This is a genomic window from Micromonospora sp. NPDC023956, assembly GCF_040639195.1.
Lineage (GTDB): Bacteria > Actinomycetota > Actinomycetes > Mycobacteriales > Micromonosporaceae > Micromonospora.
In genome coordinates this window covers 57672-172157 of the sequence record NZ_JBEZZN010000005.1, presented here as the reverse complement: position 1 = coordinate 172157, position 114486 = coordinate 57672, and the positions used below count along the sequence as shown (strand labels likewise).

Here is a 114486-nt window from a genome sequence, read left to right as displayed (position 1 = left end):
CAACGTCGACATCACCGGTTCGCTGTTCGACGTCACCTCGCCGCTGACGCTGGAGAACTTCACCAACCTGTTCGAGCGGTTCGAGTTCGGCCGCTACATCGCCAACAGCTTCATCGTCGCCGGCGGATCCACGCTGCTCGGCCTGGTGCTGGGCGCCCCCGCCGCGTACGTGGTGGTCCGGCGGCAGCTCAACACGCTGGGCTTCGTCACCCTGCTCGCCCGGATGGCACCGGGCGTGCTCTTCGTCCTGCCGCTGTTCGTGCTCTCCATCCGCATCGACGCGCCGTCGAACACCGGGCTCAACTACGCCCTGCTCATCGTGGCGCACCTGATCGTCACGCTGCCGCTCTGCATCTGGCTGCTGATCCCGTTCTTCGAGGACATCCCGATCAGCATCGAGGAGTCCACGCTCATCGACGGGGCCAGCGCCTGGCAGCGGTTCCGCACCGTCGTCCTGCCACTGGCCATGCCGGGTGTCTCCGTCGCGCTGACGCTCAGCTTCGTCTTCTCCTGGAACTACTTCCTGTTCGCGCTGGCGCTCGCCAACGACCAGACCCTGCCGCTGACCGTCATCGCGTTCAACTTCATCGGCCAGGGCTCCAACGACTTCGGTGGGTTGATGGCCGCCAGCACGCTCATCTCAGTGCCCGCCCTGCTGCTGACGATCTTCGCGCAGCGGTGGCTGGTGCGTGGAATCACCGGAGGTGCCGTCAAGTGACGACGTCCACCAGTATCCGTGCCCGGTTCCCGGGCGACGGTCGGATCGACTTCGACACGGTCACCCTCGGCCCGGTCGCCGAGGGCGAGGTACGCCTGCGGGTCGACGTCTGCGCCCTGTGCGGCTCGGACAAGCGGCTGCTGCGATCGGGCTCGACGGTGGTGCCCGGCCACGAGATCGGCGGCACCGTCGTCGAGGTCGGTGCCGGGGTCGACGTACCCGCCGGCACCCGCGCGATCGTCTACATCCCGGTCTTCTGCGGCACCTGCCGGCGCTGCGTCGCCGGGCGCACCAACCAGTGCCTGCGGTTGACGCAGCTCGTCGGCTGGCAGCGCGACGGCGGGTTCGCCGAGCACGTCGACGTACCCGCCCGGTGCCTGCTCCCGGTCCCCGACGACGTGCCGCTGACCACGGCCGTGCTGGGCCTGGACACCGTCGGTACCGCCGCGCACGCGCTGCGGCTGTGGCAGCGTGTGCAGCCCGACGGGGTGGACCGGGCGCTGGTCGTCGGGGCCGGTCCGCTGGGACTCGGGGTGATCTCGGTGGCCGGCGCGTTCGGCGTCGGCGCGGTCGACGTCGCCGACCCGCACGAGGGCCGGCTCGCCACCGCCGTCGCGCTGGGCGCGCGGGCCGCCGGGGACCTGGCGACCGAGAACCAGTACGACCTGGTCATCGAGGTGAGCGGAGCCACCGCGGCCCGGGAGACCGCGCAGCGGGTGGTGGCCCCGGGCGGGGCGGTGGTGGCGCTCGGCGAGTCCGACCAGCCGTACACCATGCCGGCGACGCCCCGCTGGCGGCGTACCGACTGCTTCACCATCCGCTCGTTCTACTTCCCCACCAGTGAGGTCGAGGCGAACTGGGACCTGCTGCGCGACTCCGGTGCGGCCCTGCGGGACCGGCTGACCGTCCCGCTGGCCCTCGCCGACCTGCCGGACGCCTTCGCCCGCTTCGTCGCCGGCGACTACCTCAAGCCCTGCATCGTCTCGGAGGACGCCCGATGAACCAGCGGCACCTGCTCATCCTCGCCGTGGACCAGCGGCCCTGGCTAACCAAGGCGCTCTACGGTCACACCGGGACCGCCACCGCCGCCCAGCGCGCGGCGATCTGCGACGGCAAGCACATGGTGGCCGAGGGACTGCTCGCCGCGCTGGCCGACGAGCCGCGCCTGGCCGCGCACGCCGGCATCCTCGTCGACGACACCCTCGGGCCGGGCGTGCCCGAGCGGGCCCGCGCGCACGGGGTGACGGTCAGCATGCCCGTGGAGAAGGGCGGCTGCGAGATCTACGAGACCGAACCGGCCGACCTGAGGTCCTACCTCGACCACCACCGACCCGACCTGCCGAAGGTGCTGGTCCGGTACAACGTCGAGGGGGATGCCGAGGGCAACCGGGTGCAGCGGGAACGGCTGGCCGAGGTCGCCGCCGCCACCCGGGACGCCGGTGGCCGGTTCCTGTTCGAACTGCTCGTGCCCCCCACCCCCGCCCAACTCGACCTGACGGGTGGCGACAGCGGACGGTTCGAGCGGGAACTGCGCCCCGCCCTGGTGCACCGGGCGATGGCCGAGATCCTCCAGGACCTGCCGGTGGACGTCTGGAAGCTGGAGCACCTCGACGCGCCGGAGCACTACCGCACCGCCGCCCGGATCGCCGCCGACACCGGGGGCGAGTGCATCCTGCTCGGCGCGAACGCCCCCGCGTCGCAGCTCGAGGGCTGGCTGACCGACGCGGCCGGCGCCGGATTCACCGGCTTCGCTATCGGACGTAGCATCTGGTGGGACGCACTGCGCGGACTGCTCGCCGGGGACCTGGCCCGTCCCCGGGCGGTGGCGGCGGTGGCCGCGAACTACCGGCGATTCGCCGCCGCGTTCCTCGCCGCGGTGCCGGACGGGCCCCAGCCACACGAGTGAGGACACCAGTGACGACACAAGTCCCGTCGGGGGCGGCGGCCCTGACGCTGCCGGTGCCCCCGACCGACGCCGACCTCCAGACCGGCGAGCGGGTGGGCGAGCTGATCTACCGCACCCTGCGGGACCGGATCATCTCCGGGGAACTGCGCCCCGGGGTGCGACTCAGCGTCCCGGCCCTGGCCGAGGAGTTCCGGGTCAGCCGCAGCCCGGTCCGCGACGCGGTGATCCGGCTGGTCCAGGACGACCTGGCCCGGGAGGAGATGAACCGGGGCGCGGTGGTGGCCCGGGTCGAGGGCGACGAACTGGTCAGCCTCTACGAGGCCCGGGAGGCGCTGGAGTGGGCGGTGACCCGGCTGGCCGCCGAACGCTACACCCCGGCGCTGCGCCGACGGCTGCTCGCCCTGCTCACCGAGCACCGGGAGGTCGCCGAGGCCGGGGACTTCGCCCGGCACCTCGAACTCGACGCGGCGTTCCACCGGGAGATCCGGCAGGCCGCGCAGAGCCCGGTGCTGACCCGGATGCTCGACGGCGTCCAGGGCCGGGTCATGATCGCGATGCGGTCGACCAGCCTCACCGGCGGCATGGTCCAGGCCGTCACCGAACACCAGGCCATCTTCGAGGCGCTCGGCTCGGGCGACCCGGACGCCGCCGGCGAGGCGGCACGGGCACACATCCGACGACTGAAGGAGTTGCTGCGTGCCGCCTACTGACACCGTCCTCGCCGTACGGTGCCACGGCCCGGGGGACGTCCGCGCCGAGCGGGTGCCGACCCGTCCCGCCGGGCCCGGCGAGGTGGCGATCGCGCCGCTCGCCGTCGGGGTCTGCGGCACCGACAGTCACATCGTCGGCGGCAGCTTCCCGGCAGCCCTCCCGGTGGTCCTCGGACACGAGGTCTGCGGCCGGGTGATCGAGGTCGGACCGGGCGTCGACCGGCTGGCCCCCGGTGACCTGGTCACCGTCGAACCGCACGACTACTGCACCACCTGCGTCTACTGCCGACTCGGCCAGGAACACCTCTGCGACACCAAACGGGGCTACGGCGTGCGCCTCGACGGCGGCATGACCGGGCGGATGGTCCTGCCCGCCCGGATCGCGTACCGGCTGCCACCGGGGACGCCACCCTGGATCGGGGCGCTCACCGAGCCGCTGGCCTGCTGCGTGCACGGCATGGACCAGCTCGACCCCCGCTCCGGGCTGCCCGTACTGATCTACGGCGCCGGTCCGGCCGGGGCGATGATGGTGGCCCTGGCCCGGTCACGCGGGCTCGCCCCGATCGTGGTGCTCGACCCCCGCGCCGACCGGCGGGAACTGGCGCTGCGGATGGGCGCCGACGTGGCCCTCGATCCGGGCGACCCGGAGAGCGCGGCGGCGGCCCGTGCCCGCACCGACGGCTTCGGCTTCCCGTACGTGGTCGACGCGGTCGGCTCGGCCCGGATCCTCGAGTCGGCGGTGGAGCTGGCGAGCCGGGGCGGGCGGGTCCTGGTCTTCGGGGTAGCCCGGCCGGAGGACGAGGCGCGGATCCGCCCGAACGAGATCTTCGCCCGGGAACTGACCATCGTCGGGGCGGTGATCAACCCGTACACCCACCACCGCGCCGTGGGGCTGCTGCCGACCCTCGGCCTGGACCGGCTGCGGCCCGCGTTCTTCGGCGTCGACGAGGTCACCCGGGCACTGCGGGCGCAGAGCGGCGGCGAGGCCGACAAGGTCTTCGTCGCCCCGTACGGCGAGGAGGCCGCCCGCAGCGCGGAGGACAGCCCCCGAGCGGAGCGGTAGCTCGCGCCGGGGTGGTGGCGGCAGACCCCCGGCGCGTCGAGAAGCGGTAGCGGGGAGCCCTGCCGTCACCCCTCAGCTGTTCACCGGGCGGCGGGCGACCAGGAAGACGTGGGTGACCGGCCAGTCCAGCGCCCGGCCGTCCGGGGCGGCCAGTCCGGCGACCGGGGCGAGACGGTTGGTGACGATCCAGTCGTTGCGGGTCGGGCCGCTCGCCGGATCGACCTCGAAGCCGACGTCGGCGAGGAGCGCCTTCCAGTCGGCGTACTCCAGGCCGCAGAACTGCTCCCGGGTCTCCGACAGCCAGTTGTCGGTGTAGTCCTTGCGGGTGAGGAAGTCCATCGCGTCACCGAGCGTCAACTCGACGACCGCCCCGGGTTCGGTGTCCCGCGAGCCGGTGTCCCGCGGGTCGGTCTGCCGTGCGTCCGTGTCCCGGGGGTCGGGCACGGGGCGGAAGGTGAAGGGGAACCGGTAGTCGACGGCGAACTGGTCCAGCCGAGCCCGGGTCGACAGTCCGCCGACGTGCGCCGCCACCTCGTCGGGGAGCAGGGACGCCAGGTCGGTCCGGGGTCGCGTCGGGTTCGCGCCGTCCGCGGTGGACAGGCGCAACCGCACCGTCCGGTCCCGGCCGTCCGGACCGCACACGTCGCTGTTGATCCACACCCCACCGGGTACGGTGTGGTCGTAGATGGCCTGCACGAACCGGCGCAGCGACGCCATCCGGTCACCGTACGACCAGATCTCGTGGGTCAGCGCGAAGGTCAACGTGGTGTCCACCGAGCGCGGCGCGAAGACCGCCCCGCCGAGCACGTTGCGGCGGTAGAAGAAGACGTTCGGGTTGGTGAAGAAGCCCTGTGCCTTCTTGTGCACGCACTCCTCGAACAGGTGCCGGGCCACCTCGACGCCGATCAGGTCGCTCTCCCGCAGCGCCGGCTCCCGGTCGGCCAACTCCAGCACGGCGCCCGCACCGCAGCCGACGTCGACGATCCGCCCCGGCCGTACGTGCTCGCGGACCGCCGACCACTTGCGCTCTGCGGCGTCGGCGAAGGCCTCGGCGTACGTCCGGTAGTCCCGGGTGGCGGTCAGCCCGCCCTCGTCGCCCACCACCGGGTCGTTGACCACCGCGCGTACCAGGTCGTCCAGCCGGTAGCGGCGGTACACGTCGACGGTCGCGGGGTGCGCCAGCTCCCGCCAGGTCGGGTCCCCGGCGGCCAGCCGCAGCAGCACGTCCCACGGCCGGTCCGGCGCCGGCTCCACGTCGGCCTCCACCCCGGCGATGGCGTAGCCGAGCCGCTCGTACATCGCGGCGACCTCCGGCGTGGAGCAGGCGACCACCGTGTCGGCCGGGGTCAGCTCCCGCCCGGTGGCCGCCGCCACGTTCTTCAGGGTCACCTCGGCGAAGCGGTCGGTCGCGGCGGTGTCGAAGACCGGAACCACCACCGAGCGGAGCCCGCCGAGCACGCTGAACCGCTCGATCGCCGCCTCGCGCCGGTGGTACGGGACCGGGTTGCGACGGGTGTTCTCGTGGTTGGCCGAGGTGACCGCCCAGACCACGGTCGCCCCGTCACCGTCGTCGGCCGTGGGGGCGTCACCGCTGGTCGCGAGTCGGCGGAGGTACTCGGCCTGGAACCGGGTCAGCAGGTGGTGCCGGCCGGGAAAGAGCACGTAGCGGGGCATGCGACGTTCCTAGCGGATGCCCGCCGGGTCGGCCCCGTCGGGGTGCCGGCCCACCCGGGGGCTGGGATCAGCTGTGATTTGATCACCCGTATGAGCCCCTCGCTGCCCCACTTCGGTGACGACTCGGTGCGGATGTGGGTCACCGCCCTGCCCCCGTCCGAGCCGGGCGAGGTGAACATCGTGCTGGGTGTCGACACCCGGGGCGGTGTCGACGAACGGCTGGCCTGCGATCTGTTCAACTACGGTCACGAGGGCGAGGAGGGCGTGTTCTACCTGCTCCCCATGGACCTCTGGGCCCGGGTCGAGGTCACCGGCGACCGGCTTGCGGTCCGGCTGGTGACCTCCCCGGAGCGCGTCACCGAGGCGGGGCGGCACCGCGACGAGGAGTTCCGCCGCGCCGTCGCGGACCTGGCCCGGGAGGAACTCCCGGACGGTCGGGTCACGGTGCTGCGCCGCGAGATCCGGATCGACCCGGCGGCCCTTGCCGGCCAGGTGGGGCTGCTGCCCGGTCCGGGTCACCGGGCCGAGCTGGGTCCGGAGGGGGAGCCCTGCGGTGACGATCTACGTCCGGTCCTGGTCCTCGACCACGTGGGGCCGGCGACGCTGGACCAGCTCCGCACGGCCCTCGCCGACGGGGAGGCCGGCGTCCTGGTCGTCGGCGCGGACTGACCGGGCCGGCAGGGTCACGGCGACACCACGCACGGTGGGTCCGTGTCGCGCCCTCCGGCACCCGTGGCTGCCGACTGCCCGGTGGGCGTGGGCTGCCCGGTTACCGGCGGGACAACGCTCCACGGATGCTGTGGAGCTGCCCGCACAGACGGGGCGCGGGGCCGCCACGGGTCCGCGCCCCTTTACCGTGGTCGACCTGACCCCGGTCGCGATCGGCCCGTACGTGGTGCCGCCGGTCAACCTCGACGAGCAAGGCGGTCGCGCACCGGCCGAGAACGTGGACCCCGGGGTGTCCGGCCGGAGACGGGGCGGCTGCCGCAGCTAGGGGCAGGAGGAGATCCCGAGCTGCTGCGCCCGGCTGAGGATCTCGTCGGAACGCCCGCCGTAGCGGGCCGTCTCGAAGCTGGCCTGCAAGCGATCGAGAGCCGACGAGGAGTCGACCTTCTGGCTCGCGCTGTACAGTCCCCTACCGCGCTCGTCGAAGAGCTTCAACCACTCCCGTGCTTCTTCGGCCGAGTAGGAGGGCGGCGGGATCTCCCGCAGTCGCGCGGCCAGGTCGGCATAGTCGTCGTAGTACCGTTCCAGCGTCTCGGCCAGCTTGGTGATCTCCGCCGGGTCGTTGCTCTGCACCTTGTCCTTGTCGATGTTCTCCATCGCCCTGACATGACCGACCAGCATGTCGCTCATTCGGGCACAGGTCGCCTCCACGTCCTGCGCCCACTGAGCCGGGGAACGGACCGCGGCTGAAGAAACCGACAGCTTCGCCGAAGGGGTCCGCGTCACGGACGGGGACGGCGCAGCTGTCCTCCCCGTGTCGTCCTGTCTCAGGACGACGAAGATCACGGCAGACACACCGAGGACCAGGACCAGGACCAGCAGCGACCAGTGCAGCGGAGAGATGTAGATGTTGGTCTGGGCGTTCGTGCCGCCCGCGTTGATCTGGACCCCCCGGGACCCCGGCAGGCTCAACCCGGGCGGGGACGTCTCGGACGGTCTGTCGGTGGACTCACCGTCGGGCCGATGGTTCACCGGGACCCGAAGGTGTTGCGCTGGGTGTTGGTGCCACCCGTGTTGACCTGCACGCCCTGGCTGCCGCGCAGGTCCAGCGCGACGGGCGACCCCGGCCCGCGCTCCTCGGCCACCGGGGGCGCGGCCTCGACCGCCGCCCGTGGGGAGGACGGCAGCAGGTACGGCGCGAGTAGTGCGAGTGCGGCGACCACACCTCCGGCGGCGCTCCCGAGCTTGTCCGCCCGGTCCAACCCGACCGACCAGAAGTGGACGACCAGCCCCGAAACGGCCAGACCCGCGGCACCTCGCCCTACCCACACCCAAACGGTCCTGTGACCCGGCATCAGTCATCCTCCGACGGCCAGCGCCTATCCGGTCGTCGATTGTACGAAGTGGAGACACCACGTGTCGGCAGGACAGCGTCGGGTGAGGGTGCGGGCGAACGAGGCGTGGTCGGGGCCGGGGAGAAGCCCGAATCCTCCCGGTGCAGCCGACGCGGCCCGGTCCCCGCCCGTACGGCGGTCGCACCGGAGTCTTACCGTCCCCGAACACGCCCCGGCTATCGTCGATCGAATGACAGAGCGGGAAGTGGTCGCCCATCTCCTGCGGCGGGCCACGTTCGGGCCGACCGCCGACGAGGTGGACCAGGCGGAGCGGGCCGGCGTCGCGGCCACGCTCGACCGGCTGTTCACCCGCCGCGCGGCGGGCCCCTCCCCGCTGCCGGACCTCGGGCCGGATCCGGCCGCGCAGCTCACCCGGGAGAGCGACCGCACCCAGCGCCAGCAGGTCAACCAGGAACGCCGGGCGCAGGTGCTCCGGTTGACCGAGTGGTGGCTGGAGCGGATGGTCACCGCCGACGACCAGCTCGACGAGAAGCTGCTCTTCTTCTGGCACGGCCACTGGGCGACCAGCGTCCAGAAGGTCCGCTCCGCCCCGCTGATGCTCCGCCACCTGGAGACGCTGCGCCGGCACGGGCGGGGGCCGCTGCCGCCGCTGGTGGACGCGATGGTCCGGGACCCGGCGCTGATCCTCTGGCTGGACGGCCAGCGCAACACCCGGAAGGCTCCGAACGAGAACCTGGCCCGCGAGCTGATGGAGCTGTTCACCCTCGGCCACGGTGGCGGCTACACCGAGGCGGACGTGAAGGACGGGGCCCGCGCGCTGACCGGCTGGGTGGTGGACCGCCGCACCGGCACGGCCCGGTTCGAGGCCCGCCGGCACGACCCCGGCCCGAAGACCATCCTCGGCCGGCGGGACGCCTTCGACGCCGGCTCGTACGCGAAACTGCTGGCCGACCGGCCGGAGACCGCACGGTTCGTGGCCGGCCGGCTCTGGTTCCGCTTCGCCGGCGCGGACGTGCCGCCGCCGGCCGATCTCGCCGGCCCGGACACGGTCACCACACTACGCCGGCTCCTCAGCGCGCCGGCCTTCGCGCAGACCCGGGACACCCTGGTCAAACAGCCGGTCGAGTGGCTGGTCGGCGCGTCGCGTCAGCTCGGCGTCCGGCCGTCCGCGTTGCCGGAGCCGCAACGGCGGCGACTGCTCGCCGGCCTGGCCGCGCTGGACCAGGTGCCCCTGCGGCCACCGAGCGTGGGCGGCTGGCCGGCCGGCACCGCCTGGCTGACCACCTCCTCGCTCCAGGCCCGGCTCCGCACGGCCGAGGCGCTGGCCGGCTCGACGGCCCCGGCGGTGCTGGCCCGGCTGTCCGCCGCGCCGCCCGACGGCCGGGCGGACGCGCTGGCCCGGCTGTTGGTGGTCGACCGGTGGAGCGACCGTACCCGGGCCGCGTTGACCCCGCTGGCGGGGCAGCCCCGCAAGCTGATCGCGGCCGGCCTGGTCAGCCCCGAGTACGCGGTCTGCTGACCGGGAGGAGAGGAGCACCGTGGACACCGTGACCCGACGGCGATTCCTGCTGGCCAGTGGAGTGGTCGGGGCGACCGCCCTGGCGGCCGGGGCCACCGCGTACCGCCTGGACGACCTCTTCGCCACCTCGGGCGACCGCGACCCGCAGGCCCGCACGCTGGTGCTGGTCACCCTGTACGGCGGCAACGACGGCCTGAACACCGTCGTCCCGTACGCGGATCCGGCCTACCGCGACGCCCGACCGGAGCTGGCGTACGCGGCGGAGGAGGTGCGGCGGCTGGACGACGAGGTGGGGCTCAACCCGGCGCTGGCGGGCCTGCACCGGCTGCACGGCGAGGGGCGGCTGGCGGTGGTCCGGGGAGTCGGCTACCCGAAGCCGGACCGCAGCCACTTCCGCTCGATGGACATCTGGCAGACCGCCGACCCGGAGCGCCCCGGCACTACCGGATGGCTCGGCCGGTGGCTCGACCGGGCCGGCGGCGACCCCCGGCTCGCGGTCTCCTTCGAGCCGTCGCTGCCGCCGCTGCTGGCCGGCGAACGCAGCGCGGGCGCGGCGGTGCCGGTGAGCGAGCGGAAGGCGGGCCGGGGGCTGCCGGAGTCGACGATGGCCGCGTTCGCCACCGCCGCGCCGGACGACAGCCCGGCCCGGGCCCGCGCGGCGGCCTGCTACGCCGACCTGCGCCGGATCGACGAGATGATCCGCGACGTCCGCGACGCCGCCGGTGCCGAGGAACCGGAGCAGGAGGGCGAGGCGGCCCCGGCCACCGCGACCGGCGGTGCGCGCACTCCGCTCGACGCGCAACTCGACCTGGTCGCCCAGTGTGTCGAGGCGGAGGTCGCCACCCGGGTCTTCTCGGTGTCGCTGGGTGGCTTCGACACCCATGCCGACGAGAAGCAGTTGCAGGAGGTGCTGCTCGGGCAGGTGGACCGCGCGGTCAGTGGCTTCGTCGACCGGATGGCGCGTACCGAGGCGGGCCGGAAGGTGGTGGTGGCGGTCTACTCCGAGTTCGGCCGGCGGGTGCGGGCGAACGCGTCGGACGGCACCGACCACGGCACCGCCTCGAACGTGCTGCTGCTCGGCTCCGGCGTGCGCGGCGGACGGTACGGCGAGGCGCCGAGCCTCACCGACCTCGACGACGGCGACCTGAAGTTCACCACCGACTTCCGGGACGTCTACGCCACCCTGCTGGAACAGGTCCTCGACACCGAGGCGGGGGACGTGCTCGCCGGCTGGCGGGGCCGGCTGACCGGCGTCCTCTGACCGGTCCGGCGCTCCGGCAGCGAACGGACGGGGGAGGACGGCCGGCCGTCCTCCCCCGTCACGTCGTCCGAGCGTGCCGGGGTTGGCCCGCGACCCCGTACGGACTGTCAGGGCTGGCTGGGAGTGATCAGGGTCTGGGCGGGTTGCGCGGTGATCGTGCCGGTGCCGGCGGTGGTCAGGTTCGACACCAGCCACGGGGTGACCGACGCCGCGCCGCCGACCGTCCAGAGGTCGGGCGTGCCGTTGCCGTCGATGTCGGCGGCGCGCAGGTCGAGGGCGACGTCGGTGTTCCAGTTCGTGGCCAGCTGGTACGCGGTGTAGGTGAGCTGGCCGGTGCCCTGGCTGAAGGTCAGGTCCGTCCACAGGTGAAGTGCGCCGGTGCTGCGGTTCCACAGGAACATGGCGGTGCCGCCGCTGAGCTGGGTGGTGGCGATGGTCCAGTTCTCCCAGTCGGTACCGCCGGTCGGCGTCAGCGCGGTGGTCCGGGTGGCGAGGAGGTAGCCGCCGGGCGTGAAGAAGTTCGGGTAGTAGGTGAGGTGGTGTCCGTTGGTCGCGTCGCCGCTGATCCCGATCAGGTCGGGAATGTCGTTGCCGAGCCGGCGGCTGTCCCCGGCGTTGGCGAGCTGGCGGGGCGAGTTGCCGTACTCGTCCAGCAACTGGTCCGAGATGATGGGCAGCTGGTTGCCGCTGAGCTGAGGGTGCAGCGGTGACCCGTCACCGGTGCCGCGCAGGATGGTGGCACCGCCGGCGTTGGTGCCGGTCGGGTGGTAGACGAGGACGTCCTGGAAGGACTCGCCGAAGAACCGCCCCGTGACGACCTGGCTACCGGTGAAGTCGCCGGGGTCGTACCCGCCGATGCCGTATCCCCGGATGCCGATGTTGGTGCTGGCCGGGTCGATGCCGGCCGCGCCGCCCCCGGTGGCGAGCCAGATCCCGGCCGGCAGGGTGTGGGTGCCGCCCACCGTGAGCAGGTCGGCGACCCCGTCGCCGGTGAGGTCCGCGTCGGGGGCGGCGGGGGCCGGATCGGAGTTGAACGTGATGGTGGCACTCTCCCCGGCGGGGCCACCCGTGAACAGGCCGTAGACGGTGAGCGTGGTGGTGAACCAGGTCGGCTTGACGGAGATGGTGGCCGCGCCGTTGGCGTCGGCCGGCACCTGCGCCGGTGGTCCGGCGTTCACCTGGTAGACGTACGCGTTCGGGGTGGTGTCGGCCGCATTGGTGATCAGGAAATCGGCGTACACGCCGACGGTGGTCGGCCCGCTGGGCGGGGTGATGACGGGGGCGGTGGGGACCGTTTCGGTGGCGCTTGCGCCCCTGGCCGGCGACGGCGGGTCAGCGGCAGCGGGTGGGACGGCCACCAGGGCGACACCGGCGACCACACCGACGAGAGCGGAGGACGCGACGCGCCAGGCGCGCCGGGACGGGTTGGGCTCGGGCATGGGTCAGGGGCTCCCCGTGGCTCGGCTGACGTGAGTGGTGCGAGTAGTCAACCAGTCGACCGGGAGGTCAAGGAAGGTCTGAAGCAACGGAAGGTCATCTATCTGATACTGGCCGTGCCCGGCTTGTCGGGGCTGCTCCGTCAGAACTCGGGCTTCCCGCCTTGCCGCTGGCGTAGCGCGCGGCGGAGGTTGCCGCCGTACACGTCCGCCGCCTCCGCCGGGGAGAGCCCGTCCAGGCCGACCGGGTGCAGGGTCTGGGTGAACGAGACGTGGTCGAGGCTGGGGGAGAAGTCCGAACCCCAGTAGAGGCGCTGCGGCCCGAAGGCGTCGAGCAGCACCTCGACGAAGGGGCGCGCGCTCTCGTGCGGCCAGGCGTACGACGGCTCGCTGACCGCGTACAGGCCGGAGAGCTTGACCCCGACGTGCGGTAGGGCGGCCAGCCCGAGCAGGGGCGCGAGCACCGAGGCCGCGGTGTCCCGGTCCGGCGGGGTCGGGTGCGCGCCGGGTAGGCCGAGGTGGCTGACCAGCACGGTGCAGCCGCCGAGGGCGGCCAGTGCCGGGCCGAGCTGTCCGGTCGCGGCGGGGGTGGCGTTCAGGCTGAGCACCGCCCCGACCCGGTCCAGGTCGGCGGCGGCGTCGCCCAGCCAGTCGGCGAAGGACCGGCTGGCCTCCGCGTCGGCCAGGTAGGCCGAGATCCCCACGAACCCCGCCGCCCACCAGCGGTCCAGGCCGTCCGTCGGGCCGGACGGCGGGACGTACGCGACGGGAGCGATCCAGTCGTGCGCGGCGGCGAGCGCGGCCAGGTGGTCGTTGTTGCCGGCGAACTCCGGCGCGCCCTCGTAGCCGACGACGAGCGCCCGGTCGATGCCGTGCGCCCGGCGCAGCGACTCGTAGACGACCAGTTCGTCCCCGCCGGCCGGGGACCGTCCGTAGCGGCCCGGATACCCGGCCGCGAACAGGTGCAGGTGTGCGTCGGCGCGTTCCATGGCCGGACCCTAACCCACTCCGACCAGGCCATTGACGTGGGAGGAGCGCTCGCTTAAGTTCTTGTCTCAATTAGGTCCGGATTATCGGCCGGAGGCGAGGAGTGAAGCCGCGTGGCGCAGGCGCACGAGCACGTTGACGATCTGGTACAGCTGCGCCGGCAGCTCCACCAGCACCCCGAGCTGCGGTTCACGGAACACCGGACGGCAGTTGTCCTGGCCGACCGACTGGCTCCCCTCGCCCGGGTTCGGACCGGAATTGCCGGCACCGGTCTGCTGGTCGAGATCGATGGGTGTGCCCCCGGACCCGCGGTGCTGCTTCGGGCCGATATGGACGCCTATCCCGTCCAGGACGCCAAGGAGGTCGACTACGCCTCCGGCAACCCCGGTGTCTGCCACGCCTGCGGACACGACGTCCACATGACCGTCGTCTACGGCGTGGCGGCCCGGCTCGCCGCGGAGCCGCCCGCCCGGGGGTCGGTGACCCTGCTCTTCCAGCCGGCCGAGGAGATCCCGTTCGGCGAGGCGTCCGGCGCCGCCGCGGCGCTCGCCGACGAGGCCCTGCGCGGGCGGCGCTACGACGCCGTCCTCGGTCTGCACTGCTGGCCCGACCTGCCGGTGGGGACGGTCGGCGTCGACCGGGAGACGGCGATGGCCGCCAAGGACGCCTTCCGGATCGAGGTGCTCGGCCGGGCCGCGCACGCCGCCACCCCCGCCCTCGGCCGGGACGCGATCCTCGGCCTGAGCGGCATCGTCAACCTGCTGCACGCCGGGGTGGCCCGCGCCCGCAACCCGCACGAGCTGGTCGCCTTCAACATCGGCACGATCGCCGGTGGGGCGAGCCAGAGCCAGGTCGCCGCCCACGCGGAGGCCACCGGCACGCTGCGCACCCACGACGAGGCCACCCGCGAGCGGCTCAAGGAGGTCATCGAGCGGATCGCCCGGCAGCAGGCCGCCGCGCTCGACCTGGGCGTGCGTTTCACCTGGGCCAACGAGATGCCCCCGGTCCGCAACGCAGCCGCTCTGGTCGCCCTGGCCCACGCCGAACTGCCCGGGGCCGTCGACGTGGTCGACCTGGCCGAGCCGCCGCTGACCACCGACGACTTCGCCCTGCTCGGCGCGCTCGGCCCCAGCCTCTACGTCAAGCTCGGGGTGACCGGCGAGCGCGGCGGCGCACCGCTGCACTCCGGCTCCTTCGACGTGGACGAGCGCTGCCTCGGAGCGGGCGTGACCGCCCTGGAACGGCTCACCCGGGCGGTCCTGGACGGCCGGCTGGCGACCGGGGAGGACGCCGGTGACCCGACCGCCGCCGTCCCCACCGGAACCGGGCCCGGCACCGGCCGGACCGGGGGTCGGAGGGCGGCCGGCGACGGCCGATCCACCGGGGCCCAGGCGGTCCGGGCATGAGCAGCCGGTCGGTGGCGGTGGTCGGGGCCGGGGCGTTCGGCGTCCGGCACCTGGCCGCGTACCGGTCGCTCGGCGTGCCGGTGCGGGCGCTGGTCGAGCCGGACGCCGCGACCCGCACCCGGGTGGCCGCCGAGTACGGGGTGCCGCACACGTACGCCTCCGTCACCGAGCTGCTCGCGGCCGGCCGTCCCGACGCGGCCTCGGTCTGCGTACCCGGACCGGCGCACCGGGCGGTCGCCGTCGACCTGCTCGACGCCGGGGTGCCCGTCCTGGTGGAGAAACCCCTGGCCGCGACGGTCGACGACGCCGCCGCGATCGTCTCCGCCGCCGAGCGGACCGGCGTGCTCTGCCAGCCCGGCCACATCCTGCGGCACAGCGCCCCGCACCGCGCCCTGTACGAGGCGGTCCGCGCCGGCCGGCTCGGCGAGGTGCTCGCCGTGTCGTCCCGTCGGGACCGGCCCCGCACCCTCAGTCGGCTCTTCCCGCGCGAACACCCCGCGCTGCTCACCGCCGTGCACGACATCGACCTGGCGCTCTGGTACGCCGGAGCGCCGGTGGTCGAGGTCCGCGCGGTGACCCGGACCCGACCCGGACCGGCCAGCCCGGTCCTGGTCTGGGCGGAGCTTCGGCACGCCAACGACGTCGTGTCGTCGATCCGCAACAGCTACCTGCTCCCCGAACACGCCACCAACCACATCTCGGACCTGGTCGAGGTGTACGGCACCGACGGGGTCGCGCACGTCGACCTCGGCCACCCCACGCTGCTCGTCCAGGGCGAGCCGACCGAGGCGCCCGACTGGCTCCTCTCCCCGCCCGACGGCGGTGGCGCGCTCGCCGCCGAGCTGCGGCACTTCCTCGGCCAGGTCGACGGCACCGAACCGGCGGCGGTGGTCCCGCTCGCCGACGGCTTGCACGTCGTCCGGGTCGCCGAGGCCGTGGTCGACAGCGCCACCGCCGGTGGCGCGGTCCGCCGGATCCCCCCGAGCCCTCTTTGAGTGACAGGAGCTTCTGCCGATGTTTCGACGTAGATTGGCCGGCGTCGTCGCCGCCGGCACGGCGGTCGCCGCGCTGCTGACCGGCTGCGGTGGCGGTGACGACTCCTCCGACGGCCCGGTCACCCTCAAGGTGCTGACCTGGGAGCCGGGTGGCACCGAGTACTGGCAGCAGGTCAAGACCAGGTTCGAGGACGCCCACCCGGACATCAAGCTGGAGATGCAGTCCGTCCCGTTCGACAAGTACCCCGAGGTGCAGGGCCCGTACATCACCTCGCAGTCCGGGCCGGACGTGATGGCGAACAACGCCGGGCTGGAGCTGTTCGACCGGCGTGGCGCGTACGTGCCGCTCGGCGCCAAGGCCGCCGAGATCAACAAGGACCTGGTCACCTACAGCGGCGCGTGCGAGGGCTTCGACACCGCCAAGCCCTGCTACGGCGTGCCCTTCTCGTACCAGGGCAACGTCCTCTACTACAACAAGGACGTCCTGCGCGCGGCCGGCCTCGACCCGGAGAAGCCCCCGGCGACCTGGGCCGACTTCGGCGCGGCCTGCGACGCGGTGAAGAAGTCCGGCAAGACCTGCCTGGCGCTCGGCCTCTCCGGCACCTTCCCCGCCTACTGGGACTTCCCGGAGATCGCCCGCAACTACCTGTCCGAGGAGGACATCCGGGGTGTGCTGGCCGGCACCCTGCCCTGGACGGACCCGAAGCTGGTGTCGGTCCTGGAGAAGCTGGCCGAGATCACCACCAAGGGCTGGACGAACAAGAACGCCCCGTCGATCACGATGCTGCCCGACGGTGCGGACATCTTCCAGCGCGGCGACGCCGCCTTCGCCGGCACGATCATCTCCGACGCGGTGAACTGGGACGCCTTCGGCAAGGCCCTCGGTGACGACAAGCTGGGCGTCACCCGCTGGCCGACGATCAACCCGGACGCGCCGTTGGCGCAGAAGTTCTCTGGCATCGAGGGCGCCGTCTACGGCGTCACCAAGTGGAGCGAGAAGAAGGAGGCCGGCCTCGAGTTCATCACCTGGCTGGCCGGCAAGGAGAACGGTGAGCTCTGGGTGAAGCACGCCAAGGGCCAGCCGCTGAACAAGAACGTCGACCCTTCGCTGCTGCCCTCGTCCCCGGCGTTCCGGAAGATCCAGGAACTGGTGGCCGAGCCGACGCTGCACGCCGGTGTGATGCTCTCCGGTCCGGAGGCGGACGCGCTCGCCCGTGGCTGGCAGCAGGTGACCCTGGGCCAGCTCACCGTCGCCAAGTGGGCCGAGCAGATGCAGCAGGCGCTGGAGCGCAGTCCCACGAAGAAGCAGGGCAAGTGACCGTACCGGTCGCAGGCGGCCGGCGTGCCGCCTGCGACCGGTGAGTCCCGGGGAAGGAACCCTGATGACCGTTTCGACCGTGCCGGTCGCGAAGTCGGCGGGCGCCGACGAACCCGCCCGGCCCACCCGTCCGCCGCGCGGGTCGGGCCGGGTGCGGGAGTGGTGGCTGGGGGCCGCCCTGGTGCTCCCCGCCCTGGCCCTCGTGGTGGTGTTCAAGCTGGTGCCCCTGGTCCGAGGAGTGATCACCAGCCTCGAGTCGTCCAGCGGGTTCGACGGCGGATCGTTCGCCGGGGCGGACAACTACACCCGGATGCTCGACGACCCGATGGTGCTCACCAGCTTCCGCAACGCCCTGCTGGTGGTCGCCACCCTGCCGTTCTGGGTGGTGATCCCGCTGGTCCTGGCGGTCTTCATCCACCAGCGGGCGCCGGGCTGGAAGTTCTTCCGGGCCGTCTACTTCGTCCCGTACACCATCGCGCCGATCGTGGTCGGCATCATGTTCCGGCAGATCCTCGCGCCGGACGGGCCGATCAACGCCCTGCTGCGCACGGTCGGCCTGGAGCCGCTGGCCCTCGAATGGCTCAACGGCCGGTGGACGGCGATCTTCTCGCTCGTCGCGGTGGCGCTGTGGAGCTTCTTCGGGCTCGGGGTGATGACCTACCTGGCCGGCCTCTCCACCATTCCCGACGAGGTGCTGGAGGCCGCCTACCTGGACGGGGCCAGCTTCTGGCGGCGCCTGTTCTCGGTGGTGGTGCCGATGCTGCGCCCGACGGTGGCCTACTGGAGCGTGCTCTGCGCGTCCGGCGTGCTGATCTGGCTGTTCCCGCTGATCTACGCGTTGACCCAGGGCGGCCCCGGGGACGCCACGATGATGCCGGAGTACCTGGTCTTCCTCACCACCTTCCAGTTCCTCGACCGGGGCTACGGCTCGGCCATCGGCATCGCGCTGTTCGTCTTCGTCGCCCTGCTGTCCGTGTTCAGCGTGCGGCACATGTTCACAGAGGGGACCCGTAAGCCGCGATGAACACGCACGCCGCCCGGATCGGGCGTTACCTGTTGACCTTCGCGCTGGTGGTCGTCGCGGTCGCGGCGCTCTACCCGCTGCTGTTCACCGTGGTCAGTTCCCTCAAGACGCAGACCGGCTTCGCCCGGGACCCGCTCGGCCTGCCGACCAGCGGGATCACCCTGGAGAACTACCTCGAGGCGTTCCGCCGGATGGACATGCCCCGGCTGCTGCTGAACTCGCTGGTCACCACCGTGGGCGGGCTGGTGCTGTCGGTGCTGGCCGCGCTGCTGGTCGCGTACGTGGTGACCAAGCTGCGGTTCCGGGGCGGGAAGCTGGTCTTCCTGCTGATCATCGTCTCGCTGACCATCCCCAGCCAGGCGATCATCTACCCGCTCTACCAGACCGTGCTGGACCTCGGCATGTCCGGCGAGTACCAGGGGCTGATCCTGGCCTACGCCGCCTTCGGGCTGCCGCTGGGCACCTACCAGCTGGCCGGGTACTTCCAGCAGATCCCGGACGAGCTGATCGAGGCGGCCCGGGTGGACGGGGCCGGGCACTTCACCGTCCTGTTCCGGCTGCTCACCCCGATCGCCGCCCCGGCGCTGGCGGCACTGGCCATCTTCAACTTCGTCTGGATGTGGAACGACCTGCTGCTCCCCCTGGTGATCATGGGCGGTTCGGACAGCAAGACCCTGATGGTCGGGGTGTCCCTGCTCAGCGGCCAGTACGACGTCTCGGTGCCGCTGGTCAGCGCGGGCCTGATCGTCGCCCTGCTCCCGGTGCTCATCATCTACCTGGTCTTCCAGCGGCAACTGGTCTCCGGCGCCCTCGCCGGCTCGGGCAAGTGAGCCCGTCCGACACCGATCCCGCCCCGGTCGACACCACCCCGGGCCCGGCCGGCACCACCCCGGGCCCGGCCGGCACCACCCCGGGCCCGGCCGGCACCACCCCGGGCCCGGCCGGCACCACTTCCGGCCCGGCCGACGCCGCTCCCGGCCCGGCCGACGCCGCTCCCGGCCCGGCCGACGCCGGGCCGGGGGTGCAGGTGTGCCACCTGTACCGGCTCCGGCCCGGGGCGGAGGAGGAGTACGAGCGGCGGCACGCCGCGATCTGGCCGGAGCTGTCGGCGCTGCTCGACTCGGCGGGCGTCTACGACTACCACATCCACCGGCACGGGCTGCTGCTCGTCTGCGTGCTGCGCACCCGGCACGGGTTCCGGCACGCCAGCCGGGTCACCGGGGCGTCGGCCGTGCAGCGGCGGTGGACGGAGTCCCTGGCGCACCTGTTCGCCGAGGTCGCCGACGCCGACGGCGAGCCGCTCTGGGCGTATCCCGTCTTCCACCACGCCGGCCGGCCCCCGGAGGGCTGAGCGTGGTCGGCGACGACGTGGCCCGGTGGGATCTCCCACCGGGCCACGTGGCCGCGTGCCCCGGAGCGGGCCGCGCTCCGACGCTCAGACCGCGTACGCGACCGAACCGTCGGCGCGCAGCGGGATGCGGGTCAGCGGCCGACCGGTCAGGTCCAGCGGGGCGGGGTCGTCGAGGTCGAGGGTCACCCCGAGTCCCGGCTCCTCGGGCACCGGCAGCCAACCGCCCTGCCGGCGGACGCAGGCCCGCGCGGGGCCGTCGGCGAGCTGGTCGTCCACCGGGGAGTACTCCTGGGTCACGAAGTTCGGGATGGCCGCGTCCAGGTGCACCGAGGCCATGGTCAGCAGCGGCCCGAGACAGTTGTGGCTGACCACGGCGGCGTGGTGCGCCTCGGCCAGCGCGGCGATCTTGCGGGCGTGGCTGATCCCGCCGGCCAGCCCCAGGTCGGGTCGGACGTACTGGGCGCCCCCCTGGGCGAGCAGCTCCCGGAACTCCCAGATGGTGTGCAGCCGTTCCCCGTTGGCCATCGGCACCCCGAGCGCCCGCCGGGCCACGGCCGCCTGGCTGCTGATGCTGTCGATCTGCACCGGGTCCTCGACCAGCAGCGGCAGGTGCCGGGCCAGCGCCGGCACCACCGCCTCCGCCTGCAACGGGGTGAGCTTGCGGTGCAGCTCGATCAGCAGGTCCACGTCGGGGCCGACGGTGTCGCGGACCGCCGCGGTGGTGGCCTCGGTGGCCGTGACCAGCCGGGCCTGGGACAGGTCGGCGTAGTCGGCGGGGAGCGGGTCGAACTTGACCGCGGTGAAGCCGTCGGCCACCGCCGCCGCGGCCTGCGCGGCCAGCGTCTCCGCCCCGGTGCCGGGCAGCAGCAGGTGCAGCCGGACCCGGTCGCGTACCCGGCCACCCAACAGCTGCCAGACCGGCACCCCGAGTCGCTTGCCGAGCAGGTCCCACAGGGCGATGTCCACGGCGGAGACGGCGGCGGTGAGCACCGAGCCCCGGAACGGGCCCATCCGGTAGAGGTGGTGCCAGTGGTGCTCGATCCGGTTCGGGTCCGCGCCGAGCAGGTGCGGCCGGAACGCCTCCACCACGGCGTGCACGGCGGTGGGGTAGCCCCAGCAGGCGGACTGGCCCACGCCGACCAGACCGTCCGACGTCCGCACCTGGACGAAGTGCGCGTCACCCCGCACCACCGACTCGACGGCGGTGATCTCCATGCCTGCCCCCAAATTAGAGACTAATAACGGCCAGAAACTTGCTCTTGCACTCTTCCATAGCGTTGCGCCGCTGGTCTAGGCTCCGATGCGAACGAGCCGGAATAAGGCTCTAACTACCACTGGGGGTGTGATGGGTCTGCCGGACGACTATCGGCTGATGGCCCGGATCCGCCGGTTCGAGGAGCGGTTGACCGCTCTGAAGGACGCCGGTGAGATCCCGGGTTCGATCCACCTGTGCAACGGGCAGGAGGCGATCCCGGTCGGTGCGGCCCGTGCCCTGCGCGACGGCGACCACGTGACCGCGACGTACCGGGGCCACGGCTGGGCCATCGCCCGGGGCGTGGACCTGGTCGGGCTCTTCGCCGAGATGATGGGACGCGACTCGGCGCTGTGCGGCGGCCGGGCCGCCTCGCCGTACCTGACCGACCCGGGCCGCTGGTTCATCGGCGAGAACTCCATCGTGGGCGCGGGCGTCCCGGTCGCCGCCGGCGCGGCACTGACCGCCCAGCGCACCGGCAGCGGGGCGGTCTCCGTGGTCAGCATCGGCGACGGCGCGATGAACCAGGGCAACGTGCACGAGGCGCTCAACCTCGCCGCCGTGCTCGACCTGCCGCTGGTGCTGGTCGTGGAGAACAACGTCTACTCCGAGATGTCCCGGATCGAGGACATGGTGCGGATCCGCCAGCTCGCCGAGCGGGCCCCTGCCTACGGTGTGCCCGGCCGGGTGGTCGACGGCAACGACTGCGACGCCGTCGCCGAGGCGGTCACCGAGGCGGTCACCCGCGCCCGCGAGGGCGGCGGACCGTCCATCGTGGAGGCGATGACCGAGCGGCTGGTCGGTCACTACAGCGGCGACGTGCAGCACTACCGGCCGGCCGGCGAGATCGCCGCCGCCCGGGAACGCGAGCCCCTGGCCCGGATCCGGCAGGCCGCCGACGCCGACCTGGCCGCCCGGCTCGACGTCGTCGACGCCGAGGTGGCCGCCGAGATCGAGGCCGCCGTGACCGCCGCCCGCGCCGTGCCGTTCCCGGACCCGGCGACCGTCAAGGAGCACGTCCATGTCTGAGTCCCTGCGCTACATCCAGGCCGTCAACGCCGCGCTCAGCTGGGCGCTGGACAGCCGGGAGGACACCGTCTATTTCGGTGAGGACGTCGCCCTGCCCGGCGGGCCGTTCGGCGCGACCAAGGGGCTGCACAAGCGGTTCGGCTCCGCGCGGATCTTCGACACCCCCATCTCCGAGACCGGGTTCCTCGGCATGGCGCTGGGGGCGGCCATGACCGGCCTGCGGCCGATCGCCGAGATCATGTACGCGGACTTCTCGTTCGTGGCGATGGACCAGTTCGTCAACCAGATCTCCACCATCCGGTACGCCAGCAACGGCCGGTGGAAGGCCCCGCTGGTGATCCGGATGCAGCAGGGCTACTCGCCCGGCGCCTGCGCCCAGCACTCGCACTCCCCGGAGGCGTACTTCGCGCACACCCCCGGGCTGCGGATCGCGCTGCCGGCCACGCCGGACGACGCGTACCAGATGTTGCGCACGGCCGTGACCAGCGACGACCCGGTGGTGGTCGCCGAGGCCCGGATGCTCTACCCGACGCGCGGGCCGGTCCGCACCGACGCCCCGGTCGAGCCGGTCGGCGGCGCGCGGGTGGTGCGTCCCGGTGGCGACGTCACCGTGGTCTCCTGGTCGCGGATGGTGTCGGCGTCGGTGGACGCCGCCGGCACCCTCGCCGAGGAGGGCATCGAGGCGGAGGTGATCGACCTGCGCTGGCTCAACCCGTTGGACTTCGACACCGTCGCCGCCTCGGTGGCCCGTACCGGCCGGCTGGTCGTGGCCCACGAGGCGAACCTGACCGGCGGCTTCGGCGCGGAGATCGCCGCCCGCGCGGCGGCCGAGTGCTTCGCCGACCTGCGTGCCCCGGTGGCCCGGGTGGGCCTGCCGGACCTGCCGATGCCGGCCGCCCCCGCGCTCCAGGCCGCCGTGGTGCCCGAGGCCGCCGACGTGGTGGCCGCGGTGCGGCGGACGGTCGGTCGATGACCAGCCCCACCCCCTCGGCCGGTCGGGAATCGCCGGCCGGTCCCACCCCCTCGGCCAGCAGAGCGGCCGGTCCCACCCCGTCGGCCGGTCTGCTGGCCGGCCGACGGGTGGTGGTCGTCGGCGGCGCCTCCGGCATCGGCCTGGCCACCGTGCGGGCCGCCGCCGGAGCCGGCGCGGCGGTCGCCGTCCTGGACGCCGACGGTGACGGTGCGGCAGCCGCCGCCGCCGACGCCCGCTCCGCCGGGGCGACCGCCTGCGCGCACCGGGTGGACGTGACCGTCGAGGACGAGGTCGCCACCGCCCTCGACGCCGCCGCCGCCGACCTGGGCGGCGTCGATGCCGTGCTGCACGTGGCCGGCGTGATGCTCGGGCAGGGGCGGGACGTGCGGGACGTCCCGGTCGACCTGTGGGCGCGGGTGATCGCGGTCAACCTGACCGGGCCGTTCCTCGTCGCCAAGCACGCCACCCGGCACCTCACCCCCGGCTCCGGTGTGCTGGTGCTGGTCGGATCGAAGGCCGGCGTGCTCACCGGCTCGGGCTCGGTACCCTACGGCGCGAGTAAGGGAGGGTTGCACGGGCTGGCGCTCACCCTCGACCGGCAGCTGCGTCCACAGGGGATCCGGGTGCACACGCTCTGTCCCGGCGACATCGACACACCGCTGATGCGGCGGTCGCTGGACGAGGCGCGGGCCAACGGCACCGATGGGGGACGGGTCGCGGCGATCGAGGCCGCGCTCGGCCGCCCGGAGGACGTGGCGTCGGCGTTGGTGCTGCTGGCGTCGCCGGCCAGCGACGGTGTCGTCGGCACCGTCCACACCGGCTGAGCACCCCACCCGAGGGCGGCGACGACGTGGAGGCAGCACAGTGATCGGCATCATCGGCCCGGAGGACTCGATCCGGCTCGTCCAGGAGGTCGCCGAGGGCGAACAGCGCTCCGCCGACCTCACCGTCCGCGTCTACACGCGGCCGGAGCAGGCCCCTGACCTGGCCCGGGAACTCGACGGGCTGTGCCAGGTGATGCTCTTCACCGGGCGCATCCCGTACACGTTCGCCGCCGCGACCGGCGGACTGCGCGCCGAGATCGACTTCGTGCCGCACGCCGGCATCGACCTCTACCGGACGCTGTCGCGGATGCTGCTGGCCAACGGCGGCCGGCTGCCCCGGGTGAGCGTGGACACCATCGAGGCCGACGTCGTCCGGGAGACCTACCACGACATCGAGCAGGCCCCGCCGACCGAGATCCTGCCCATCGCCGACTCGTCCGGCCTGCTCTTCTCCGGCCTCGACGAGATCACCGCGTACCACCGGGAGCGGTACGCCTCGGGTGCGGTCGAGGCCTGCCTGACCTGCCTCGGGGCGGTGCACCGGGACCTGCGGGACGCCGGGGTGCCGGTCTGGCGCGTCGAGCACACCCGCGCCTCGGTCCGGGACGCGCTGCGCCGCGCCTGGCTCGCCGCCGAGGTACGCCAGTCCCGGGGCACCCAGATCGCGGTGATGATGATCGAGCTGGCCGAGCCGGCCGGCCGGCAGGTCGACCCGTACCAGGCGGAACGGGCGCGGCTACGGCTGCGCGAGGCGCTGCTGGAGCACGCCGAGCGGATGCGTGGCCGGCTGGGCGGCATCGACGACCGGACGATGGTCATCACCACCACCCGGGGCACCGTGGAGAGCGCCATCGCCCGGTTCCGGGCCGGACACGCCTCCCTGCTCACCCTGCGCGGCGTCGACGTCGAGCACACCGTCGGCTTCGGGGCCGGCACCACCATCGCCGCCGCCGAGGACAACGCCCGCAAGGCGCTGGCGCTCGGCCGCAGCAGCGGGGACACCCACGTGGTCTTCCCGGACGGGGAGATCTACTCCAGCCGGGAGAGCCCGGTCAAGCAGCGCCTCCGGGAGACCGCGCCGGGCGTCCTGCGGGTCTCCGAGCAGCTCCGGCTCGGGCCGCTCTCCACCCGTCGACTGCTCGAGGCGCTGCACCAGATGGACCCGAACCAGGTGACCGCGCGAGGGCTGGCCGACGCGTACGGGGTGGAGGCCCGCTCCGCCCGCCGGCTGCTCAAGGCGTTGCGGGCGGCGGGCTTCGCCGAGGAGGTCGGGCTGCACGTCAGCACCGGCGCGGGCCGGCCGCAGACCGTCTACCGGGTGGCCATGCAGCGCCTCGGTGAGGCGATCGGGGGTGGCACGTGAGATTCGAGCCCACCTACCTGGTCACCGCCACCTTCGCCGCCGACGCCGCCGTCCGGCGGGAACCGCACCGCGCCGCCCACCTCGCCCACGTGGCGTCCCTGCTGGCCGACGGCACCGCCCTGGTCGCCGGGGCGCGGGCCGACCTGGGTGCCTCCGTCCTCGTCCTGCGGGCCGCCGACGCCGACGCGGCACGCGCCCGCTGTGCACACGATCCGTACTGGCAGCACGGGGTCTGGACGGCCATCGAGGTGGTCGAGTACCTCGCCGCCACCCCGCAGTCCCTCGGGAGGTCATGATGTCGCAGTACCGCCGGATCGCCGGGATCCGGGTGCACGGCGCCGAGTCCGCGCCGTACGCCGCCCGGTTGGTGGAGGAGGCCCTCGGTCGGGCGCCCGAGGGGGTGCCGGTCCGCTTCGACGTCGACCCGGCCCTGCCCGAGGGGGGCTACCGGATCGAGGTGCCCGAGACCGGCGGGATCCGGCTCGTCGGCGACCCCTTCGCCGGGCTGGTGTACGCCGCCCGGGAACTGGCCGACCTGGCCACCCCGGCCGGCGTGCCGGTGGGCGTCCGGACCGGGTCGCCGGGCCTGCCGCTGCGCACCCTGTGGACCTGGGACCACTCCACCAACTGGGACCTGCGCCAACTCGGCCAGCAGGAGATCGGCGCGCTCAACCCGTACGCGAAGTCGGCGGAGGCGTTCGGCGCGGACTACCGGCGGCTGGTCGACTTCTGTAGCCGGGAGCGGATCGGCGGCATCGTCGTGTACGGGTTGCTGCGCGACGCCCACGGCGGCGTCGAGGCGGCCCGGGAGCTGTGCGAGTACGCCAACCAGCGCGGCGTGCGGATCGTCGCCGGCATCGGGGTCAACGCCTACGGCGGCATCTACTTCGACGGCCGGCACCGCTACAACCTCGCCACCTGGCTGCGCCAGCGCCCCGACCTCGCCGCCGAACTGCCGAAGAAGGTCGGCTTCGACATCGACGAGTTCGGCGACCTGCACTTCCCGGCCAGCGAGTACATGATGGCCGCCTGCCCGTCCCAGCCGGACAACCTGGCCTGGCACCGCGACGCCGTGGACTGGCTGCTGGACACCCTGCCGGTGGGCGGGATCAACTTCGAGACCGGCGACTACGGCAGCTGCGCCTGCGCCCGGTGCGCCGCCCGCACCGGCGGCGAGCGCACCTCGTGGTCGTACGAGGCGATGCGGTCGGTGTACCCGACGTTGCTGGACACCGCCCGCCGGACCGGGCCGGGCGGCGTGCCGCTGCGGCACCTGGTCGAGGTCTACTGGGACAACATCTTCGACCTCGACGCGCAGCAGCCCCTCGCGGACCTGCCCGACGACGTGGCGTACCAGTACTGCGTGAACCGTGGATTCTGGTACGACAACCGGGACCGGCTCACCGCCGACCACGTCGAGCGGCTCCCGCACACCACCAACGTGCTGCGCACCCACGCCGGGTCGCAGTGGAACCGGCAGCGGCACTCCTGGGTGCCGGAGATGTACGCCGACATGGCCACCCGCTCCGGCGCGGCCGGGCTGCGCGGGCTGACCATCTTCGCCGAGCCCTCCGCGTACCACCCGACGAACGAGGTCAGCTACCTCGCGTACGCCCGGTTCACCTGGAACCCGGAGCTGGCCTGGGCGGACTTCTGGCGCGACGACGTCGCTCCCCGGTTCGGCGGCCCGGCGGAGGCGCAGGCGTTCGCCGACGGCGCGGCGGTGCTGGACGATCCGGCCGCGACGGCGGACGCGCTCGACGGTGTCCGGTCCGACGCTCTGGCCATGGTCGCCACCACCGGTGGGGACGTACAGCGCCGGTGGCTGTGGCTGGCCGAACGCGCCGCCCGTCACGCCCACTCCGCCGCCTGACGACTCCTGGTCGGCCCCGCCCGTCACTCCGGCCCGGCGCACGCACCACGTGCGGCAGGTCGGGGTGACGGGGCGTCAGGACGGCCGGGCGCGGCGGCCGGTCGGCTACCGGGCCACCGGCTGCGGGTGGTCCGCCTCGAACCGGGCGCGGGTGAGGAAGGCCAGCTGGGCGCGCTTGTCGGGCATGTCGACCTCGTCGTCGAAGGTGAAGCCCTCCCGCTCCAGCCGGCGCAGGGCCAGCTCGTTGCGCACGTCGGGCTCGACCACGATGCGGTGGTGCGCCGGGTCGCGGAACAGGAACCGGGCCAGGGCCGGTCCGATGGCGGTGGTCAGGCCGCGTCCCGTGCCGGGTGGCGGGGACAGCAGCAGGTGCAGGCCGATGTCGCCGGGCCGCACCTCGTACCGTTCGCCGACCGGGTCGGCCGCCGGCTCGTACGTCTGGAACAGGCCCACCGGCTCGTCGTCCAGCAGGATCAGGTAGGCGTGGTGGGTGGTGAGTCCGTCGATGAACTCGTAGACCTCGCGGACGTCGTCGGGGGTGTAGGAGCCCATGCCCCAGTACACTGCCCGGGGCTGGGTGACCCAGCCGTGCAACAGTCCGGCGTGGACCGGGGGGTCCACCGGTGTCAGCGACAGTGTGCCGAAGCCGGGGATCGTCTCCTGGTACATCACGTGCCTCATCTCATGGTCTTGCGGGTCGTCCGGTGCGTGGCAGGACGCCTCTCCCCAGAACCGATCGTTTTAGGTTAGCCTTGCCTAACTGGGCAGGACTGTACGGGAGGACCGCGTGAAACGGAACTGGGAAGCCCTGGTGCTCAAGGCCATGGGAGGCAGGGATTTCCGGCTGACCGTGCTCGAGTCCGAGTCGGTGAACGCGCGCTACCAACGCCTGCTCGTCGACGGCGGCGGGCTGCTGGAGACGTGCGGCGTGCACCCCACGATGTGGGTCCGGCTGTGGTTCGACAACGACGGCAAGGCGCACCAGCGCGCGTACACCCTGGTCGACCCGGACCCGGCGACCGGACGGTTCCACCTGGAGTTCGCCCTGCACGACGGCCTCGCCGCCCGCTGGGCCACCGGCGTCCGTCCGGGCGACACCATCGACGCCACCGTCCAGGGCACCGGGTTCTCCCTGCCCGACCCCGCTCCGCGTCACCTCTACCTGATCGGCGACGCCGCGTCCCTGCCGGCGGTCAACAGCCTGCTCGACCACGCCGGGGACGTGCCCGGCACGGTCTGGCTGGAGTACGCCCACGAGGACGAGCAGGCGTTGACCCCGCGCGCCCGGGGACACCACAAGGTGATGTGGGTGCCCCGCCTGGACGGCGGCCGGCACCTGGTCGACACGGTGTGCGCGGCGATCCCGCCGGACACCGAGGGGGCGTACTACTGGGTCGCCTGCGAGGCGGGCAGCAACCGGAGCATCGCCCGCCACCTCCGGCGCGGCCTGGGTGCCGACAAGCAGCAGGTCTCCGCGCTCGCCTACTGGACCGCCCGGTGACCCCAGCCGTCCACCCCGGCCGGCCGACCGGCGGTGCCCGGTGACCGTCACACCCACCACGGCCGGCCCCCCGACCCGCGACGACGTCGTGGCGAACCGGTTGCCGACCCGCTGGCTCATCCTCGGCGTGCTCAGCCTCGCCCAACTGGTCGTGGTGCTCGACAACACCGTGCTCACCGTGGCGGTGCCGGCGCTCACCCGGGACCTGAACGCCAGCACCGCCGACATCCAGTGGGTGATCAACGCGTACGCCCTGGTGCAGTCCGGCCTGCTGCTCACCGCCGGCAGCACGGTCGACCGCTACGGCCGTCGGCGGATGCTGGTGGCCGGGCTCGTCCTGTTCGGGCTCGCCTCACTCGCCGCCGCGGGCGCGCAGTCCAGCGGGCAGCTGATCGCCGCCCGAGCCGGCCTCGGCATCGGCGGCGCCCTCCTGGTCACCGGCACCCTGGCGGTTGCCATGCAGGTCTTCGACGCCGAGGAACGACCCCGGGCCATCGGCATCTGGGCGGCGGTCAGCGCGCTCGGCTTCGCCGCCGGGCCGCCGGTGGGCGGGTTCGTCCTCGTGCACTTCGACTGGCCGGCCATCTTCCTGCTCAACGTGCCGATCGTGCTGCTCTGCGTGGCCGCCGTCGCGCTGCTGGTCCCCGAGTCGCGCGGGGCCACCGGCGGGCGCCTCGACCTGGTCGGGGCGGTGCTCTCCACCGCCGGTCTGACCGCGCTGGTCTACGCGGTCATCCGTGGCCCCGAGGACGGCTGGGGTGCCCCGTCGGTGCTCGGCGCGGCCCTGGCCGGAGTGGCGCTGGTCGGCCTCTTCGTCGGCTGGGAGCGGCGCAACCCGCACCCCATGCTCGACATGGACCTCTTCCGGGACCGGCGGTTCGTCGGTGCCGTGGCCGGCGTCGTCCTGATCACCTTCGGCAGCGCGGGCGCACTGTTCCTGCTGGCCCAGCAGTTGCAGTTCGTCCGGGGTCACTCGGCCTGGGAGGCCGGCCTGCGGATGGTGCCGTTCGCGTTGACCGTGGTCCTGCTCAACCTGGTCGGCGTCACCGCCCGCCTGATCCGGGCGCTCGGCACCCCGGCGGCCATCGCCGCCGGCATGGCGTCGCTGGCCGCCGGGCTCGTGGTCGCCGCGCACGCCCCGATCGACGACTACGGCGTACTGCTCGCCGGTCTGGTGCTGATGGGTGCCGGCTGCGCGGTGGCCAACCCGGCCATCGTGGAGGCGGTGATGAGCGCGATTCCCGCCGACCGGGCCGGTGCGGGGGCCGGTGTGGACGGAACCATGACGGAGGTCGGCGCCAGCCTCGGGGTGGCCGTACTCGGCGCGGTGATGAACGCGCGGTTCACGGCGGCGCTGCCGGTCGCCGTGGCCGGTGCCGCCTCGTTCCCGGCCGCCATGTCCGCCGCCCGGAGCGAACCCGAACGCCAGTCGGTCGCCGAGGCGTTCTCCTCGGCCGTGGTGGTCGGCCAGACCGTCGGCGCGGTCGCCGTCCTGGTCGGCGGCCTGCTGGCCGCCCTGCTCCTGCACCGCGCGGCCCGCCCGGTCGACTGAGGCCGGATCGGACCTGGCCGGACGTGGGGGTACCCCCACGCGCCGACCGGCCCGGACGCCGGGACCGGTCGGACGGTGCCGGGTCGACGACCTCGGGGGACGGCGGCCCGGCCGGCGGATCTGCCGCAGGCGCTCATCCGGGTCCGACTCAGTGCCGGACGGTGAACCGGACGTCCTGACCCAGGTAGTCGATCTCGTACAGCACCCGGTACGGTGCGCCGTCCGGCACGTCGGCGGCGAGGACCACCGGGCGGGACCGGGGGCCGTGGGAGCAGGCCGTCACCGGCTCGGTGGCGACCGGCTCGCTGCCGTCGGTGGGGTAGAAGATGACGAGGAAGTCCTGACAGCGGTCCGCCGGTGCGGCCACGTCCACGACGTGCGAGACGCTGATGGTCGTGCAGGCCGGGTTCTCGGGGACGGTGAGCAGTACGGTGGCCACCCGGCCGCCGGCGTAGAAGTCGGACTCGGGCCGGAGCGGGGTGCAGCCGTGCGCCGCCTGCCCCGGCGTCGAGCCCGGTCGTGCCTGGGCGGTGCCCGGTGCCGCCAGCCCGGGGGCGAGGAGTGCGATCAGACCGGTCACCGTTGCCAGCGGGCGGATTCTGCGATTCATGGTCGTTTCCTTTCGGAGAGAGCGTTCACCCAGACCGTCTCCCCGACCCGGCCGATCGTTCGTGTCAGATCGACGACACCGTCGGCCCTGGTGGTCCCTCCGGTACGCCGGAAGCGCGCCGGACGTGGCTCTCACACCGGACGATCGCCCGGCACGAGGTGGCCAGCAGCAGCCCCAGTCCGGCGGCCATGACCGGCAGGCCGACGCCGAAGGGCAGCTGCGCCACCGGGTTCAGCGCGGTCTGCTCGCCGACGACGGCGAAGCTGGCCGCCACCACCGCGAGGCTGGTGACCAGGGTCCCGACGGCGGCGACCATCCCGGTCATCGCCGCCGCCGTGCTGCCCCGCGCCAGCAGGGCCGCTCCGGCCGCGACCAGCAACCATCCGAAGGTGAGCAGGGTCCAGCCACCCCCGTCGCTCAGCGACGCGTACGCCCAGCCGGAGAAGGACCACTGGTAGCCGCTGCCCTTGCGGAACCAGGGCAGCAGGTACCCGGCGAGGGTGAGCAGGGTGGCCACGAGCATGCCACCGTCGACGGCGAGCAGCGGCGGCCGGGACTTCTGCGCGGGCGTGGACATGCCGTCCTCCTGGTCCGGTGCGGTGCGACAGCGACGCTGCCCCGGCGGTCAAGCGCCGTCGGGCCCGTTCCGCAGCTCGTCGGGGAGGAGGAACGTCCCGTCGGAGGCCCGGGGCAGCGGGGTCACGGCGGTGACGGCGTCGAGGTTGAGCGGCCCGTAGACGTGCGGGAACACCACCCCCGGGGCCACCTCGTCGTCGCGGACCGGCGCGGTGAGCCGGTCCGGGTCGATGTGCAGCAGCAGGAGCGGACCGGCGTCGGCGTAGAAGGCCTCGGCCACGCCGAGGATCTGCTCGCGCCGCGAGGCGTGGATGAAGCCTTCGTCGGCCAGGGTCCGGCCCCGGGTGGACACCCGGTAGTCCCCGGCCTCGCGGGCCCGCTGCCAGTCCGCCGCCTCGGCGATGTGGAAGAGCACAGCCGGACGGTACCGGACGCCCCGCCGGCCCGCCCGACGCCGTGCTCCCGGTCGCCCGTCCTGGTGCGGTACCTCCCGGTCGCGCCCGGCAGACGCCGGAAAACCCGTTGAAGGACGGGCGCGCAACGGGGAGAAAGGGAGACATGACTCCTGAGACGGTGGTGCGGTTGCTGGCGGAGCCGGATCGGCTGCGGGTGCTCGGCGCGGTCGCGCTCGGGGCGGTGACGCCCGACGCGGTCGTGGCGGCCTCCGGCCTCGGTGCGAAGGCGGCGCTGGTGGCGCTGCGCCGGCTACGCGAGCAGGAACTCCTCGTCGAGGAGGGCGACGTCCTCCGGGTGGACTACGACCGGCTGCGTGGGCTGGCGCGCGGCACGTCGTCCGCCGCCACCGGGGCCGGCGGTGCGGGCGGGTTCCGGCCGTTCCTGCGCGGCGACCGCCTGGTCAGTCTCCCGGCACACCAGGGCCGCCGCCGGGACGTGCTGTGCCACGTCGCCGAGCGGTGCTTCACGGCCGGCGTCGACTACCCGGAGAAGACCGTCGACGAGCAGCTCCGCGCCTGGTGCGACGGGGGAGAGGTCGACCACGTCACCGTCCGGCGGTACCTGATCGACCTGCGGATCCTCTCCCGGGCGGACGGCGTGTACCGGCTCGGCCCGGAGCCGGCCGGCGAACCCGGCCCGGCGGAACGGCACGTGCGGGCGATGGGCCTGAGCTGACGAGGCCTCCGCTCGCGGTCGCGCGGGGCGGTCAGAAGGCGTACGGCCCGAAGCGGCCCCAGGCGACGAACACGAGCAGGGCGACCAACACCACGTTCCGCAGGACCGGGCCGACCTCCCGACGCAGGGCGTGCGTGACGACCGCGCCGACCATGATGACCAGCAGCCCGACGGCGGCCAGTGGCACGAGTACCGGGGCGATGTCGAGCAGGCCGGGGAGGACCAGCCCGAACGCGGCCAGCACCTCCGCCGCGCCGATGAACCTGATCAGGCCGGGCGGCAACGGCTCCAACGCCTCCATGCCGTTGCGGAGGAGGTGCTCCTTGGGGCGGGCCAGCTTGATGCCGCCGATCACCAGGAAGACGGCGGCCAGCAGACCCGCGGTGACCCACAGGGCGACGTTCATGTCCGAGCCCTTCGAGGAAGCCGTTCGAGATGGTTGACCAGCACGCGGAACCGTAGCAGACCAGGTGCCGTCCGGCGGTCCGTCCACGCCGGACGGTCGGCCGACGCGCTCGGCGGCGGGGGCCCGGAAAATGCGGTGCCGTCGGGTGCGCCGGCGGATAGCGTCCGGCCATGCCACCTTCCCGCATCCGCCCCCCGTTCGTGGCCGACGAGCGCACCCAGCTCGTCGGCTGGCTCGACCTGCAACGGGCGATCGTCCACCACAAGTGCGAGGGACTCGCCGACGCCGACGCGCACCGGGCCGTGCTGCCCACCTCGCCGCTGATGACGGTGGCGGGGATCGTCTCGCACCTGCGCTGGGTCGAGCAGAGCTGGTTCGAGATCCTCTTCCTGGGCCGTCCGGCCACCGGGCCGCAGTTCCAGGAGGAACCGGAGGACGCCGACATGCGGGTCGAGGGCGTCCCCCTCGCCCGACTGCTGGCCGAGTACGACCAGCAGTGCGCGATCTCGAACGAGATCGTCGCCGCCCATCCGCTCGACGAGGTGGGCCGGCATCCGGACTACCGGTCCGCCGCCGCGAGCCTGCGCTGGATGCTGATCCACATGGTCGAGGAGACCGCCCGGCACGCCGGCCACCTCGACACGATCCGCGAGCTGCTCGACGGAGAGAAGAGCTACTACTGACCCTCCACCACCGCCAGCGGGTCGCCCCCGGACCGGCGGCTCCCTACCATCACCTGATGGACACGACATGGGAGCCGACGGCTCCCGGGGTGCTGCGCCTGCCGTCGGGCCGGCTGGTCCGGGGGCGCGGGCTGCGGGCCGGACTGCCGGCCGGGCCGGCCCCGACCTTCGCCGTCTACCTGCTCGGCGCGACGCCGCCCCCGGTGGACTGGGAGAGCCGCTGGCTGCCCTGGCCCGACTTCCGGCTGCCCCGGGACCGGGCCGCCGTCGGCCCGCTGCTGCGCGAGGCGTGGGACCGGTCGGCGACCGAGCGGGTGGAGGTGGCCTGCCACGGCGGTCGGGGCCGCACCGGTACCGCCCTGGCCTGCCTCGCGGTCATCGACGGGGTGCCGCCGGGCGAGGCGGTGGCGTTCGTCCGGCGGCACTACCACCGGCACGCGGTCGAGACGTTCTGGCAGAAGCGCTACGTGGCGGGCTTCCGTCCCACCGGTACGGACGGCTGACCGTCCGGGCGCGGGGCCGCGCCCGGACGGTCGGCGGGCCGGGTCAGGAGGAACTGGCGGCCCGTTCCGGAGCGGCCGTCGCCGCGGGCGGTGCCGCCTCCGGGCGACCGGTCAGCAGGGACTCTCCCACCACGACCGCCAGCGCGGCGAAGGTGACCAGCGCGCCGATGCCGAACACACCGCGGGCGCCCAGCGGCGTGAGCACCAGGCCGCCGACCGCCGCGCCGACCGCGATGCCCACGTTGAACGCCGCCGAGTTGGCCGCGAAGCCGATCTCGGTCCGCCCCGGGGCGACCACGAGGATCCGGGCCTGGGTGGCCATGAAGACCGGCGCCGCCGAGGCGCCGAGCAGCGCGAGCATGGCCACCACCGCGACCTTCTCGGTGGCGAACAGCCAGAGGCCGAGCAGGGCGACCGCCTGGAGGCCGATGGTCAGCACCAGCGACCCGTTGGGGAGACGGTCGAGGATCTGGCCGACCCCGCTCACCCCGGCGATGCCGGCGAGCCCGAAGACGAAGAGCAGGACGCTCACCGTCTCGTCGGTGAAGCCGGTGACGTCGGTGAGCAGTTGGACGACGTAGGTGAACCCGGCGAACATGCCGGTCACCGAGACGGCGGTGGCCAGCAACGTGACGACGAACCGGCCGGTGTTCGGGGCGGACCCGTACGCACCGTGGCTGTCCTGCGGTCGGCTGGTCGGCAGCAGCACCGCGATCAGCACCAGCGCGGCGAGGGAGAGCGCGGTCAGCACCAGGAACGGCGTCCGCCAGCCACCCTGCTGGCCGAGCCAGGTGCCGGCCGGTACGCCGAGCACGGTGGCCAGCGAACCCCCGACCGACATCACGGCGATCACCCGCCCGCGTACCTCGGGTGCGAAGAGCCCCACCGCGACCGGGGCCATCACCGCCCAGAAGAGGGCCTGGGCGATGGCGGTCACGATCCGGGCGGTCAGCAGCACCCAGTAGCTGGCCGCGACGATCGAGACCAGGGTGGACAGCACGAGCACCGCCAGCACGCCGGTGAGCACCCACCGCCGGGGCAGGTCCCGGGTCACCTGGGCGAGCGGCAGCGAGACGACGGCCACCGTGAGGCCGTAGCCGGTGACCAGGTAGCCGACCGAGGAGAACGTGACGTCCAGGTCCTCGGAGATCAGCGGGAGCAGGCCGATCGGCAGGTTCTCGGTGGTGTTGAAGGTGAAGGCGGACAGGGCGAGCGCCAGCAGTACGGTCACACGCCGCCAGGTGGCGGAGGAGGACATTCGTCGGCCGTTCCTTTCCGGGCTACGGAGGCCCGTGGTCGTCTCCGGGCTACGGTGGCCCGTGGTCGTCGTCGGGGTCGGTGTCGGTGTCGGACAGACAGCGGCGCAGGGCCCGGCCGAGCGCGGCCAGTCCGCCGTCGCGCCAGATCGAGTAGTGGTCGCCGGGAACGACGAGTTCCGTCACGTCGGAGGCCAGCTCGTCCCAGCGCATCAGCTCGGCGGAGGAGTCGGCGGCGCGGACCAGGGTGACCGGACCGTCGTACCCACCGGTGGGCCGGAACCGGGCCAGCGCCGTGAGGTGGGCGTCGAACAGCGCGTACCGGTGCAGCAGGAAGGAGGGGTCGAGGTCGTCCGGGACGACACCGGCCCGGGACAGGGCGGTGAACGCCGCCTCCGGCGTGCTCCCGGCGGGCAGCCCGGCGAGTACCGCCGCGGCCGGCTCGACCGGCTGGCCCGAGGTGGCCAGCAGGTCCAGCACGAACCTCGTCGTCCGGGCCAGCCCCTCGGGATGCCGCACCAGGGTGGGCACGATGCTGTCGACCAGGACCAGTGCCGGTACGTCGAACCCGGCGGCCCGCAGCCGCTGTGCCAGGTGGTACGCGACCACGCCCCCCATCGACCACCCGAGCAGGGCGTACGCCCGGTCGGGCCGGGCCCGGCGCAGGGTGTCCAGGTAGCCGGCGGTGAGTTCGGGCAGCGAGCCGACCGGCGGCCGGTCGTCGTCGAAGCCCGGTGCCTCCAGAGCCAGGACCGGCCGGTCCGCGTCGACCAGGGCCGCCAGCGGCAGGTAGGGATAGGGGGAACCGGAGATGGCCGGTACGCAGCACAGCGCGGGCCGGTGCCCGGTGGCCCGGATGGTCAGCACCGCCTCGTCGTCGGTCATCCGTCCGCCCGATCCCCGGTCGTGCCGTCGATCCGGGCGGCGAGGTCGCGGACCGTGGCGGTGCCGTAGAGGCGGCGCAAGTTCAGTCGCACCCCGAAGGTCCGGTTGATCCGGCTGACCACCCGCATGCCCTGCAACGAACTGCCGCCCAGCGCGAAGAGGTTGGCGTCCACGCCGACCGCCGGCACGCCGAGCACCTCTCCGAAGATCGCCACCAGGGCGGCCTCGGTCGGGGTGCCCGCGGGGACGGTCCCGCCCGGCACGGCGACCGGGTCGGGGTCCGGCAGCGCGGCCCGGTCGATCTTCTGCGAGCTGGTCAGCGGGAACTCGTCGAGCACGCACCACGCGCCCGGCACCAGGTACGCGGGGAGCACCGCGTCGAGGTGGGCGCGGAGTTCGGCCGGGGTGGGCGGCGGGTCGTCGGCACCGACGTACCCGACCAGGCGGGGTTCCCCGCGCGGGTCGGGGCGGACCACCACCGCCGCCCGGTGGACCCGTGGGTGGGTCAACAGGGCCGATTCGATCTCGCCGGGCTCGACCCGCAGCCCGCGCAGCTTGACCTGGTCGTCGAGGCGGCCGAGGAACTCGAGTTCACCGGCGGCGTTCCAGCGCACCAGGTCGCCGCTGCGGTAGACCCGCCCACCCGGTCGGAACGGATCGGGGACGAAGCGTTCCGCGGTCTGCGCGGGCTGGCCGAGGTAGCCGCGGGCCACCCCGGCCCCGCCGACGAGCAGCTCGCCGGGGGCACCGCGCGGGGCGAGCCGCCCGTACCGGTCCACCACGTACAGCCACCGGCCGGGGTGGGGGCGGCCGATCGGCGGCGGGCAGTGCGCCCGGACCGGGGCGCACTCGTGGTCGGTGCAGGCCACCGAGACCTCGGTTGGACCGTAGAGGTTGACCAGGCGGCGGCCCGGCGCGGTCCAGGCGTGCACCAGGTCTGTGGTCAGCACCTCGCCGGCGCTCAGCACGACCCGCAGGGTGGGGTGGCCGGTCGGGTCGAGGCTGCCGAGCATGGTCGGGGTCAGCCCGAGGTAGGTGACCCGCTGCGCCCGCATCAGCGCCGCCACCTCGTCCGGCGCGGATCCCTCCTCGGGGGAGACGAGCACCAGCGTGGCGCCGACGGTGAGCGCGGTGAGCACCTCGCCGAGGGCCAGGTCGAAGGTGGGCGAGCAGAACTGGAGCATCCGGTCGTCCGGACCGAGGTCGAGCACCCGGCGGTTGCGGTCGACGAAGCAGGCCAGTCCGGCGTGGTCGAGCGCCACCGGCTTGGGTGCGCCGGTCGACCCGGAGGTGGTCACCACCGCGGCCAGGGTGGCGGCGGTGTGCGCGGGCAGCGGCTGCGGTGCGGGCGGCCCGGCCGTCGGTGCGTCCAACGGCAGCACCTCCCGGCCCGGCAGCGGCGGCAACCGGTCGACCAGGGCGGACCGGGTCAGCACCACCGGCGGGTCGACCGCGTCGACCAGGCGGACCAGTCGTCGGGCCGGGTGCGTCGGATCGAGGATGGTCACCGCGGCGCCGGCGCGCAGCACCCCCAGCACGGCGACGACCAGGTCGAGGTCCCGGTCGGCGACGACGGCGACCACCCGCTCCGGGCCCGCCCCGTGCCGGACCAGCCGGAGGGCCAGCGCGTCCGCCCGCCGGAGCAGCTCGCCGTAGGTCAGCTCCCGGCCCCGGCAGACCGCCGCCACCGCCTGCGGGCGGGCGGCGGCGACCGCCGCGATCCGGGCGTCCAGCGTCCGGCCGTCCGGCCGGGCCGGACCGCCGTCGCCGAGCTCGCGCAGCGCCGCCCGTTCCCGGTCGGACAGCAGCGCCAGCCGCGACAGGGGACGGGTCGGGTCGGCGCAGCCGGCTGCCAGCAGGGTGGTCAGGTGGTCGAGCAGCGCCTCCATCCGCCACCGGTCGAACAGCTCGGTCGCGTACGTGAGGTGCACGTCGACGCGGTCGGGGGTGACGGCGAAGTCGACGGTGAGGTCGAACGGGGACCGCTCCGACGGGGGCGGGACCAGGTCGGCGGTGAGGCCCGGCAGGACGAGCCCGTCCCCCGTGGTGTCCGCGCCGAGCAACTGTACGCAGACCTGGAACAGCGGGTTGCGCCCCTCGCTGCGGACCGGCCGGACCCGCTCGACCACCGTCGAGAAGGGCACCTCGTCGTGGTCGTAGAGGCCGAGGCTCGCCTCGGCGACCCGGTCCAGCAGCTCACCGAAGGTGGGGTCACCGGACAGGTCGAGGCGGAGCACCACCATGTTGACGAAGAGCCCGACCACGTCCTCCAGGTCGGCCTCGGCCCGACCCAGCAGCGGCACGCCGAGCGGCAGGTCCTCCTGGCCGGCCTCGGTGGCGAGCACCGCCGCGAGGGCCGCGGTCAACAGCATGAAGGGGGACACCCGGTGGTCGCGGCAGAGCGCCGCCACCCGGTCGCACAGCGCGTCGGGCAGGGGCCGGACCACCGTCGCGCCGGCCCGCCCGGTGGCGGCCGTCCGGGGGCGGTCGCTGGGCAGTTCCACCACCGGGACGTCCCGTAGCGTCCGCTCCCAGTGCCGCAGCCCGGCCTCGAGCGTCTCCGGCGTGAGTCGGGCGCGCTGGGCCAGCACGTGCGCGGCGTACGTCCGGCCGGGCGGGGGCAGTCGCGGGGCGTGGCCGGCGACGGCGGCGGCGTACCCGGCGGCCAGGTCCCGGCGGAGCACCCCGGTCGACCAGCCGTCGGTGACGATGTGGTGCAGGAGCAGCAGGAGGACGTGGTCGCCGTCGGCGACCCGCAGCAGCAGGAAGCGGTACAGCGGACCGACCCGCAGGTCGAACGGGGTGGTGACCTCCGCCCGCAGGATCCGGTGCAGGGCCGCCTCCCGGTCGTCCGGGGTGTCGCCGGGCACCGGGCGCACGTCGAGCCGGGCCGGGGACGGCGGGGCGATCTCCTGGTACGGCGTGCCGTCCTCGGTGCCGAACGTGGCCCGCAGCGCGTCGTGCCGGGCCACCAGGGCGGTCAGCGCGGCCCGGAGCGCGGCGACGTCCAGCGCCCCCCGCAACCGGTAGACCAGGGGACTGTTGTACGTGGACTCGCCGGGGCTGAGCTGGTCCACCAACCACAACTGCTCCTGGGCGAAGGAGAGCGGCAGTCGGGTGCTCGCGGCCGGCGCGGCGGCTTCCGGGAGCACGCCGCCCACCGTGGGGGCAGGGGACGTCATCGTCGGCATCCTTTCACGGGTCGACCGGTCATGGGGGGACGCCGGAGGTGTCACCGGTGCTTTTCCGGTTTCCCCGGGGTCCTGTTCGGACTGCGGTCCGCCAGCCCGTTGCTCGTGTCTGGCCGGACGGTGTATGTATCGACAAACCTTGCTAGATTGCGTTCGTTGTCCAATCGCGGGGAGGTTGATTTCTGGTGTACCGGGAGCCGATCGCGGAAATCGCTGAGCTGTTCCACGTCTATCAGTCCGGTCTGGTTTTCCACGCGATCTGCGCGGTGGCCAGGCTGGAGATTCCGGACCGACTCGCGGACGGTCCCCGGCCGGTGTCCGAGCTGGCTGCCGAGGTGGCCGCCGACCCGGACGCGCTGCGTCGAGTGCTGTGCCTGCTCGACGGACACGAGATCGTGGTGCACCACCGGGAGACGGACCGGGTGTGGCTCACCGACCGGGGGGAGCTGCTCCGGCGGGACCATCCGATGTCGGTCTGGGCCACCTTCGCCACGCTCGGCGTCTCCGACGTGGCGCACCGGCTGGTGGACACGATCCGTACCGGCCGTCCCGCCGTCCCCGGCGCGCTGGGCACCGGGTTCTGGGAGTACCTGGCGGACCGTCCCGACCAGCAGGCGGTGTTCAGCCAGGCGATGGCGGAACAGGCGCGGCTGCTGTCGCTGCCCTGCGTACCCCTGCTGGACTGGCCCGACGGCGGCACGGTGGTGGACGTCGGCGGCGGCAGCGGGGTGCTGCTGGCGGCGGTGCTCGACGCCGCACCCGGGCTGAAGGGGATCCTGCTGGACCAGCCGCAGGTGCTGCCCCGGGCGGTGGACCGGTTCGGCGAGCGCGGGCTGGCCGACCGGGCCGACGTCCGGCCGCACGACCTCTTCGCGCCGGTGCCCTCCGGCGACGTGTACCTGCTCTCCCGGGTGCTGCACGACTGGGACGACGAGGCGGTGGTCGGCATCCTCGGCGCGGTCGCCCGGGGCGCGTCCCCGGGCGCGCGGCTGCGGATCTTCGAGGACCTGCTCCCCGAGTCGGGGCCGCTGGCGGCGACCCAGGCCTGGTCGGACGTGGTGATGATGGTGCTGTACCCGGGGGCCCGGGAGCGGACCCTCGGGCAGTACCGGGACCTGCTGGAGCGGGCGGGCTGGGTGTTCGGGCGGACCGTCGCCGGGCCACCCGGGATGCACGTCATCGAGGCGTCCCGGAGTGCCGACGATCCTCGGTGAGCGCCGCCCCGGCCGCCGGTGGGGCCGGGGTCAGCGCCAGGTCGAGTCGGCGGAGCCCGTTCAGGAAGTTCGACGGCTGGCGGACGACCGCACCGGCGACCTGGAACGCCTCGACCCGCCGGGCCAGGGTCTCCAGCAGGCAGCGCAGCTCCAGCCGGGCGAGGGCCGCCCCGATGCAGTAGTGCGGCCCGCCGCCGAACCCCAGGTGGGGGTTGGGCCACCGGTCGATCAGGAAGCGCTGCGGATCGGCGAAGACCGTGTCGTCGGCGTTGCAGGACGGGAACCACACCACCACCCGGTCCCCGGCCCGGATCGCGGCGTCGCCGAGGGTGGCGTCGACCACGGCGGTCCGCATCGCGTGCATGGGCGGTGAGGTGTAGCGGAGGATCTCCTCCACCGCCCGGTCGGTCAGCTCCGGGTCCTGCCGCAGCCGTCGCCAGGTGTCCGGGTGCCCGGCGAAGGCGAGCATCGCGCCGGAGGCGGCGTGCGGGGTGGTCTCCAGCCCTCCGTTCATCAGGCCGTCGCAGTTGAGGACGATCTCCTCGTCGGTGAGCGGCCGGCCGTCCACCACCGCCTGCGCCAGCGCGCTCACCATGTCCTCGCCCGGCTCGGCCCGTCGCCGGTCGAGCAGGTCGCCGAAGTACAGGAAGATCTCGGTGTGCGCCTCGGTCCGGGCCGCCGTCGCCTCCGGGCCGCGGTCGTCGTCGTCGAAGGCCCGCAGGGTCAGCCCGACCAGGCGGTCCCAGTCGGCGGCCGGCACGCCCATCATGCCGAGCAGCGCCCACGCGGGCAGCAGCGCGGTCAGCTCGCCGACCACGTCGAACGGGGTACCCCGGTCGAGCAGTTCGGCCAGGCGCGCGTCGAGCCGGCGGAGCAGTTCGGTGCGGAGCCCGGCCAGGGCCCGGGGCGTGAACCAGGCCGAGTGGGCGGTCCGCAGGCGACGGTGCGCGGCGCCGTCGGCGACCACGAGCATCTGCCCGGCGGCGGCGCGGACGGCCTGCGGACTGCTGCCCAGGCGCATGCCGAGGGTCGAGGTGAACTCGGCGGGCCGGCGGAGCAGGTCGCTGCCCGCCCGGTGGCCGGTGACCGACCAGAAGCCGCCGTCGGTCGACTCCTGCCAGGCGACGGGGTGCCGGTCACGGGCCTGCCGCCAGACCGTCAGGTGCCGGTCCGTGGTGAACAGGTGGGGGTCGGCCGGGTCGAAGTCCGGTCCGCCGGCGGTGAACAGGGGAGTACGGGTCAGCACGGTCCCTCCCATCGAGGCGCGGGAATGGCGGGAACGGGTGCCATAAATGGGCAGCGAGCGTCGCACGCCGCCGGCTCCCAGCTCATTCCGGAGCGTTTTCCATCACTTATTTCCTGGCGCTGGATAATGTGGACCAGTGGGTTATGCTCGGCTCATGTGACCACCCGTGAATTGTGCGGACGAGGTCGTACCGGGCTGGTGCGGAAATGCCGCCGCCCGATCCGATGACAACGCGGGACCGACCGGACCGTGGGAAACCGCGCCGGTTTCTCGACGCGCGTCCGCCGGGCGTGGGGGAGGAAGCGACGATGTTCAAGGAAGCGACGTTGTACTCGCCGGTGATCCTTACGGAGAACGGCACGGTCTCCGTGGTGTTCGCCGAGGGGCACCCGGGCCGGGACGACCCGGCGTACGAGCGGCACCGGGCGCGGATCGCGAAGGCCGCCCTGGACCACGTGCCCGGCGGCCCGGTCGCCGACGTGGAGTACACCGAACAGGAGCACGAGCTGTGGCGCATCGTCGGCGCCGAGCTGCGCGAACGGCACCAGCGGTACGCCTGCCGGGAGTTCCTCGACGGCGTCCGCCGGCTCGACCTGCCCACCGACCGGTTGCCGCAGCTCGGGGCGGCCTCGGCGCGGCTGACCGAGCTGACCCGGTTCCGGTTCCGGCCGGCGGCGGGCATCGTCGAGATGCGCGACTTCTACGGTTCGCTCGCCGACGGGCTGTTCCAGGCGACCCAGTACATCCGGCACTGTTCGATGCCCCGGTTCTCCCCCGAGCCGGACATGATCCACGAGGTGGTGGGGCACGGCAGCGCGCTCGCCAGTGACCGGCTCGCGGCGATCTACCGCCGGGTGGGGGCGGCGGCCCGGCAGCTGGAGAGCCGCGAGGCGCTCTCCGTGCTCTCCCGGGTCTTCTGGTTCACCCTGGAGTACGGCCTGGTCCGCGAGGACGGTGAGGTGCGCGCCTGCGGGGCGAGCCTGCTCTCCTCGATCGGCGAACTGGACCAGTTCCGGACGGCGGCGGAGATCCGGCCGCTGGACGCGGCGGCGATGGGCGCCCAGCGGTACCGGGTGGAGGACTACCAGCCCGTCCTGTTCTGCGCGGACTCCTTCGACCATCTGGAGGAGTTCCTCGACCGGTTCCTCGACGGGATCGTCCGGGGACAGTTCGCCGGGGCCGTCGGGTCCTGACCGGGGCGCACCCGCCGGGCCCGTCCCGGCCGCCACCCGCCGGCGCGGGGCGGCCGGGCGGGTCACGGTCCCGCCCCGGCCCGCGCCGACCGGTGGGCCGGTGCCAGCACCCGCAGCAGGTTCCCGCCGAGCAGCAGCTCCCGGTCACCCCCGGAGACCCCGTCGAACACCTGTGATCCGTCGCAGATCTCGGCGAGCAGCCGGGGCATTCCGCCGGTGAGCTGGTTCAACGGCCAGTCCGTACCAAAAATGATCTTGTGGTTGACGCCCAGCCGGAACAGCTGGTTCAACCGCTGCGGCCAGCCGGTGCCGGGCGAGCCGGCGAAGCCCCCGGTGTCCAGGTAGACGTTGCGCCGGTGCTGCGCCAGGTACGAGGTGACGTCGACGTGGCTGACCCCGCCGTGGCCGAGCACGAACACCAGGTCCGGGAAGTCCCGGGCCGCCTGGTCGACCAGGATCGGGTGGGCGGGGCCGAAACTCAGGCTGCGTCCGGTCGGTCCGGTGTGCACGAAGACCGGCATCGACCGGGCCAGGCACTCCTCGTAGTACGGGTAGAGCGCCCGGTCCGACGGCGAGTAGCCGCAGGGCGGGTAGAGCTTCATCCCCTCGAAGCCGTACCGGTCCACCAGGTCGGCGAACTCCCGCACCCCCGCCTCGCCCCGGCGTGGGTCCGCGCCGAGGTAGACCCGGAACCGGCCGGGATGCCGGGTCCGGATGCCGTGGTGCCGGCGGGCCATCTCCGCCATGGGCAGCGGGGTCGACATCACCAGCCCGAAGTCGGGGACGAGCAGCACCGCCGTGGCCACCCCCGCGACGTCCATCTCGGCGACCAGCCGGTCGGCGTGGTGGTCCTGATGCTGGGCCACGTACCCCTCGACCAGGGTGGACAGCGGCGGGGCGGTGGTGACGGCGCTCAGCCCCCGGTGCATTCCCGCCGCCACGTCGGTCAGGAAGGCCCGGGGGATGAAGTCGGTGGAGGCGACGTGGCAGTGGCCGTCGTGGATCATCGCCCGAGGCAGTGGTCGAGCAGGGTACGGATCGACGCGTTCGGTCCCGGCACGAAGCTGGTGAAGTCGAACCGGAGATCGAACCGCTCTTCCAGGAACGACACGAAGGCGACCATGCCCATCGAGTCGAGCAGCCCTCTGGCCAGCAGGGGGGTGTCGGCGTCCAGGTCGACCGGGAGGTCGCCCTCGTTCCACTCCCGGACCCACTCGATCGCTTCCTCCTGCAACACGGTCGCGTCGACGCTCACTGGTGGCCTCCCGGGGTGATGGCGGCGACCGGGTCGCCGGCCAGGCGAAGGATGGTCTCTCCCATGATCATTCTTTGGTGGGAGGGACGGACGCCGGCGAAGACGCCGTCCGAGGTGAAGGCGGCGAGCACCGCCGGCAGGGTCGTCGACATCCGGTACGACGGCCAGCAGGTGCCGAACACGATCTTGTGGTTGATGCCGCTGCGGAACAGCCGGTTCAGGTGCGCCACCCAGCCGTCGGCGGAGAGCATCGACGGGAACTGGCTGACGTCCAGGTGGACGTTGGGTCGGTGGGCGCACAGGTAGGAGGCCTCCTCCACGTGGGTCACCCCGCCGTGGCCGAGGACGAAGTTCACCCCCGGGAAGTCCCGGGCCGCCTGGTCGACCAGCAGCGGTGGGCCGTAGGTGAAGTCCAGCGGCGCCCAGCCCGGACCGGTGTGGGTCAGCACGGGCAGCCCGCGCGCCGCGCAGACCTCGTAGTAGGGGTAGAGCCGACGGTCGCTGGGGGAGTAGCCGGCCGGTGGGTAGAGCTTCAGGCCGGCGAAGCCGTACCGGGTCACCGTCCGCTCGAACTCCTCCGGCCCGGCCGCCCCGTCGCGCGGGTCCACGCCCCAGAACACCCGGAACCGGCCCGGGTGCCGACGGCAGACCCGGTCGTGCAGGCGGGCCAGCTCGTCCGGGGGCGTGGCCCGGGGCGAGACGTGGGAGAAGTCGGCGGCCACCAGGAAGGCGGATGCCACGCCGGCGGCGTCCAGTTCGGCGACCAGGCGGTCACCGTCGTGATCGGAGTGGATGGCCAGCAGCCGTTCGGTCACCGCCGTGCGGCCCACGTCCCGCCCGTGCGCGGACAGTCGGTGGTGGATGTTCGCGGCCTGCTCCTCCAGGTACTCCCGGGGGATGACCCGGTCGCTGGCCAGCACCACGTGCCCGTCGACGATCATGCCGAACCGGCCCTGGCCGGCGCGTCGGGAGCGACGCGGGACGGGCCGGGCGAGCCGGGCCCGTCGGCCGGCCCGTCGGCCCCGACGTGGTCGGCGAACCAGTCGGCCGCGGCGGTGCGGCTGAGCTTCAGGTTGGCGGTCAGGAACCGGGGGTCGCCGCGCAGCGGCGTGGCGCTGAACGCCACGGCGGCGAGCCGCTCGTGGCTCGGCAGGCCGGCGTTGACCCGCTCGACGCCGTCCCGCACGGCCGCCCGGCTCTCCGCAGTGTCGGCCGCCGGGGTGACGATCGCGCCGAGCCGGTGCGACCGGGTCGGCACCACGATCAGGTCGACCACCCCGGGGACCCCGGTGAAACGGGCCTCGATCTCGGCCGGGTGCACCTTCCGGCCGTTGCCGAGGGTGATCACGTCCTTCTTCCGCCCGAGCAGGGTGAGGAAACCGTCGGAGTCCAGCCGGCCGTAGTCGCCGGTGACGATCGTGCCGTCCGGTTGGAAGGTCTCCGCGGCCACCTCGGCCGGCACGTCGAAGTAGCCGAGGCTCAGCGGGGCCGGTCGCCGGATCAGCAGCTCACCGTCGGGGCGGAACTCCACCGCGTCCGGGTCGATGAGGCGACCGACCGTGCCGACCCGGTGCGCGTCGGCGGTGTTCCAGGCGATCATCCCGCTCTCGGTCATCCCGTACGCCTCCAGCAGCGGGACCCCGCCGGCCCAGAACGCGTCCAGGGTGGCCCGGGAGATCGGGGCCATGCCGGTGATCATGAAGCGCATCCGGCCGCCCAGGAACTCGGGCAGCGGCGTGTTGGCCGCGCTGCGCGCGTGCAGCTGCCGGGCCGCGTCGTAGAAGACCGGGGGAGCGATGACGAAGGTCGGCTGTTCCTGCCGGATCGCCGCGAAGACCCGCTGGTACGGCGCGAGCACCAGGTCGGCCCCCACCCACAGGCAGCAGTAGACGGAGAGCCGCTGCTGGTAGTTGGCCAGTGGCAGGAAGATCAGGTGTCGGTCGGCGGAGGTGACCGCGAAGGCGTCGACGAACCGGTTGATCACGTACTCGGTGCCGGCCCGGCTGATCCGCAGGCCCTTCAACGCGCCGGAGGTCCCCGAGGAGTAGACCAGGCTGTGCAGGTCCGCCGGGATCTCGCCGACCGGGTGCGGCCGGCGGCCGGTCGGGTGCACCCGGTCGCCGTCGACCAGCAGGGCCAACCCGTGCCGGTCGGCGAACCCGGCGTCCACCGTGGTCTCGTCCCCGAACGCCTGGAGCACCGCCCCACGGGCCAGCACCGCCAGGTCCCACACCACCCAGTCGATGCTGTTGCCGGCCCGGATGCCGACCACGTCGCCGGGGCCCACCCCGGCCACACGCAGTCGGCCGACCCGCTCGTCGACGGCCTCGGCCAGCTCGGCGTGGGTCAGTTCCCGCCGTTGCCCGGCGGCGTCGATCTCCACGATCCGTGCGGTGCGCCGGTCGCGGTACCGGGCGGTCAGTTCTGCCAGGTTCATGGTCAGGTCCTTGCCATCTCGTCGGCCAGTCGGGTGAGCAGGGCGTCGAGCCGGTCGCTGACGAACGGTCCGAGCTGCCCGGCCAGCAGCGGCTCGTACGGCCCGGACCCGGTGTCCCAGTCGACGTGGACCTCGACCGCGCTGCGCCGGTCGTCGCCCTCGACCGGTAGGACCCGGACGGCGCGCTCCAGCCGCCGCCAGAGCCAGTCCGGCACGGCCGAGGCCGTGACGCCCTCCGGCGTGCGGGTGACCCGGTCGGCCCAGACCACCCGGTCGTGCCCGAGCGTCCCGGCGAACTCCGGCTCCAGCCCGCCGCCGGTCGAACCGGACGGGTCCAGCGCGAACGGGTCCAGCAGGCGGGGCCGGCGGTGCAGCAGGTCGCGCAGCTCCGCGCAGGGCACCGGCAGCACCGCCGTCCGGGTGACGGGTGAGCGGGGCACCGCCGGCCGCCCGGTCGGGTCGTCCTGCCGGGCGTCCACCTCGGTCAGCACCCGCTCCAGCACGTCCAACCCGTACGCCAGGTCGGCCGGGGTGATGACCATCGGCGGCTGCACCCGCAGCACCCGGCTGTGGTAGAGCGAGTACGTCGAGGTCACCCCGTGCCGCAGCAGCAGCGCCAGCACCATCCCACCGAGCGTCTCGTCGTGGAACTCCAGGCCGTGCATCATGCCGATGCCCCGGTGCGCGGCGAGCAGTCGGGGGAAGCGGTCCACCAGGGCGGACAGCCGGGCGACGAGCGTCTCGGTGTGCGCGGCCACCGTCCGGCCGAACGACTCCTCGGTGGCGATCTCGATGGCTTCCAGCCCCACCCGGCAGCAGAGTGGGTTGCCGCCCAGGCTGGACCCGAAGGTGGACGGCAGCGCCCGCAGGCTGTCCCACACCGCCTCGGTGCCGAGCACCGCCGACAGCGGGACCACCCCGCCGCCGAACGCCTTGCCCACGCAGACCAGGTCGGGGGTGACCCCGAAGCGGTCGAAGGCGAAGAAGGGACCGCAGCGGCCGAAGGCGGTCTGCATCTCGTCGAGGATCAGCAGGGCGCCCCGCTCGGTGCAGATCCGGCGCACCCCGGCCAGGTAGTCCGGATCGGGGACGACCACGCCCCCCTCGGCCTGCACCGGCTCCAGCAGCACCGCCGCGGTGTCGCCGTCCACCGCCCGGTCGATCGCGGCCAGGTCGTTGAAGGGCACCTGCCGGAACCGCTCCAGGAAGGGGCGGTACAGGGCGGCGTGCTCGGGACGGTTGGCGGCGCTCAACGCGGCGAAGGTCTTGCCGTGGAAGCAGTCGAGGGCGCTGACGAACGTGGTCCGGCCGGTGGCGGCGCGGGCCAGCTTCAACGCGTTGTCGATACTCTCCCCGCCCCCGTTGGCCAGGTAGGCGTACGGGAGCCGCCCGCCGGTCAACTCGGCCAACCGGGCGGTCAGCCGGATCTGCTCCTCCTCGAAGAGGATCTTCGTGCTGTTCAGCCGGCCGGATGCCAACTGCTCGGCGACGGCCGCCACGATCCGCTCGTGCGAGTAGCCGAACGACTGGTTGCCGTACTGGTCGAACAGGGCCAGCAGGTCCCGGCCGTCGCCGTCGGTCACGTGCGCGCCGGCACCGGGACCCTGCACGCCGCAGCCCATGACGAAGGACATCGTCGAGTAGGTCGGATGGTTGTGGGCCGCCTTCGCCTCGGCCAGCTCCTGACGGCGTGTTCGCACCCTCGGCTCCTCCCGCCCGTGGTCACCGGGCACTGGCGTACGCGTGGTAGTCGGCGAAGAAGAACTGCAACAGGCGGCTGCGCCGCCCCGCCGGCGTGCGGGACCGGGCCACCGCGTCCGGCACGTCCAGGTAGGCCACCAGGCTCAGCGGCCCACCGGCGAACCGCTCGTCGAGGTACGGCTCGCCGAGCGGCGCGAAGCCGATCTCCAGGTAGAAGTCCCGCAGCTGGCCGGAGTTCTCGTCGACGAAGAAGTCCCCGATGATGTGGGTCGCGCCGAACCGCCGGACGCTGTGCACCAGCGCCTCGCGCATCAGCGCCAGCCCGACCGAGCGGCTGCGGATCGCCGGCAGGGTCATCAGGTGCCCGAACTCGACCAGCCGGTTGCCCGGTCGCAGCGCGCTCAGGTCGACCACGTCCTCGCAGGGCAGCCCGGCCGCCTGGTCGGGGATGACCTTCACCGTGCCGACCGGCTCGTCGCCGTCGAGCGCGAGGATGTAGTGGGCGTACGGGTCGAAGCGGTCGAAGGTCTCCTCGGTGTCGGCGGCGTCGCGCAGCCGCCCCTGGTCCCGGACGTAGACCGCCTCGCGCAGCCGCAGCACCGCCGCCCGGTCCGCCGCCGACTCGGCCAGCCGGAACACCACCCCGGTGGTGGACGGGGCGCTCACTTGCGCACCAACGTCCGGAAGAAGTCCACGTATCCGGGGTGGAAGTGCCGGAGCTGGTGCCGTACCTGCTGGTGCAGCTCGGGCAGGCGCTCGATCGGCAGGTTCGGCATCAGGTGGTGCTCGACGTGGAAGTTGTTGCCGTTGGTGAACCAGGTCATCAGCCGGTTGGACCGGATCGTCCGGGTGTTGGCGAACGGGTCACGGTCCAGGGTGGCGCAGCGGAAGTGCTCCGGCAGTTCGACCAGCGCGTGCACCGGCCCGGCCACCAGCAGCAGCGGGGCCAGCCAGCACCACACCACCAGCGCCTGACCGAGCAGCACCGAGCCGACCGTGGCGGCGAGGAGCACGCCGAGGACGAGCCGGTGTTCCGCCCGGATCCGGCGGGAGATGGTCGGGTTCTCGCCGGGGTGGTCCGCACCCCGCAGCGCCCGCCCGGCGTCGAGCAGGAACAGTCCGTAGTGGTGCAGCATGGTGAAGCGCACCGTCCAGGCCCAGGCGGTGCGCAGCCGGGACCGGGGGCGGTCGGTGCCGTACTGGTCGCCGTAGTCGAAGAACTCCCGGTTCTCCGGGGTGCCCAGGTCGCGGTGGTGCCGCAGGTGGGTCGCCCGGTACGCGGAGAACGAGATCAACATCGGCAGTCCCAGCAGGACGCCGACCAGCCGGTTGGTCCGCGCGTGGCGGAACCCCAACCCGTGCAGCGTCTGGTGCTGCAACTCGGCGGCGTGGGCGAACATGCAGCCCAGCAGCACCACGCCCAGCACCCGCAGGGCGGTCTCCGGGCGGGCGGCCAGCACGGTGCCGGCGACGGTCAGCAGGGCCCAGAGCGTCAGCTTCGACGCGAAGGACCGGTCGTCGACCTCGGTGCGCAGATGCCGGGCGGCGCTGCGGACGTCGGCCCGGGTGGCGCGCGCGGTGGCCTCATCGATGGGTTTCACGGTTACCCGTCTCCTCCTGCGGTCGCTCGGTGGCCACGGTGTCGGGTGGTGCCGGCGTCCCGGTCGCGGTCCCGCCCGCCGGTGCCGCCCCGGCCGGGTCGTCGCCCGGCGTCAGGGCCGCGGTGAGCACGGCGGCGAGGACGGCCACCGGCTCGGGCGCCAGCGGATCCCGGCTGTCGACGTCGAGCAGCCGCTCACGGACCCGACCGGTGACGTACTTGCCCCAGTCCGGCCGGGCCGGCGGGTGGCCCGACCCCGGCCGGCGGGTGGCGAGGACCAGCGGGTCCCCGACGAACCGGCCGGGCGTGAACTCGTGCGCCAGGTGGCCGAGCCGGGCGAGGGCCCCGGCCTGGTCGCGTACGGCAGTCTCGTCGACGCCGGTCAGCCCGCCACCGCGTTCGTGCAGCAGCGCGGCCACGGTGGCGGCGTCCGGCGCGGCCGACGCGGGCCGTGGCACGTCGTACAGGTCGAGGACGCCGAGCAGCGCCTCCCGGTCGGTCGGCGGCGGCGCGGGATGCGTCTCGTCCGGCGGGTAGCTGTCCAGCAGGGCCAGCAGCCCGACCTCCGCCCCGGCCGCCTGCAACGCCACCGCCGCCTGGTACGCCAGGTAGCCGCCGGTCCCGCAGCCGAGCAGGTGGTACGGACCCTCGGGCTGGACCTCGCGGATCCGGGCCAGGTAGCCGTCGACCAGCTCCTCGAACCCGGCCGACGGGGTGACCCCGCCCTGGAGGCCGTACCCGGGGATCTCGGCGGGCAGCTGGGCGACCAGACGCAGCCAGGGCCGGCTGCGGCCGTCCGGCAGCGGCAGGCAGAACAGCGGTGGCCGGCTGCCGGTGCGCCGCAGCGGCACGGCGGCGACCGGGCCGGTGGCGGCCACCGACGGGGGACCGATCCGGGCGGCGAGCGCGGACACGGTCGGGTGGCGGAACAGGTCGCGCACCGACAGGTGGACGTCGAGCAGGTTCCGGGCCCGGCCCAGCAGTCGGGTGGCGGAGAGCGAGTGCCCGCCGAGGTCGAAGAAGTTGTCGTCGACGCCGACCGCCGGCACACCCAGCAACTCGGCGAAGAGGGCGGCCAGCACCTCCTCCGTGTCGGTGCGGCCGGTCGTCCCGCCACCGGCCGGGCCCGGCCGGCCGGGCGTCGCGGCGTGCGGGTCGGGCAGGGCGGCCCGGTCGAGTTTGCCGCTGGCCGTGCGGGGCAGCTCGTCGACCGGCACCACGATCCCGGGGACCAGGTGGGCGGGGAGCGCCTCGGCCACGCCGGCCCGGATCCGGGCCGGGTCGACGCCGGTCCCCGAGACCGGCACCACGTACCCGACGAGGTGCCGGCCCCCGGTTCCGTCGTCGCGGACCGTGGCCGCGGCCCGGACCACCCCGGGTTGCCGGACCAGGGCGGCCTCGACCTCACCCAGCTCGATCCGGAAGCCACGGATCTTGACCTGGTCGTCGTCGCGCCCGACGAAGACCAGCTCGCCGTCAGCGGTCCACCGGGCCAGGTCGCCGCTGCGGTACATCCGCGCCTCGCCGTCGTCGGTGGCGAACGGGTCCGGCAGGAAGCGGTCCTCGGTGAGCGCCCGGTTGCCCCGGTAGCCCAGCGACACCCCGGCACCGCCGATGTGCAGCTCGCCGACCGTCCCGGTGGGCACCAGCCGTCGGTGCGGGTCGAGCAGGTAGACCCGGACGTTGCGCAGCGGGGCCCCGATCGGCGGGGCGGCGGCCCGGTCCGGGGTGAGCCGACCGCTCATCGCGGTCGAGACGGTCGCCTCGGTCGGCCCGTACCCGTTGATCAGCCGGCAGACCGGCGCGAACCGTTCGACCACCGTGGGCGCGGACAGTTCCCCGACGATCGACACGGTGGTACCGGGGGGAATGTCCTGCGGGGACAGCACGTCGAGCACGGACGGGGCGAGGACGAGGTCGTTGACCTCGCGGTCCCGGATCAGCCGGACCAGGTCGGGACCGGGCGTCAACCGGTCGGCCGGGGCGAGGACGAGGGTGCCGCCGTTGAGCACCGACTGCGTCATCTCGCCGACGAAGGCGTCGAAGCTGGCGGAGGCGAACTGGAGGGTCCGGGTGCCCGGACCGGAGCCCAACCGGTCCACCATGGCCGCGGTCAGGTTGACCACGCCCCGGTGGCGCACCACCACGCCCTTCGGGGTGCCGGTGGAGCCGGAGGTGTAGATCAGGTACGCCGGTTGCCAGGGGGAGGTGGGCAGGTTCCGCTCCCCGTCGGACAGTGGACGACCGTCCAGGACGGCCAGCCGGCCGGTCAGTTCCGGGTCGTCGAGGAGCAGCCGCCGCACCGGCAGGTGGTCGCCGAGCGCGGCGGTCTCGCGGGACAGCAGCAGCAGGCTCGGCTCCGCGTCGGCGACCATGAACGACAGTCGGGGGACCGGGTAGGCGGGGTCGAGGGAGAGGAAGGCCGCGCCGGACTTCAGCACCGCCAGCGCGGCGGTGACCAGCGTCGCGGACCGGGGCAGCGCGAACGCCACCACCTGACCCGGACCCACGCCCCGGTCGACCAGGTGCCGGGCCAGCCGGTTGGCCCGTCGGTCCAACTCGCGGAAGCTCACCGGGGTGCCGTCGTCGTCGAGGGCGGGCGCGTCCGGGGTCCGATCCGCCCACTCCTCGACGAGCTGGTGCACGCCGACCGGCGGGATGTCCCGGGTCGGGCCCCGGCCCCAGCCGAGGAGGCGGTCCCGCTCCTCGGCGTCGACCAGGGGCAGGTCGTCGACGGGGGTGCCGGGTTCCGCCGAGGTCGCCGCGTCCAGGAAGAAGAGGAACCGCCGCAGGTGCGCGTCGAGTTCCCCGGGCGGGTGGGCGACGGAGTCGGCGTCGAGGAGCAGCTCGGTGTCCCCGTCGGGCAGTTGGAAGAAGACGAGGGAGACGTCGTCGACGTCCGGCAGGGAGAGGGTGCGGACCGTGGCCTGGTGATCGGCGAAGCGCAGCGGCGCGGTCGAACCCATGACGTTGACCACCGCGCCCCAGAAGGGGCGTCCCTGCCCGGTGCGGCCCAGGTCGCGTCCGAGCATGGTGGCGGGGTAGCGGCTGTGCAGCAGACCGGCCCGCAGTTCCGCGCCCACGGCGGTGAGGGCGCCGGCCAGGGTGGTGCCGGCCGGCATCCGGACCCGCAGGGGCATGGCGTTCGTGGTCATGCCGGGCACGTCGCGTTCGGCCCGGCTCATCCGGCCGGTCACCGGGAGCCCGAGCAGGACGTCGGTGCTGCCGGCCATCCGCCCGACGTAGGCGGCCGCGACCCCGACGGCGAACTCCGACCAGCCCACCCCGAGCCGCTCGGCGGCGATCCGCATCCGCTCGGTCCGGGTGACGCCGAGGTGGGCCCGGCGGCGGATCACCGGCCCGCCGCGCCGGTCCTGCCGTCCCGCGAGCCGGGTCGGCTCCGGTCGGTCCGCCAGCCGCTCCAGCCAGTGCCGCCGGTCCCGCTCCAACCGGTCCGAGGCGAGGTACGCGGCCTCGCCGTCACCGAGGATCCGCAGCGGCGGGGGCGGTGCGGGTGGGGCCTGGCCGCTCACCAGGGCGGTGTACGTCGCCGCGGTCCGCCGGTGGAGCTGGGCGAGGCTCCAGCCGTCGACCATCAGGTGGTGCACCCGGCGGTAGAGGACGAAGTGCTCCGGGGCCAGCCGGATCAGCGCGGTGGTGCAGAGCCCGGTGCCGAGCCGGTCGACCGGGGCGGTCATGTCGGCGGTCATCCAGGCGTCCGCCGCCGCCTCCGGGTCGGCCTCCGCGCTCACGTCGACCAGATGCAACGGCGAGGAGGCGTCCGGGTCGACGTACTGCACCGGTCCGGCGGCGGTGACCGCGAACCGTAGCCGCAGCGCCTCGCAGTCGCGTTCGACCCGGTGGTGGGCGGCGGTCATGGTGGTGGGGTCGACCGGGCCGAAGATGTCGATCCGGTCGGTGATGCTCCGGGACGACCCGGTGGGGTCCAGCGACTCCGCGTACCAGATCCCGGACTGGGCCCCCAGCAGCGGCCAGTCCGGTCTGTCGTGGTCGAACAACACTGACGCCTCCAACCGGCTCTTGTGTTCCCCCGAGTTCGCGCCGCGCAGATCCAATGAGGTAACACGACTTTCCCGTGGCCGGCAAATAGCTATTTCCTCGCGCCGTCAAGTCTGATTCCACAGGGTGATCCGGTTTCGCCGAAGCAGCAGGCCGTGCCTTTCGGGTCACGCTAAGTTGTGGCCTCAGTCGGGCTTTGCGAGGAAATAACTACGCGTGAACCAGCGGCCGTCCAGGTGCGACCCCCGTCGGCTTCCGATCCGTCCGGTGGAGGTGCGAGGCGTGGGAGCCGGTCCCCGGGCACCGTCCTGAGCTGCGGAGCCGGTGTGGTCGAGGTGATCGGGTCCCCGTTGTCATCACGGTCGGTGTCGATGGGAGTCGATGGCGCTTCGCTCCGCCCGGTCAGTGGCCAGAATGGACGGTGTGCTGTGTAGAAATTCACCGCAAGCGATCCCGTCAGACGGTTTGATATGCGTATACTCGTCAAGTCATGGGGATGAACGGGGATGGCGTAAAGGGTTTTGCCGAAGAGTTCCGAATGCTCGAACCGCATCTCGACGAGCGGCAGCGCCGGTTGGTGCTCGCCGCTCGGGCCCGGTCACTGGGGCGGGGTGGGATCAGCCGGATCGCCCTCGCCGCCGGGGTGCATCCGAGCACCGTCTCGAAGGGGATCGAGGAGCTCGAGTCCCCGGGGGCGCGCCCTCCACGCGTGCGGCGTCCCGGCGGTGGACGCAAACGGCTCACCGAGACCGATCCCGGCCTGATGACCGACCTGCTCGGTCTGATGGAACCCCGCCACCAGCCGCGCCCGGCTCTCCAGTGGACCACCCGCTCCACCCGGCGGCTCGCCGAGGAACTGGCCGACCTGGGGCACCGGGTGTCGGCCTGGTCGGTGAGCCGGCTGCTGCGGGAGGCCGGCTTCCGGCTGTCCACCAGTTCCCGCCCGCTGCTTGCCGGCCAGCAACTCGACCGGGACGCCCAGTTCCACCGGGTCAACGACCACGTGCAACGGTGCATCCTCGCCGGACAGCCGGTGATCGTGCTGAGCCTGCGCCGTCACCGGCAGACCGCGGCGGCCGGTGACGGCGGGCCGGTCCCCGGCGACCCCGCGCCGGGAGACGCGACCGGGCCCGGCCCCGGGGACGAGGGCGGCTGGACCGACGAGCCCGTCGACCGGGACACCTGGGCGGTGGCGCTGGCCACCGTCGGCGGCTGGTGGGCGGAGTCCAGCCAGCAGGCCCGCCACCTGCTGATCGTCGCGGACTCCGCCGGACCGGGCGGCAGGTCCTGGCGGATCGGGCTGACCCGCTTCGCCACCCGGATCGGTGTCCCCATCACCGTGTGTCACCTGCCCTCGAACACCATGCGCTGGAACCGGGGGGAGGACCGGGTCCGCTCCAACGTCCTGCTCCGGCTGCCCGGGGCCGTACCCAGTCGACACGAGGTGGAGATGCGGGTGATCGCCGAGTCGCGGGACGGCGGTGGCCCCGCCCCCGTCCCCGCGCCCCCCGGCCCGACCTCCTGGAACTATCTGGTCACCCCCTGACGCCGCCGGCGACCGGACCGGCCCGACGACCGCTCCCGGTCGACCGGGAGTGCGGGGCGCGGGCGGACCGGGTGCCCGCGCTTACCGGGACGCGTACCCACCGACCGGGAGACGCGGGCGGACCGGCTGCGGTGGTCGCGGCGCGCGGGGCCGGTGAGCGGCGGATAGGCTTCGGCCGTGGCGGGACTGTTGAGGAACGTGGCGGCGCGGGTCGGTCGGGTCGTCCGGGGCGCTGCCGCGTCCCCGGCCCAGGTGCCCGCCCAGGTCGCCCGAGGACGTCAGGCGGCGGCCCTCCGTCGCCGCCACCTCACCTACGCGCCCGAACCGGACGGCCAGGCCGACCCGGGCGAGATCGTCTGGACCTGGGTGGCCTACGAGGACGATCCCCGCCAGGGCAAGGACCGACCGGTGCTGGTGGTCGGCCGGGAGAGCCGGACCCTCTTCGGGCTGATGCTCTCCAGTCAGCGTGACCGCGACGGCCAACGGCACTGGTTTCCGCTCGGTCCGGGCGAGTGGGACCGGGACAACCGGCCGAGCTGGGTCCGGCTCGACCGGGTGCTCACCATGCGGGAGGACGGGATCCGCCGGGAGGGCGCGGTGCTGGACCGGGCCCGGTTCGACCGGGTGGCCGGGGTGCTGCGCGCCGAGTACGGCTGGACCTGATCCGTGCCCTGACCCGGTGGCGCGTGGTCAGGACAGCGGGTGGGCGATGCCCCGGGCGTGGTCGGTGACCGCCGCGCCGACCACCCGGGCCTCCACCGGCAGCACCTCCAGGCAGCGGCGGACGGCGGCGGCCATCAGCGCGTTGGGCACCCGCATGGAGAGCGTGCAGTGCGGCACCCAGCGCCCCGGCTGGTAGTGCTCGGAGAGGCCCACGCCGGCCCGGGTCAGCCGGTCGTGCACCTCGGCGTGGTGGGCGAGCAGGTCCGGCGTCGGCGTCGGGCCGAGCCAGAGCACCCGTCCGACGAACTGTCCGGCGTACTGGAACGACAACCGGAGCGGCGCGGCCACGGTCAGTCCGGTCAGTGCCTCGGCGACCCGCTCCGGGTCCAGCCGGGGCGCCACCGCCAGCGACACGTGCGGGCGGTGGCGCTGGTCGAGCAGGTACCGGAGGCTCTGCACGCCTTCCGCCTCCAACGCCTCCCAGAGCACCCGGATCCGCCGGGTGGCGTCGGTGTCGAGATACAGCTCCAGCGCGGCGACCACCGGCCCACCCTAGGGCCCGCCGTCACCCGGGGCGACTCCGCCGACCGTTCATCTCCGGGCTCTCCCCGCCCCGGCCGCCGTACCGGTCGGGGCCGGTGGTGCCGTCCGCTGTGCCGGGGCGGCCGGAGCCGTCGGCCGGGTGCGGCGGGCGAGGAGCCGGTCCACCCCGACGAAGACCAGGCCGAGCAGCCAGAACACCACCGCGAAGCCCGACGCGCTGACCGCCACCCCGGGGTAGCCGAGCTGACCGGCGTCCACGAACGGGTACGGGTAGGAGCCGACCACGGCCCCTCTCACCAGGGCGAACGCCAGGTACGCCAGCGGGAAGGCGAGCCACCAGGCCGCGTACCGGGGGCGTAGCCGGCCCCGACGGTCGAAGAGCGCCCAGTCGACCACCGCGAGTAGCGGGACCACGGTGTGCAGGAACTGGTTGCCGACCGCGTCGGCGAGGGAACGGTCCGGTTGCGCCATCGCGAACGGGCTGGCCGGATTGGCCAGGACCAGGTGGTAGACCACCCCGGTGATGGTGATGTAGAGGGTGGCCGCGCCCTTGAGCACGGACGGCGGGTCGGGCCGCCCCCGCCGGGCCCGCGTGACGGCGTACCCGGCGAGCAGCCCGACCGCGAGATTGCTCTGGATGGTGAAGTACGGCAGCAGGCCGGTCACGGTGGCCGGACCGGCGGCGGTGAGCACGATCCCGGCCAGCACGCCGAGGACGACCAGCAGGCGGAGGACCACCGCCGCCGATCCACGCCGCAGAGTCATTCGCGCACGTTAACAGCCCTTCCCGGGCTCGTCACCGGCCAGCGCCGGCTCGATTCGCCGTCGAGGGCCCCGGTGGGACGCCGGCGGGCTCCGGTGGGAGGTCGGCGGGCTCCGGCAGGCCGGTGTGGTCGGGCCGGCCCGGCCCGTCGCCCACCGGCGGGGTCGGCACCGCCGGTTGCCCGGTCGGCCCCACCGACGGGGGCGCCGGCACCACCGGTCGCCAGGTCGGCCGCGCCGGCGGTACCGACGGCTTCGCCCCGGGCCCGGCCGGGGGCGCGGGCGACCCGTCGGGCCGCGAGGGCGTCGGGCTGCCGGGACCGGCGGTCGGCCGGCCACCCGGGGTGCTGGCCGAGGGCCCCGGCGTCGGCCCGCCGGTGGGTGCCGTCCGGAACCGCTCCGGGTCGCCGCCGGATGCCCCGTCCCCCGGCGTGGTCGTGGCCGGCGACGGCACCGGATGCGCCGGGAAGCGCACCGCCCCCTGTACCGTGGCGAGGGCCACCCCTCCGGTCGCGACCACGGCCAGCAGTGCGGCGGTGGTCGTCCGCACCGGCAGCAGACGGGCCAGGGCGTCCCGCCGGGGCGGACGCGGCGACGGTCGTCGCACCGGTGCCAGCCGCGCGGCCTGGAACGCCCGCATCGCCCGGTGTTCACCGCGCAGTTCCACCGGCCGGGGAGCGGCGCGGAGCGCGGCGAGCAACCGGACGAGGTGGCCGGGTGCCCGTCGGTGGTCGACGGCGGTTCCGTCGAGCAGGCACTCGACTGTCTCCCGGTCGATCTGGTATTGGTGATGTGAGGTCATCTCGTGTGTACCAGCGTCGGCGATCCTTCCGACGTCACACGCGGTGGGTCGGCCCGCCGGGATGGCCGACTGGTGGATCATCCTCCCGGCCCCCGGGACCGGTCCGGGGTCATACCTGGGGTCACCGGCAGAACGGACGGATCGACACCTCAAGGTCCAACCGGGACGGCATCCGTCGACAGACCGATGGATGAGGCGTTACGGTCAGCGACAGGAGAACATGAACGTATGAAGGTGCTCTTCCTCGGTGGTCCCTGGCACAACGAACGTCACGAGGTGACGCCCGCGCGGGCGTCCGCCGCACTGCGGTCGCTGCCGGTCAGCTTCACCGTTCCGCTCCCGACCGACCGCACCGGTGAGTTCGTGGAGGGCTTCGCGTCCTCCCGGGCCGACGGTCACATCACGTACACCCGTCGCTACGCCCGTGCCGGCGGTGAGCGCCTGCCCGTCTACGTGGCCCCTAACTACCAGGGTCCGCCCCGCGCCTGAGCCCGTGCCCCGTCCCGCCCCCGGTGCCCGTGCGCCGGGGGCGGGCGAGCGCAGTGCTCGGGCCGTGGTCTGCCCGAGCACCCGTGGTCGCCCTTTCACCCCGTCCGATGCGGATCGCACGGTACGGGCCACCCCCGACACTTTCCCCGCTGTCCGGGGCATCCCGGAGCCCTCTCCGGTTGCCGAACCCGGACACCGGGGGTCAACTGGTGACATGGGTGCGATCAAGGTGGGAACGTCGTCCTGGGCCGACCAGATGCTGTTGCGCTCCGGCTGGTATCCGCGGACGGCCCGCACCCCCGCCGCCCGGCTCGGTCACTACGCCGGCCGGTTCGGACTGGTCGAGGTGGACACCTCGTACTACGCGGTGCCGACGCCGGAGACCGCCCAGGGCTGGGCGGCGGCCACTCCGGACGGTTTCACCTTCGACGTCAAGGCGTTCAGCCTGTTCACCGGGCACCCGACACCGGTCTCCGTGCTGCCCCGGGACCTGCGTCCGGCCGGTACCCGCCGCCAGGTCCAGCGCCGTGACCTGCCCGGCGAGACGTACGACGAGCTGTGGGAGAGGTTCCACGCCGCGTTGGCCCCGCTCGCCGGTTCCGACCGGCTGGGCGCGGTGCTGTTGCAGTTCCCCCCGTGGTTCGCCCACGGCGAGGCGGCGAGACGGCGGATCGTCGAACTCGCCGGTCGGTGCCGACCGCACCGGGTCGCCGTCGAGTTGCGTCACCACTCCTGGTTCGCCGAGCCGACCGTGCTGGGCACCCTCGACCTGCTCCGCGAGCACGACCTGACCTTCGTCTGCGTCGACATGCCCCAGGGGTTCGCCTCGTCGGTGCCGCCCATCCTCACCGCCACCGCCGGGCTGGCCATGATCCGGTTCCACGGGCACAGCGCCGCCTGGGAGAGCGGTGACAAGCAGGAGCGGTTCCGCTACGCGTACGCCGAGGACGAGCTGACCCGCTGGGCGGAGCTGCTGACCGGGCTGGCCGGGCGGGCCGACGAGCTGCACGTGTTGCTGAACAACTGCTGCGGCGACCAGGCCCAGCGGGACGCCGCCCGGCTGGCCGACCTGCTCGGCGTGTCGACGGACCGGGTCGACCGCCCGCTGCTCGGTGCGGAGCGGTGACCCGGGGCCGACGAGGAGCGACCGGGTACGCGGCGACCCGCGACCGGAGCGGTCGCGGGTCGCGGTGGCCCTGCCGGTCAGTGGGCCATCATGCGGTGCATCCGGCCGTGACCGTTGGTGCCGAGCATGCCCATCCCCATCCCCTTGGACTTCGTGTTCATCATGCCGCCGTTGCGCCCGAGGGTCATCATGCCGCCGGCCCGACCGAGCATCCCCCGGAGTACCTGGCCGGGTTTCTGCTGTTCACCGGCGTAGCTGGTGACCACGATCAGCGCCCCGGTGATGGCCGGGACAGCCCACTGGAGCACCTTCATCTGCCGTTGCGAGGTCGCGACCGCGCGCGGCGTGTCGGGCTGGGGTTCGGTGACCCCGGCCACCGGTGGCTGGCCCGACTTCTCCAACCGCATGCCGAGCATCCGGCTGTATCCGGTGACGGCCAGCGCGGCGACGGTCAGCGCGGTCTTGACCGCGCTCATCCGGCCGACCCCGGACTGGGTGAGTACCCGAGGGCTCTCGGTCACCAGTTCGCCGACCGCGCCGGCCAGGTGCGCCCCGATGGCCGCCGCGTTCACCGGCGTCCATCGGGCCCAGCCCGCCGAGGCCATCGGCAGTCGTTGGGTCCTGTCGTTGATCTTCGCCGCCGCGCCGTTGACCCCGGTGGCGCCCATCAACGAGCCGCCGAACCAGGCCGCCAGGCCGAGGTCGTGCATCGAGCGCAGGACGGTGTGCCGTTCGGACATCTGATCCCCTTCCGCCGTGTGGGTGCTGCGGCATACCCACGCGCCGGGCGGCTATTCCCGGCCACCGCCCGCAGCGGTGGTCAGGCGACCGCCGGGGCCGGCCGGCCGACGCCGCTGACCGTCGCGTACACCGCCCCGAGCTGCTCCACGGCCCGCTTCCAGGAGTACCGGCTGCGGATCCGGTCCAGCGCCGCCGTGGCGTACGAGAAGCGGCGGACGTTGTCCCGCAGCAGCCGGCGGACCGCCGTGCCGAGGGCCCGTGGGTCGCGGGGCGGGACGAGGTCACCGGTGAGCCCGTCCACCACGCTGTCGCTGATCCCGCCGACGGCGGTGCCGACCACGGGGACCCCGCAGGCCATGCCCTCCAGGGTCGAGAGGCCGTACGGTTCGTGCCAGGGGGCGGCGACGAGGATGTCCGCCGAGCGGTACCAGCGACCCAGTTCCGCCCGGGGGACCGCGCCGACGAGGCGGACCCGCTCGGCCACCCCGCAGGCCGTGGCGAGGGCGAGCAGCCGGCGGGCGGTCCCGTCGCCGGGCAGCAGGTCGGCCGGGGGCCCACCGACCACCACGCACTCCGCCTCCGGTACGCCCGGCATCGCCCGGACCAGGTCCGGCAGGCCCTGCGCGGCGATCAGCGGGCCGACGGTGAGGATCCGGGGTCGGGCCGGATCCCGGGGCGCGACCGGCCCCTCGGGGCGGAACAGTGCCTCGTCGATCCCGGTGGGGACCAGGGTCATCCGGGAGCGGGGCACCCCGAGCCGGAGCAACTCGGCGACCTCGTCCTGGCACTGCACGACGACCCGGTCGACGGCCCGGCCGATGGCCCGTTCGTAGCCGATCCGCCCCGGTGGGCTGGTGTCCCGGTTGCCGAGCTGCCGCCGGGCCACCGTGCCGAGCCCGTGGTAGGTCTGCACGACCGGCACCCCGGTCCGCCGGGCGGCGTGCAGGGTGGCCAGGCCGCTCATCCAGAAGTGCGCGTGCGCGACGTCGGGCAGCCAGCCCTCGTCCTGCCAGGCGCCGGCGAGCCACCGCCCGAACTCGGCGAGGTGCGGCAGCAACTCGTCGCGGGGCAGCCGCTCGGGGGGCCCGGCGGGGACGTGGCAGACCAGGTAGCCGTCCCCGGTGGGTACGGCGTCGGGCACCGCGGTGGAGTCCCGGCGGGTGTAGACCCGTACGTCGTGACCCGCGCCGACGAGCGCGGCGGCCAACTCGGCGACGTGCGTGTGCTGGCCGCCGACGTCCGGGTCGACCGGCACGGCGAGCGGGCTGGCGTGCTCCGAGATCATCGCGATGCGCATGTTTCCTCCTCCATCAGCCGGTCCCGTCGCCCCGGGAACGGTCGATCGCCGGACCGTCGCGTGCCGTTCCGCGATCGACGCGGGCCGGCGGAGCGCGCCCCGGTCGGCGTACCGACCGGGACCCGCCCGTGACGTTCCGGCTGAGGCAGACGCCCGACCCGCATGGGCAGGTCCCTACCCTGAGCCGTCCGACCTAACCAATCGATCGGGTCACGTCCTGCTCCCCGGGTCAGGCGTCGGCGCGGAGCATCCCCGGGTCGAACACCTCGTACGCGATCCGCCCGGCCGGTACGCCCCGGCGCAACAGCCCGCTGCGGACCTGGTACGTGAACGGCAGCGGTCCACAGAGGTGGACGTCCGCGTCGGGGCTGAGCGGGATCAGCTCCGGGCCTTCGAGGGCGCCGCCGAGGTGGTGGACTGCGACCGCCCGGCCTGCCCGCTGCTGCCCGCGTGCCGCCTCCGCGGTGAGCTGCGCCGCGCGCAGGAGGCGTTCCTCGACGTGCTCGACCGGGTCCGTCTCGGTGACCTGCTGGCCGACCCGACCGGCCCGGTGCTGCTCGCCCTCGGCGGCCGGCCGACCTGACCACGGAGGTGGCGTGACGAACGGGACCCCGCCGCAGTCGGCGGGGTCCCGGTGGTTCGACGGTGTGGCGGCGGCTCAGGAGACGGTGATGCCGCCGTCCGGCGACCGTACGCAGGACACGCTCCGCGCGGCGGCGGTGGCGGCACCGGTCAGGCACTGTCCGAGCACCTGGTGTCCGGTGGCGTTCGGGTGCCACGACTCCTGGCAGGTCTGGAAGTAGGTGACGCAGGTGTTGGCGATGTCCTGGATATCCAGCTTGTCCTTGCCGGAGAGGCTGGTCACGAAGACGCCGCTCGGCCCGTCCTGGAGACGGATCGGGGTGGCCAGGGTGCCGCTGGGGCTGCTCGACGACTCGCAGAGCCGGGCCCCGTCGAAGGCCCGCTGCACGTTGAGGTAGACCAGGTCCGCGCCGGGGAACTCGGCGGCCAGGGTGTCCCGGGTCGACCGCACCATGGTGCCGAGACCGGCGGAGAAGCGGTGCCCCGGAGCCAGGCTGGCCCGGTGGATCGGGCAGCCGGCGGCGTACCGCTCGGCACCGAGGTCCCGGAACTTGTCCCGGTCGTCGGCCCGGCCGTCCTGCTCGTGGAAGGTCGGGTGCAGGTCGAACGGCAGCGGGTTGGTGTAGTCCTGGAGCACGACCCGGTGCTGCCCGTCGGCGTCGACCTGGGCGAGGGTGGCGAGGATCTGCCGGACCGCCGAGGTGGTCTCCCCGGTGGCCGCGGCGAGCTGCGCCGGGGTGGCCAGGTCGGCGTCGCTGCACGGCTGCTGCGGGACCGGGCCACCGAGGTACGCCCAGAACTCCCACCAGCCGGTCCAGGCGTCGGCGATGAACCGGTTGGCGCACTTCTCCGCCACCGAGCCGAAGGTGAACGAGCTGTTGTTGGAGCCGAGCCCGACCAGGACGAGGTCGATGTCGTGGGTCCGGGCGACCGCGCGGAGCTGGTCGAGCTGGGACGCCACCTGCCGGCCCTTGGCGCGGGCCGCCGAGGCGGCGCCGATGTCGTACGGCTGGCCGCCGGAGCAGGCCAGGTTGAACCGGTCCTGGATGCCCGGGAGGTTGGCCCGGTGCAGGGACGCGTTCGCCGAGCGGTGGCAGAAGTACGCGTTGTTGTTCGGCGCGGACCAGCCCGGGAAGCCCTGAGCCGCCCCGTTGACGTCGACCACCGACGTGTACGCGCCGGCGCCTTCGCCGCTGATGAAGCTGTCGCCGAGCGCCACTGCGGCGGTGGGGGGCGCCGCGGTCGCCGGGGTGGCGGGCGCGACCGTGGCGGTGAGCCCGCCCGAGGCCACGACCAGCGCCAACGCGAGCGCGGTACGACGGAACAGGGACATCGAACCTCCATCCACTGATGGAAATGTGAGAAAGTCTTTGAGATCGCGATCACATCACGCCCGTCTCGCGGGCGTCAACGGTTTCGGCGCCGTTTCGATCGACGAACCTCGTGATCCATCGGGCCGGACGGACCCGACCCGGCCCCGTCCGACCACCCCGTCGCCCTGCTCACGATTCCCTCGGCGCGGACGGGCGCGGCGCGGGGTGGCGTGGGTATGTCGGCGCACCCGGCTAGGCTCGCTGCGGCGTGCCGTCCACCGGCGATCTCCGCCGGAGGTGGCCACCCACCGCCGAGACCTGGGAGTACGACCAAGTTGACCGCAGATCTTGAGCCTCTCTACGGGGCCGATGACCTCACCCATCTGGAGGGGCTGGACGCCGTCCGCAAACGCCCCGGCATGTACATCGGCTCGACCGACAGCCGTGGCGTGGGTCACCTCGTCAACGAGATCCTCGACAACTCCACCGACGAGGGGGTCGGCGGCCACGCCAACCGGATCGAGGTCGTGCTGCACGCCGACGGCTCGGTACAGGTCGACGACGACGGCCGGGGCATCCCCACCGACGTGCACGCGAAGTCCGGCATCTCCGGCGTCGAACTGGTGCTGACCCGGCTGCACGCCGGCGGCAAGTTCGGCGGCTCCGGCTACAAGACCTCCGGCGGCCTGCACGGTGTCGGCGCCTCGGCGGTCAACGCGCTCTCCCGCCGGTTCGACGTGACCGTCCGCCGGGGCGGCAAGGTGCACGGGATGTCGTTCCGGCACGGGGTGCCCGGCATCTTCGACGGTCCCGGCCCGGACGACCCCTTCACCCCCGGCCCCGGGCTCCAGGTGGTCGGCGCGATGAAGCGCGGCCAGCGCACCGGCACCTCGATCCGGTACTGGCACGACGCCCGCTACTTCGAGACCGGCGCCCGGCTGGACGTCGACGCGGTCCGGCTGAAGCTGCGCAACACCGCCTTCCTGGTCCCCGGCGTCAACTACCTGCTGCGCGACGAGACCGCCGAGGAGCCGACCCGGGAGGAGTTCCACTACCCGAACGGGCTCACCGACATGGTGGAGTTCATCGCCCCGGCCGGCGACCGGGCCGTCTCCGGCATCCTGCTGGTCACCGGCGAGGGCACCTACCGGGAGAACGCCGCCGACGCCAACGGCGTCATGCAGTCCAACGTGCAGCGCCGCGCCGAGGTCGAGGTGGCCTTCCGCTGGGGCACCGGCTACGACCGTACGGTCGAGTGTTTCACCAACACCATCCGCAACGCGCACGGCGGCACCCACCGCAAGGGCTTCGAGCGGGCGCTGACCCGGACCCTCGCCGAGGCGGTCCGGACCACCCGGGGCCTGCTGCGGGCCAAGGAGGACCCGCCCACCCTGGACGACGTCCTGGAGGGGATGACGGCCGTGGTGCACGTGCGTATCCCCGAACCGCAGTTCACCTCGCAGACCAAGGACGAACTCTCCACCGCCGGCATCACCAAGGTCATCCAGTCCCTGGTCGAGCAGCACCTCAAGGCGTGGCTGGAGGACCGCCGGACGAAGACCGAGGCGCGTACCGTCCTCCAGAAGATCGTCGACGCGGCCCGGGTCCGGCTGACCCAGAAGCAGCAGAAGGACGCGGCCCGGCGCAAGACCGCCCTGGAGGGCGCGGCGATGCCGGCGAAACTGGTCGACTGCCGCTCCGCGGGCATCGACCGGAGCGAGCTGTTCATCGTGGAGGGGGACAGCGCCCTCGGGACCGGCCGACTCGCCCGGTCCGCCGAGTACCAGGCGCTCCTGCCGATCCGGGGCAAGATCCTCAACGTGCAGAAGGCGAACCTCCAGCAGGTGCTGGACAACGCCGAGTGCGCGGCGATCGTGCAGGTGCTCGGGGCCGGCTCCGGGCGGACGTTCGACCTCTCCACCCTGCGGTACGGCCGGGTCCTGATCATGGCCGACGCCGACGTGGACGGCGCGCACATCCGGACCCTGCTGATCACCCTCTTCGCCCGCTACATGCGACCGCTGATCGAAGCCGGACGGCTCTACGCCGCGATGCCGCCCCTCCACAAGATCACCACGAGGGGGCGCAGCCCGCAGACCGTCTACACCTACACCCAGGCCGAGATGGAGGCGACGGTCCGCAAGCTGGAGAAGGCCGGCAAGCAGATCGTCACCCCGATCCCCCGGTTCAAGGGCCTCGGCGAGATGGACGCCGACGAACTCTGGGAGACCACGATGAACCCGGCCAGCCGGTCGGTCCGACGGATCACCCTGGAGGACGTCGACGCCGCCGAGCGGATCCTGGACCTGCTCATGGGGGAGAAGGTCGAGCCGCGCCGGAACTGGCTGATCGAGTCCGCCGACCGCGTCGACCGCGACGCGATCGACGCCTGACCACCCCTGTCACGGGAGAGAGCGCAACCATGGCACGCCGCAAGGAAACCCGCGACAAGGTCGACCTGTCCGCGTTCGACCGGGCCGGTGCCCGGGTCTTCGACAACCCGCTGGTCACCGAGGTCTCCGACTCCTACCTGGAGTACGCGTTCTCGGTCATCCACTCCCGCGCCCTGCCGGACGCCCGGGACGGCCTGAAGCCCGTGCACCGCCGGATCCTCTACGCCATGCACGAGTCCGGGTTCCGCCCGGACCGGGCACACGTCAAGTCCGCCCGGGTGGTCGGTGACGTGATGGGTCGCTACCACCCGCACGGCGACACCGCCATCTACGACGCGATGGTCCGGCTCGCCCAGGACTTCTCGCTCAACGTGCCCCTCATCGACGGGCATGGGAACTTCGGCAGCCCGGACGACGGCCCGGCCGCCGCGCGCTACACCGAGGCCCGGATGTCCCGCGAGGCGATGCTGCTCGTCGGTGAACTGGGCGAGGAGACCGTCGACGTCGAGCCGAACTACGACGGCTCGCTGACCCAGCCCACCGTGCTGCCGGCCGCCTTCCCGAACCTGCTGGTCAACGGCGCGTCCGGGATCGCGGTCGGGATGGCGACCAACATGATCCCGCACAACCTGGGCGAGGTGGTCGCGGCGGCCCGCTGGCTGATCCGGCACCCGGACGCCACGCTCGACAAGCTCATGGAGTTCGTCCCCGGCCCGGACCTGCCCACCGGCGGCCTGCTGCTCGGTCTGGACGAGGTCCGCCGGGCGTACGAGACCGGGCGGGGCGTGGTGCGGATGCGCGGCCGGGTGGAGATCGGTCCGGTGGAGGGCAGCCGGGGCCGGCAGGCGATCACCGTGGTCGAGCTGCCGTACGGCGTCGGCGCGGAGAAGGTCATCGCGGCGATCACCAACGAGGTGACGAAGACCAAGCGGCTGACCGGCATCGCCGACGTCAAGGACCTCACCGACCGGGAGAGCGGCACCCGGCTGGTCGTCGAGTGCAAGGTCGGGGTCAACCCGCAGGCGCTCCTGGCCGACCTCTACCGGCTCACCCCGCTGGAGCAGTCCTTCGGCGTCAACAACCTCGTCCTGGTCGACGGGCAGCCACGGACCCTCGGGCTCAAGGCCCTGCTGGAGGTCTTCCTCGCCCACCGGTACGAGGTGGTGACCCGGCGCACCTCGTACCGGCGGCGTCGGCGCGAGGAGCGGCTGCACCTGGTCGACGGCCTGCTCGTCGCCCTGCTCGACATCGACCGGGTGGTGCGGCTGATCCGGGAGAGCGAGGACGCCCAGGCCGCCAAGGACGGCCTGATGAGCCGGTTCGGCCTCTCCGAGATCCAGGCCACCTACATCCTGGACACCCCGCTGCGCCGGCTGACGAAGTACGACCGGCTGGAGTTGGAGGCCGAGCAGGAGAAGCTGCGCGGTGAGATCGCCGAGCTGTCCCGGATCCTCGACGACGAGAAGGTGCTCCGGAAGCTGGTCTCCGACGAGTTGGGCGCGGTGGCGAAGCAGTTCGGGACGCCGCGCCGGACGGTCCTGGTCGACGGCGACCTGAAGGAGGTCCTGGCGGCCTCCGTGCCGGCCGGGCCGCTGGAGGTCGCCGACGACCCGTGCCAGGTGATCCTCTCCGCCACCGGGCTGATCGCCCGGACCGCGGCCGAGTCGGAGGAGGCCGCCGAGGGGCGCGGGCGGCGGGGCCGGGTCAGGCACGACGCGGTACGCGCGCTCGTGCACTCCACCGCCCGGGGCCGGGTGCTCGTGGTGACCAGCGCCGGCCGGGCGTTCAAGGTCGACGTGCTGCCGCTGCCCGTCCTGCCCGAGCAGTCCGGCACGGTCTCGCTCAGCGGCGGGATGTCCGTCGCCGAACTGGTGCCGCTGGCGGCGGGGGAGTCGGTGGTCGCGCTGGCTCCGCTCGGCCCGACCGCCGAGGGGTCGCCGGGCCTGGCCCTGGGCACCCGGCAGGGGGTGGTCAAGGTCTGTGCCCCGGAGTGGCCGGTCCGGTCGGACGAGTTCGAGGTGATCTCCCTGCGCGAGGGGGACGAGGTGGTCGGAGCGACCTGGCTGACCGACGGGGCGGAGGCGTTGACCTTCGTCACCTCGGAGGCGTCACTGCTGCGCTTCCCGGCCAACCTGGTCCGCCCGCAGGGCGTCCGGGGTGGCGGCATGGCCGGGATCAACCTGCCGGCCGGGGCGCGGGTGGTCTTCTTCAGCGCGGTGCGCACCGACGACGCGGTGCACGGGGAGCCGATGGTGGTCACCTCGACCGGGGCCACGGTCAAGGTGACGCCCTTCGCGGCGTACCCGGCCAAGGGGCGGGCGACCGGCGGCGTCCGCGCCCAGCGCTTCCTCAAGGGGGAGACGGACCTGGTCGTGGCCTGGGTCGGTCCCCGACCGGTGGGTTGCACCGCCACCGGTGAGCCGGTCGAGTTGCCGGCGGAGGACCCCCGCCGGGACGGTTCCGGCTTCGCGGTCATGCTCGGCCCCACCCTCCTGGGCCACCACCAGACCCGCGAGTGACCGTTCGCTCCGGGGCCCGGCCGACGTCCGGCCGGACCCCGGAGCGAACCGGGCGGGGGTCAGGTCGGGACGCGGGGGGCCCGCAGGCGGGCGACGCCGCGCATACCGTGGTACGTGACCAGGGCGGCGGCGGTGCCCAGGGCGATGCCGTTGAAGGAGAGGTCGCCGGCGGTGAGGGTGTAGTCGGCGGCTCCGACGATCAGGGCGACCGCGGCGGTGAAGAGGTTCACCGGGTCGTGGAAGTCGACCCGGTTCTCGATCCAGATCCGCGCGCCGAGGACGGCGATCAGCCCGTACAGGACGGTGGTCGCGCCGCCGAGCACCCCCGCCGGCACGGTCAGGATCAACGCCCCGAACTTCGGGCTGAGCCCGAGCAGCACCGCCGCCGCCCCGGCCACCCAGTACGCGGCGGTGGAGTAGACCCGGGTCGCCGCCATCACGCCGATGTTCTCCGCGTACGTGGTGGTGCCGGAGCCGCCGGCCGAGCCGGCGAGCACGGTGGCGATCCCGTCACCGAGGAACGCCCGCCCCATGTCCCGGTCCAGGTTGCGGCCGGTCATCGCGGCGACCGCCTTCACGTGGCCGGCGTTCTCCGCGATCAGCACCAGGATCACCGGGATGACCAGCACCGCCGCGCGGAGGCTGAAGCTGGGCGCGTGGAACTCGGGCAGCCCCACCCAGGCGGCCTCGCGCAGCCGGGTCAGGGTGGCGGTGTCGAGCCCGCCCGTCGCGGCGGCGAACAGCCAACCGACCACCACGCCGAGCAGGATGGACAGTCGGCCCGGGAAGCCCCGGAAGGCCACCGTGGTGAGCAGGATCGCGGCCAGGGTGACCACCGCGACCAGCGGCTGCGCCTTGACGCCGGTGCCGCTGCCGTTACCGTCCCAGGCCACCGGAGCGAGGTTGAGCCCGATCAGCGCGACGATCGTGCCGGTCACCGCCGGGGGCATCAGCGCGTCGATCCACCGGGTGCCGGCCACCTGGACGATCAGGCCGACCAGCGCCAGTGCCGCCCCCGCGATCACGATGCCACCGAGCGCCGGGCCGATGTCCCCGCCGGCCTTCGCGGCGAGCACCGGTGCGATGAAGGCGAACGAGGAGCCGAGGTACGACGGCAGCCGGTTGCCGGTGATCAGCAGGAACAGCAGGGTGCCCAGACCGGAGAAGAACAGTGTGGTGGCCGGCGGGAAGCCGGTGATCAGCGGCACCGTGAAGGTGGCCCCGAACATCGCCACCACGTGCTGCACGCCGATGCCGACCGTGCGCGGCCAGGAGAGGCGTTCGTCCGGGGCGACCACGTCGCCGGGGCGTACCGTCCGGCCGTCGCCGTGCAGCCGCCAGGGCGCCCGGCGCGGTGTACTGGTGGGCGTCCGGTCGGGGGGTGGGGTCATGGCGCACTGCCCTTCACGTCGGCGGGACCTGCTGGGGCGGCGGTGACCCTGGACGTTTCTAGCAGAGTGCCGGTGGGGGCAGGTCCGCCGGACCTGCCCGCCGGCGGCGCGGACCCGGTCCGCGGGGTGGCTCAGGCGACGCCGGAGGGGCGGAACTGCACGCTGACCCGGGGGCCGACCGGGCGGCTGGTCTTCGGGACGGCGTGTTCCCAGGTGCGCTGGCAGGAACCGCCCATCACGACCAGGTCGCCGTGGCCGAGCGGGAAGCGTGGGCCGGTCCCGCCGCCGCGCGGCCGCAGCAGCAGTGGGCGGGGGGTGCCGAACGAGACGATCGCCACCATGGTGTCCGCGTGGGCGCCCCGACCGATGGTGTCGCCGTGCCAGGCGACGCTGTCCTTGCCGGACCGGTAGAGGCACATGCCGGCGGTGACGAACTCCTCGCCCAGTTCGGCGGCGTAGTGCCGGTTGAGGGCGGCGCGGGCGTCGGTCAGCACGGGGTGGGGGAGCGGCCGGCCGGCGGCGTACCAGCAGAGGAGCCGGGGCACGTCGACCTCGCTGTCGTACATCCGGCGGCGCTCGGCCCGCCAGGGCACCTCGTGCAGCAGGGCGGCGAGCACCGGATCGGAGCCGCGCACCCAGCCGGGTAGGTGGTCGACCCACGCGCCCCGGCCCAGCTCGTGCCGGCGTACCCGGCCGGCCAGCGGCTCCAGGGCGGGGCCCTGGTCGGTGAGGTCCAGCATCGAGGGCTGGTACGCGAGGTCGGCCACCCGGCCGAGCCTACCGTCTCTCGTACACGCGTACGAGACGCGGGCGGTCGGGGTAGGGTGCCCGGCGGGGTGGCGCCGACCGGTTCCGCCCGTTGTGACCAATCCCGGCGTACGCCGGCCGACCGACGGGAGAACCGCATGCCGATCCGCGAGCCGTATCCGCGGGCGGTGTCATGACCAGCCTCACCCCGACGGCCGGGGTCGACCGGTCCCGGTCCCGCCTGCCCTCCCTGACCGGGTTGCGGTGGATCGCGGCGATGCTGGTCTTCGGCTTCCACGTCGGGACGATGCGGATCATCGTCGAGCCGGAGTTCAAGGCCGTGGTGGACCGGCTGTTCACCCTGGGCCTCTCCGGGGTGCAGTTCTTCTTCGTCCTCAGCGGCTTCGTGCTGGTCTGGTCGGCCCGTCCGCAGGACACGAGGTGGGGGTTCTGGCGCCGCCGGCTGGCCAAGATCTACCCGAACCACCTGCTGATGTGGGCGGTGGTGCTGCTGGTCGGGATCTGGTTCGCCGACCCGGTCAACCCCTCGGCGGCGGTGCAGAACCTCCTGCTCGTACAGGCCTGGAACCCCACCCCCGGCTACTTCTACAGCATGAACACGGTGAGCTGGTCGCTCTCCTGTGAGCTGTTCTTCTATGTCTGTCTGCCGTTCGTGCTGCCGGCCCTGCGCCGGACGCCGTCGTGGGCGCTCTGGGCGGTCGTGGCGGCGGTGCCGCTGGTGATCCTCGCCCTCTGGCCGGGTCAGCTCCTGGTGCCGGAGGAGAGTCGGTGGTGGTTCACCCAGATCTTCCCGCTGGTCCGCTCCACCGAGTTCTGGATGGGCGTCGCCGCGGCCGAGCTGATGCGGCGCGGCCACTGGCGCGGCCCCGGGCTGCCCCTGGCCAGCCTGATCTTCCTGGTCACCTGGGTGGTGGCCGGGGAGTGGATCCGCGCGGAGCTGTGGGCGGCGCTGCTGTCGGCGGTGTACATCCTGGTGATCACCTCGGCGGCCCGGGCCGACGTCCGTGGTCTGCCGTCGCCGTGGCGCTCCCGGCCGCTGGTCTGGCTCGGCGAGGTTTCCTTCGCCTTCTACCTGGTGCACGTCTTCGTGATGGTCACCATCCTCCGACTCACCGGCGACCACGGAGTCGGCTTCACCGGCTGGACGGGTCCGCTGGTGGCGGTCGGCTTCCTGCTGCTGAACCTCCTGCTGGCGTGGCTGCTGTACCGGTGGGTGGAGACCCCGATGATGCGTCTGCTCGCCCCGGGCCGACGGCGTCCCCCCGCCCCGACCGGTCCCGCCCCGGTGGGCGGGCAGCCGGCGGTCGCCCCGCCCCGGCAGCGGGTGGCCGACGGGGCCGCCCGGGGCGGGCACGCCGCCGCCCCCGTCGACGACCGGGCGCCGGAATCCGACCGGACCGTGGCGACCGGCGCGGGTGGGCCGAGCCTGCGCGAGGGACCGCCGGACCGCCCCTCGGGCGGTGCGCGGACCGCAGGCGTGACCGGATCGTGACGTGACCCGGGGCACGCTCTGCCCCCGCCGCACCTTCGGCCCGCTCGTCCCGATCCGCGCCGAATGGGGCGGCCGGGTTGTGCCGGTGCCGTCCGGAAATCGCCTGCTGGTGCCCGGAAAACGGGTCGTCCCATTGAGTGACGTCAGCCCGCCTCTGCGTCGAACTTCCGGGTCTGTGGAGTCGTTTGCCCAGCTCACGATGGTTGGCAGGGGTTTGCGACATCAGTAGTGTCGGCCCGTCTGGTGCGGTCGTAGGTCGCAAAGGGCGACACCGCGCCGGCCCGCCTAATCGTGTTCCACGAGCCGGGGACCCAGGTACGTCGGGGTGAATCCGCGGGGCTGACCCGTGGTAGGGCGATCTTCCCGCCCGAATCCGTCAGCTAACCCGGTAGGCGGTGTCGGAAGGAGTAGTTCGTGCTGCACGCCCCCGTTTCCCGGTTCCTCCACGGTGCCCAGGTGCCGCCGGCCCTCCCGTCGCGCCGCCGACACTGACTCCGGCGTACACCCGCAGACGCCGTCCGAGCGGGCACCCTTCGCCACCGTCGACCCCACGCACGGTCCGCCCTGCGTCGACCAGGTGCGCCGCTCTCCACCCCTGCCTTCTCGTGGAGGAATCCGTGAAGTACCCGGTCCCGCGACCGTTCAACCTGTTCCGAGCCCGCCGCTACCAGGTCGCCGCCTCGGCGACGGTGCTGGTGGCGGCGTCCACCGCCGGTGTCCTGCTCGTCGACGCCGACCCGCCCGCGCCGCGGCAGGAACCGGCCGCCGCCGCGGTCGAGCCGGACCGGTCGGCCGCCGCCTCCCGGCACCGGGACCGGGTCACCGCGTCCCCGGCCAGCCCGTCCGCCGTCGCCACCACCCCGCCGGCCAGGCGGTCCGCGTCACCCGCCGCCACCGCCTCGCCGAACCGGGACCTGACTGCCCGGCCCACCCCGCCGAAGCCACCCGCGTCGAAGGTGCTCGACATCCAGTACCAGGAGCAGAGCACCTTCTACTACTGCGGTCCGGCCGCCACCCGGATCGCGCTGACCGCCCGGAACATCGTCCGCAGCCAGGACGACCTCGCCGTCCGGCTCAACACCACGCAGTCCGGCACCAATTCCGCCGAGGACACCACCCGGGTCCTCAACGACCTCGTCGGCCGGGACGTCTACCGGACCCGGACGATCCCCGGTGGCGCGGCCACCCCGGCCCAGATGGACCGGCTCCAGGCGGACGTGGTCCGGACCGTCGGCAACGGGTACGCCGTCGTCCTCAACATCGCCGGTTCCGCCACCGACGTGGCCGGCGGCTGGCACTCCTACCCCGGCGGGCACTACCTGACCGTGGTCGGTTACCGGGACAACGGCCGGACCGTCCGGATCGCGGACCCGGCGAACGCCGCCGCCGGTTCGTACTGGATGACCACCATCAACCTGGCGCACTGGGCCGCCACCCGCGGCTACTCCGCCTGACCCGCGCGGGGAGCAACCGTCGCGGTGGCCGGAGGGGTTCCCTGCTCGGCAGCACCCGGTGACAGGGGACCCCTCCCGCCATCCCCGGCGGCGGGGCGGGCCGTCGGCACGGCGGCCGGCGCGAGGTGCGCCCGGGCGGCCGACAGGAACCCCTCGGCGTACGACTCGACCGGGAAGTCACCGAGGTAGTGGGTGCGCATCGCCCAGCGCGCCTCGGCCAGCGGGTCGGTGCCGAGCAGCCGCTCCAGCACGTCGTCGACGTCGGCCAGGTCCCGGCGCAGCACGTAGCCGGAGCGGGCCAGCGGGAAGCGCTCGGTGAACGCGTCGCCGTCGGCGCCCATGTCGGTCACCGCGTACGGCTTGCCGGAGTAGAGGTAGTCGGAGATCACCCCGGAGACGTCCGAAATTAGCGCGTCGGAGCGGTTGACGCAGTCGACGAGGCTCATCGCCCGGCTGGCGTCGGTGCCCCAGACGTGCTGCCGGCCGGTGCGGGAACGGTCCGCCGCGAGCAGTTCCGCCACCCGGGCGAGCTGCCGCGCCGACTCCGGGTTCTGGGCGGTGTACGGGTGGGCCCGCAGGATCACCGTCGCCCCCCGGGCCAGCAGCCGGCCGACCAGCGCCTCGGCGACCGGCAGCGAGCAGTAGTTGGCGTCCGCGTGGTGCCCGGTCCAGGTGGGGGTGTACAGCACGGTCGGCCGGGCCGGCATCGGCACCGGCGGACGGCGCACCCCGATCGCCTCCACCTGGGGGCGACCGACGATGACGAACTTCTCCGCCGGGATCTGCACCCCGGCGCGGGCGTACCGGTCGACGGCGGCCTGGCCGGCCACGAAGTTCCGGTCGAAGATCGCGGAGACCGGGTTGGCGCTCGGGGCCTTGTCGCTGTCGCCGTGGTGGATCTGGATGTGGGTGAGCTGGGTGAACCGGATGCAGTGCGCGTTCTTCGCGCCGTGGTTGACGTAGAACGCCACCCGCAGGCTGGGCACCAGCGCCTCGTCGATCGCCTTCAGCGTCGGGCAGTACACCACCGGTGCACCGGTCGCCGCCGCGATCGGGGCCAGGAACTCCGGTTCGCGCAGCAGCACCAGGAACGGCCGACCGATCCGTTCCAGGTACGGCAGCCACATGGTGACCTGGTACTCCGAGCCGGGCGGGGCGGAGAAGTAGAGCAGGAACTCCGGCTGGTGCCGGGCCAGCGCGCGGGCCACCGGGCTGGCCGCCGTCGACGGGCGGAACCGCCGTCGGGCCAGGCGCAGCCCGACCATCCCGGCGAGCCCTCCGACGAGCAGGCTGACCAGCAGGGCGTACCAGGTGGGCAGGGCGAGGAGCGCGCCGAGCGCGACCGCGCCGAGCAGCACCGGGACCGCCGCGCCGACGTGGCCGGTGGTCAGTCCGGGCCGGACCGGCAGGTTGGCGGTGCGGATCTCCAGCCCGCCGGCCACCCGCAGCGGTCCGTCGAGCAGCACCAGCGCGAGCAGCACCAGCGCGGTGGCCACCAGGGCGGGGTCGAAGCCGGCGTCGTGGCGGCGGGCGTACCCGACCAGGATGCCGGCGGCGACCAGGACGGACTCGGCGGCCACGTCCGCGCCCGGCCGGATCCGGCGCTCCCACGCCCCGGCGGCCAGCGCGGCGACCGCGAGCACCAGGCCGGGCACGGTGGCCCCGGTGAGCGCGACCAGGAGGAAGGCCAGGACCGCCAGGCCCACGGTGAGGCAGCGGGCGAGCAGTTTCCGGACCAGGGTGCCACGCATCTCGCTGACTCTCCTGCCTGTCGCGTGGATGTGGGTTCAGCGGGTGGCCGGCGCGACCGGGGCGGCCGGCCCGGCCTGGGCCGGCACCGCCGGCTCGTCGGTCGAGCGGCGGACGTCGATGACCTGGCCGGTGAGGTCGGACAGGAGCACGTCGAGTGAGGCGCGGGCCACCGTCGCCGCGGCGAGCAGGGTGTGTTCCGGCTCCGCGCCGAACGCCCGGGTACGCATCGGGGTGGCGGTGCGTTCCGGGTTGACGCAGTTGACCCGGACGCCGAACTCGGCCCACTCGTCGGCGAGGGCCTGGGTGAGGTTGACCAGGGCCGCCTTGGTCGCCGAGTAGAGCGCGTACCGGGCCCGGCCCCGGGTGTACGAGCTGGAGGTGTAGAGCAGCAACTGGCCCCGGGTCTGCCGCAGGTACGGCAGCGCGTGCCGGGCGACGGTCACCGGCCCGACGAAGTTGACCTGGAGGAGGCGGTCGATGGTCGCCTCGTCCATCTCGGCCAGGGCGCCCTTCTCCAGGATTCCGGCGGTGACCACCACGTGGTCGATCCGGCCGGTGGCCTCGAACGCGGTGCGGAGCGCGGCCTGGACGTCGGCGTCCCGCTCCACGTGGGTGCCGGTGGTGGAGCGGCTGACCGGGAAGACCTGTGCGCCGTAGCGGCGGGCCAGTTCGGCCACTTCGTGACCGATGCCGTAGCTGCCGCCGAAGATCACCAACGTCCGGCCGGTCAGCTCCTCGGTGTACCGGTGCTCGTCCACCGGCCGGGGGGCCCGCGCGGCGGCGAGTTGGAAGAGCTTGTCCACCAGGTGCACGTCGACCGGGTGGGTCACCTTGATGTTCTCGTCCGAGCCGTCGATCACCCTGATCGGCACCTCGGGCAGGTAGCGCAGCACCACGCCGCAGTCGTCGGTGGCGGCGAAGTGCGGGTCGTCGGCCGCCCGCCGGTACGCCTCCCGGATGGTGCCGGAGCGGAACGCCTGCGGGGTCTGCCCGCGCCGCAGCCGGGAGCGCACCGGGATGCCGGTGATGCAGTCGTCGTCGCCGACCTCGACGATGGTGTCCGCCGAGGGGATCGCCACGTCCACCGCCTGGTACGTCCAGAGCGCGTTCACGCACTCCCGGACGATCCGCCCGCTGAGCAGGGGGCGTACCGCGTCGTGGAAGAGGATGTTGCAGTCGTCCGGGCCGATCGCGGCCAGCGCCAGCCGGGTGGTGTCGCTGCGCGTTTCGCCACCGGGCATGACCTGACGGACCTTACGGAAGCCGGCCGCCTCGACGATGCCCTGGGCGTCCTCGACGTAGCCGGGGGCCATCAGCACGAGGATGTCGTCGATCTCGGGGGCCGCCTCGAAGACCGCGATGGTGTGTTCGATGATCGTCTTACCGGCGATCTTGACCAGTTGCTTCGGGATGCCCAGCCCGACCCGGGAACCCGTCCCGCCGGCCAGCACCACCGCCACCGTCCGCGAGGGCCGCCACGGCGCCGGGGCCTGCGTACCGGTGCCGGCGCCGTCGGGGTGGTCCTGCGTCATCGCGATCCTCACTGATCCAGGGGCTGGTGCTTCTTGCCACGGCGGGCGACGGCACGACGGTCAGCGGGTGCCCGGTCCCGGTGTCCGGTCCCCGGCACCCGCTCCACCGGTGGCGTCAGCGACTCACCATGTACTGCTCGTACGCCTTGGTCACCTCGGAGGTGGGTCCGTCCATCCGGATCGTGCCGGACTCCAGCCAGATCGACCGCTCGCAGGTGTCCCGGATCGAGCTGATCGAGTGGCTGACCAGGAAGACCGTACCCGCGTCGGCGCGCAGTTGGCGGATGCGCTGCTCGCTGCGGCGGCGGAACCGGGTGTCGCCGGTGGCCAGCGCCTCGTCGATCAGCAGCACGTCGTGCTTCTTCGCGGCGGAGATGGAGAACCGCAGCCGGGCCTGCATCCCGGAGGAGTACGTCCGCATCGGCAGCGAGGCGAAGTCGTCCCGGTCGTTGATGCCGGAGAAGGCGAGGATCTCCGGGGTGACCTTCTTGACCTCGTCCGGGGTCATGCCCATGGCCAGACAGCCGAGCGCCACGTTGCGCTCGCCGGAGAGGTCGCCGAGCAGGGCGGCGTTCACGCCGAGCAGCGACGGCTGCCCCTGCGTGTAGATCGCGCCCCGGTTGGTCGGCATCAGCCCGGCGATCGCCCGCAGCAGGGTGGACTTGCCGGAGCCGTTGCTGCCGATCAGCCCGATCGCCTCGCCCCGGTACGCGGTGAAGCTGACGCCCTTGACCGCGTGCACCTCGCGCAGCGTCGGCCGCTGCGGCTGCCGGGTGACGATCCGCTTCAGGGCCGCGACCGGCGAGGCGGCACCGCCGGTGCCGGCACCGTAGACCCGGTAGATCAGGTGGGCGTCGTCCACGATCACGGTCGGGATGCGGGTGCCGACCGGGGTCGTGGTCACGTTCGTCGGAAGGTTGTTCAGCTCAGCCACGGCCGTATTCCTGTTCGCCACGCCAGAAGTAGACATAACCGCCCAGGCCCGCCAGGAGCGCCCAGGCCAGGCCGAGCAGCCAGAGCCGGGGCGCCGACGAGGTCAGCGGCGCGTTCTCCAGCAGCGCGTGCCGGACCAGCTCGATGTAGATCAGCAGCGGGTTGACGTGCACCAGGGTGACCAGCCAGTCGGGCAGGTTCTTCGAGAACGCCTCGACGCTGTAGAGCACCCCGGAGCCGTACATCCAGGTCCGCATCACGAAGGGCATGACCTGCTTGAGGTCGGTCATCTTCGAGCCGAGCCGGGCCATGCCCAGCGCCATGCCCACGTTGAAGACCGACTGGAGCAGCATCGCCGGCACGACCAGCAGCCACTCCAGCGTGATCGGCTCGCCGGTGACCAGCACGATGACGACCAGCACGACCATCGCGGAGAGCAGCTGGTGGAACTGGGTCAGCGTGATCGCGAACGGCAGCGACGCCCGGGGGAAGTGCAGGGCGCGGATCAGACCGATGTTGCCGGTGATCGCCTGGGTGCCGCCGAGCACCACGCTCTGGGTGAAGTTGAAGACGAACAGCCCCACGCAGAGGTACGCGATGAAGTTCGGGATGCCGGCCTTGGTGTTCAGGATGATCCCGAAGATCAGGTAGTACACCGCCGCGTTGGTCAGCGGGGTGAGCACCTGCCAGAGCCGGCCCAGCCGGGCCTGACTGAACGAGGAGACGAGCTTCGCGTCGGCGTACGCCGAGATGAAGTGCCGGTAGGACCACAGCTGTCGCGTGTACGCGGCCAGTGTGGGCCGCGCGCCGGCGACGCTCAGGCCGTACCGGGCGGCGAGCTGGGCCCGGTTGAGTCCTGAGTCGGCGTCGGCCACCGCCGTGTCGGCCATGGGTGGGCGCTCCGATCTGTCGGCGTGAACGGGACCGCGACGGCAGAGAGCGGACCCTCATGTTGATCGTCGCCGCTCCGTCGCAGCGTGGACCGTAGTGGAAAACACGTCGGGACGCAACCGTACCGTCGCTGCGGTACATTGTCCCACGTGACGACCGAGAAGAGGCGTGCTCCAGCCGGTGCGGCGGTGCTCCGTGGCGAGATCACCACGGCCATCCGCCGGGCCGTCATGCAGGAACTCGCCGCAGTCGGGTACGGGCGGCTCTCGATCGAGGCGGTGGCCCGGCGGGCCGGCGTCAGCAAGACCGCCATCTACCGGCGGTGGAGTTCGAAGCTGGAGCTGGTGCTGGAAATCGTATCGGCGGCGGCCGGCAAGAGTCTCCCGCTACCCGACACCGGTGACCTCCGGGACGACCTGGAGATGCTCTTCGCCATCATGGCGCGTGCGCTGCGTCACCCGATCGCCGCGCAGATCATCCCGGACCTGCTGGGCGAGGCGGCGCGGAATCCGCAGATCGCCCAGACCCTGGAGACGGCGCTGCGGATCAACCAGCGGGAGGTCGGCGGCCAGATCCTCGGCCGGGCGATCGCGCGCGGCGAACTGGCCCCGGAGACCGACCTCGACCTCGCGGTCGACCTGATCGTCGGCCCGCTCTACTGGCGGCTGGCCGTCTCGCGCAGCCCGCTGGCCCCGGAGGACCTGCCCAGGATGGCGACGGCTGTCGCGGCAGCCCTGGAGGTAGCATGCCAACCGACTGTCCGGTTCGAGCCGGACACCGCTTTGTCCAGCATCGCCCCGAGTGCCGAATCCGGGCGGTCGTGACCCACCCCGTGCCCCTCGTCCCGCTATCAGCGGAACCGGTTAGAGTCCCCACCCGAATGAACGCCCTGCCGACAGGAGGAAGCCCATGCCTGGGCTGAACGCAGAATTCATCCCACCAGCCCGCCCGGTGATCGGCGAGGCCGAGATCGAGGCGGCTGTGCGGGTGCTGCGCAGCGGTCGCGTGGTGCAGGGGCCCGAGGTCGCGGCCTTCGAGGAGGAGTTCGGCGAGTTGGTCGCCGGTCGACACTGCGTCGCGGTGAACTCCGGCACCTCCGCCCTCCAGCTCACCCTGATGGCACTCGGCTTCGGCCCCGGTGACGAGATCATCGTCCCGTCGTTCTCCTTCGCGGCCAGCGCGAACTCGATCCGCCTCGTGGGCGCCGAGCCGGTCTTCGTCGACATCGAGCCCGGCAGCTTCTGCCTCGCCCCGGAGGCCGTCGCGGCGGCGGTCACCCCGCGTACCGTCGCCATCATGCCGGTGCACCTCTACGGCCACCCCGCCGCGATGGACAAGATCATGGCGATCGCCGAGAAGCACGGCCTGGCCGTGGTGGAGGACGCCGCCCAGGCGCACGGCGCGAGCCTGAACGGCCACCCGGTCGGCGCGTTCGGCACCGCCGGCTGCTTCAGCTTCTACCCCACCAAGAACATGCACGCCCTCGAGGGCGGCATGGTCACCACCGCCGACGCCGACCTCGCCCGCACCCTGCGGCTGCTGCGCAATCAGGGCATGGAGCAGCGGTACGCCAACGAGGTCGTCGGCGCGAACATGCGGATGACCGACGTCGCCGCCGCGATCGGCCGGGTGCAGCTCCGCCAGCTCGGCGACTGGACCGAGCAGCGGCGGGCGAACGCCAAGGTCCTCGACTCCAAGATCACCGCGATGGTGACCCCGCCGGTCGCCGACAACGTCCGGCACGTCTACCACCAGTACACCGTCCGGGTCACCGACGGCGACCGGGACGCCGCCCAGCAGCGCCTCACCGAGCTGGGCATCGGCAACGCGGTCTACTACCCGACCCCGATCCACCGGCTCAAGCCCTACCTCACCGCCGAGGGCAAGCCGGGTGACTGGGACCTGCCGGAGACGGAGCGGGCCGCCGCCGAGGTCGTCTCGCTGCCGGTGCACCCGTCGCTGAGCGCCGAGGACCTGGACCGGATCGCCGAGGGCGCGAACGCCGCCGGAGGTGCCCGGTGAACGAGCGAAACGTCGGCAACGGCACGCTGGCGAAGCGGGGCCAGGGACGTCGGCTGCGCGCCGGCCTGATCGGCCTCGGCGCGATGGGCCGCAACCACGGTCGGATCCTGTCCAGCCTGGACGGGGTGGAGCTGGTCGGCGTCGTCGACCCGGCCGGTGACCCGAACGGCCTGCTCCGCGCCCCGGTCGTACCGGACCTGGACGCCCTGCTCGCGCTCGGCGTCGACTACGCGGTCATCGCCTGCCCGACCGCTCTGCACGAGCAGGTCGGCCTGGAACTGGCCCGCAACGGCGTCTGCGCGCTGATCGAGAAGCCGCTCGCCCAGTCGGTCGAGGCGGCCAGCCGCCTGGTCGAGGCCTTCGAGTCCGCCGGGCTGGTGGCCGGCGTCGGGCACATCGAGCGGTACAACCCGGCCCTGCAGAACCTCCGGCTCCGGCTGGAGGCCGGCGAGCTGGGCGAGGTCTTCCAGGTCGTCACCCGGCGCCAGGGCCCGTTCCCGCACCGGATCGCCGACGTCGGCGTGGTGATGGACCTCGCCACCCACGACATCGACCTCACCGCCTGGGTGACCGGCCAGGACTACACCTCGGTCGCGGCCCGGACGGTCTCCCGCAGCGGCCGGCTGCACGAGGACATGGTCTCCGTGGTCGGCCAGCTCGCCGACGGCACGATGGTCAACCACCTGGTCAACTGGCTGAGCCCGCTCAAGGAGCGGTCCACTGTGATCACCGGCGACAAGGGCTGCTTCGTCGCCGACACGCTCACCGCCGACCTGACCTTCTACGCCAACGCCGCCATCGACACCGAGTGGGAGGCGTTGCGCGCCTTCCGGGGCGTCGCCGAGGGGGACATGGTCCGGTACGCCATCCCCAAGCGTGAGCCGCTGCTCGTCGAGCACGAGCGGTTCCGGGACGCGGTCGAGGGCAAGGAGAGCGACATCGTCACGCTCCGGCAGGGCCTGCGCACCGTCGAGGTGGCGGCGGCGCTGCTCCGCTCGGCGGCCGACGGCAGCACGATCGACGTCCGACGCCCCGCCACCGAGGTCGTCGTCCCGTCCTGAGCTGCGGCGGACCGGTAGCCGTCCCGGGCGGCGGCGGCCGGGAAGCCCGCCGGAACGACGCGGACCAGGGTACGACCGGACACCAGTGTCAACCTCTCGCTACAGAAGGGACCGTGCATGGCACCGTCCGCTCGTCGACCCCGACTCGCGGTCATCGTCGCCAACGGCATCACCGGCGACTCCCGGGTCCAGAAGATCGCCATCGCGGCGGCCCGGGACGGTTGGGACGTCACCCTGATCGGGGCCGGGGGCACCCGCGTCAAGCGGACCCGGATGGGCCCGATCGAGGTCGTCCGGCTGCCGGTCCGGTCGCACATGCGGCAGGAGCTGACCGGGAACCCGCTGCGTCGGAAGGTCACCCAGTTCGGGATCAGCGACAAGAACGCCCTGGCCCGCCGTCGGGCCATCCACCAGGCCTGGGTCCGCCAGGCCACCGCCGAGATCGGCTGGCTCCGCGGCGACCAGGGTAAGTCCGGCGCCCGGAAGCTGCTGAGCCTGCCGCCCAGCCGGGCCCTCGGTGCCGTGGTCCGGGTCCGCCGGGCCGCGCACAAGTTCCGCGAGCGGGCCTTCGGCTGGGAGCAGGCACAGGCGAAGAAGCCCAAGCCGACCGGTAACTGGCGGCGGGACTGGCCCCAGCTGCTCGACCTCGACCTGGCCTTCGGGCCGTTCATCGAGGAGCTGAAGCCGGACCTGATCCACGCCAACGACATCACGATGATCAACACGGCGGCGCTCAGCGTGGCCCGGATGCGGGCCCGGGGCGAGAAGGTCGCCTGGATCTACGACGCCCACGAGTACGTCCCCGGCGTCGACTGGCCCAAGCCGGAGATGGCCACCGCCTTCCCCGGGGTCGAGCGGGAGTACATCCGTCGGGCCGACGCCGTGGTCACCGTCTCCCCGGAGATCGCCGACCGGTTGCGCATCGACTACCGGCTCCCCGAACTGCCGCTGGTCGTCCGGAACACCCCGATCCGGGAGTCGGTCGGCGCACTGTCCGACCGGCCCTCGGTGCGGGCCGCCGCCGGGGTCGGCGCGGAGGTGCCGCTGCTGGTCTACTCCGGCTGGCTCTCCGCCGAGCGGGGCCTCGGCACCGCCGTCAACGCCCTCACCGACCTGCCCGATTTCCACCTGGCGATCGTCTCCGGGCGGACCAGCCCGGAGCTGGAGTTCCTGCTCAACCGCGCGGAGGAGATCGGGGTACGGGACCGCATCCACGTGGTGCCCTACGTGGCGCAGCACGCGGTGCCGGACTACCTCTCCACCGCCGACCTCGGGCTGATCTGCTCCAAGCGGACCCTCAACTACGAGTTGTCCCTGCCGACCAAGCTCGCCGAGTACCTGCACGCCGGCATCCCGGTGATCGCCAGCGACGTCAAGACCCTCGGTGAGTTCGTCTCCCGGCACCAGGTCGGCGTGGTGTTCCGCTCCGACGACCACGCCAGTTTCGTCGACTCCGTCCGGCGGGCCATGGCCGCTCGGGACCAGCTGCGGGCCGGGATCGTCGAGCCGGTCCTGCGTGAGCTGTCCTGGGAGGAGCAGAGCGCCGGGCTGCTGCGCCTCTACCGCGAGGTCGCCGCGGTCGCGCCGGCCGAGCCCCGCCCCGAGGTGCCGTGGACGGTGGAGGAGCACGCCGGCCCGCCGCCGGTCGACACCGCCACCAGCCGGCCGCTGGACGCCTGGCGCCCGCTCGGGCAGACCCGGGTCCGGCTCGGGCTCGGCCCGGCCAACTACGCCGGACAGGCGGCGGCTTTCGCCCAGGCCATCTGCCAGAGCAACCCGGACGTCTCGGCCGAGGTGGTGATGCGCAAGGGACCGACCACCTTCGTCTTCCCGGCGGACGTCTACCTCGACCTGTCCCGGATCAACGAGGTGGACTTCCAGGTCGAGCAGGTCCAGCGGATCGTCGGCCGGTACTCCCACCTGGTGGTGGACGCCTTCCTGCCGGTCTTCGGCTACCTCAACGGCGACAACATCGAGGGTGACCTGCCGGCACTGCGCCGGGCCAACATCAAGGTGGCGCTGCTCGCCCACGGCAGCGAGATCCGCCACCCCGGACGGCACCTGGAGCGGCACGAGTTCTCGCTGTTCCGCGACGCCCCGGAGGGAGTGGCCGAGCGGCTCACCAAGCGGGCCGAGCGCAACCGCCGGGTCGCCGAGGAGAGCGGCCTGCCGCTCTTCGTCACCACCCCGGACCTGCTGGAGGACCTACCGACGGCGACCTGGGCGCCGCAGGTGGTCGACGTGGCCAGTTGGGCCAGCGACCACCCGGTGATGGAACGGCCCCGTCCGGTGGTGCTGCACGCGCCCTCGGCCCGGTGGACCAAGGGCACCGACCGGATCCTGCCGACGCTCCAGGAACTGCACGACAAGCGGGCCATCGAGCTGAAGCTGATCGAGGGCGTCCCGTGGGAGGAGATGCGGGAACTGGTCCGCAGCGCGGACCTCGTCCTCGACCAGTTCGCGACGGGGGCGTACGGCACCTTCGCGGTCGAGGCGATGGCGGCCGGCCGGCCGGTCGTCGCGTTCCTCAACGAGGCGATGCACGCCCGGTTCGGTGCCCACCCGCCGATCGTCAACGCCACCCCCGGCTCGCTGCGCAAGGCGATCGAGTCGCTGCTCGACGACCGGGAGCGGGCCGTGCGCATCGGCGCCGCCTCCGTCGAGTACGCCCGGGACGTGCACGACGGTCGACGGACCGCGAGCGTGTTCGAGGACTTCCTGACCTGACCCTCGGCGTCATCCCGCACGCGAAGGGGCGGCCAGCGGTGACGCTGGCCGCCCCTTCGGCGTGGGTGTCGCGGTCAGAGCTCCAGGCCGGTGGTGACCCGGACCGACGGGTGGCGCCGGGCCAGCCGGGCGGCGAGCGTCACGGTGTAGACATCCGCGGCGACCACCAGGTCGACCCTGCCGAAGTCGAGGGCGCCCAGCGCCTCGTCGAACCGGCTGGCCAGTAGCCGGGGCCGGAACGCCCGGTAGGTCGGCATGAACAGCCGCTTGTGCACCGCTCCGGAGACCTTCGCCTGGGCCCGGGAGACCACGTCGGCCGGCCGGCGCAACGGCCGGCCCCAGCGCTGCTCGGCCACCCGCCCGACGGCCTTGCTGACCGCCCGGGGGCCGCGGAACACCAGCGCCCGCTCCACCCGGCGGACCAGCAGTTGCTCCTCCGGACGGTCCAGGGCATGCAGCCGGATCCCCGGGTGCAGGTCCTCCACCTCGTGCCAATGCTCCAACCGGGAGACGAAGAGGTGCACGTCGTCCCCACGTCCGGCGAGATCCTGCACGTAGTTGACCAGCCGCAGTGGCGGCCGGTGGATCAGCGAGAGCACCACCACCCGCTTCGGCTGGCCGGTGGTCACCTCCGCGCGGGGCACGTCGTCGACAGCGGTCACCACCGTCTCCGCCTGCTCCACCTTCTCCTCGTCGTACGACGTCACGCCGACACCGCCTCGTCCATCCGTTCCTCCCGGGGCGCCGCCCCCGCCAGGTGCCGTAGCTCCGCCTCGAGCGGAACGAGCACCCGCTGCCGGGTGTACCGGGCGGCGTGCCGGACCGCCGTCGCCCGCGCCTCGGGCGTCAGGTCCCGGGCCGCCTTGCCCGCCGCGATCATCGACTGGGCGATCTGCTCCGGGTCGAGGCTGTCCGCGTTGAACCACAGCGGGTAGCCGTCCAGTACCTCGGTGGCCGCGATGCCCGGCGCGTGCACCGAGACGATCGGACGGCCGCTCGCCATGTACTCGAAGATCTTGCCGGAGGTGACGTAGCGGGCGCCGCCGGCCAGGAAGACCAGGACGTCGCTCTCCGCATAGGCCGCCGCCACGTCGGTCTTCGCCACCGGCCCGCGGTAGCGCACGCCCGTGCCCGCGTCCTCGGTCTGCCCGGTCGCGGCGTCGAGCCCGAGGCGTTCCAGCAACCGGACGTCGCTGCCCTTGAAGAAGCCGAGGTGGCCGAAGACGTTGAGCACCGCGTCACTGAGGTCGGGGTGCTGCCGGGCCAGCCGGAACGCCTCGACCAACTCCTCCACCGGCTGGTTGTTGGTCACCGTGCCGAGGTACGAGAAGCGCAGCGGGGCGGCGGGTCCGTCCGGCTGCGCGACGGAGGTCCCGTCCGTCACGTCGAGCAGGTCCGGGTCCCAGCCGTTGGGGACGACCATCGTCCGGTCGGCCACCTCCGGGTACCGCTCGGCGTGCCAACCGCGCAGCGCCTCGTTGACGAAGACCGCCCGGCTGGCGCCCCGCAGTACCCGCCGCTCCCAGGACCACACCGGGTGGTCGTCGTCGAAGGCCGGCTCGTCGGCGAACAGGTCCAGCGTCCACGAGTCCCGGTAGTCGACCACGTACGGCACCCGGGTGAGCCGGTGGAACAGCCACGCGGCGGCGAAGGACGCGAACGGGTTGCCGGTGGCCAGCACCACGTCGAACGGACGCCGGGCGTGCAGCCTGAGCGCCCGGCGGACGCAGGCCCACCCCCAGGACGCGTAGTGCTCCGGGAAGATCCGCTGACCCAGGTCGTAGACGTACCGGGCGGTCACCGGCATGGCCTGCCGGAAGCGGCCGAACCGGCGCACGTCCCGCTCCCAGATGAACTGGTTGAGCCGGGGCCGCTCGACGTGGATCCGGTCGTCGACCGTCTCGGCCAGCTTCTCGTCGACCGAACCGACCGCCTCGTGCAGGAACTTCAGCGGTGCCGCCATGACGGTGACGTCCCAGCCCTCGGCAACCAGGTGGTTGGCGGTGGCTCGGGCCCGGTACACACCGCTGGCACGGGACGGGGGAAAGTAGAACGACAGGTAGAGCGCTCGCGGCTGTCGTCCCCGGTGTCGGCTTGTCATCAGGTTCTTCTCCGCGGGATCGGTCTGGCGCTCACGCCGAGGACGGTGCGCCGCTCGGTGAGGCGGTGTCGAGGCCGTACGAGATGTCGGGGCAGATCCGGTCCGCCAGGAGCCGGGCGGCGACCGGGATGGAGACCGGGTCGGCGACCACCAGCAGGTCGAGCCCGTCCCGGGCGATCCGGCGGCGCAGCAGCCGGTATCGGGCGTCGCCCCAGAACCGGTGGTAGACCGGGAGGAAGATCCGGCGGTGCACCCGGCCGGCGATGCGTCGGTCGTAGGCCCGGCCGGCCCGCTGCGACCAGCCGGAGAGTCGGCCCCGGCCGACGGCGCGCAGCGCCGCGCGGGGCACCCGGTGCACGATGAGCTGCTCGGCCGCCACTGGTAGGTGCTCGCGTTGCAGCCGGGCCAGCTCCACCACCCGGACGCCGGGGGCGAACCGCTGGCCCCGCCACGCGGTCAGCTCGTCGACGACGACGGTGGCGTGGCCGCCGTCGGCGACCACCCGGGCGGACTCCTCGACCACCACCCGCGCCCGGTTGCCGCCCAGGGCGAGGAAGAGGGTTCGCTGTGCAGCCATCAGTGTCCCTGCTCCAGAACCGGCTCGTCGGTGGCGTGTTCGGGGAACCAGGCCCGACGATGTGCCTCGGCCACGGCCGGATAGTCGTACCGGGTGGCCAGCTCGCGGCGGGCCCGGCCGAGATCCATCCCGGCGCCGAACCGGCTCCGCAGCCGACGGTACCCGGCGGCCAGCGACTCCGGGTCGTCTTCGACCGGCACCAGCTCGCCCGCGGCCTCCTCGATGCCGGCCAGGCTCTCCTCGGGGCCGCCGCACCGGGTGACCAGCACCGGCATGCCAGCCGCCGCCGCCTCCACCACGGTCATCCCGAACGTCTCGAACTGGCTCGGGTGGACCAGCAGGTCGTGCTCGCGCATCAGACGCAACGCCTGCTCCGGCGGGACGGCCCCGGTGAACCGGATCGCCTCGGTCACCCCCAGCTCGACGGCGCGGGCGACCAGTTTCTCCTGCAACGGCCCCTCACCGACGAAGGTCAGGGTCAGCGTCGGGTCCTCGGCGCGGCAGAGGGCGAACGCCTCCAGCAGCCGCTGCACACCCTTGCGCGGGATCAGACCCCCGACGAAGAGCCAGCGGCGCAGCGCGGTCACCGGGGTCGCGCGTTCGGTGGCGAAGGAGACCGGGTTGGGGATGATCCGCACCCGGTCGGCGTACTCGGGGAAGGCCTCGACCAGCGGGTCACGGACCGCCCGACCGACCGCGAACACCCCCGCGCACCGGCGCAGCAGCTCGGCGTACATCTCGCGGGCCTCGGGCTGGGCCAGCACGGCGTCGAGGAACGTGGCGTGCTCGGTCACGAAGACCCGGGCGTCGGGGCGGGCGTTGCGCAGGGCCGCCCAGCCCCCGGGCAGACCGACGTGCGCGTGGACCACGGGCGCGTCGATCGGCTGCCCACCCAGGGCGGCCCGCACGGTGGCCGCGTGCCGCTCGGCGATCTCGGCGTACGACAGGCCCACCGGCAGGGGGACCGGCAGGTGCAGCCGGGTCGCCCCGCCGACCGTCGGGTACCCCCGCAGGGCACGGGGGAGCAGAGCGTGGTGGGCGCGTACGATCTCGGCGTCCTCGGCCGCCGAGTGCCGGCCGGCCCACTCGTCGCACTGGTAGACGGTCACCCGGTCGTGGCCGGGCGCGGTGGCCTCGACCATCGCCTTGACGAACGCGCCCAGGAACGGACGCTGTGTGCTCGGATACCACGGTGTGAGGATGGCGACGCTGCTGGGGAAAGCTGTCGTCACTCGGCTGATTCCTCCCTGACGCGCGGCAGCGCGGTGAATGCTACCAGTGTGAACTGTGGGAGCAGGGCGTGCACGGCGGGCGGGGAAGCCGGGCGGCCGACGGCCACCCGGCGTTGGCGCACCGTTCAGCCGAGGTGCTGCTCCAGGATCCGCACCACCCGCTCGGCGGCTCGACCGTCACCGTACGGAGTTCCCTGCCCGCTCTGCGGCGCCGGCCGGGTGGCCGTCTCGATCCACGCTGCCCGCCCCAGCGCGTCCGGGTCCGGCACGAGCCGGTTCCAGTCGCCGGTCAGGGTCTCCACCCACTCCGTCTCCGGACGCAACGTGGTGCACGCCCGGCCGAGCAGGTACGCCTCCTTCTGAAGACCGCCGGAGTCGGTGACCACACCGACCGAGCCGAGCACCGCGGCCACCAGGCCGGCGTATCCGAGCGGCCGGCCGGCGTGCACCGCGCCCTGGTCGAGCTTCAGCCCGTGCTCGGCGGCGCGGGCCAGGAGCCGGGGGTGGGCCAGCAGCGCCACCGGCACCGGCAGGTCGGCCAGCGCCGTGATGATCGACGCCAGTCGGGCCGGGTCGTCGGTGTTGTCCGGCCGGTGCAGGGTGGCCAACAGGTACGGCTGCTCCGGGTCGATCCCCTCGGGCAGCGTGGGCCGCGGGTGCTCGCCGGCCAGGACCGCGTCGCGGACCCGCAGGCAGACGTCGACCATCACGTCCCCGCTGAGCACCGCCCGCTCGGCCAGCCCCTCGTTGGCCAGATGGCGCAGGGCCTCCTCGGTCGGGGCGAGCAGCAGGTCGGCGGCGTGATCGGTGAGCACCCGGTTGTGCTCCTCGGGCATCCGGCGGTTGAACGACCGCAGTCCCGCCTCGAGGTGCGCCACCCGCAGGTGCTGCTTGACCGCGGACACCGCGCCGGCCAGCGTCGAGTTGGTGTCGCCGTAGACCAGCACCCAGTCGGGCTGCTGCTCGGCCAGCACCGGGTCGATCGCGGCGAGCACCCCGCCGGTCTGCGCGCCGTGGCTGCCGGACCCGATGCCGAGGTGCACGTCCGGGTCGGGGATGCCCAGCCCGCTGAAGAAGACGTCCGAGAGGTCGGCATCGTAGTGCTGGCCGGTGTGCACGATCACGTGCTCGTGTCCGGTGCCGGCGAACGCCGCCGCGATCGGTGCCAGCTTGACCAGCTGGGGACGAGCTCCGACAACGCTGACGACCTTCACGAGACATCTCCTGCACGTCGTGTGGATAGGGAGGAATGTCGGCCGGGCCTCGTGGACGGGCGCCGGACGCCGACGGTTCGGTCGCGCACGGCGACCCTGGCGCAAGACCCTACGGTATGCATCCGGCGGGTGCCCGGACGACCCGCGCCCTCACTGCCGGCTCCGCCGTCGGCCCAGCATCCGCCGGAGCCCGGCGCTGGCCTCGCGGCCCGCCAGCCGGGGCCGGTCCAGGAGCAGCCGACCCAGGGCCAGTGGCGAGGAGGACTCCACCGCGCTCAGCCGGGCCCGTACCTCGGCGAGGGCCCGCTCCGACTCCCGTAGCCGGGCGTCCCGCTCGGCCAGGTCCCGGGTGAGCGCCGCCACCCGGTCGTCCAGTTCGGCGAGGCGGCGGCGGGCCGGCCGGGTGACCAGGTCTCCGAGCACGTACTCGTTCGCCATCCGCAGCAGTGCCGCCGTGCCGTCGGCGGGCTCCCCGAGCGGTGGGCCCTCGGGGCGTAGGTAGGGGCGCGGCGGTGCGACGGACGTCACCCGTTCCACCACGAGGGCGGCGTGCACCCCACGGATCGCGGTCCCGTCCAGCGGGGTCGCGGCGAGGACCTGGCAGGAGGCGGGGCCGAGCGGCTCGAGGAGTCGGTGGTGGGGGAGCGTGGCCACCGGCCAGCCGAGCAACAGGAGCAGCCGGGCGCCGGGGGCCAGCCGGCCCAGCAGCGGCGCCAACGCCGACGGCGGGGTGTGTCCGGGCGGGTTGGGGCCGGCGAGCGCCAGCACCAGGACGCCGTCGGCGAGAACCTCGGCCGGGTCGGCGAGGGCGGCCCGCCGGTACGCCACGTGCTCAGGGGCGCGCAGATGCCGGCGCAGGGTCACCTGCTCGTGGGTGACGTCGACGATCTCCCGTATCCCGTCGAAGAGCCGCTCGTCGATCTCGTGCAGACGCATCCCGTCCTCCGTCTCAGCCGGTGCGGGTGAAGGCGTGGAAGCCGATCGGGCTGCCCCGGAACCGGTACGGGTGCCAGCCGTCGACGCGGAAGCCGGCCGGCTCCAGCACCGACCGGTACCGGTCCGGGCCCCGGCCGACCTGGTAGTTGCCGTACACCCGGCGCCCTGGTTCACCCTGGTCGGAGACGACCAGCCGGCCGCCGAGACGGACCAGGGCGGCCAGGTTGCCCAGCGACGCCTCCCACTGCGTCTCGTCCAGCACGTGGAACAGCACGTCCACCGAGACGACCACGTCGTACGGCCAGGGGCTGTGCCAGTCGGCGAGGGCGGACTCGTGGTAGCGCGGGCCGCCCCCGGACGCCCGGCCCTCGGCCAGCGCGGCCGGGCTGGCGTCGATCCCGTCGACCCGGTGGCCGAACCGGGCCAGGGCCCGGCTGAACCAGCCCTTGCCGCACCCGGCGTCGAGCACGTACAGCGGGGCGACCGGGTCACCGTACTGGCCGACCAGGTCCAGCAGGATGCCGAGCCGGCGGACGTAGAACATCTCGTTCGTCGCCTCGTCGAAGGAGACGTCGCCGCCGGAGCGCAGGTCGCCCTCCCGGCGGTGCCGATCGTCCCAGTACGCCGTCGCCTCGGCGGCGGAGAGCAGTTCCACCGGTCTCCTCACCGTCAGGGGTCCCGGATGCTCGGACGAGCAGACGTCACGCTAGCACGCATCAGGCGGATTGCCCGTTTAGCGCTTTCCGTCGCTTCTCCTGTCGGTGGGCGCCGGTGCCCCCTCCCCGCCGGCCCGTGCGGTGGACCGGCGGGAAGGGGCTCCTCAGAAGATCGCCCGCAGGTACGGCACCCGTGCCGCCGCCAGCGACACCGCGAAGGACCCCACGGTCACCGCCACACAGGTCACCAGGGTCACCGAGAGCGACTCACCGATGGCCAGACCCGGCGCCGCCCACTGGATCAGCGCGAGCAGCAGCAGGTGCACCAGGAAGACCCCGAACGAGGCGTCGGAGAGCCGGACCAGCCAACCGCCGATCCGGGGCGACGGCCGCAGGCGGTCGCCCAGGGTGAGGGCCACCAGGAAGACGCAGACGGCGGCGACCGCCACCGAGGCGCCCAGATAGCTCACCGGGAACAACGCCTGCGCCACCGGCAGGTCCGGCCGGGCGCCCCACCGCCACACGGCCTCGGCCAGCAGTGCCGTGGCCAGCAGCGCCGCCAGCACCGTCCGCCAGCCGCCCAGCCGGACCCGGACCAGCGCCCAGCCGGCCAGGAAGTACCCGACGTACGGCCACCACATCGTCCACGCTCCCAGGTGGATCGGCCGTGGGGTGCCGTTCAGGTTCGCCACTCCGGCGATCATGAAGGCGGCCAGGATCCAGCCCATCGCCACCGCCGCCGTGGTCCGTGCCCGGCGCTCGTCACCGGCGGCGAGGAAGGCGGCCAGCACCGGGGCGACCACGTACAACCCGGCGATCAACCAGAGGAAGTACAGCGCGGTGTAGATCCGCCCGTCGATGAGCAGCTGGGTGAGCGCCTTCGCGCTGGGCTCCTCGCCGCGCAGCAGCATCCGGACCACGAGCAGGTAGATCAGGTGCCAGGCGATCAATGCCGGGATGATGCGGACGAACCGCTTCCGGTAGAAGGCGGCCGGACCGTCCCGGTGGACGCGGGGTGCCAGCACCAGCGCGCCGCTGATCATCACGAAGACCGGCACGGTCCAGATCGCCCCGATGTCGATGGCGGTGGCGATCCACCAGTTGCGGCTGCCCCGTCGGTCGTCGTTCGCCACGTAGGTGCCCACGACGTGAATCGCCACGACGCCGCAGATCGCCACGACGCGCAGCACGTCGAGGCCGTAGTGGCGGGCCGGACGGGCACCCGGCGCCGCCGGGGGGACAGCCGTCGGGTCGGGAGTGGCGGGGGCACCGGACGGACCGACCGTGCCGGACGGACCGACGGTGCCAGAGGGATCGACGGTGCGGGACGGACCGACGGTGCCGGACGGACCGACGCGGGGCTGGCTGGGGGAACTCACCGACGAGATGCTAGCCGGGAAACCCCGCGCGGCCACACGCCGCTCCTCGGCGGCGATATGGGTGCCGGGGGGCGGGTTGTCGGGCGGTGCGGTGGGATACCGTGCTCGGGCGACGGGCCGGCGAGCCGGTCGTAGTGATGGCGACCGCTGGGCCGTGCGCCTGTCTGCGGTGCCTCGGTCGCCGGCGGACTGTCGTACTCTCGGCAGCGCCCTCCCGGCCGCGGTGGCCGCGGGATTCGGCGAAAGGCAGAGGAATCGGCATGGGGTTCGACGGCGACGCAGGAGCGCCGGCCTCCCGGGGCCGGGTGGTCATGCTGGTCGACAACGGGGTCCATGGAGACTCCCGGGTGCAGAAGGCCGCCCGGTCGGCCGCCGACGCCGGGTGGGAGGTGATCCTGCTCGGCCGCGCGCCCGGCGGTCAGCCGCAGACCTGGCGGCTCGGCGGCGCCGAGGTGCGCCTGCTGGCGGTCGCCGACCCGCTGTCGCGTCGCCGGCACGAGTTCCGCCGGGTGTTGCGCGGTGGACCGCTGGCCTACCCGCCCAACGGCGTCGCCGCCCACCGCAAGCAGGCTGTCCGGGCCTGGGAGACCGACCTGCGGCTGCGTGACGCGGAGCTGGTCCTGGCAGCTCGGGCCGGCCGTCCGGTGCCCGCCTGGCGGCGCCGGGCGTTGACCGCCGAACGCCTGGCCGCCTCGGTCACCGGCAAGTGGGTGTCCTTCCGCTACTGGCAGCTCACCCGGGGGCAGAAGGCCCGCCGGAAGCTGGCCGGGCCGGTCGACCAGTTCTACACCTGGTTCTGGGAGGTGGCCCGGGGCGACGCCGCGTGGCGGCGGCTGGAGCCCTCGCTGTGGGACTGGGAACTGGCCTTCGGTCCGGTGGTCGACCAGTTGCGGCCCGACCTCATCCATGCCAACGACTACAAGATGCTCGGGGTCGGGGCGCGCGCCACCCTCCGGCTGCGGGCCGCCGGGCACCCGGTGAAGCTGGTCTGGGACGCACACGAGTTCCTGCCGGGGCTGAACCCGGCGTTGAGCCGGGGTCGCTGGCTTCGCGCGCAGTGCGCCCACGAGCGGGAGCACGCCCCGGTGGCGGATGCGGTGGTGACCGTCTCGGAGGCCCTCGCCGACCTGCTGCGACGCGAACACGGGCTGCGCGAGCGGCCCACTGTGGTGCTCAACGCGCCGAACGCCGATCCGACCGGCACCGCCGACAGCGGTCCGGTCCCCGACCTGCGGGCGCTGTGCGGGGTCGGGCCGGAGGTGCCGCTGCTGGCGTACTCCGGCGCGGTCGCCCCGGTGCGCGGCGTGGACGTGGTGGTGGAGGCGCTGCCCGCGCTGGCCGGGGTGCACCTGGCCCTGGTGTCGCTGCCGCCGGGCCGGTCGTCGACCCCCTCGATCGACGCGCTGCGGGGCCGGGCGCGCGAGTTGGGTGTGGCCGACCGGGTGCACGTGCTGCCGTACGTGCCGCACCACCAGGTCGCGGCCTTCCTCTCGGCCGCCGACGCGGCGGTGAGCCCGCTGGTCCACCTGCCCAACCACGAGATCGCGTTGAGCAACAAGTTCTTCGAGTACTCGCACGCTCGGCTGCCGATCGTCGTCAGCGACGTCAGGACGATGGCGGAGACGGTCCGCTCGACCGGTCAGGGCGAGGTGTTCCGGGCGCAGGACGCCGCGGACTTCGCCCGGGCCGCGCGGGCGGTGCTCGCCGACCCGGAGCGCTACCGGGCCGCGTACGACCGGCCGGGCCTGCTGGAGAGCTGGACCTGGGAACGGCAGGCGGAGGCGCTCGACGGCGTCTACACCCGACTGGTGGAGCGAACCCCGGTCGGCTGAGCCCGGTGGTCGGCCGAGGCCGGACGGGCTGCCCCGGCCGGGGCTCCCCGCGCCCCGGCCGAAGCCGGACCAGTCGGGCGTTACCGTAAACTCGCCGGGTCATTCTGGGAGCAGGCCCCGGCAACATCGGAGAGGCGGATGATGGAGCGCGACGGTGCGTCTGCGGTCCCGGTTTCCCGTGGACGGGTTGTCATGCTGGTCGACAACGGTGTCAACGGCGACTCCCGGGTGCAGAAGACAGCACGTTCGGCCGCCGACGCCGGTTGGGACGTCGTTCTGCTGGGCCGGTCCCCGGGTGGGGCGCCGCAGTCCTGGCGGCTCGGCCGCGCCGAGGTGCGGCTGCTGGCCATGCCCGACCCCTTGGCGCGCCGCCGGCACGAGTTCCGCCGCGCCTGGCTGCGTTGGCCGTTGGCCTACCCGCCGAGCGGGATCGCCGGGCACCGCCAGCAGAGCGTGAAGGCGTGGCAGGCAGACCTCGCCGTCCGGGCCGCGAAGCTCACCCTCGCCGATGCGACGACTCCTCGACTGGCCCTGCGCCGGCGGCTGCTCCAGGTCGAGCAGGCCGCCGCGAAGCTGACCCGGACCTGGGTGTCCGGGCGGTACTGGATGCTCACCCGGGCCCGCACCCGCCGCCGGTTCCACAACCCCTGGGACCGCGCGTACACGCTCCTCTGGCAGAAGATCAAGGGCGACGGCGCCTGGCGACGGCTGGAACCGGGACTGTGGGACTACGAGCTGGCCTACGGTCCGGTCGTCGACGAACTGGCCCCCGACCTGATCCACGCCAACGACTTCCGGATGCTCGGCGTCGCCGCCCGCGCCAAGATCCGCGCCGCCGTGCGGGGGCGCGAGATCAAGGTGGTGTGGGACGCGCACGAGTTCCTGCCGGGCCTGAAGCCCTGGCAGGACAACGCCCGTTGGCTGCCCGCGCACCGCGCCCACGAGCGGGAGTACGCCCCGTACGCCGACGCGGTGATGACCGTCTCCGACGGCCTGGCCGAGCTGCTGCGACGGGAGCACGGGCTGACCACCGTGCCGGACGTGGTGCTCAACGCGCCGGCGGCCGAGCACGGCGAGCTGACTCCCGACGCGCCCGCGCCCGACCTGCGCGCCCTCTGCGGCGTCGGCCCCGACGTGCCGTTGCTGGTCTACAGCGGGGCGGCGGCGAAACAGCGCGGCCTGGACGTCATGGTCGACGCGCTGCCGCAGTTGCCCGGTGTGCACGTCGCGCTGGTGGTCAACAAGCCCGCCGGCCCGTACGTGACCGGTGTGCTCGCCCGCGCGGCGCGGCTCGGCGTCGCCGACCGGGTGCACGCCCTGCCGTACGTGGCGCACTGGCAGGTGGTGCCCTTCCTCTCCGGTGCCGACGCCGGGGTGATCCCGATCCACCACTGGCCCAACCACGAGATCGCGCTGATCACCAAGTTCTTCGAGTACTCGCACGCCCGGCTGCCGCTGGTGGTCAGCGACGTGAAGACGATGGCCGGTACGGTGCGTTCCACCGGCCAGGGCGAGGTGTTCCACGCCGAGGACGTGGCCGACTACGTCCGGGCCGTCCGCGCGGTGCTTGCCGACCCGGAGCGCTACCGGGCCGCCTACGACCGGCCGGGCCTGCTGGAGAGCTGGACGTGGGAGGCGCAGGCCGAGGTGCTGGACGGCGTCTACCGTCGCCTCCTGCCCGACCGGCCGGGACCGACACCGTCCGGTTCGCCGCAGCCGGCCGCCGGGAGTGACGCGGTCGGCCCGGGGTCCGCGCGACCGGCGGTGGGGGCCGGCACGTGACCGTCCCCGACGTGACCGTCATCACCGCCGTCTACAACACCATGCCCTACCTGACCCGCTGCCTGACCTCGGTGGTGGAGCAGTCGATCGGCCTCGACCGGCTGGAGGTCGTCGCGGTGGACGACGGCTCCACCGACGGCAGCGGCCGGGAACTGGACCGGTTCGCCAGGACGTATCCGGGCACGGTGAAGGTGATCCACCAGCAGAACTCCGGTGGCCCGGCGAACCCGAGCAACCGCGCGTTGGAGGTCGCCACCGGCCGGTACGTCTTCTTCATCGGGTCGGACGACTACCTCGGCCCGGAGGCGCTGGAACGGCTCGTCGCCGCCGCCGACCGGCACGACGCCGACGTGGTGCTCGGGCGGATGGTCGGGGTGAACAGCCGGTACATCCACCAGGCGATCTTCGAGTCGACCCAGTCGGACGTCGACCTCTTCACCTCGCCGCTGCCGTTCTCGCTGTCGAACACCAAGCTGTTCCGGCGGGATCTCGTCGAGCGGCACAAGCTGCGCTACCCGGAGGACATGCCGGTCGGCAGCGACCAGCCGTTCACCATCGAGGCCTGCTACCGGGCCCGACGGATCTCCGTGCTCTCCGACTACGACTACTACTTCGCGGTGCGGCGGTTCAACGCCCACAACATCACCTACAAGAGCCGGCACCTGGAACGGCTGCACTGCGCCGAGTCGATCATGAACTTCGTGGGCGGGCTGATCGAGGCCGGCCCCCGGCGGGATGCGGTGCTGCTGCGGCACTTCGCCTGGGAGGTGGCCCGGCTGCTGGAGAACGACTTCCTGGCGCTGGACCGGCCCACCCAGGCCAGCCTCCAGGCCGGGGTGCGTTCGCTGGCCGAGCGGTATCTCACCGACACCATCCGCGACCAGCTCGGCATCGAGACGAGGGTCCGGCTCGCCCTGGCCTGGCACGGCGAGCTGGACGACCTGCTCGCGGTGATCCGGCAGGACGCCGACCAGGGCAGCCCGCCCGCGGTGGTGGAGGACAACCGCTGGTACGCCGACTACCCCGGGTTCCGCGACCCCCGGCTCGACATCCCGGACCACTGGTTCGAGATCACCGGCAGCGTCGCGGACTGGATCGCCCGGCTGGACACGGTCCAGGTCACCTTCGACGGCACCCGGGCCCTCGTGGTGACCGCCCGCAGCCCCCGCCCCGACCTGCCGCACCTGGCGTCCGCCCTGAAGATCGTGGCGGGGGACGTGGTGGCGGAGAGCACCCACGCGGTGCCCGACATCACCGGTACCACCATCCGGGCCCGGATCCTCCTGCCCGCTCTTCTGACCGATCTGGCCCCCGGCGGTAAGCTTCGACTCATCCAGGCGCGGATCGACGCGTTCGGTACGACCGGGACGGCGCCGTTGCGCGGTCCCCGTCGGGCGGTGCCCCAGCGGGTGGTGGTGCGCCGTGGCGCGCGCCTGCACGTCGTCACCGCCACCACCAACCACAAGGGTCAACTGATCGTCGCGGTAGCACCTGTGACGCCACGCCGGGTGATGGCCCGCCTGCGGCGCAGGCTGCCACTAGGAGGAAAGTAGTAGTCATGAACATCTGCGTCGTCGCCCTCGGGAAGATCGGGCTGCCGCTGGCCGTGCAGTTCGCGACGAAGGGTCACCGGGTCATCGGTGCCGACGTCTCCGAGCGGGTGGTCAACCTGGTCAACGACGGCGCGGTGCCGTTCCCCGGGGAAGCCGACCTGGACGTCAAGCTCAAGGAGGTGGTGGCCGCCGGGCTCCTCTCGGCCACCACCGACACCGCCGCCGCCGTCGCCGAGAGCGAGGCCGTCGTGGTGGTGGTGCCGCTGTTCGTCGACGCCGAGGGCGTGCCGGACTTCGGCTGGATGGACGACGCGACCCGGGCCATCGCCGCCGGCCTCAAGCCGGGCACGCTGGTCAGCTACGAGACCACCCTGCCGGTCGGCACGACCCGCGACCGCTGGGCTCCGATGCTCGAACAGGGCTCCGGGCTCACCGCCGGCCGGGACTTCCACCTGGTGTTCAGCCCCGAGCGGGTGCTCACCGGTCGGGTCTTCGCCGACCTGCGCCGCTACCCGAAGCTGGTCGGCGGCATCGACGAGGCGTCCGCCACGCACGGCGTCCGCTTCTACGAGGCGGTGCTCGACTTCGACGAGCGCCCCGACCTGGGCAAGCCGAACGGCGTCTGGGACCTCGGCTCGGCCGAGGCGTCCGAGCTGGCCAAGCTCGCCGAGACCACCTACCGGGACGTCAACATCGGCCTGGCGAACCAGTTCGCCCGCTTCGCCGACACCGTCGGGGTGGACGTCACCAAGGTCATCGAGGCCTGCAACACCCAGCCGTACAGCCACATCCACTCCCCGGGCATCGCGGTCGGCGGGCACTGCATCCCGGTCTACCCCCGGATGTACCTGTGGAACGACCCGTCCGCCACCGTCGTCCGCTCCGCGCGGGAGGCCAACGCCGCCATGCCGCAGTACGCGGTCGATTTGCTCGCCGCCGCGTACGGCGACCTCACCGACGTCGAGGTGCTGGTGCTCGGGGCCGCCTACCGGGGCGGGGTCAAGGAGACCGCCTTCTCCGGGGTCTTCCCGACCGTCGAGGCGCTGCGCGCCCGGGGTGCGAAGGCGTACGTCTCGGACCCGATGTACACCGCGGACGAACTGACCGCGCTCGGCCTGCCGGCCTACGCGGGGGAGCGGGTCACCGCCGCCGTCGTCCAGGCCGACCACGCCGAGTACCGCACCCTCGCCGCCACCGACCTGCCCGACGTGCGGGTGCTGGTCGACGGCCGGCGGGTGACCGACGCCGCCCGTTGGCCCGACGTCCGTCGGGTCGTCATCGGCGGCTGAACCGCACCGGTCCGCCACCCGCGGACCGACTGACGTGGTACGGGCCCCGACCGATCCGGTCCGGGGCCCGTACCCTGCGGGGTCCGGGTCAGCCCTGGCCCAGTCCGGCCGGCGGGTTTGCCGGGTCGCGGGAGACGACCTCGCCCTTCTCGTTCACCCAACCCTTCGGCCGGGCCGGGTTGCCGGCGACCAGCTGGTACGGGGCGACGTCCCGGGTCACCACCGAACCGGCGGCGATCATCGCGTACTCGCCGACCTCGATCCCGCAGACCAGGGTGGCGTTGGCGCCGATGGACGCGCCCCGGCGTACCAGGGTCGGGGTGATCTCCCAGACCGGGTTCTGCGCGCGGGGCCGGAAGTCGTTGGTGAAGACGGCGCACGGGCCGACGAAGACCTCGTCCTCCAGGGTCACGCCCTGGTACACCGAGACGTTGTTCTGGACCTTGCAGAGGTCCCCGATCACCACGTTGCTGTCGACGTAGACGTTCCGGCCGATCACGCAGCCGCCGCCGATGCGGGCGGTGGACCGGACGTGCGCCAGGTGCCAGACCTTCGTGCCGTCCCCGATCCGGGCGCCCTCCTCGACATCGGCGGTCGGGTGTACGAAGACCTGGTCGGTTCCTTGGCTCATGAGCTCCACTCACAGTGTTCGCAGGGCGCGGGTGCGCCGGTGTGACGCACGGCCGGCGGCCGGCGGGCACCCCCGCCCGGCGTCGTCGCGCGTGCTCGGTCACCGCGGTCCCGGCGGGAGGCCGGGGAGCACCACGGCAGCCGGAAGCATAACCGGCGGTCCCGCCCGCCCCGGACGCTCACCCGGACGGCCACCCCGGAGGGGGTCCCGCGGCACGCGGCCGGCGGCCCGTCCCCGCCCGTCCACCCGCCGGCACCGTGCGACGGGGGGCCGCCGGGCCCGCTGCCGTCCCGGCCGGGGTGTCGCCGGGCCAGCCGGTCTGGCACCATTCGCTGACCGGGGGCTCAACAGTGGAGGGGGCGCGGGTGCGGGTCCTGCTGGTGGAGGACGACTGCCGGGTGGCGGCGGCCCTGTCGTCGGCGTTGACCCGGCGGGGTTACCAGGTCGAACACGCCGCGACCGTGGCGGCGGCGCTGGCCGCCGCGCCGTGCGACCTGGTGCTGCTCGACCTGACCCTGCCGGACGGGGACGGCACCGAACTGTGCCGGGAACTGCGGCGGCGCAGCGCGCAGATGGGCATCATCGCGGTCACCGCCCGGGGCGAGGAGCGGGACCGGGTGCTCGGCCTGCGGCTCGGCGCGGACGACTACGTGGTCAAGCCGTTCTCCATGGTCGAGTTGCAGGCGCGTATCGAGGCGGTACTGCGCCGGGCCGCGCGGGCCGCGCCGGAACCGGACCGGATCAGCGCCGGTGGGCTCCGGATCGACGTGGCCGCCCGGACGGTCACCGTCGACGACCGCCCGGTCACCCTGACCCGTAAGGAGTTCGACATCCTCGTCTCGCTGGCCCGGCAGCCCGGCACGGTGGTGCCCCGGGAGCGGATCCTGCTCGACGTCTGGGGCACCACCTGGGCCGACCGGCACACCGTCGAGGTGCACGTCGGGTCGTTGCGGAGCAAGCTGGGCGACTCGCGCCTGGTGGAGACCGTCCGCGGGGTCGGCTACCGGCTCCGGGGCGAGTGAGGCCCCGATGCGTCGTCGGCTGGTCATCAGTTACCTGCTGCTGATGGCGCTGGTGCTGGTGGCGCTGGAGACCCCGCTCGCGGTGACCCTGGCCAACCGGGAGACCGACCGGGTCCGCGCGGACCGGCTCGCCGACGCCACCCGCTTCGCCTCGCTCGCCGGCCCGGCACTGCGGGGCGGCGGCACCGGGCAGCTCGACGGCGAACTCGCCAGCTACGAGAACCTGTACGACATCGGGGCGGCCGTGGTGGACCGGGAACTGCGGACGGTCGCGGTCTCCGACGGCTACCGGTCGGCGCCGGCCACCGAGCTGGCGCTGCGGGTCGCGCTCTCCGGGCAGCAGTTCACCGGCACCGAGTCGATCTGGCCCTGGGTGGACGGGCCCATGGTGGTGGCGGTGCCGATCAACGACGGCGGCGAGGTGCTGGGCGCGGTGGTCACCACCAGCCCGGTTGACGCGGTGCGTCGTGCCGTCACGACCTGGTGGCTGGTACTGGCGGTGATCGGACTGCTCGCCGTGCTGGCCTGTGTGCTGACCGCGTTCGGGCTGGCCGGTTGGGTGCTCCGCCCGGTCATCGAACTGGACGCGGTGACCCACGAGATCGCCGAGGGGGACCGTGGCGCGCGGGTGCAGCACCGGCTCGGTCCGCCCGAACTGCGCCGGCTCGCCGCCGGCTTCAACCACATGGCCGACGTGGTCTCGGACGTGATGGACCGCCAGCGGGCCTTCGTCGCGCACGCCAGTCACCAGCTCCGCAATCCGCTCACCGCGTTGCGGCTGCGGGTGGAGGAGCTGGGTCCGAGCCTGACCGACCCGGAGGGGCGGGCCGAGCACCAGCTGGCCCTGGAGGAGACCGACCGGCTGGCCCAGGTGCTCGACGCGCTGCTCACCCTGGCGCGGGCCGAGCGGGAGGAGAACCGCCTGGTCACCGTCGACGCGGTGGCGGTGGCCGCGTCCCGGGTGACCGCGTGGGAGCCGCTGGCCCGCCGCCGGGCGGTCACGCTGCGGCTGGCCGCCGTCCCCGGCCCCCGGTACGCCCGTACCGTACCGACCGCTATCGACCAGGCGCTGGACGCCCTGATCGACAACGCGGTGAAGTTCAGTGGTCCCGGTGGCGCGGTGACCGTCGGCGTCGAGCCGGCCGAGGACGGGGTGACCGTGGTGGTCCGCGACACCGGTCCGGGGATGACCGACAGTCAGCTCGAACAGGCGACCGAACGGTTCTGGCGGGCCCCGGACGCGCAGAACGTCGAGGGGGCCGGGCTCGGACTGACCATCGTGGCCGTGCTGGTGGACGCCTCCGGTGGGCACCTCACCATGCGCCGTGGCGAGCCCGGTGGCCTGGTCGCGGAACTGTGGTTCCCCGCCGAGCCACCCGGCGACGGCCCGCCCGACGTCCAGAGCCGACCGGCCCGGGAGCCGGCCACACCCTGACCCCCGCTCCGACACCCCGGTCGCCCGACCCGCCGCCATCCGGCTCCGTCCCGACACCCCGGTCGCGCCCGACCCGCCGTCGCCCATCCGGCTCCGCCCCGACCTCCGGGCGGGCCGGCAGGCCGGTCAGGGCTTGTTCGCCCGGTACCAGGCCGCCGCGCCCGGGTGCAGGGGCAGCGGGACGGTGGCGATGGCCGAGCGGGCACTCATCCGGCCGGCGGCCGGATGCGCGGCGGCCAGCTCCTCCCGGCGCTCCATCAGCAGTCGGGTCACCTCCCGTACCAGCGACTCCGGCACGTTCGCCCCGACCACCAGGTAGTTCGGGTTCGCCACGGTGGTCACCGGCTCCGCGTGGTAGGCCGAGCTGGGGATGTCCCGGGAGACGTAGACCTCCCGGTGGCTGCGGCGCAACGGTTCGGTCCACTCGCCCAGGTCGACCAGGCGGATCCCGGTGCTGCCGGCGAGCTGTTCGATCGCCCGTACCGGCAGGCCGCCGGAGAAGAAGAAGGCGTCGATCCGCCCCTCCCGCAGGGCGGAGACCGAGTCGTCCAGGCCGAGCCGTTCCCGTCGCACCTCGCCGTCGTCCAACCCCGCCACGTCGAGCAGCCGGCCGGCGGTGATCCCGGTGCCCGAGCCCGGAGCCCCCACCGACACCCGCCGGCCGCGCAGGTCGGCCGCCGTCCGAATCGGCGCTCCGGCGGTGGTGACCAGGTGCAGCAGGTCGTCGTAGACCCGGGCCACCGCCACCACGCCGGGGTGGTCGTCCGCCGTTCCGGAGAGGACGTCGGCCTGGGTGAAGCCGAGTTCCGCCGAGCCCGTCGCGACCAGGTGGACGTTCTCCGCCGACGCGGCGGTGACCACCACGCTGGCCTGGACGCCGGGCAGCTCCCGGTTCAGGATGGTCGCCAACGACTCGCCGAAGGCGTGGTAGACGGCGGTGGGGCTGCCGGTGGCGATCCGGATGCGGACCGGCTCGACCGGCTCGTCGCGGCAGGCGGTCAACGCCGGCACGGCCACCCCGGCCAGCACGGCCAGCAGCGCGAGGGCGACGGCCGGCCGCCGACCGGAGGAGGAGGGCACGCCGTTCACAGGCTGCACTCTGCGCCCGGGTACCCCCGGTTGGCAACCCACCGCCGCGCACGGCACCTCCGCCGGAGCCCCTCCCGGCCGGGGCCGGCACCCGGATCCGTATGCCGGGGCCGGCACCCGGCTCGGTGGGCGGGCGGGCCCGGCAGCGGGGCGCTACCGCTCGGACATCTCCCCGGCCGGGACCGTCTGGGCGGGGTTCAGGCTGGCGCTCTCCAGGATCCGGTGGCGGTCCGTCCCGTCGGCGACGCTCACCACGAAGCAGCCGGCACCCGGGCGGAGCGTCGCGGGAACCTCCAGCAGGGCGGCGCCCCGGACCAGGACGGCGGCCAGTTCCCGGTCGGTGAGGCGGACCCCGAGGATGTGCCGGCGGACGTGCCGGCCGCCGGCCAGCAGGGCGGACCGCCAGGCGGCGGCGGCCAGTCGGGACCGCCACACCCGACGGGCCGCGGAGGCGCCGGGAACCGGGCCGCCGAGCAGTTCCCGCCGGCCCTGCCGCCACCCGGTGTCCAGCAGCGTCGTGTACGCGGCCCGAGCCGACGCGGGCACCCGCAGCCGGTGCAGCTCGTAGCGGCGGCGCAGCCCGCCGGTGGTGACCTCGTGCTCGACCGGGACCCCGAGCCGGGTGAGGAGCTGACGCATCCGGAGCGCCGCGTCCTCCCGGTTGAACTCGACGGTGCTCCGGTAGGGCTCGCCGGCTGCCCGACCCCGGGGGCCGGCCGGCAGCGGCATGCAGCGCAGCAGGCAGGCGACCTCGAACGCGTCAGCCGTGGTCTGCCAGTCCAGCGGCGGCGGCGGATGCGCCGGCGGTCGGGACCGGTCGAGCAGGGTGGTTGCCATCGGGGACCGTTCCTCCACACGTCGGGGGTGTCCCTACGGTGGACGGCCGAGGGCCCGAGCGGTACCGATCGGGGCAAGCCTTGAGCAAAATTTGCGTTCCGACGGGGTGGGTGCCGTGGTCGCGGTTGCCGACCAGCCGGGTCAGGGCCGCGCCGGTCAGCGTGAGGGTAGTGACCCGGAACGTCGACTCCGGTCGGTGACCCGGAACCTCGACTCCGGTCGGTGACCCCGACGTCGACCGAGGAGATCGACATCGACTGGCGGCCACCGGGCCGGCACGGAACGCGACGGGGGTCGAGCGTCCGCGACCTGGGTACGAGGCACCGAAACTATCGGTCGATATCAACGCTTGCTTAGCCCGCGACTCTTTGTAAACCTAAATCGATCGATGTTTGTTAGCGCTAACACCCCCACCACCTGTCCGGCTGCACCCCACCCGAACCGCGACAGCAGGTCGCCCCCCTTTACCCGTTGGAGGATCGGCATGATCTCCCGGCACCGTCCCGCCAGACGCCGACTCACCGCATTCTCAGTCTCCGGAGCTGTCGCGATCTCGGCAGCTCTCCTCGTGTCGTTGCTGCCCAATCTCGCCCACGCCGCCGAGAGCACCCTCGGTGCGGCGGCGGCCCAGTCCGGCCGCTACTTCGGCACCGCCGTCGCCGCGAACAAGCTCAGCGACGGCACGTACAGCACCATCCTGAACCGCGAGTTCACCTCGGTCACGGCCGAGAACGAAATGAAGATCGACGCGACCGAGCCGCAGCAGAACCAGTTCACCTTCACCAACGCGGACCGGATCGTCAACCACGCCATCAGCCGGGGGATGAAGGTGCGCGGCCACACCCTGGCCTGGCACTCCCAGCAGCCCGCCTGGATGCAGAACATGTCCGGCAGCACCCTGCGCTCGGCGATGCTGAACCACGTCACCCGGGTCGCCACCTACTACCGTGGCAAGATCGACTCCTGGGACGTGGTGAACGAGGCGTTCGCCGACGGCTCCAGCGGCGCCCGGCGTGACTCCAACCTCCAGCGCACCGGCAACGACTGGATCGAAGCCGCGTTCCGCGCCGCCGACGCGGCCGACCCGAACGCCAAGCTCTGCTACAACGACTACAACACCGACAACTGGTCGCACGCCAAGACCCAGGCCGTGTACACCATGGTCCGCGACTTCAAGGCCCGTGGTGTACCGATCGACTGCGTCGGTTTCCAGTCGCACTTCAACAGCGGCTCGCCGTACCCGAGCAACTACCGCACCACGCTGTCGAGCTTCGCCGCCCTCGGCGTCGACGTCCAGATCACCGAGCTGGACATCGAGGGTTCCGGGACCACCCAGGCCAACACCTACCGCAGTGTGGTCAACGACTGCCTCGCCGTCGCCCGGTGCAACGGCATCACCGTCTGGGGGATCCGGGACACCGACTCCTGGCGGGCCAGCGGCACGCCGCTGCTCTTCGACGGCAACGGCAACAAGAAGCAGGCGTACGACGCGACCCTCAGCGCGCTGAACAGCGTCACCCCCACCCCCACCCCGACGGGCAGCACGCCGCCGCCCACCTCGGGGCCGATCGACACGACCGCGTGGTACGAGGTGGTCAACCGCAACAGCGGCAAGCGGCTGGACGTGTGCGGGGTCTCGACGGCCGATGGTGCCTGCGTCCAGCAGTACGGCCCGTCGGGCGCGGCGAACCAGCAGTGGCAGTTCGTCGACTCGGGCGGTGGCTACTACCGGCTGCGGGCCCGGCACTCCAACAAGGTGCTGGACGTCCACAACTCCTCCACCGCCGACAGCGCCCCGATCGTGCAGTGGACCGACCACAACGGAACGAACCAGCAGTTTCGGGTGGTCGACTCGGGCGGCTACGTCAAGCTGATCAACCGCAACAGCGGCAAGGCCGTGGAGATCCAGGGCGCGTCCACCGCCGACGGGGGTGCCGTCGTGCAGTACACCGACTGGAACGGCACGAACCAGCAGTGGCAGCTGGTCCGGGTCGGCTCGCCGCCCACCACGACGCCGCCGCCGTCCAACACCTGTGACCTGCCGTCGACGTACCGGTGGTCGTCGACCGGGGCGCTGGCGCAGCCGAAGTCGGGTTGGGTGTCGCTCAAGGACTTCACCCACGCCCCGTACAACGGCCGGCAACTCGTCTACGCGACCACCCACGACTTCGGCACCAGCTGGGGTTCGATGAACTTCGGGACCTTCGGCAACTGGTCGGAGATGGGCTCGGCCAGCCAGAACACCATGCCGTTCTCCGCCGTGGCGCCGTCGCTGTTCTACTTCGCCCCGAAGAACATCTGGGTGCTCGCCTACCAGTGGGGCGGCCCGTCCTTCTCCTACCGGACCTCGACCGACCCCACCAACGTCAACAGCTGGTCGGCCCACCAGACCCTGTTCACCGGGAGCATCTCCGGCTCCGGCACCGGTCCGATCGACCAGGCGCTGATCGGGGACGGCACGAACATGTACCTCTTCTTCGCCGGTGACAACGGGAAGATCTACCGGGCCAGCATGCCGATCGGGAACTTCCCGGGCAACTTCGGCTCGAACTACACCACCATCATGAGCGACACCACGAACAACCTGTTCGAGGCGGTCCAGGTCTACAAGCTCCAGGGCCAGACCCGGTATCTCATGATCGTCGAGGCGATCGGCGCGCAGGGCCGGTACTTCCGCTCCTTCACCGCCACCAGCCTGGGCGGCACCTGGACCCCGCAGGCCGCGACCGAGAGCAACCCCTTCGCCGGTAAGGCGAACAGCGGGGCCACCTGGACCAACGACATCAGCCACGGCGAGTTGATCCGGAGCAACGCCGACCAGACCATGACCGTCGACCCCTGCAACCTGCAACTGCTCTACCAGGGCCGGTCCCCCAACTCCGGCGGCGACTACGGCCTGCTGCCCTACCGGCCGGGTCTGCTGACCCTCCAGCGCTAGGAGTGCCGGGGCGACCTCCGCCCGCGTCCGGCGGCGGGCCGGGATCGCCCCGCTGACCTGGCAGAACCAACCCCGAGGGCTTGGCGCCGTCACCCGGCGCCGAGCCCTCGGCGGCGTGCGGCCGGAGCAGGGGCCGGCGAGGGCGGCGCCGCCCGCCGACCGAACAGCCGGCGCTAGAGGGCGGTGACCACCACGTCGACGCGGCGCGGCCGGCCGGGCGCGGTGGGCTCCTCCAGCACGGTGTACTTCAGGTCCCGCAGAGCGGTGACCAGGTCGTCCGCGTCGCGCGGGCGGGCTCCGGCGGTGAGCAGGTCACGCACCAGCCGACCCTTGGTGGCCTTGTTGAAGTGGCTCACCACCGATCGGGTCACCACCCCGTCGACCTCCCGCTCGTGCAGCACCCGCACGGTGACCGTCCGGGCCGCCAGGTCACCCCGGGGCGTCCAGGCCGTCGCGTAGGCGGCGGAGCGCAGGTCGAGCACCGGGCCGCCGGCCGCTGCCGACTCCATCGCCGGTGCCAGCACCCGCTTCCAGTACGCGGACAGCGTCCCCGGGCCGGGCAGGGTCACCCCGATCGGGCACCGGTACGGCGGGATCCGGTCGGTGAGGCGTACCGCGCCCCACAGGCCGGAGGCGACGAGCACCTGCCGGCGGGCCGCCCGCAGCGCGGTCGGCGGGAGGGTGGCCAGGTCCAGCGCCTCGTAGAGCACCCCGGTGTAGACCGCCGCCGCCGGTGCGGTGGCGGCCGTGCGCAGCCGGGCGTTGCGGGCCAGCTCGCCGCGCTGCCCCTCGCTGAGCAGCAGCGTCCGGGTGCCCGCGTCGTCGTCGGCGGTGGCCAGGGCGACCAGCGACTCCAGCACCGCCTCCCGGGCCGGGTTCAGCTCGGGCAGGCTGAGCCGGGTCAGGTCGAGCCGCCGCCCGGCGCGGACGTCGGCCTTGCGCTCGGAGGGCGGCAGCAGGATGAGCATCGGGCGGGACACCTCACGGACCGGTGGGACGCTGGCCGGGCGAGCCTACCCGGCGGACTCACCGCCAGGGACGCACGGCGGTCGCCGGGTGGTACACCCGGTAGTCGCCGACCCCGGTGACCGTGACCGGGATGTCCCCGTCGGCGAGCAGTTCGGTCAGCCGCCGCTCGGCGGCCGAGCCGGCCCGCAGCACGTACCCGGGCCGCTCGGCGCGCGCCACCGCCCGCCAGTACGCCGGATAGCGGTTCTGCCCCGGGTGCAGCCGGTCGTCGAGCACCCCGCAGAGCACCTCCTCGGCGGTGGTGAAGGTCAGCCGGTGGCAGGTCCAGTAGTCGCCGTACACGTGGTGCGGGCCGGTCGCCCGTAACACGTCGGCGAGCCGGCGAGCCGCCCGTTCCTCGGCCCGGATGCCGGCGGTGCCGACGGCGAAGAGGCCGGTCGCCACCAGCGCGGTGGCGGTCAGCGCGGCCAGCACGGCGGTGGCGGCGGCCCCGGCCAGTCGTCCGACCGCCCCCGCCGTGCCCTTCCAGCAGGCCACCGCCGCCACCCAGAGCGGCCAGAGCACCGCCGGCAACGACAGTTGGAGCACCGACAGGTAGCGGGCGCTGGACAGCGGGTCGGCGGCGGCCAGCGGGCTGCGCACGTACCCGAGCAGGGTCAACGCGGCCCCGGCGACCAGGGCGAGCCACACGACCGGCCGGACCGGGTGGGTGGCCCGGCGGCGCAGCGCGGCCAGCGCGAGCCCGGCGGCCAGCGCGAGTAGCAGCGGGTAGAGCAGACCGAACCACTCCTGCCAGCGGGCACAGCCGTCCGCCGGGCAGAGCCCGCTGGCCAGCGGCACCCCCTCGGTGAGGCCGCCGACGATCCGGTCGGTCAGCGGGCCGGGCGGGCCGCCGGTCGCGTCGACCTGACGGAACACCGAGAGCGAGTCCTGCCCCGGCGGAGCGGTGAGGTTGTCCCAGAGCATCGGCGACACGCCCAGCGTGAAACCGGCGACCAGCAGCACCGCCGCCCAGCCGAACAGTTCCCGGCGCAGCGCGACCAGCAGCACCAGCCCGGCCACCGCCAGGTACGGCACGATCAGCCAGTCCGACCAGGTGGCCACCCCGGCCAGCAGCCCGAACAGGCCGACGGCCAGCCGGCGGTGCCGGAGCGTACGCTCGGCGAGCCCCACCGCGACCAGCAGCATCGCCGCCACCGCCACCTTCACCTCGGGCCGCCCACCCACCGCGGTCAGCTGGTCCCGGACCACCCGTTCCGTGCCGAGCGCCAGCAGACCGACCACCAGCACCGCCAGCCAGGGCGAGAAGACCCGGCGGGTCAACCGGTACATCAGCCAGACGAACAGGGCGTAGAGCGCCAGCAGGGGCAGCCGCAGCACCGTCCAGGACGGCCCCGCCACGGCGACCAGCGGGGCGGCCAGGTACGACTCCAGCACCCCCATGTACCGCTGCCCGTAGAGGAAGACCGGGTGCGCGCGGCCCTGCGCGACGTGCAGCGCGACCAGGCCGAAGGTCGCCTCGTCGCTGTTGCCGGCGGGGACGGTGTGCAGGGTCAGCACCAGCCGGTAGACCACCCCGGCGGTGCCGAGCAGGAGCGCGACCAGCGCGGGCCGGTCCAGCGCCGGAACCCACCGTCGTACGCCTGTGGTCATCGCCGAACGCCCCCGTCGCCGCCCTGCGACCGAAAGTCTGTCACGTCCGGCGGGGCGGGGGAGGCGGATCGGCGCAGGTGGGGGCGTTGTCGATCGCTCGCGTGGCCGGCTGCCGGCGGGTGTGGCAGGGTGTCAGCGTGTCCACGCCTCCCGCCGGCCAGCTCGCCGTACCGACCCTGCACCGCGCCGCCCGGATCGAAGACGCCGTGCACCGGCTGGTGGAGCGCCGGCTGCGTCGGACCGGATGGCAGACCAACATCGTCGCCTACACCGGGTACGGCGGCCCGGGTTGGGTGCGGGTGATGTGCCGGGTGCTGCTCGGCCGGGCGGACAACCGCCGCAAGGGCCGGCTGGAGAAGGTGCGCGGCTGGCGCAGCTTCACCACCCTGCCGGCGAAGCGGGTGACCGTCACGATCGAGGCCGGCGGGGTCCGCCACGAGGCGTGCGCCGACCGCAGCGGTTTCGTCAACGCGGTGGTCCGGGCCGACCTGCCACCGGGCTGGACGTCGGTCCGGCTGAGCATGCCCGACGCCGAGCCGGTGGACGCGCCGGTCCGCATCCTCGACCCGCAGGTCCGGTTCGGCATCCTCTCCGACATCGACGACACGGTGATGGTCACCGCGCTGCCCCGACCGCTGCTCGCCGCGTGGAACACCTTCGTCCTCGACGAGCACGCCCGCAACGCGGTGCCCGGCATGGCGGTCCTCTACGAACGCCTGGTCACCGCGCATCCCGGCGCGCCGGTCTTCTACCTCTCCACCGGCGCGTGGAACGTCGCGCCGACGCTGACCCGGTTCCTCTCCCGGCACCTCTACCCGGCCGGTCCGCTGCTGCTCACCGACTGGGGTCCGACCCACGACCGGTGGTTCCGCAGCGGGCGGGAACACAAGCGGGCCACCCTGGCCCGGCTGGCGAGCGAGTTCCCCGACGTGAAGTGGCTGCTGGTCGGCGACGACGGCCAGCACGACCAGGAGATCTACCGGGAGTTCGCCGCGGCCCACCCGGCCAACGTGGCGGGCGTGGCGATCCGCCGCCTCTCGCCGACCCAGTCGGTGCTCGCCGGCACGCTGCCGGCCCCGCTGGCCGAGCACGAGTCGTCCTCCGGACCGGTGGGGCAGAAGTGGCTCTCCGCCCCGGACGGCGCGGGGCTGTGGAAGCTGCTCCGCCAGGCCGGCCTGGTCTGATCCGGTGTCGTACCGCAGGATGCCCGGTTCCTGAAGGATACTTGCGCTGCCGGGTTCCATAGATGAATATCTCCTTCATGGTGGCTCCGCGCATCCCGACCCTCGTCCGTACCGCGCTGGTGACGGCGCTGCTCGTCGGCGCGGGTCTGCTCGCGCTGGCACCCCAGCCGTCCGCCCCGCCGGCCGCTGCCCTCCCGGTGGCCGCGCAGGCGGCCTGCCCCGTCGACCCGGCGACCCCGAAGCGGCAGTTCCGGGGCATGTGGATCGCCAGCGTCGCCAACGTGGACTGGCCCAGCCGCACCGGGCTCAGCGTCGCCGACCAGCAGGCCGAGTACCGTTCCTGGCTCGACCTGGCCAAGCGCAACCGGATGAACGCGGTCGTCGTGCAGATCCGGCCCACCGCCGACGCGTTCTGGCCCTCGACGTACGAGCCGTGGTCGCACTGGCTCACCGGCACGCAGGGCCGGGATCCGGGCTACGACCCCCTCGCGTTCATGGTCGCCGAGGCGCACGCCCGCAACCTGGAGTTCCACGCCTGGTTCAACCCGTACCGGGTCGCCAACCACAACGACCCGAGCCGGCTGGTGAGCACCCACCCGGCCCGGCGCAACCCCGGCTGGGTGGAGAGCTACGGCGGCCAGCTCTACTACAACCCGGGCATCCCGGCGGTACGGGCCTTCGTGCAGGACGCCATGATGGACGCGGTACGCCGCTACGACATCGACGGCGTGCACTGGGACGACTACTTCTACCCGTACCCGGTCAGCGGGGTGGACTTCCCCGACCAGGACACCTTCGCCCAGTACGGCGCCGGCTTCACCAGCATCGCCGACTGGCGGCGCAACAACGTCGACCTGCTGGTGCAGGAGATGAGCCAGAAGATCCACGCCGCGAAGTCCTGGGTCACCCTGGGCATCAGCCCGTTCGGCATCTGGCGCAACGTCGGCACCGACCCGCTCGGCTCGCGGACCACCGGCCTCCAGTCCTACGACGCGATCTACGCCGACACCCGGAAGTGGGTCAAGCAGAACTGGGTCGACTACATCGCCCCGCAGATCTACTGGCACATCGGGCACCCCGCCGCCGACTACGCCGAACTCGTCCGCTGGTGGTCGCAGGTGACCACCGGGACGAACGTGCACCTCGTCGTGGGGCAGGCCACCTACCGGTCCGGCGCGTCCGGCCAGGACCCGGCCTGGCAGAACGCCGGCGAGCTGACCAGCCACTTCACCCTCAACCGCAGCCACCCGCAGGTGGTGGGGGACATCCACTTCAGCGCCAAGGACGTGCGCGCCAACCGGATCGGCGCGATGGCCCGGGTGACCGCCGACCACTACAGCCGCCCGGCGCTGCTGCCCGTACCGCTGGCCCGGGGCGGGTCCGCGCCCGGCGCGCCCACCCTGACCGCCGCGACCCGGGGGAGCAGCGGGGTCACCCTGACCTGGCAGCGCCCGACGACCGGCACCGCCACCGGGTACGCGGTGTACCGGCTCCCCGGCGACGGGCCGGTGGACGCCTGCGCCCTGACCGACGGCCGGCACCTGCTGGCCACCGTCCGCGCCGCCGGGGCGACCGGCACCTTCACCGACACCACGGCGGCGGCCGGCAGCACCTACCGGTACCTGGTCACCGCGACCGGCCGGCTGCACCACGAGAGCGCGCCGAGCGCGGCCCGGACGGTGCCCGGCGACGGCAGCGGCACGTTCCGCGTGATCGTGGACAACACCACCGCCGGTGGCTTCACGGCCAGCGCCAACTGGGGCACCTCGACCTTCCTGACCACCAGGTACGGCACCAACTACCGGTTCGCCAACCCGCAGTCGGTCAGCGACGTGGCCTGGTTCAGTGCCGCGATCCCGGCCGCCGGCACCTACCGGGTGGAGGTCTGGTACCCGGCCGACCCCGGCTACAACAGCGCCACCCCGCACCTGGTGGCGACCAGCACCGGGAACGTCACGGTCACCGTGGACCAGCGCAGTGGCGGCGGTCAGTGGCGGACGTTGGGCAGCTACCCGCTGGCCGCCGGCACCCGCCAGGTGGTCGGGGTGAGCCGGTGGACCGGCACCACCGGCTACGTCGTCGCCGACGCCGTCCGGATCACCCGCCTCTGACCCAGGACGACGCGGGGCAATCGACTCCTTGTCGCCGATACGGGGGTGTCCCGGCAGCAGGACACCCCCGTATCGGCGAAACGGAGTGGATCAACCGGTCAGGCGGGCCGCAACCAGAGCACGCCGAGCGGGGGGACCTGGAGCGGCGCGGACGCGGGCAGGCCGTGCCACGGGACGGACTCCGCCCGTACCGAGCCCAGGTTGCCCACGCCCGACCCGCCGTAGTGGTGCGCGTCGGTGTTGACGACCTCCGTCCAGGTGCCGCCGGCCGGCAGGCCGACCCGGTAGTCGTGCAGCGGCCGGGCGGAGAAGTTCGCCACGCAGACCAGCGTCGAGCCGTCCGGGGCGATCCGGATGAACGAGGCGGTGTTGTTGACCACGTCGTCCCCGGCGATCCACCGGAAACCGGCCGGGTCAGTGTCCTGCGCCCAGAGCGCCGGGGTGTCCCGGTAGACCGCGTTCAGGTCCTTGACCAGCCGCTGCACGCCGGCCCGCGCCGGGTCGTGGAGCAGGTACCAGTCGAGGCCGCGCTCCTCGCTCCACTCCCGCTCGTCACCCAGCTCGCAGCCCATGAAGAGCAGCTGCTTGCCGGGGTGCGCCCACATGTACGCCAGCAGCGCCCGCACGTTCGCCAGCTTCTGCCACAGGTCACCGGGCATCTTGCCGACCAGCGAACCCTTGCCGTGCACCACCTCGTCGTGGCTGATCGGCAGCACGTAGTTCTCGCTGAACGCGTACGCCAGCGAGAAGGTGAGCTGATGGTGGTGGTGCTGCCGGTAGATCGGGTCCTTCGAGGTGTAGAGCAGGGTGTCGTGCATCCAGCCCATGTTCCACTTGAACCCGAAGCCGAGCCCGCCCTCGCTGGTCGCCCGGGTCACACCCGGCCAGGCGGTGGACTCCTCGGCGATCATCACCGCCCCGGCGTGGTCCTTGTAGACGGTGGCGTTGACCTCCTGCATGAAGGCGAGCGCCTCCAGGTTCTCCCGGCCGCCGTGCCGGTTCGGCTCCCACTGCCCCTCGCCCCGCGAGTAGTCCAGGTAGAGCATGGACGCCACCGCGTCCACCCGCAGCCCGTCGACGTGGAACTCGTCGAGCCAGTAGAGCGCGTTGGCGACCAGGAAGTTGCGCACCTCGCGGCGGCCGAAGTCGAAGACGTACGTACCCCAGTCGGGGTGCTCGCCGCGCCGGGGGTCGGGGTGCTCGTAGAGCGGGGTGCCGTCGAACCGGGCCAGCGCCCAGTCGTCCTTGGGGAAGTGCGCGGGCACCCAGTCCAGGATCACCCCGATGCCGGCGGCGTGCAGGGTGTCGACCAGGTGGCGGAACGCGTCCGGGTCGCCGAACCGGGACGTCGGGGCGTAGTAGCCGGTGACCTGGTAGCCCCAGGAACCACCGAACGGGTGCTCCATCACCGGCATGAACTCGACGTGCGTGAAACCCAGGTCGGTGACGTACGCGGTGAGCTGCTCGGCCAGCTCCCGGTAGCCGAGACCGGGCCGCCACGAGCCGAGGTGCACCTCGTACACGCTCATCGGCTCCCGGTGCGGCTGCCGCCGCGCCCGCCGGGCCAGCCACTCCGCGTCGGACCACTGGTACGTCGAGCGGTG

97 protein-coding genes, 2 pseudogenes and 1 riboswitch (2 of these 100 running past the window's edge) are annotated in these 114486 nt (G+C 73.3%); of the genes and pseudogenes, 49 read left to right on the top strand and 50 right to left on the bottom strand.

Annotated elements, in window-relative coordinates; genetic code table 11:
• The 5 genes in view from AB0F58_RS12940 to AB0F58_RS12920 are tightly spaced (at most 8 nt apart) and all read left to right on the top strand, a layout consistent with a single transcriptional unit that may run on beyond the window.
• Positions 1–718: the 3' portion of a carbohydrate ABC transporter permease gene (locus tag AB0F58_RS12940; protein ID WP_357142223.1), read on the top strand. 104 nt of this gene lie to the left of the window's left edge; the window shows 718 of its 822 coding nt (coding positions 105–822); the start codon falls outside the window, past its left edge; the stop codon is at positions 716–718.
• Complete coding sequence (locus tag AB0F58_RS12935) at positions 715–1719, top strand: alcohol dehydrogenase catalytic domain-containing protein (protein WP_357142221.1); 1005 nt, start codon at positions 715–717, stop codon at positions 1717–1719. Before AB0F58_RS12940 ends, AB0F58_RS12935 begins: the two co-directional genes overlap by 4 nt.
• Positions 1716–2624, top strand: coding sequence for a 2-deoxy-5-keto-D-gluconate 6-phosphate aldolase domain-containing protein (locus AB0F58_RS12930; protein ID WP_357142219.1), 909 nt, complete (start codon positions 1716–1718; stop codon positions 2622–2624). The genes AB0F58_RS12935 and AB0F58_RS12930 overlap by 4 nt, the downstream gene beginning before the upstream one ends.
• A gap of 8 nt (positions 2625–2632) precedes the next feature.
• Positions 2633–3334 carry a GntR family transcriptional regulator gene (locus AB0F58_RS12925; protein ID WP_357142217.1) on the top strand — a complete coding sequence of 234 codons (702 nt, stop codon included), beginning with the start codon at positions 2633–2635 and terminating at the stop codon, positions 3332–3334.
• Positions 3321–4397 (top strand): alcohol dehydrogenase catalytic domain-containing protein, encoded by a 1077-nt coding sequence (locus AB0F58_RS12920; RefSeq protein WP_357142215.1) that lies wholly within the window; start codon positions 3321–3323, stop codon positions 4395–4397. The genes AB0F58_RS12925 and AB0F58_RS12920 overlap by 14 nt, the downstream gene beginning before the upstream one ends.
• A 72-nt stretch (positions 4398–4469) precedes the next feature.
• Here AB0F58_RS12920 and AB0F58_RS12915 read toward each other — a convergent pair whose 3' ends face one another.
• Positions 4470–6071: a class I SAM-dependent methyltransferase gene (locus tag AB0F58_RS12915; RefSeq protein WP_357142212.1), complete on the bottom strand. Its 1602-nt coding sequence runs from the start codon at positions 6069–6071 to the stop codon at positions 4470–4472.
• A gap of 90 nt (positions 6072–6161) precedes the next feature.
• On the opposite strand from AB0F58_RS12915, the gene AB0F58_RS12910 reads away from it, so the two are divergent.
• Positions 6162–6740 carry a hypothetical protein gene (locus tag AB0F58_RS12910; RefSeq protein WP_357142210.1) on the top strand — a complete coding sequence of 193 codons (579 nt, stop codon included), beginning with the start codon at positions 6162–6164 and terminating at the stop codon, positions 6738–6740.
• A gap of 321 nt (positions 6741–7061) precedes the next feature.
• Here the strand turns inward: AB0F58_RS12910 and AB0F58_RS12905 are convergent, their stop codons facing one another.
• Together AB0F58_RS12905 and AB0F58_RS12900 are read right to left on the bottom strand one after the other, a co-directional pair.
• Entirely contained in the window at positions 7062–7427 is a 366-nt protein-coding gene (locus AB0F58_RS12905) for a hypothetical protein (protein ID WP_357142208.1), read from the bottom strand.
• A gap of 338 nt (positions 7428–7765) precedes the next feature.
• Positions 7766–8068 (bottom strand): hypothetical protein, encoded by a 303-nt coding sequence (locus AB0F58_RS12900; RefSeq protein WP_357142206.1) that lies wholly within the window; start codon positions 8066–8068, stop codon positions 7766–7768.
• 253 nt (positions 8069–8321) lie between these two features.
• Here AB0F58_RS12900 and AB0F58_RS12895 point away from each other — a divergent pair, with 253 nt between their 5' ends.
• Both AB0F58_RS12895 and AB0F58_RS12890 read left to right on the top strand, forming a co-directional pair.
• Positions 8322–9611 carry a DUF1800 domain-containing protein gene (locus AB0F58_RS12895; protein WP_357142204.1) on the top strand — a complete coding sequence of 430 codons (1290 nt, stop codon included), beginning with the start codon at positions 8322–8324 and terminating at the stop codon, positions 9609–9611.
• Positions 9612–9630: 19 nt separating this feature from the next.
• Positions 9631–10872, top strand: coding sequence for a DUF1501 domain-containing protein (locus AB0F58_RS12890; protein WP_357142202.1), 1242 nt, complete (start codon positions 9631–9633; stop codon positions 10870–10872).
• A gap of 107 nt (positions 10873–10979) precedes the next feature.
• Here AB0F58_RS12890 and AB0F58_RS12885 read toward each other — a convergent pair whose 3' ends face one another.
• Positions 10980–12311 carry a hypothetical protein gene (locus AB0F58_RS12885; protein WP_357142200.1) on the bottom strand — a complete coding sequence of 444 codons (1332 nt, stop codon included), beginning with the start codon at positions 12309–12311 and terminating at the stop codon, positions 10980–10982.
• 140 nt (positions 12312–12451) lie between these two features.
• The gene (locus AB0F58_RS12880) at positions 12452–13297 is read right to left on the bottom strand and encodes an amidohydrolase family protein (protein ID WP_357142198.1); all 846 of its coding nucleotides are present in this window, start codon (positions 13295–13297) and stop codon (positions 12452–12454) included.
• Positions 13298–13408: 111 nt separating this feature from the next.
• On the opposite strand from AB0F58_RS12880, the gene AB0F58_RS12875 reads away from it, so the two are divergent.
• From AB0F58_RS12875 to AB0F58_RS12850, 6 genes are all read left to right on the top strand, one after another.
• Complete coding sequence (locus AB0F58_RS12875) at positions 13409–14701, top strand: M20 family metallopeptidase (protein ID WP_357142196.1); 1293 nt, start codon at positions 13409–13411, stop codon at positions 14699–14701.
• Positions 14698–15696: a Gfo/Idh/MocA family oxidoreductase gene (locus AB0F58_RS12870; RefSeq protein WP_357142194.1), complete on the top strand. Its 999-nt coding sequence runs from the start codon at positions 14698–14700 to the stop codon at positions 15694–15696. The genes AB0F58_RS12875 and AB0F58_RS12870 overlap by 4 nt, the downstream gene beginning before the upstream one ends.
• A gap of 19 nt (positions 15697–15715) precedes the next feature.
• The gene (locus AB0F58_RS12865) at positions 15716–17014 is read left to right on the top strand and encodes an ABC transporter substrate-binding protein (protein ID WP_357142192.1); all 1299 of its coding nucleotides are present in this window, start codon (positions 15716–15718) and stop codon (positions 17012–17014) included.
• Between the two features lie 64 nt (positions 17015–17078).
• Positions 17079–18038 (top strand): sugar ABC transporter permease, encoded by a 960-nt coding sequence (locus AB0F58_RS12860; protein ID WP_357142190.1) that lies wholly within the window; start codon positions 17079–17081, stop codon positions 18036–18038.
• Positions 18035–18868: a carbohydrate ABC transporter permease gene (locus tag AB0F58_RS12855; protein ID WP_357142188.1), complete on the top strand. Its 834-nt coding sequence runs from the start codon at positions 18035–18037 to the stop codon at positions 18866–18868. The genes AB0F58_RS12860 and AB0F58_RS12855 overlap by 4 nt, the downstream gene beginning before the upstream one ends.
• A complete protein-coding gene (locus AB0F58_RS12850) occupies positions 18865–19389 on the top strand; it encodes an L-rhamnose mutarotase (RefSeq protein ID WP_357142186.1) in 525 nt (174 codons plus the stop codon). Before AB0F58_RS12855 ends, AB0F58_RS12850 begins: the two co-directional genes overlap by 4 nt.
• A gap of 84 nt (positions 19390–19473) precedes the next feature.
• Here AB0F58_RS12850 and AB0F58_RS12845 read toward each other — a convergent pair whose 3' ends face one another.
• Complete coding sequence (locus AB0F58_RS12845) at positions 19474–20604, bottom strand: mandelate racemase/muconate lactonizing enzyme family protein (protein ID WP_357142184.1); 1131 nt, start codon at positions 20602–20604, stop codon at positions 19474–19476.
• A 130-nt stretch (positions 20605–20734) separates the two neighbouring features.
• On the opposite strand from AB0F58_RS12845, the gene AB0F58_RS12840 reads away from it, so the two are divergent.
• The 6 genes from AB0F58_RS12840 to AB0F58_RS12815 are packed head-to-tail and all read left to right on the top strand — an operon-like array spanning position 20735 to position 26703.
• Positions 20735–21670, top strand: coding sequence for a thiamine pyrophosphate-dependent dehydrogenase E1 component subunit alpha (locus tag AB0F58_RS12840; RefSeq protein WP_357142182.1), 936 nt, complete (start codon positions 20735–20737; stop codon positions 21668–21670).
• Complete coding sequence (locus tag AB0F58_RS12835; protein WP_357142180.1) at positions 21663–22643, top strand: transketolase C-terminal domain-containing protein; 981 nt, start codon at positions 21663–21665, stop codon at positions 22641–22643. Before AB0F58_RS12840 ends, AB0F58_RS12835 begins: the two co-directional genes overlap by 8 nt.
• On the top strand, positions 22640–23467 hold the full coding sequence (locus tag AB0F58_RS12830; protein ID WP_357142178.1) for an SDR family oxidoreductase: 828 nt from the start codon (positions 22640–22642) through the stop codon (positions 23465–23467). The genes AB0F58_RS12835 and AB0F58_RS12830 overlap by 4 nt, the downstream gene beginning before the upstream one ends.
• Before the next feature lie 40 nt (positions 23468–23507).
• Complete coding sequence (locus AB0F58_RS12825; protein WP_357142176.1) at positions 23508–24830, top strand: hypothetical protein; 1323 nt, start codon at positions 23508–23510, stop codon at positions 24828–24830.
• Entirely contained in the window at positions 24827–25126 is a 300-nt protein-coding gene (locus AB0F58_RS12820) for a YciI family protein (protein ID WP_357142174.1), read from the top strand. Before AB0F58_RS12825 ends, AB0F58_RS12820 begins: the two co-directional genes overlap by 4 nt.
• Positions 25126–26703: a hypothetical protein gene (locus AB0F58_RS12815; protein WP_357142172.1), complete on the top strand. Its 1578-nt coding sequence runs from the start codon at positions 25126–25128 to the stop codon at positions 26701–26703. Before AB0F58_RS12820 ends, AB0F58_RS12815 begins: the two co-directional genes overlap by 1 nt.
• Positions 26704–26808: 105 nt before the next feature.
• Here the strand turns inward: AB0F58_RS12815 and AB0F58_RS12810 are convergent, their stop codons facing one another.
• Entirely contained in the window at positions 26809–27375 is a 567-nt protein-coding gene (locus AB0F58_RS12810; protein ID WP_357142433.1) for a GNAT family N-acetyltransferase, read from the bottom strand.
• Between the two features lie 115 nt (positions 27376–27490).
• Here AB0F58_RS12810 and AB0F58_RS12805 point away from each other — a divergent pair, with 115 nt between their 5' ends.
• Positions 27491–28204, top strand: coding sequence for a siderophore-interacting protein (locus AB0F58_RS12805; RefSeq protein ID WP_357142170.1), 714 nt, complete (start codon positions 27491–27493; stop codon positions 28202–28204).
• A 40-nt stretch (positions 28205–28244) separates the two neighbouring features.
• On the top strand, positions 28245–29756 hold the full coding sequence (locus AB0F58_RS12800) for an MFS transporter (RefSeq protein ID WP_357142168.1): 1512 nt from the start codon (positions 28245–28247) through the stop codon (positions 29754–29756).
• A gap of 148 nt (positions 29757–29904) precedes the next feature.
• Here the strand turns inward: AB0F58_RS12800 and AB0F58_RS12795 are convergent, their stop codons facing one another.
• The 3 genes from AB0F58_RS12795 to AB0F58_RS12785 form a co-directional block, all read right to left on the bottom strand.
• Positions 29905–30366, bottom strand: a complete 462-nt coding sequence (locus AB0F58_RS12795) for a hypothetical protein (RefSeq protein WP_357142167.1) — start codon at positions 30364–30366, stop codon at positions 29905–29907.
• A 64-nt stretch (positions 30367–30430) separates the two neighbouring features.
• Entirely contained in the window at positions 30431–30943 is a 513-nt protein-coding gene (locus AB0F58_RS12790; RefSeq protein ID WP_357142165.1) for a hypothetical protein, read from the bottom strand.
• A gap of 48 nt (positions 30944–30991) precedes the next feature.
• Positions 30992–31357, bottom strand: coding sequence for a DUF952 domain-containing protein (locus AB0F58_RS12785; protein WP_357142163.1), 366 nt, complete (start codon positions 31355–31357; stop codon positions 30992–30994).
• Between the two features lie 143 nt (positions 31358–31500).
• Here AB0F58_RS12785 and AB0F58_RS12780 point away from each other — a divergent pair, with 143 nt between their 5' ends.
• Complete coding sequence (locus AB0F58_RS12780) at positions 31501–32073, top strand: DUF2087 domain-containing protein (protein WP_357142161.1); 573 nt, start codon at positions 31501–31503, stop codon at positions 32071–32073.
• 31 nt (positions 32074–32104) lie between these two features.
• On the opposite strand, the gene AB0F58_RS12775 is transcribed toward AB0F58_RS12780, so the two are convergent.
• Entirely contained in the window at positions 32105–32479 is a 375-nt protein-coding gene (locus AB0F58_RS12775) for a DoxX family protein (RefSeq protein ID WP_357142159.1), read from the bottom strand.
• 170 nt (positions 32480–32649) lie between these two features.
• Between AB0F58_RS12775 and AB0F58_RS12770 the strand changes: the two genes are divergently transcribed.
• Together AB0F58_RS12770 and AB0F58_RS12765 are read left to right on the top strand one after the other, a co-directional pair.
• Positions 32650–33162: a DinB family protein gene (locus AB0F58_RS12770; protein ID WP_357142157.1), complete on the top strand. Its 513-nt coding sequence runs from the start codon at positions 32650–32652 to the stop codon at positions 33160–33162.
• Between the two features lie 56 nt (positions 33163–33218).
• Positions 33219–33665 (top strand): protein phosphatase, encoded by a 447-nt coding sequence (locus AB0F58_RS12765; RefSeq protein ID WP_357142155.1) that lies wholly within the window; start codon positions 33219–33221, stop codon positions 33663–33665.
• Positions 33666–33708: 43 nt separating this feature from the next.
• Here AB0F58_RS12765 and AB0F58_RS12760 read toward each other — a convergent pair whose 3' ends face one another.
• Genes AB0F58_RS12760 through AB0F58_RS12750 form a run of 3 tightly spaced genes read right to left on the bottom strand, consistent with a single transcriptional unit; the run spans position 33709 to position 38988 of the window.
• Complete coding sequence (locus tag AB0F58_RS12760; protein WP_357142153.1) at positions 33709–34923, bottom strand: MFS transporter; 1215 nt, start codon at positions 34921–34923, stop codon at positions 33709–33711.
• Positions 34924–34972: 49 nt separating this feature from the next.
• Positions 34973–35806 carry an alpha/beta fold hydrolase gene (locus tag AB0F58_RS12755; RefSeq protein WP_357142151.1) on the bottom strand — a complete coding sequence of 278 codons (834 nt, stop codon included), beginning with the start codon at positions 35804–35806 and terminating at the stop codon, positions 34973–34975.
• Entirely contained in the window at positions 35803–38988 is a 3186-nt protein-coding gene (locus AB0F58_RS12750) for an amino acid adenylation domain-containing protein (RefSeq protein ID WP_357142149.1), read from the bottom strand. The genes AB0F58_RS12755 and AB0F58_RS12750 overlap by 4 nt, the downstream gene beginning before the upstream one ends.
• A gap of 194 nt (positions 38989–39182) precedes the next feature.
• Here AB0F58_RS12750 and AB0F58_RS12745 point away from each other — a divergent pair, with 194 nt between their 5' ends.
• Positions 39183–40211 carry a methyltransferase gene (locus tag AB0F58_RS12745; RefSeq protein WP_357142147.1) on the top strand — a complete coding sequence of 343 codons (1029 nt, stop codon included), beginning with the start codon at positions 39183–39185 and terminating at the stop codon, positions 40209–40211.
• Here AB0F58_RS12745 and AB0F58_RS12740 read toward each other — a convergent pair.
• Positions 40174–41457, bottom strand: a complete 1284-nt coding sequence (locus AB0F58_RS12740; RefSeq protein WP_357142145.1) for a cytochrome P450 — start codon at positions 41455–41457, stop codon at positions 40174–40176. The two genes, AB0F58_RS12745 and AB0F58_RS12740, sit on opposite strands and share 38 nt — an antisense overlap.
• A gap of 308 nt (positions 41458–41765) precedes the next feature.
• Here AB0F58_RS12740 and AB0F58_RS12735 point away from each other — a divergent pair, with 308 nt between their 5' ends.
• On the top strand, positions 41766–42650 hold the full coding sequence (locus AB0F58_RS12735) for a phenylalanine 4-monooxygenase (protein ID WP_357142144.1): 885 nt from the start codon (positions 41766–41768) through the stop codon (positions 42648–42650).
• 62 nt (positions 42651–42712) lie between these two features.
• Here the strand turns inward: AB0F58_RS12735 and AB0F58_RS12730 are convergent, their stop codons facing one another.
• Genes AB0F58_RS12730 through AB0F58_RS12695 form a run of 8 tightly spaced genes read right to left on the bottom strand, consistent with a single transcriptional unit; the run spans position 42713 to position 53665 of the window.
• Positions 42713–43657 (bottom strand): amidohydrolase family protein, encoded by a 945-nt coding sequence (locus AB0F58_RS12730; protein ID WP_357142142.1) that lies wholly within the window; start codon positions 43655–43657, stop codon positions 42713–42715.
• On the bottom strand, positions 43654–43905 hold the full coding sequence (locus AB0F58_RS12725) for an acyl carrier protein (RefSeq protein ID WP_357142139.1): 252 nt from the start codon (positions 43903–43905) through the stop codon (positions 43654–43656). The genes AB0F58_RS12730 and AB0F58_RS12725 overlap by 4 nt, the downstream gene beginning before the upstream one ends.
• A complete protein-coding gene (locus AB0F58_RS12720) occupies positions 43902–44846 on the bottom strand; it encodes an amidohydrolase family protein (protein ID WP_357142137.1) in 945 nt (314 codons plus the stop codon). The genes AB0F58_RS12725 and AB0F58_RS12720 overlap by 4 nt, the downstream gene beginning before the upstream one ends.
• Positions 44843–46342, bottom strand: coding sequence for an AMP-binding protein (locus AB0F58_RS12715; protein ID WP_357142135.1), 1500 nt, complete (start codon positions 46340–46342; stop codon positions 44843–44845). The genes AB0F58_RS12720 and AB0F58_RS12715 overlap by 4 nt, the downstream gene beginning before the upstream one ends.
• Before the next feature lie 2 nt (positions 46343–46344).
• Entirely contained in the window at positions 46345–48042 is a 1698-nt protein-coding gene (locus AB0F58_RS12710) for an aminotransferase class III-fold pyridoxal phosphate-dependent enzyme (RefSeq protein WP_357142133.1), read from the bottom strand.
• A 22-nt stretch (positions 48043–48064) separates the two neighbouring features.
• Entirely contained in the window at positions 48065–48709 is a 645-nt protein-coding gene (locus tag AB0F58_RS12705) for a GNAT family N-acetyltransferase (RefSeq protein WP_357142131.1), read from the bottom strand.
• A complete protein-coding gene (locus AB0F58_RS12700) occupies positions 48706–49644 on the bottom strand; it encodes a fatty acid desaturase (protein WP_357142129.1) in 939 nt (312 codons plus the stop codon). The genes AB0F58_RS12705 and AB0F58_RS12700 overlap by 4 nt, the downstream gene beginning before the upstream one ends.
• The gene (locus AB0F58_RS12695; protein WP_357142127.1) at positions 49628–53665 is read right to left on the bottom strand and encodes an amino acid adenylation domain-containing protein; all 4038 of its coding nucleotides are present in this window, start codon (positions 53663–53665) and stop codon (positions 49628–49630) included. The genes AB0F58_RS12700 and AB0F58_RS12695 overlap by 17 nt, the downstream gene beginning before the upstream one ends.
• 536 nt (positions 53666–54201) lie before the next feature.
• Between AB0F58_RS12695 and AB0F58_RS12690 the strand changes: the two genes are divergently transcribed.
• Together AB0F58_RS12690 and AB0F58_RS12685 are read left to right on the top strand one after the other, a co-directional pair.
• Positions 54202–55209 carry a hypothetical protein gene (locus AB0F58_RS12690; protein WP_357142125.1) on the top strand — a complete coding sequence of 336 codons (1008 nt, stop codon included), beginning with the start codon at positions 54202–54204 and terminating at the stop codon, positions 55207–55209.
• Positions 55210–55386: 177 nt separating this feature from the next.
• Entirely contained in the window at positions 55387–55872 is a 486-nt protein-coding gene (locus AB0F58_RS12685) for a type II toxin-antitoxin system PemK/MazF family toxin (protein WP_357142123.1), read from the top strand.
• Between the two features lie 27 nt (positions 55873–55899).
• On the opposite strand, the gene AB0F58_RS12680 is transcribed toward AB0F58_RS12685, so the two are convergent.
• From AB0F58_RS12680 to AB0F58_RS12670, 3 genes are read right to left on the bottom strand one after another with little or no spacing between them, the layout of a single operon-like run.
• The gene (locus AB0F58_RS12680) at positions 55900–56415 is read right to left on the bottom strand and encodes a 2'-5' RNA ligase family protein (protein WP_357142121.1); all 516 of its coding nucleotides are present in this window, start codon (positions 56413–56415) and stop codon (positions 55900–55902) included.
• A 48-nt stretch (positions 56416–56463) separates the two neighbouring features.
• The gene (locus tag AB0F58_RS12675) at positions 56464–57180 is read right to left on the bottom strand and encodes a Pr6Pr family membrane protein (RefSeq protein WP_357142119.1); all 717 of its coding nucleotides are present in this window, start codon (positions 57178–57180) and stop codon (positions 56464–56466) included.
• 31 nt (positions 57181–57211) lie between these two features.
• The gene (locus tag AB0F58_RS12670; protein ID WP_357142118.1) at positions 57212–57979 is read right to left on the bottom strand and encodes a hypothetical protein; all 768 of its coding nucleotides are present in this window, start codon (positions 57977–57979) and stop codon (positions 57212–57214) included.
• 228 nt (positions 57980–58207) lie between these two features.
• On the opposite strand from AB0F58_RS12670, the gene AB0F58_RS12665 reads away from it, so the two are divergent.
• Both AB0F58_RS12665 and AB0F58_RS12660 read left to right on the top strand, forming a co-directional pair.
• Positions 58208–58468: a hypothetical protein gene (locus AB0F58_RS12665; RefSeq protein ID WP_357142116.1), complete on the top strand. Its 261-nt coding sequence runs from the start codon at positions 58208–58210 to the stop codon at positions 58466–58468.
• A gap of 214 nt (positions 58469–58682) precedes the next feature.
• Positions 58683–59594, top strand: coding sequence for a DUF72 domain-containing protein (locus tag AB0F58_RS12660; RefSeq protein WP_357142114.1), 912 nt, complete (start codon positions 58683–58685; stop codon positions 59592–59594).
• 77 nt (positions 59595–59671) lie between these two features.
• Here the strand turns inward: AB0F58_RS12660 and AB0F58_RS12655 are convergent, their stop codons facing one another.
• From AB0F58_RS12655 to AB0F58_RS12645, 3 genes and pseudogenes are all read right to left on the bottom strand, one after another.
• A complete protein-coding gene (locus AB0F58_RS12655) occupies positions 59672–60334 on the bottom strand; it encodes a hypothetical protein (protein ID WP_357142112.1) in 663 nt (220 codons plus the stop codon).
• A gap of 80 nt (positions 60335–60414) precedes the next feature.
• Positions 60415–61632, bottom strand: coding sequence for a glycosyltransferase (locus tag AB0F58_RS12650; protein WP_357142110.1), 1218 nt, complete (start codon positions 61630–61632; stop codon positions 60415–60417).
• 229 nt (positions 61633–61861) lie between these two features.
• Positions 61862–62011 (bottom strand): annotated as a pseudogene (locus tag AB0F58_RS12645) (hemin transporter); the annotation flags it as partial.
• Here AB0F58_RS12645 and AB0F58_RS12640 point away from each other — a divergent pair.
• Entirely contained in the window at positions 61982–62215 is a 234-nt protein-coding gene (locus tag AB0F58_RS12640) for a hypothetical protein (RefSeq protein WP_357142108.1), read from the top strand. The pseudogene AB0F58_RS12645 and the gene AB0F58_RS12640 sit on opposite strands and share 30 nt — an antisense overlap.
• Positions 62216–62290: 75 nt before the next feature.
• Here AB0F58_RS12640 and AB0F58_RS12635 read toward each other — a convergent pair whose 3' ends face one another.
• The gene (locus AB0F58_RS12635; protein ID WP_357142106.1) at positions 62291–63547 is read right to left on the bottom strand and encodes a hypothetical protein; all 1257 of its coding nucleotides are present in this window, start codon (positions 63545–63547) and stop codon (positions 62291–62293) included.
• A gap of 248 nt (positions 63548–63795) precedes the next feature.
• On the opposite strand from AB0F58_RS12635, the pseudogene AB0F58_RS12630 reads away from it, so the two are divergent.
• Together AB0F58_RS12630 and AB0F58_RS12625 are read left to right on the top strand one after the other, a co-directional pair.
• Positions 63796–65920 (top strand): annotated as a pseudogene (locus AB0F58_RS12630) (DNA topoisomerase IV subunit B).
• A 29-nt stretch (positions 65921–65949) separates the two neighbouring features.
• Positions 65950–68439 (top strand): DNA topoisomerase IV subunit A, encoded by a 2490-nt coding sequence (locus AB0F58_RS12625; protein WP_357142104.1) that lies wholly within the window; start codon positions 65950–65952, stop codon positions 68437–68439.
• 59 nt (positions 68440–68498) lie between these two features.
• Here AB0F58_RS12625 and AB0F58_RS12620 read toward each other — a convergent pair whose 3' ends face one another.
• Positions 68499–69830 carry a solute carrier family 23 protein gene (locus tag AB0F58_RS12620; RefSeq protein WP_357142102.1) on the bottom strand — a complete coding sequence of 444 codons (1332 nt, stop codon included), beginning with the start codon at positions 69828–69830 and terminating at the stop codon, positions 68499–68501.
• Between the two features lie 131 nt (positions 69831–69961).
• Entirely contained in the window at positions 69962–70597 is a 636-nt protein-coding gene (locus tag AB0F58_RS12615; RefSeq protein WP_357142100.1) for an alpha-ketoglutarate-dependent dioxygenase AlkB, read from the bottom strand.
• A gap of 173 nt (positions 70598–70770) precedes the next feature.
• Between AB0F58_RS12615 and AB0F58_RS12610 the strand changes: the two genes are divergently transcribed.
• On the top strand, positions 70771–72090 hold the full coding sequence (locus AB0F58_RS12610) for an acyltransferase (protein ID WP_357142098.1): 1320 nt from the start codon (positions 70771–70773) through the stop codon (positions 72088–72090).
• A 272-nt stretch (positions 72091–72362) separates the two neighbouring features.
• Positions 72363–72500, top strand: a riboswitch (cyclic di-AMP (ydaO/yuaA leader).
• A 207-nt stretch (positions 72501–72707) separates the two neighbouring features.
• Positions 72708–73544, top strand: a complete 837-nt coding sequence (locus tag AB0F58_RS12605) for a C39 family peptidase (protein WP_357142097.1) — start codon at positions 72708–72710, stop codon at positions 73542–73544.
• On the opposite strand, the gene AB0F58_RS12600 is transcribed toward AB0F58_RS12605, so the two are convergent.
• From AB0F58_RS12600 to AB0F58_RS12585, 4 genes are all read right to left on the bottom strand, one after another.
• Complete coding sequence (locus AB0F58_RS12600) at positions 73532–75295, bottom strand: CDP-glycerol glycerophosphotransferase family protein (RefSeq protein WP_357142095.1); 1764 nt, start codon at positions 75293–75295, stop codon at positions 73532–73534. The two genes, AB0F58_RS12605 and AB0F58_RS12600, sit on opposite strands and share 13 nt — an antisense overlap.
• 36 nt (positions 75296–75331) lie before the next feature.
• A complete protein-coding gene (locus AB0F58_RS12595; RefSeq protein ID WP_357142093.1) occupies positions 75332–76828 on the bottom strand; it encodes a bifunctional cytidylyltransferase/SDR family oxidoreductase in 1497 nt (498 codons plus the stop codon).
• Positions 76829–76943: 115 nt separating this feature from the next.
• Positions 76944–77798, bottom strand: a complete 855-nt coding sequence (locus tag AB0F58_RS12590) for an ABC transporter ATP-binding protein (protein ID WP_357142091.1) — start codon at positions 77796–77798, stop codon at positions 76944–76946.
• Positions 77755–78651, bottom strand: a complete 897-nt coding sequence (locus tag AB0F58_RS12585) for an ABC transporter permease (protein ID WP_357142089.1) — start codon at positions 78649–78651, stop codon at positions 77755–77757. The genes AB0F58_RS12590 and AB0F58_RS12585 overlap by 44 nt, the downstream gene beginning before the upstream one ends.
• Before the next feature lie 189 nt (positions 78652–78840).
• On the opposite strand from AB0F58_RS12585, the gene AB0F58_RS12580 reads away from it, so the two are divergent.
• The 4 genes from AB0F58_RS12580 (at position 78841) to AB0F58_RS12565 (ending at position 84462) form a co-directional block, all read left to right on the top strand.
• On the top strand, positions 78841–79476 hold the full coding sequence (locus AB0F58_RS12580) for a TetR/AcrR family transcriptional regulator (RefSeq protein ID WP_357142432.1): 636 nt from the start codon (positions 78841–78843) through the stop codon (positions 79474–79476).
• 85 nt (positions 79477–79561) lie between these two features.
• A complete protein-coding gene (locus AB0F58_RS12575; RefSeq protein WP_357142087.1) occupies positions 79562–80674 on the top strand; it encodes a DegT/DnrJ/EryC1/StrS family aminotransferase in 1113 nt (370 codons plus the stop codon).
• Complete coding sequence (locus tag AB0F58_RS12570; protein WP_357142085.1) at positions 80671–81735, top strand: Gfo/Idh/MocA family oxidoreductase; 1065 nt, start codon at positions 80671–80673, stop codon at positions 81733–81735. The genes AB0F58_RS12575 and AB0F58_RS12570 overlap by 4 nt, the downstream gene beginning before the upstream one ends.
• Positions 81736–81852: 117 nt before the next feature.
• Complete coding sequence (locus AB0F58_RS12565; RefSeq protein ID WP_357142083.1) at positions 81853–84462, top strand: glycosyltransferase; 2610 nt, start codon at positions 81853–81855, stop codon at positions 84460–84462.
• Between the two features lie 74 nt (positions 84463–84536).
• Here the strand turns inward: AB0F58_RS12565 and AB0F58_RS12560 are convergent, their stop codons facing one another.
• The 8 genes from AB0F58_RS12560 to AB0F58_RS12525 all read right to left on the bottom strand — a co-directional run bounded on the left by AB0F58_RS12560 (position 84537) and on the right by AB0F58_RS12525 (position 92557).
• Positions 84537–85169, bottom strand: coding sequence for a hypothetical protein (locus AB0F58_RS12560; RefSeq protein ID WP_357142081.1), 633 nt, complete (start codon positions 85167–85169; stop codon positions 84537–84539).
• Positions 85166–86563: a glycosyltransferase gene (locus AB0F58_RS12555; RefSeq protein WP_357142079.1), complete on the bottom strand. Its 1398-nt coding sequence runs from the start codon at positions 86561–86563 to the stop codon at positions 85166–85168. The genes AB0F58_RS12560 and AB0F58_RS12555 overlap by 4 nt, the downstream gene beginning before the upstream one ends.
• A gap of 31 nt (positions 86564–86594) precedes the next feature.
• Positions 86595–87140, bottom strand: a complete 546-nt coding sequence (locus tag AB0F58_RS12550; RefSeq protein ID WP_357142077.1) for a hypothetical protein — start codon at positions 87138–87140, stop codon at positions 86595–86597.
• Positions 87140–88372 carry a glycosyltransferase gene (locus AB0F58_RS12545; protein WP_357142075.1) on the bottom strand — a complete coding sequence of 411 codons (1233 nt, stop codon included), beginning with the start codon at positions 88370–88372 and terminating at the stop codon, positions 87140–87142. The genes AB0F58_RS12550 and AB0F58_RS12545 overlap by 1 nt, the downstream gene beginning before the upstream one ends.
• Positions 88373–88497: 125 nt before the next feature.
• Positions 88498–89586: a UDP-N-acetylglucosamine 2-epimerase (non-hydrolyzing) gene (gene wecB / locus AB0F58_RS12540; RefSeq protein ID WP_357142073.1), complete on the bottom strand. Its 1089-nt coding sequence runs from the start codon at positions 89584–89586 to the stop codon at positions 88498–88500.
• 150 nt (positions 89587–89736) lie between these two features.
• Positions 89737–90522 (bottom strand): hypothetical protein, encoded by a 786-nt coding sequence (locus AB0F58_RS12535; protein ID WP_357142071.1) that lies wholly within the window; start codon positions 90520–90522, stop codon positions 89737–89739.
• 13 nt (positions 90523–90535) lie between these two features.
• Positions 90536–91177, bottom strand: a complete 642-nt coding sequence (locus AB0F58_RS12530) for a methyltransferase domain-containing protein (protein WP_357142069.1) — start codon at positions 91175–91177, stop codon at positions 90536–90538.
• A gap of 165 nt (positions 91178–91342) precedes the next feature.
• On the bottom strand, positions 91343–92557 hold the full coding sequence (locus AB0F58_RS12525; RefSeq protein ID WP_357142067.1) for an acyltransferase family protein: 1215 nt from the start codon (positions 92555–92557) through the stop codon (positions 91343–91345).
• A 260-nt stretch (positions 92558–92817) separates the two neighbouring features.
• Between AB0F58_RS12525 and AB0F58_RS12520 the strand changes: the two genes are divergently transcribed.
• The 4 genes from AB0F58_RS12520 to AB0F58_RS12505 all read left to right on the top strand — a co-directional run bounded on the left by AB0F58_RS12520 (position 92818) and on the right by AB0F58_RS12505 (position 99013).
• Positions 92818–94389, top strand: a complete 1572-nt coding sequence (locus AB0F58_RS12520; protein ID WP_357142065.1) for a glycosyltransferase family 4 protein — start codon at positions 92818–92820, stop codon at positions 94387–94389.
• A 192-nt stretch (positions 94390–94581) separates the two neighbouring features.
• Positions 94582–96171: a glycosyltransferase family 4 protein gene (locus tag AB0F58_RS12515; RefSeq protein WP_357142063.1), complete on the top strand. Its 1590-nt coding sequence runs from the start codon at positions 94582–94584 to the stop codon at positions 96169–96171.
• Complete coding sequence (locus AB0F58_RS12510) at positions 96168–97724, top strand: glycosyltransferase family 2 protein (protein WP_357142061.1); 1557 nt, start codon at positions 96168–96170, stop codon at positions 97722–97724. Before AB0F58_RS12515 ends, AB0F58_RS12510 begins: the two co-directional genes overlap by 4 nt.
• Before the next feature lie 5 nt (positions 97725–97729).
• Entirely contained in the window at positions 97730–99013 is a 1284-nt protein-coding gene (locus tag AB0F58_RS12505; RefSeq protein ID WP_357142059.1) for a nucleotide sugar dehydrogenase, read from the top strand.
• 88 nt (positions 99014–99101) lie between these two features.
• Here the strand turns inward: AB0F58_RS12505 and AB0F58_RS12500 are convergent, their stop codons facing one another.
• The gene (locus tag AB0F58_RS12500; RefSeq protein ID WP_357142056.1) at positions 99102–99644 is read right to left on the bottom strand and encodes an acyltransferase; all 543 of its coding nucleotides are present in this window, start codon (positions 99642–99644) and stop codon (positions 99102–99104) included.
• A 365-nt stretch (positions 99645–100009) separates the two neighbouring features.
• Between AB0F58_RS12500 and AB0F58_RS12495 the strand changes: the two genes are divergently transcribed.
• Positions 100010–100666 (top strand): response regulator transcription factor, encoded by a 657-nt coding sequence (locus AB0F58_RS12495; RefSeq protein WP_357142053.1) that lies wholly within the window; start codon positions 100010–100012, stop codon positions 100664–100666.
• Positions 100667–100673: 7 nt separating this feature from the next.
• Complete coding sequence (locus tag AB0F58_RS12490) at positions 100674–102101, top strand: HAMP domain-containing sensor histidine kinase (RefSeq protein ID WP_357142050.1); 1428 nt, start codon at positions 100674–100676, stop codon at positions 102099–102101.
• Between the two features lie 126 nt (positions 102102–102227).
• On the opposite strand, the gene AB0F58_RS12485 is transcribed toward AB0F58_RS12490, so the two are convergent.
• Positions 102228–103181 (bottom strand): TAXI family TRAP transporter solute-binding subunit, encoded by a 954-nt coding sequence (locus AB0F58_RS12485; protein WP_357142431.1) that lies wholly within the window; start codon positions 103179–103181, stop codon positions 102228–102230.
• Positions 103182–103343: 162 nt separating this feature from the next.
• Positions 103344–104027 carry a hypothetical protein gene (locus tag AB0F58_RS12480; RefSeq protein WP_357142047.1) on the bottom strand — a complete coding sequence of 228 codons (684 nt, stop codon included), beginning with the start codon at positions 104025–104027 and terminating at the stop codon, positions 103344–103346.
• A 484-nt stretch (positions 104028–104511) separates the two neighbouring features.
• Between AB0F58_RS12480 and AB0F58_RS12475 the strand changes: the two genes are divergently transcribed.
• Entirely contained in the window at positions 104512–106965 is a 2454-nt protein-coding gene (locus AB0F58_RS12475) for a non-reducing end alpha-L-arabinofuranosidase family hydrolase (protein ID WP_357142044.1), read from the top strand.
• 173 nt (positions 106966–107138) lie between these two features.
• Here the strand turns inward: AB0F58_RS12475 and yaaA are convergent, their stop codons facing one another.
• Together yaaA and AB0F58_RS12465 are read right to left on the bottom strand one after the other, a co-directional pair.
• The gene (gene yaaA / locus AB0F58_RS12470) at positions 107139–107933 is read right to left on the bottom strand and encodes a peroxide stress protein YaaA (RefSeq protein WP_357142041.1); all 795 of its coding nucleotides are present in this window, start codon (positions 107931–107933) and stop codon (positions 107139–107141) included.
• A gap of 58 nt (positions 107934–107991) precedes the next feature.
• Positions 107992–109587, bottom strand: a complete 1596-nt coding sequence (locus AB0F58_RS12465) for a hypothetical protein (protein WP_357142039.1) — start codon at positions 109585–109587, stop codon at positions 107992–107994.
• Positions 109588–109724: 137 nt separating this feature from the next.
• Between AB0F58_RS12465 and AB0F58_RS12460 the strand changes: the two genes are divergently transcribed.
• Both AB0F58_RS12460 and AB0F58_RS12455 read left to right on the top strand, forming a co-directional pair.
• Complete coding sequence (locus tag AB0F58_RS12460) at positions 109725–110771, top strand: phosphatase domain-containing protein (RefSeq protein ID WP_357142036.1); 1047 nt, start codon at positions 109725–109727, stop codon at positions 110769–110771.
• A gap of 62 nt (positions 110772–110833) precedes the next feature.
• Positions 110834–112882: a family 10 glycosylhydrolase gene (locus tag AB0F58_RS12455; RefSeq protein WP_357142033.1), complete on the top strand. Its 2049-nt coding sequence runs from the start codon at positions 110834–110836 to the stop codon at positions 112880–112882.
• A 98-nt stretch (positions 112883–112980) separates the two neighbouring features.
• Here AB0F58_RS12455 and glgB read toward each other — a convergent pair whose 3' ends face one another.
• Positions 112981–114486: the 3' portion of a 1,4-alpha-glucan branching protein GlgB gene (gene glgB / locus AB0F58_RS12450; RefSeq protein ID WP_357142029.1), read on the bottom strand. Its footprint extends 597 nt past the window's final position; 1506 of the gene's 2103 nt are visible here — the last part of the coding sequence; its start codon lies beyond the right edge, outside the window; the stop codon is at positions 112981–112983.

What these genes read in the sequence shown, in the direction of transcription:
- AB0F58_RS12690 (WP_357142125.1), top strand. Translation starts at nt 54,202, where the DNA reads ATGCTCGAACCGCATCTCGACGAGCGGCAGCGCCGGTTGGTGCTCGCC.
- AB0F58_RS12880 (WP_357142198.1), bottom strand. Translation starts at nt 13,297, where the DNA reads ATGGAACGCGCCGACGCACACCTGCACCTGTTCGCGGCCGGGTATCCG.
- AB0F58_RS12500 (WP_357142056.1), bottom strand. Translation starts at nt 99,644, where the DNA reads ATGAGCCAAGGAACCGACCAGGTCTTCGTACACCCGACCGCCGATGTC.
- AB0F58_RS12755 (WP_357142151.1), bottom strand. Translation starts at nt 35,806, where the DNA reads ATGACCGACGACGAGGCGGTGCTGACCATCCGGGCCACCGGGCACCGG.
- AB0F58_RS12930 (WP_357142219.1), top strand. Translation starts at nt 1,716, where the DNA reads ATGAACCAGCGGCACCTGCTCATCCTCGCCGTGGACCAGCGGCCCTGG.
- AB0F58_RS12590 (WP_357142091.1), bottom strand. Translation starts at nt 77,798, where the DNA reads ATGTCTACTTCTGGCGTGGCGAACAGGAATACGGCCGTGGCTGAGCTG.
- AB0F58_RS12905 (WP_357142208.1), bottom strand. Translation starts at nt 7,427, where the DNA reads ATGAGCGACATGCTGGTCGGTCATGTCAGGGCGATGGAGAACATCGAC.
- AB0F58_RS12610 (WP_357142098.1), top strand. Translation starts at nt 70,771, where the DNA reads ATGACCAGCCTCACCCCGACGGCCGGGGTCGACCGGTCCCGGTCCCGC.
- AB0F58_RS12795 (WP_357142167.1), bottom strand. Translation starts at nt 30,366, where the DNA reads ATGAATCGCAGAATCCGCCCGCTGGCAACGGTGACCGGTCTGATCGCA.
- AB0F58_RS12585 (WP_357142089.1), bottom strand. Translation starts at nt 78,651, where the DNA reads ATGGCCGACACGGCGGTGGCCGACGCCGACTCAGGACTCAACCGGGCC.
- AB0F58_RS12620 (WP_357142102.1), bottom strand. Translation starts at nt 69,830, where the DNA reads ATGACCCCACCCCCCGACCGGACGCCCACCAGTACACCGCGCCGGGCG.
- AB0F58_RS12840 (WP_357142182.1), top strand. Translation starts at nt 20,735, where the DNA reads ATGGGTCTGCCGGACGACTATCGGCTGATGGCCCGGATCCGCCGGTTC.
- AB0F58_RS12670 (WP_357142118.1), bottom strand. Translation starts at nt 57,979, where the DNA reads ATGACCTCACATCACCAATACCAGATCGACCGGGAGACAGTCGAGTGC.
- AB0F58_RS12915 (WP_357142212.1), bottom strand. Translation starts at nt 6,071, where the DNA reads ATGCCCCGCTACGTGCTCTTTCCCGGCCGGCACCACCTGCTGACCCGG.
- AB0F58_RS12520 (WP_357142065.1), top strand. Translation starts at nt 92,818, where the DNA reads ATGGGGTTCGACGGCGACGCAGGAGCGCCGGCCTCCCGGGGCCGGGTG.
- AB0F58_RS12515 (WP_357142063.1), top strand. Translation starts at nt 94,582, where the DNA reads ATGCTGGTCGACAACGGTGTCAACGGCGACTCCCGGGTGCAGAAGACA.
- AB0F58_RS12575 (WP_357142087.1), top strand. Translation starts at nt 79,562, where the DNA reads ATGCCTGGGCTGAACGCAGAATTCATCCCACCAGCCCGCCCGGTGATC.
- AB0F58_RS12535 (WP_357142071.1), bottom strand. Translation starts at nt 90,522, where the DNA reads ATGCGTCTGCACGAGATCGACGAGCGGCTCTTCGACGGGATACGGGAG.
- AB0F58_RS12760 (WP_357142153.1), bottom strand. Translation starts at nt 34,923, where the DNA reads ATGTCCTCCTCCGCCACCTGGCGGCGTGTGACCGTACTGCTGGCGCTC.
- AB0F58_RS12780 (WP_357142161.1), top strand. Translation starts at nt 31,501, where the DNA reads ATGACTCCTGAGACGGTGGTGCGGTTGCTGGCGGAGCCGGATCGGCTG.
- AB0F58_RS12555 (WP_357142079.1), bottom strand. Translation starts at nt 86,563, where the DNA reads ATGACAAGCCGACACCGGGGACGACAGCCGCGAGCGCTCTACCTGTCG.
- AB0F58_RS12855 (WP_357142188.1), top strand. Translation starts at nt 18,035, where the DNA reads ATGAACACGCACGCCGCCCGGATCGGGCGTTACCTGTTGACCTTCGCG.
- AB0F58_RS12475 (WP_357142044.1), top strand. Translation starts at nt 104,512, where the DNA reads ATGATCTCCCGGCACCGTCCCGCCAGACGCCGACTCACCGCATTCTCA.
- AB0F58_RS12885 (WP_357142200.1), bottom strand. Translation starts at nt 12,311, where the DNA reads ATGCCCGAGCCCAACCCGTCCCGGCGCGCCTGGCGCGTCGCGTCCTCC.
- AB0F58_RS12775 (WP_357142159.1), bottom strand. Translation starts at nt 32,479, where the DNA reads ATGAACGTCGCCCTGTGGGTCACCGCGGGTCTGCTGGCCGCCGTCTTC.
- AB0F58_RS12595 (WP_357142093.1), bottom strand. Translation starts at nt 76,828, where the DNA reads ATGACGCAGGACCACCCCGACGGCGCCGGCACCGGTACGCAGGCCCCG.
- AB0F58_RS12635 (WP_357142106.1), bottom strand. Translation starts at nt 63,547, where the DNA reads ATGTCCCTGTTCCGTCGTACCGCGCTCGCGTTGGCGCTGGTCGTGGCC.
- AB0F58_RS12650 (WP_357142110.1), bottom strand. Translation starts at nt 61,632, where the DNA reads ATGCGCATCGCGATGATCTCGGAGCACGCCAGCCCGCTCGCCGTGCCG.
- yaaA (WP_357142041.1), bottom strand. Translation starts at nt 107,933, where the DNA reads ATGCTCATCCTGCTGCCGCCCTCCGAGCGCAAGGCCGACGTCCGCGCC.
- AB0F58_RS12895 (WP_357142204.1), top strand. Translation starts at nt 8,322, where the DNA reads ATGACAGAGCGGGAAGTGGTCGCCCATCTCCTGCGGCGGGCCACGTTC.
- AB0F58_RS12490 (WP_357142050.1), top strand. Translation starts at nt 100,674, where the DNA reads ATGCGTCGTCGGCTGGTCATCAGTTACCTGCTGCTGATGGCGCTGGTG.
- AB0F58_RS12860 (WP_357142190.1), top strand. Translation starts at nt 17,079, where the DNA reads ATGACCGTTTCGACCGTGCCGGTCGCGAAGTCGGCGGGCGCCGACGAA.
- AB0F58_RS12715 (WP_357142135.1), bottom strand. Translation starts at nt 46,342, where the DNA reads ATGAACCTGGCAGAACTGACCGCCCGGTACCGCGACCGGCGCACCGCA.
- AB0F58_RS12730 (WP_357142142.1), bottom strand. Translation starts at nt 43,657, where the DNA reads ATGATCCACGACGGCCACTGCCACGTCGCCTCCACCGACTTCATCCCC.
- AB0F58_RS12910 (WP_357142210.1), top strand. Translation starts at nt 6,162, where the DNA reads ATGAGCCCCTCGCTGCCCCACTTCGGTGACGACTCGGTGCGGATGTGG.
- AB0F58_RS12770 (WP_357142157.1), top strand. Translation starts at nt 32,650, where the DNA reads ATGCCACCTTCCCGCATCCGCCCCCCGTTCGTGGCCGACGAGCGCACC.
- AB0F58_RS12465 (WP_357142039.1), bottom strand. Translation starts at nt 109,587, where the DNA reads ATGACCACAGGCGTACGACGGTGGGTTCCGGCGCTGGACCGGCCCGCG.
- AB0F58_RS12815 (WP_357142172.1), top strand. Translation starts at nt 25,126, where the DNA reads ATGTCGCAGTACCGCCGGATCGCCGGGATCCGGGTGCACGGCGCCGAG.
- AB0F58_RS12660 (WP_357142114.1), top strand. Translation starts at nt 58,683, where the DNA reads ATGGGTGCGATCAAGGTGGGAACGTCGTCCTGGGCCGACCAGATGCTG.
- AB0F58_RS12655 (WP_357142112.1), bottom strand. Translation starts at nt 60,334, where the DNA reads ATGTCCGAACGGCACACCGTCCTGCGCTCGATGCACGACCTCGGCCTG.
- AB0F58_RS12870 (WP_357142194.1), top strand. Translation starts at nt 14,698, where the DNA reads ATGAGCAGCCGGTCGGTGGCGGTGGTCGGGGCCGGGGCGTTCGGCGTC.
- AB0F58_RS12845 (WP_357142184.1), bottom strand. Translation starts at nt 20,604, where the DNA reads ATGGAGATCACCGCCGTCGAGTCGGTGGTGCGGGGTGACGCGCACTTC.
- AB0F58_RS12455 (WP_357142033.1), top strand. Translation starts at nt 110,834, where the DNA reads ATGAATATCTCCTTCATGGTGGCTCCGCGCATCCCGACCCTCGTCCGT.
- AB0F58_RS12550 (WP_357142077.1), bottom strand. Translation starts at nt 87,140, where the DNA reads ATGGCTGCACAGCGAACCCTCTTCCTCGCCCTGGGCGGCAACCGGGCG.
- AB0F58_RS12600 (WP_357142095.1), bottom strand. Translation starts at nt 75,295, where the DNA reads ATGCGTGGCACCCTGGTCCGGAAACTGCTCGCCCGCTGCCTCACCGTG.
- AB0F58_RS12865 (WP_357142192.1), top strand. Translation starts at nt 15,716, where the DNA reads ATGTTTCGACGTAGATTGGCCGGCGTCGTCGCCGCCGGCACGGCGGTC.
- AB0F58_RS12750 (WP_357142149.1), bottom strand. Translation starts at nt 38,988, where the DNA reads ATGACGTCCCCTGCCCCCACGGTGGGCGGCGTGCTCCCGGAAGCCGCC.
- AB0F58_RS12480 (WP_357142047.1), bottom strand. Translation starts at nt 104,027, where the DNA reads ATGGCAACCACCCTGCTCGACCGGTCCCGACCGCCGGCGCATCCGCCG.
- AB0F58_RS12665 (WP_357142116.1), top strand. Translation starts at nt 58,208, where the DNA reads ATGAAGGTGCTCTTCCTCGGTGGTCCCTGGCACAACGAACGTCACGAG.
- AB0F58_RS12735 (WP_357142144.1), top strand. Translation starts at nt 41,766, where the DNA reads ATGTTCAAGGAAGCGACGTTGTACTCGCCGGTGATCCTTACGGAGAAC.
- AB0F58_RS12675 (WP_357142119.1), bottom strand. Translation starts at nt 57,180, where the DNA reads ATGACTCTGCGGCGTGGATCGGCGGCGGTGGTCCTCCGCCTGCTGGTC.
- AB0F58_RS12830 (WP_357142178.1), top strand. Translation starts at nt 22,640, where the DNA reads ATGACCAGCCCCACCCCCTCGGCCGGTCGGGAATCGCCGGCCGGTCCC.
- AB0F58_RS12835 (WP_357142180.1), top strand. Translation starts at nt 21,663, where the DNA reads ATGTCTGAGTCCCTGCGCTACATCCAGGCCGTCAACGCCGCGCTCAGC.
- AB0F58_RS12765 (WP_357142155.1), top strand. Translation starts at nt 33,219, where the DNA reads ATGGACACGACATGGGAGCCGACGGCTCCCGGGGTGCTGCGCCTGCCG.
- AB0F58_RS12720 (WP_357142137.1), bottom strand. Translation starts at nt 44,846, where the DNA reads ATGATCGTCGACGGGCACGTGGTGCTGGCCAGCGACCGGGTCATCCCC.
- AB0F58_RS12565 (WP_357142083.1), top strand. Translation starts at nt 81,853, where the DNA reads ATGGCACCGTCCGCTCGTCGACCCCGACTCGCGGTCATCGTCGCCAAC.
- AB0F58_RS12625 (WP_357142104.1), top strand. Translation starts at nt 65,950, where the DNA reads ATGGCACGCCGCAAGGAAACCCGCGACAAGGTCGACCTGTCCGCGTTC.
- AB0F58_RS12790 (WP_357142165.1), bottom strand. Translation starts at nt 30,943, where the DNA reads ATGTCCACGCCCGCGCAGAAGTCCCGGCCGCCGCTGCTCGCCGTCGAC.
- AB0F58_RS12505 (WP_357142059.1), top strand. Translation starts at nt 97,730, where the DNA reads ATGAACATCTGCGTCGTCGCCCTCGGGAAGATCGGGCTGCCGCTGGCC.